The organism is Pseudomonas sp. R28(2017) (genome assembly GCF_002112505.1).
Lineage (GTDB): Bacteria > Pseudomonadota > Gammaproteobacteria > Pseudomonadales > Pseudomonadaceae > Aquipseudomonas.
Genome location: NZ_NEHW01000011.1, coordinates 112,060 through 226,885, shown reverse-complemented (window position 1 = coordinate 226,885; position 114,826 = coordinate 112,060). Strand labels below are relative to the sequence as shown.

At 64.5% G+C, this 114,826-nt stretch carries 93 protein-coding genes and 3 pseudogenes (2 of these 96 running past the window's edge); 48 read left to right on the top strand and 48 right to left on the bottom strand.

The window, feature by feature from the left end:
• From hutH to CAF78_RS20050, 4 genes are all read left to right on the top strand, one after another.
• Positions 1-1,053, top strand: partial view of a histidine ammonia-lyase gene (gene hutH / locus CAF78_RS20065; protein ID WP_085677040.1) — the 3' portion only. 471 nt of this gene lie to the left of the window's left edge; the window shows 1,053 of its 1,524 coding nt (coding positions 472-1,524); its start codon lies beyond the left edge, outside the window; it ends in the stop codon at positions 1,051-1,053.
• A gap of 126 nt (positions 1,054-1,179) precedes the next feature.
• Positions 1,180-2,727 (top strand): AMP-binding protein, encoded by a 1,548-nt coding sequence (locus tag CAF78_RS20060; RefSeq protein ID WP_085677039.1) that lies wholly within the window; start codon positions 1,180-1,182, stop codon positions 2,725-2,727.
• Positions 2,728-2,742: 15 nt separating this feature from the next.
• Positions 2,743-3,906: an acyl-CoA dehydrogenase family protein gene (locus tag CAF78_RS20055; RefSeq protein ID WP_085677038.1), complete on the top strand. Its 1,164-nt coding sequence runs from the start codon at positions 2,743-2,745 to the stop codon at positions 3,904-3,906.
• Positions 3,907-3,969: 63 nt separating this feature from the next.
• Complete coding sequence (locus tag CAF78_RS20050) at positions 3,970-5,280, top strand: MFS transporter (RefSeq protein WP_085677037.1); 1,311 nt, start codon at positions 3,970-3,972, stop codon at positions 5,278-5,280.
• Here CAF78_RS20050 and CAF78_RS20045 read toward each other — a convergent pair.
• Entirely contained in the window at positions 5,265-6,227 is a 963-nt protein-coding gene (locus CAF78_RS20045; RefSeq protein WP_085677036.1) for a LysR family transcriptional regulator, read from the bottom strand. The genes CAF78_RS20050 and CAF78_RS20045 overlap by 16 nt on opposite strands.
• 149 nt (positions 6,228-6,376) lie before the next feature.
• Between CAF78_RS20045 and CAF78_RS20040 the strand changes: the two genes are divergently transcribed.
• Complete coding sequence (locus CAF78_RS20040) at positions 6,377-7,714, top strand: DUF1329 domain-containing protein (RefSeq protein WP_085677035.1); 1,338 nt, start codon at positions 6,377-6,379, stop codon at positions 7,712-7,714.
• A gap of 37 nt (positions 7,715-7,751) precedes the next feature.
• Here the strand turns inward: CAF78_RS20040 and CAF78_RS20035 are convergent, their stop codons facing one another.
• Together CAF78_RS20035 and CAF78_RS20030 are read right to left on the bottom strand one after the other, a co-directional pair.
• A complete protein-coding gene (locus CAF78_RS20035) occupies positions 7,752-9,710 on the bottom strand; it encodes an alkyl/aryl-sulfatase (protein WP_085677034.1) in 1,959 nt (652 codons plus the stop codon).
• Positions 9,711-9,811: 101 nt separating this feature from the next.
• On the bottom strand, positions 9,812-10,711 hold the full coding sequence (locus tag CAF78_RS20030; protein WP_085677033.1) for a LysR family transcriptional regulator: 900 nt from the start codon (positions 10,709-10,711) through the stop codon (positions 9,812-9,814).
• Positions 10,712-10,811: 100 nt separating this feature from the next.
• Here CAF78_RS20030 and CAF78_RS20025 point away from each other — a divergent pair, with 100 nt between their 5' ends.
• From CAF78_RS20025 to CAF78_RS20000, 6 genes are all read left to right on the top strand, one after another.
• Entirely contained in the window at positions 10,812-12,050 is a 1,239-nt protein-coding gene (locus CAF78_RS20025; RefSeq protein ID WP_085677032.1) for a 3-hydroxyacyl-CoA dehydrogenase, read from the top strand.
• Complete coding sequence (locus CAF78_RS20020) at positions 12,047-13,834, top strand: acyl-CoA dehydrogenase C-terminal domain-containing protein (RefSeq protein WP_085677031.1); 1,788 nt, start codon at positions 12,047-12,049, stop codon at positions 13,832-13,834. Before CAF78_RS20025 ends, CAF78_RS20020 begins: the two co-directional genes overlap by 4 nt.
• 43 nt (positions 13,835-13,877) lie before the next feature.
• On the top strand, positions 13,878-15,041 hold the full coding sequence (locus CAF78_RS20015; protein WP_085677068.1) for an iron-containing alcohol dehydrogenase: 1,164 nt from the start codon (positions 13,878-13,880) through the stop codon (positions 15,039-15,041).
• Positions 15,042-15,476 (top strand): thioesterase family protein, encoded by a 435-nt coding sequence (locus CAF78_RS20010; protein ID WP_085677030.1) that lies wholly within the window; start codon positions 15,042-15,044, stop codon positions 15,474-15,476. It abuts the gene before it with no gap.
• Positions 15,477-15,736: 260 nt separating this feature from the next.
• Positions 15,737-17,590 (top strand): DUF1302 domain-containing protein, encoded by a 1,854-nt coding sequence (locus CAF78_RS20005; RefSeq protein ID WP_085677029.1) that lies wholly within the window; start codon positions 15,737-15,739, stop codon positions 17,588-17,590.
• Positions 17,591-17,610: 20 nt separating this feature from the next.
• Positions 17,611-18,927, top strand: a complete 1,317-nt coding sequence (locus tag CAF78_RS20000) for a serine hydrolase (protein WP_085677028.1) — start codon at positions 17,611-17,613, stop codon at positions 18,925-18,927.
• Positions 18,928-18,972: 45 nt separating this feature from the next.
• Here the strand turns inward: CAF78_RS20000 and CAF78_RS19995 are convergent, their stop codons facing one another.
• The gene (locus CAF78_RS19995; protein WP_085677027.1) at positions 18,973-20,049 is read right to left on the bottom strand and encodes an SDR family oxidoreductase; all 1,077 of its coding nucleotides are present in this window, start codon (positions 20,047-20,049) and stop codon (positions 18,973-18,975) included.
• 73 nt (positions 20,050-20,122) lie between these two features.
• On the opposite strand from CAF78_RS19995, the gene CAF78_RS19990 reads away from it, so the two are divergent.
• Complete coding sequence (locus CAF78_RS19990) at positions 20,123-20,494, top strand: MerR family transcriptional regulator (RefSeq protein WP_085677067.1); 372 nt, start codon at positions 20,123-20,125, stop codon at positions 20,492-20,494.
• A gap of 81 nt (positions 20,495-20,575) precedes the next feature.
• Here the strand turns inward: CAF78_RS19990 and CAF78_RS19985 are convergent, their stop codons facing one another.
• From CAF78_RS19985 to CAF78_RS19975, 3 genes are all read right to left on the bottom strand, one after another.
• Complete coding sequence (locus CAF78_RS19985; protein ID WP_085677026.1) at positions 20,576-21,487, bottom strand: MBL fold metallo-hydrolase; 912 nt, start codon at positions 21,485-21,487, stop codon at positions 20,576-20,578.
• A gap of 38 nt (positions 21,488-21,525) precedes the next feature.
• On the bottom strand, positions 21,526-22,728 hold the full coding sequence (locus CAF78_RS19980) for an NAD(P)/FAD-dependent oxidoreductase (protein WP_085677025.1): 1,203 nt from the start codon (positions 22,726-22,728) through the stop codon (positions 21,526-21,528).
• Positions 22,729-22,910: 182 nt separating this feature from the next.
• Complete coding sequence (locus CAF78_RS19975; protein WP_085677024.1) at positions 22,911-23,285, bottom strand: response regulator transcription factor; 375 nt, start codon at positions 23,283-23,285, stop codon at positions 22,911-22,913.
• A 202-nt stretch (positions 23,286-23,487) separates the two neighbouring features.
• Here CAF78_RS19975 and CAF78_RS19970 point away from each other — a divergent pair, with 202 nt between their 5' ends.
• Together CAF78_RS19970 and CAF78_RS19965 are read left to right on the top strand one after the other, a co-directional pair.
• Positions 23,488-24,138 carry a response regulator transcription factor gene (locus CAF78_RS19970; protein ID WP_218189746.1) on the top strand — a complete coding sequence of 217 codons (651 nt, stop codon included), beginning with the start codon at positions 23,488-23,490 and terminating at the stop codon, positions 24,136-24,138.
• Between the two features lie 42 nt (positions 24,139-24,180).
• On the top strand, positions 24,181-29,274 hold the full coding sequence (locus tag CAF78_RS19965; protein WP_085677022.1) for a trifunctional serine/threonine-protein kinase/ATP-binding protein/sensor histidine kinase: 5,094 nt from the start codon (positions 24,181-24,183) through the stop codon (positions 29,272-29,274).
• 25 nt (positions 29,275-29,299) lie between these two features.
• Here CAF78_RS19965 and CAF78_RS19960 read toward each other — a convergent pair whose 3' ends face one another.
• Positions 29,300-30,787, bottom strand: coding sequence for a DUF1254 domain-containing protein (locus CAF78_RS19960; RefSeq protein ID WP_218189745.1), 1,488 nt, complete (start codon positions 30,785-30,787; stop codon positions 29,300-29,302).
• A gap of 42 nt (positions 30,788-30,829) precedes the next feature.
• On the bottom strand, positions 30,830-32,296 hold the full coding sequence (locus tag CAF78_RS19955) for a DUF1254 domain-containing protein (protein ID WP_143515075.1): 1,467 nt from the start codon (positions 32,294-32,296) through the stop codon (positions 30,830-30,832).
• 261 nt (positions 32,297-32,557) lie between these two features.
• Between CAF78_RS19955 and CAF78_RS19950 the strand changes: the two genes are divergently transcribed.
• Positions 32,558-32,989: a multidrug/biocide efflux PACE transporter gene (locus CAF78_RS19950; protein ID WP_085677021.1), complete on the top strand. Its 432-nt coding sequence runs from the start codon at positions 32,558-32,560 to the stop codon at positions 32,987-32,989.
• 4 nt (positions 32,990-32,993) lie between these two features.
• Here CAF78_RS19950 and CAF78_RS19945 read toward each other — a convergent pair whose 3' ends face one another.
• Both CAF78_RS19945 and CAF78_RS19940 read right to left on the bottom strand, forming a co-directional pair.
• On the bottom strand, positions 32,994-33,740 hold the full coding sequence (locus CAF78_RS19945) for a TorF family putative porin (RefSeq protein ID WP_085677020.1): 747 nt from the start codon (positions 33,738-33,740) through the stop codon (positions 32,994-32,996).
• Between the two features lie 93 nt (positions 33,741-33,833).
• Entirely contained in the window at positions 33,834-35,570 is a 1,737-nt protein-coding gene (locus CAF78_RS19940; RefSeq protein WP_085677019.1) for an amidohydrolase, read from the bottom strand.
• 105 nt (positions 35,571-35,675) lie between these two features.
• On the opposite strand from CAF78_RS19940, the gene CAF78_RS19935 reads away from it, so the two are divergent.
• Complete coding sequence (locus tag CAF78_RS19935) at positions 35,676-36,581, top strand: LysR family transcriptional regulator (protein ID WP_085677018.1); 906 nt, start codon at positions 35,676-35,678, stop codon at positions 36,579-36,581.
• A gap of 3 nt (positions 36,582-36,584) precedes the next feature.
• Here CAF78_RS19935 and CAF78_RS19930 read toward each other — a convergent pair whose 3' ends face one another.
• Positions 36,585-37,307 carry a FadR/GntR family transcriptional regulator gene (locus CAF78_RS19930; protein WP_085677017.1) on the bottom strand — a complete coding sequence of 241 codons (723 nt, stop codon included), beginning with the start codon at positions 37,305-37,307 and terminating at the stop codon, positions 36,585-36,587.
• A gap of 132 nt (positions 37,308-37,439) precedes the next feature.
• Positions 37,440-39,173 (bottom strand): IlvD/Edd family dehydratase, encoded by a 1,734-nt coding sequence (locus CAF78_RS19925; RefSeq protein ID WP_085677016.1) that lies wholly within the window; start codon positions 39,171-39,173, stop codon positions 37,440-37,442.
• 184 nt (positions 39,174-39,357) lie between these two features.
• On the opposite strand from CAF78_RS19925, the gene CAF78_RS19920 reads away from it, so the two are divergent.
• The 7 genes from CAF78_RS19920 to CAF78_RS19890 all read left to right on the top strand — a co-directional run bounded on the left by CAF78_RS19920 (position 39,358) and on the right by CAF78_RS19890 (position 54,246).
• On the top strand, positions 39,358-40,680 hold the full coding sequence (locus CAF78_RS19920) for an MFS transporter (protein ID WP_085677015.1): 1,323 nt from the start codon (positions 39,358-39,360) through the stop codon (positions 40,678-40,680).
• Positions 40,671-41,660 (top strand): AraD1 family protein, encoded by a 990-nt coding sequence (araD1, locus tag CAF78_RS19915; RefSeq protein ID WP_085677014.1) that lies wholly within the window; start codon positions 40,671-40,673, stop codon positions 41,658-41,660. Before CAF78_RS19920 ends, araD1 begins: the two co-directional genes overlap by 10 nt.
• 29 nt (positions 41,661-41,689) lie before the next feature.
• Positions 41,690-43,264: an aldehyde dehydrogenase (NADP(+)) gene (locus CAF78_RS19910; RefSeq protein WP_085677013.1), complete on the top strand. Its 1,575-nt coding sequence runs from the start codon at positions 41,690-41,692 to the stop codon at positions 43,262-43,264.
• A gap of 178 nt (positions 43,265-43,442) precedes the next feature.
• The gene (locus CAF78_RS19905) at positions 43,443-44,336 is read left to right on the top strand and encodes a PA4780 family RIO1-like protein kinase (protein WP_085677012.1); all 894 of its coding nucleotides are present in this window, start codon (positions 43,443-43,445) and stop codon (positions 44,334-44,336) included.
• A 323-nt stretch (positions 44,337-44,659) separates the two neighbouring features.
• Positions 44,660-46,801, top strand: a complete 2,142-nt coding sequence (locus tag CAF78_RS19900) for a type I secretion system permease/ATPase (protein WP_085677011.1) — start codon at positions 44,660-44,662, stop codon at positions 46,799-46,801.
• Positions 46,798-48,216: an HlyD family type I secretion periplasmic adaptor subunit gene (locus CAF78_RS19895; protein ID WP_085677010.1), complete on the top strand. Its 1,419-nt coding sequence runs from the start codon at positions 46,798-46,800 to the stop codon at positions 48,214-48,216. Before CAF78_RS19900 ends, CAF78_RS19895 begins: the two co-directional genes overlap by 4 nt.
• Positions 48,217-49,887: 1,671 nt before the next feature.
• Positions 49,888-54,246 carry a S8 family serine peptidase gene (locus tag CAF78_RS19890; RefSeq protein ID WP_371856916.1) on the top strand — a complete coding sequence of 1,453 codons (4,359 nt, stop codon included), beginning with the start codon at positions 49,888-49,890 and terminating at the stop codon, positions 54,244-54,246.
• A 27-nt stretch (positions 54,247-54,273) separates the two neighbouring features.
• On the opposite strand, the gene CAF78_RS19885 is transcribed toward CAF78_RS19890, so the two are convergent.
• Positions 54,274-54,915, bottom strand: coding sequence for a TetR/AcrR family transcriptional regulator (locus tag CAF78_RS19885; RefSeq protein ID WP_085677008.1), 642 nt, complete (start codon positions 54,913-54,915; stop codon positions 54,274-54,276).
• Positions 54,916-55,041: 126 nt separating this feature from the next.
• Here CAF78_RS19885 and CAF78_RS19880 point away from each other — a divergent pair, with 126 nt between their 5' ends.
• The 8 genes from CAF78_RS19880 to proP all read left to right on the top strand — a co-directional run bounded on the left by CAF78_RS19880 (position 55,042) and on the right by proP (position 64,366).
• Complete coding sequence (locus CAF78_RS19880; RefSeq protein ID WP_085677007.1) at positions 55,042-57,078, top strand: NADH:flavin oxidoreductase; 2,037 nt, start codon at positions 55,042-55,044, stop codon at positions 57,076-57,078.
• Between the two features lie 105 nt (positions 57,079-57,183).
• The gene (locus CAF78_RS19875) at positions 57,184-58,476 is read left to right on the top strand and encodes a Xaa-Pro peptidase family protein (RefSeq protein ID WP_085677006.1); all 1,293 of its coding nucleotides are present in this window, start codon (positions 57,184-57,186) and stop codon (positions 58,474-58,476) included.
• A gap of 24 nt (positions 58,477-58,500) precedes the next feature.
• On the top strand, positions 58,501-59,292 hold the full coding sequence (locus CAF78_RS19870) for an amino acid ABC transporter ATP-binding protein (RefSeq protein ID WP_158090048.1): 792 nt from the start codon (positions 58,501-58,503) through the stop codon (positions 59,290-59,292).
• Entirely contained in the window at positions 59,292-59,933 is a 642-nt protein-coding gene (locus CAF78_RS19865) for an amino acid ABC transporter permease (RefSeq protein ID WP_085677004.1), read from the top strand. Before CAF78_RS19870 ends, CAF78_RS19865 begins: the two co-directional genes overlap by 1 nt.
• A complete protein-coding gene (locus CAF78_RS19860; RefSeq protein WP_085677003.1) occupies positions 59,930-60,598 on the top strand; it encodes an amino acid ABC transporter permease in 669 nt (222 codons plus the stop codon). The genes CAF78_RS19865 and CAF78_RS19860 overlap by 4 nt, the downstream gene beginning before the upstream one ends.
• A gap of 36 nt (positions 60,599-60,634) precedes the next feature.
• A complete protein-coding gene (locus CAF78_RS19855) occupies positions 60,635-61,465 on the top strand; it encodes an ABC transporter substrate-binding protein (RefSeq protein ID WP_085677002.1) in 831 nt (276 codons plus the stop codon).
• Between the two features lie 236 nt (positions 61,466-61,701).
• A complete protein-coding gene (hemB, locus tag CAF78_RS19850) occupies positions 61,702-62,676 on the top strand; it encodes a porphobilinogen synthase (RefSeq protein WP_027916845.1) in 975 nt (324 codons plus the stop codon).
• 187 nt (positions 62,677-62,863) lie between these two features.
• Positions 62,864-64,366, top strand: coding sequence for a glycine betaine/L-proline transporter ProP (gene proP / locus CAF78_RS19845; protein ID WP_085677001.1), 1,503 nt, complete (start codon positions 62,864-62,866; stop codon positions 64,364-64,366).
• Positions 64,367-64,369: 3 nt separating this feature from the next.
• Here the strand turns inward: proP and CAF78_RS19840 are convergent.
• The 5 genes and pseudogenes from CAF78_RS19840 to CAF78_RS19820 all read right to left on the bottom strand — a co-directional run bounded on the left by CAF78_RS19840 (position 64,370) and on the right by CAF78_RS19820 (position 69,570).
• Positions 64,370-65,094, bottom strand: a pseudogene (locus CAF78_RS19840) (YoaK family protein).
• 9 nt (positions 65,095-65,103) lie between these two features.
• The gene (locus CAF78_RS19835; RefSeq protein WP_085677000.1) at positions 65,104-65,730 is read right to left on the bottom strand and encodes a riboflavin synthase subunit alpha; all 627 of its coding nucleotides are present in this window, start codon (positions 65,728-65,730) and stop codon (positions 65,104-65,106) included.
• Positions 65,731-65,904: 174 nt separating this feature from the next.
• Positions 65,905-67,971 (bottom strand): maltose alpha-D-glucosyltransferase, encoded by a 2,067-nt coding sequence (gene treS, locus CAF78_RS19830; RefSeq protein WP_085676999.1) that lies wholly within the window; start codon positions 67,969-67,971, stop codon positions 65,905-65,907.
• Positions 67,972-68,141: 170 nt separating this feature from the next.
• Positions 68,142-68,321 (bottom strand): annotated as a pseudogene (locus CAF78_RS19825) (EamA family transporter); the annotation flags it as partial.
• A 331-nt stretch (positions 68,322-68,652) separates the two neighbouring features.
• The gene (locus CAF78_RS19820; RefSeq protein ID WP_085676998.1) at positions 68,653-69,570 is read right to left on the bottom strand and encodes a LysR family transcriptional regulator; all 918 of its coding nucleotides are present in this window, start codon (positions 69,568-69,570) and stop codon (positions 68,653-68,655) included.
• Between the two features lie 116 nt (positions 69,571-69,686).
• Here CAF78_RS19820 and CAF78_RS19815 point away from each other — a divergent pair, with 116 nt between their 5' ends.
• The 3 genes from CAF78_RS19815 (at position 69,687) to CAF78_RS19805 (ending at position 72,382) form a co-directional block, all read left to right on the top strand.
• The gene (locus CAF78_RS19815; RefSeq protein ID WP_085676997.1) at positions 69,687-70,445 is read left to right on the top strand and encodes a 5-oxoprolinase subunit PxpA; all 759 of its coding nucleotides are present in this window, start codon (positions 69,687-69,689) and stop codon (positions 70,443-70,445) included.
• Positions 70,446-70,538: 93 nt separating this feature from the next.
• Positions 70,539-71,414 carry an allophanate hydrolase subunit 1 gene (locus CAF78_RS19810; RefSeq protein WP_085676996.1) on the top strand — a complete coding sequence of 292 codons (876 nt, stop codon included), beginning with the start codon at positions 70,539-70,541 and terminating at the stop codon, positions 71,412-71,414.
• A complete protein-coding gene (locus CAF78_RS19805; RefSeq protein ID WP_085676995.1) occupies positions 71,411-72,382 on the top strand; it encodes a biotin-dependent carboxyltransferase family protein in 972 nt (323 codons plus the stop codon). Before CAF78_RS19810 ends, CAF78_RS19805 begins: the two co-directional genes overlap by 4 nt.
• A 134-nt stretch (positions 72,383-72,516) precedes the next feature.
• Here CAF78_RS19805 and CAF78_RS19800 read toward each other — a convergent pair whose 3' ends face one another.
• The 9 genes from CAF78_RS19800 to CAF78_RS19760 form a co-directional block, all read right to left on the bottom strand.
• Positions 72,517-74,673 carry a TonB-dependent siderophore receptor gene (locus tag CAF78_RS19800; RefSeq protein WP_085676994.1) on the bottom strand — a complete coding sequence of 719 codons (2,157 nt, stop codon included), beginning with the start codon at positions 74,671-74,673 and terminating at the stop codon, positions 72,517-72,519.
• 123 nt (positions 74,674-74,796) lie between these two features.
• Positions 74,797-75,636, bottom strand: a complete 840-nt coding sequence (locus CAF78_RS19795) for a TIGR03915 family putative DNA repair protein (protein WP_085676993.1) — start codon at positions 75,634-75,636, stop codon at positions 74,797-74,799.
• Positions 75,627-76,847, bottom strand: coding sequence for a putative DNA modification/repair radical SAM protein (locus CAF78_RS19790; protein ID WP_085676992.1), 1,221 nt, complete (start codon positions 76,845-76,847; stop codon positions 75,627-75,629). The genes CAF78_RS19795 and CAF78_RS19790 overlap by 10 nt, the downstream gene beginning before the upstream one ends.
• Before the next feature lie 90 nt (positions 76,848-76,937).
• On the bottom strand, positions 76,938-77,900 hold the full coding sequence (locus CAF78_RS19785; RefSeq protein WP_085676991.1) for an SdiA-regulated domain-containing protein: 963 nt from the start codon (positions 77,898-77,900) through the stop codon (positions 76,938-76,940).
• Positions 77,897-79,453: a glycosyltransferase family 39 protein gene (locus CAF78_RS19780; protein ID WP_085676990.1), complete on the bottom strand. Its 1,557-nt coding sequence runs from the start codon at positions 79,451-79,453 to the stop codon at positions 77,897-77,899. The genes CAF78_RS19785 and CAF78_RS19780 overlap by 4 nt, the downstream gene beginning before the upstream one ends.
• A gap of 3 nt (positions 79,454-79,456) precedes the next feature.
• On the bottom strand, positions 79,457-79,729 hold the full coding sequence (locus CAF78_RS19775; RefSeq protein WP_085676989.1) for a lipid-A-disaccharide synthase N-terminal domain-containing protein: 273 nt from the start codon (positions 79,727-79,729) through the stop codon (positions 79,457-79,459).
• Positions 79,726-80,469 (bottom strand): glycosyltransferase family 2 protein, encoded by a 744-nt coding sequence (locus CAF78_RS19770; protein ID WP_085676988.1) that lies wholly within the window; start codon positions 80,467-80,469, stop codon positions 79,726-79,728. The genes CAF78_RS19775 and CAF78_RS19770 overlap by 4 nt, the downstream gene beginning before the upstream one ends.
• Positions 80,470-80,504: 35 nt before the next feature.
• The gene (locus CAF78_RS19765) at positions 80,505-81,479 is read right to left on the bottom strand and encodes an NAD-dependent epimerase (protein WP_085676987.1); all 975 of its coding nucleotides are present in this window, start codon (positions 81,477-81,479) and stop codon (positions 80,505-80,507) included.
• On the bottom strand, positions 81,467-82,804 hold the full coding sequence (locus tag CAF78_RS19760; RefSeq protein WP_085676986.1) for a UDP-glucose/GDP-mannose dehydrogenase family protein: 1,338 nt from the start codon (positions 82,802-82,804) through the stop codon (positions 81,467-81,469). The genes CAF78_RS19765 and CAF78_RS19760 overlap by 13 nt, the downstream gene beginning before the upstream one ends.
• 432 nt (positions 82,805-83,236) lie before the next feature.
• Here CAF78_RS19760 and CAF78_RS19755 point away from each other — a divergent pair, with 432 nt between their 5' ends.
• The gene (locus CAF78_RS19755; RefSeq protein ID WP_085676985.1) at positions 83,237-84,283 is read left to right on the top strand and encodes a class I SAM-dependent methyltransferase; all 1,047 of its coding nucleotides are present in this window, start codon (positions 83,237-83,239) and stop codon (positions 84,281-84,283) included.
• Positions 84,284-84,654: 371 nt separating this feature from the next.
• Here CAF78_RS19755 and CAF78_RS19750 read toward each other — a convergent pair whose 3' ends face one another.
• The 9 genes and pseudogenes from CAF78_RS19750 to CAF78_RS19710 all read right to left on the bottom strand — a co-directional run bounded on the left by CAF78_RS19750 (position 84,655) and on the right by CAF78_RS19710 (position 94,821).
• Positions 84,655-85,899, bottom strand: coding sequence for a saccharopine dehydrogenase family protein (locus CAF78_RS19750; RefSeq protein WP_085676984.1), 1,245 nt, complete (start codon positions 85,897-85,899; stop codon positions 84,655-84,657).
• 33 nt (positions 85,900-85,932) lie between these two features.
• Positions 85,933-87,030, bottom strand: a complete 1,098-nt coding sequence (locus CAF78_RS19745; protein WP_085676983.1) for a carboxynorspermidine decarboxylase — start codon at positions 87,028-87,030, stop codon at positions 85,933-85,935.
• 239 nt (positions 87,031-87,269) lie between these two features.
• Complete coding sequence (locus CAF78_RS19740; protein ID WP_085676982.1) at positions 87,270-88,187, bottom strand: pyridoxal-phosphate dependent enzyme; 918 nt, start codon at positions 88,185-88,187, stop codon at positions 87,270-87,272.
• Positions 88,184-88,861: a transcriptional regulator gene (locus CAF78_RS19735; protein WP_085676981.1), complete on the bottom strand. Its 678-nt coding sequence runs from the start codon at positions 88,859-88,861 to the stop codon at positions 88,184-88,186. Before CAF78_RS19735 ends, CAF78_RS19740 begins: the two co-directional genes overlap by 4 nt.
• A gap of 184 nt (positions 88,862-89,045) precedes the next feature.
• Positions 89,046-90,749 carry an amidase gene (locus tag CAF78_RS19730; protein ID WP_085676980.1) on the bottom strand — a complete coding sequence of 568 codons (1,704 nt, stop codon included), beginning with the start codon at positions 90,747-90,749 and terminating at the stop codon, positions 89,046-89,048.
• A gap of 136 nt (positions 90,750-90,885) precedes the next feature.
• Complete coding sequence (gene yghU / locus CAF78_RS19725) at positions 90,886-91,725, bottom strand: glutathione-dependent disulfide-bond oxidoreductase (RefSeq protein ID WP_085677064.1); 840 nt, start codon at positions 91,723-91,725, stop codon at positions 90,886-90,888.
• Positions 91,726-91,877: 152 nt separating this feature from the next.
• A pseudogene (locus CAF78_RS19720) lies at positions 91,878-92,144 on the bottom strand (NAD(P)/FAD-dependent oxidoreductase); the annotation flags it as partial.
• A gap of 82 nt (positions 92,145-92,226) precedes the next feature.
• Positions 92,227-92,829 carry a helix-turn-helix domain-containing protein gene (locus CAF78_RS19715; RefSeq protein WP_085676978.1) on the bottom strand — a complete coding sequence of 201 codons (603 nt, stop codon included), beginning with the start codon at positions 92,827-92,829 and terminating at the stop codon, positions 92,227-92,229.
• A 39-nt stretch (positions 92,830-92,868) separates the two neighbouring features.
• Positions 92,869-94,821 carry an FAD-dependent oxidoreductase gene (locus CAF78_RS19710; protein WP_085676977.1) on the bottom strand — a complete coding sequence of 651 codons (1,953 nt, stop codon included), beginning with the start codon at positions 94,819-94,821 and terminating at the stop codon, positions 92,869-92,871.
• A gap of 188 nt (positions 94,822-95,009) precedes the next feature.
• Here CAF78_RS19710 and CAF78_RS19705 point away from each other — a divergent pair, with 188 nt between their 5' ends.
• Together CAF78_RS19705 and CAF78_RS19700 are read left to right on the top strand one after the other, a co-directional pair.
• Positions 95,010-96,053, top strand: coding sequence for an ABC transporter substrate-binding protein (locus CAF78_RS19705; protein WP_085676976.1), 1,044 nt, complete (start codon positions 95,010-95,012; stop codon positions 96,051-96,053).
• Between the two features lie 53 nt (positions 96,054-96,106).
• The gene (locus tag CAF78_RS19700) at positions 96,107-96,862 is read left to right on the top strand and encodes a class II aldolase/adducin family protein (protein WP_085676975.1); all 756 of its coding nucleotides are present in this window, start codon (positions 96,107-96,109) and stop codon (positions 96,860-96,862) included.
• 144 nt (positions 96,863-97,006) lie between these two features.
• Here the strand turns inward: CAF78_RS19700 and CAF78_RS19695 are convergent, their stop codons facing one another.
• Positions 97,007-98,404: a cytosine permease gene (locus CAF78_RS19695; protein WP_085676974.1), complete on the bottom strand. Its 1,398-nt coding sequence runs from the start codon at positions 98,402-98,404 to the stop codon at positions 97,007-97,009.
• A 234-nt stretch (positions 98,405-98,638) separates the two neighbouring features.
• Between CAF78_RS19695 and CAF78_RS19690 the strand changes: the two genes are divergently transcribed.
• The 4 genes from CAF78_RS19690 to CAF78_RS19675 all read left to right on the top strand — a co-directional run bounded on the left by CAF78_RS19690 (position 98,639) and on the right by CAF78_RS19675 (position 100,692).
• On the top strand, positions 98,639-99,526 hold the full coding sequence (locus tag CAF78_RS19690) for an EamA family transporter (protein WP_085676973.1): 888 nt from the start codon (positions 98,639-98,641) through the stop codon (positions 99,524-99,526).
• Between the two features lie 58 nt (positions 99,527-99,584).
• Positions 99,585-99,905 (top strand): YbjQ family protein, encoded by a 321-nt coding sequence (locus CAF78_RS19685; protein WP_016394960.1) that lies wholly within the window; start codon positions 99,585-99,587, stop codon positions 99,903-99,905.
• A gap of 136 nt (positions 99,906-100,041) precedes the next feature.
• Positions 100,042-100,230, top strand: coding sequence for a hypothetical protein (locus CAF78_RS19680; protein WP_027916803.1), 189 nt, complete (start codon positions 100,042-100,044; stop codon positions 100,228-100,230).
• Between the two features lie 159 nt (positions 100,231-100,389).
• Entirely contained in the window at positions 100,390-100,692 is a 303-nt protein-coding gene (locus CAF78_RS19675) for a hypothetical protein (RefSeq protein ID WP_085676972.1), read from the top strand.
• Here CAF78_RS19675 and CAF78_RS19670 read toward each other — a convergent pair.
• The 3 genes from CAF78_RS19670 to ampC all read right to left on the bottom strand — a co-directional run bounded on the left by CAF78_RS19670 (position 100,683) and on the right by ampC (position 102,959).
• Positions 100,683-101,105, bottom strand: coding sequence for a group II truncated hemoglobin (locus tag CAF78_RS19670; RefSeq protein WP_085676971.1), 423 nt, complete (start codon positions 101,103-101,105; stop codon positions 100,683-100,685). The genes CAF78_RS19675 and CAF78_RS19670 overlap by 10 nt on opposite strands.
• 89 nt (positions 101,106-101,194) lie before the next feature.
• Entirely contained in the window at positions 101,195-101,527 is a 333-nt protein-coding gene (locus tag CAF78_RS19665; RefSeq protein ID WP_027916800.1) for a hypothetical protein, read from the bottom strand.
• A 295-nt stretch (positions 101,528-101,822) separates the two neighbouring features.
• The gene (ampC, locus tag CAF78_RS19660) at positions 101,823-102,959 is read right to left on the bottom strand and encodes a class C beta-lactamase (RefSeq protein ID WP_085676970.1); all 1,137 of its coding nucleotides are present in this window, start codon (positions 102,957-102,959) and stop codon (positions 101,823-101,825) included.
• A gap of 119 nt (positions 102,960-103,078) precedes the next feature.
• Between ampC and CAF78_RS19655 the strand changes: the two genes are divergently transcribed.
• Positions 103,079-104,071: a bile acid:sodium symporter family protein gene (locus tag CAF78_RS19655; protein ID WP_371856914.1), complete on the top strand. Its 993-nt coding sequence runs from the start codon at positions 103,079-103,081 to the stop codon at positions 104,069-104,071.
• Between the two features lie 123 nt (positions 104,072-104,194).
• Here the strand turns inward: CAF78_RS19655 and CAF78_RS19650 are convergent, their stop codons facing one another.
• Positions 104,195-104,788 (bottom strand): DUF4157 domain-containing protein, encoded by a 594-nt coding sequence (locus CAF78_RS19650; RefSeq protein ID WP_085676968.1) that lies wholly within the window; start codon positions 104,786-104,788, stop codon positions 104,195-104,197.
• Entirely contained in the window at positions 104,775-105,338 is a 564-nt protein-coding gene (locus tag CAF78_RS19645; protein ID WP_085676967.1) for a TetR/AcrR family transcriptional regulator, read from the bottom strand. Before CAF78_RS19645 ends, CAF78_RS19650 begins: the two co-directional genes overlap by 14 nt.
• An 87-nt stretch (positions 105,339-105,425) precedes the next feature.
• On the opposite strand from CAF78_RS19645, the gene CAF78_RS19640 reads away from it, so the two are divergent.
• The gene (locus tag CAF78_RS19640) at positions 105,426-106,157 is read left to right on the top strand and encodes an SDR family oxidoreductase (RefSeq protein WP_085676966.1); all 732 of its coding nucleotides are present in this window, start codon (positions 105,426-105,428) and stop codon (positions 106,155-106,157) included.
• A 26-nt stretch (positions 106,158-106,183) separates the two neighbouring features.
• On the top strand, positions 106,184-106,777 hold the full coding sequence (locus CAF78_RS19635; protein WP_085676965.1) for a 2-hydroxychromene-2-carboxylate isomerase: 594 nt from the start codon (positions 106,184-106,186) through the stop codon (positions 106,775-106,777).
• A 38-nt stretch (positions 106,778-106,815) separates the two neighbouring features.
• On the opposite strand, the gene CAF78_RS19630 is transcribed toward CAF78_RS19635, so the two are convergent.
• From CAF78_RS19630 to CAF78_RS19615, 4 genes are all read right to left on the bottom strand, one after another.
• Positions 106,816-107,361 (bottom strand): cupin domain-containing protein, encoded by a 546-nt coding sequence (locus CAF78_RS19630; RefSeq protein WP_027916793.1) that lies wholly within the window; start codon positions 107,359-107,361, stop codon positions 106,816-106,818.
• Positions 107,362-107,439: 78 nt separating this feature from the next.
• Positions 107,440-108,645 (bottom strand): MFS transporter, encoded by a 1,206-nt coding sequence (locus CAF78_RS19625; RefSeq protein ID WP_085676964.1) that lies wholly within the window; start codon positions 108,643-108,645, stop codon positions 107,440-107,442.
• A gap of 86 nt (positions 108,646-108,731) precedes the next feature.
• On the bottom strand, positions 108,732-109,265 hold the full coding sequence (locus CAF78_RS19620) for a cytochrome b (protein ID WP_085676963.1): 534 nt from the start codon (positions 109,263-109,265) through the stop codon (positions 108,732-108,734).
• Positions 109,262-110,308, bottom strand: a complete 1,047-nt coding sequence (locus tag CAF78_RS19615; protein ID WP_085676962.1) for a catalase family peroxidase — start codon at positions 110,306-110,308, stop codon at positions 109,262-109,264. Before CAF78_RS19615 ends, CAF78_RS19620 begins: the two co-directional genes overlap by 4 nt.
• Positions 110,309-110,438: 130 nt before the next feature.
• Here CAF78_RS19615 and CAF78_RS19610 point away from each other — a divergent pair, with 130 nt between their 5' ends.
• Positions 110,439-110,960 (top strand): sigma-70 family RNA polymerase sigma factor, encoded by a 522-nt coding sequence (locus tag CAF78_RS19610; protein WP_085676961.1) that lies wholly within the window; start codon positions 110,439-110,441, stop codon positions 110,958-110,960.
• A complete protein-coding gene (locus tag CAF78_RS19605; protein ID WP_085676960.1) occupies positions 110,957-111,709 on the top strand; it encodes an anti-sigma factor in 753 nt (250 codons plus the stop codon). The genes CAF78_RS19610 and CAF78_RS19605 overlap by 4 nt, the downstream gene beginning before the upstream one ends.
• A 115-nt stretch (positions 111,710-111,824) precedes the next feature.
• Here CAF78_RS19605 and xthA read toward each other — a convergent pair whose 3' ends face one another.
• Positions 111,825-112,637, bottom strand: coding sequence for an exodeoxyribonuclease III (gene xthA / locus CAF78_RS19600; RefSeq protein WP_085676959.1), 813 nt, complete (start codon positions 112,635-112,637; stop codon positions 111,825-111,827).
• 163 nt (positions 112,638-112,800) lie between these two features.
• Here xthA and CAF78_RS19595 point away from each other — a divergent pair, with 163 nt between their 5' ends.
• On the top strand, positions 112,801-113,451 hold the full coding sequence (locus CAF78_RS19595; protein WP_085676958.1) for an N-acetyltransferase: 651 nt from the start codon (positions 112,801-112,803) through the stop codon (positions 113,449-113,451).
• Positions 113,452-113,504: 53 nt separating this feature from the next.
• Positions 113,505-114,826: the 5' portion of an autotransporter assembly complex family protein gene (locus CAF78_RS19590; RefSeq protein ID WP_085677063.1), read on the top strand. 421 nt of this gene lie beyond the right edge of the window; only the first 1,322 of its 1,743 coding nucleotides appear in the window; the start codon lies at positions 113,505-113,507; the stop codon falls past the right edge of the window.

The following is a 114,826-nucleotide window of genomic DNA, read 5'->3' as shown; positions in this document are numbered from 1 at the left end:
CTGGGCGTCGGCGAGGTCAGCTACCGCGGCCAGATCGTGCCGGCGCAACAGGCCCTGGACGCGGTCGGCCTGGCACCGCTCAGGCTGGGGGCCAAGGATGGCCTGTGCCTGGTCAACGGTACCCCGTGCATGACCGGCCTGAGCTGCCTGGCCCTGGACGACGCCACGCGCTTGAGCCAATGGGCGGACGTCATCGGCGCCATGAGCTTCGAGGCCCTGCGTGGCCAGCTCGATGCCTTCGACCCTGAAATCATCGCGCTGAAGCCACACCCCGGCATGCAGCGTGTGGGCAGCAACTTGCGCCGCCTGCTCGACGGCAGCGAAGTCATTGCCAGCAGCCATGGCATTCGCACCCAGGACGCCTTGAGCATTCGCTCGATCCCGCAGGTTCATGGCGCCGCGCGCGATCAGCTGGCACACGCGGCGCGGCAGATCGAAACCGAACTCAACTCCACCACCGACAACCCGATGTTGCTGGGTACACCCGAGTCCTATCGGGTGGTGTCCCAGGCCAACCCGCACGGCCAGTCCGTGGCCATGGCGGCCGACTTGCTGGCCATTGCAGTGGCCGAGATCGGGGCGATTGCCGAGCGCCGTCTCGATCGCCTGATCAACCCGTTGGTCAGCGGCCTGCCGGCCTTCCTGGTCAGCCAGCCGGGGGTGAACTCGGGCATGATGATCGTCCAGTACGTAGCCGCTTCACTGTGTGCGGAAAACCGCCAGCTGGCACAGCCGGCGGTCATCGACAACTACGTCACCTCCGGCCTGCAGGAGGACCATCTGAGCATGGGCACCAATGCCGGGTTGAAGCTGCACCGTGCGCTGGAGAACTGCACGCAGATCCTCGCCATCGAATACCTGTTGGCGGCCCAGGCCTTCGAGTTCCTCAAGGAGCAGCGCTTTGGCGCAGGTACCCAGGTTGCCTGGCGGTTGTTGCGCGAACGCGTCCCGGCCTATGCCCAGGACCGTTGGCTGGCCCCGGATATCGTCAGCAGTGCATCGATCCTGAAGGATCCGGGCATGCTGGGTGCGGCATTCCCTGGCTTGCTGTGACCGGTGTCTCGGCCGAGCGCCATGCCAGCTAATAACGCTATGGCCGGCATCTGAATCTTGTATTTCATCTGACTGCGCACGGCTGTTTAGCATCGTCGATGTCTTCCTGTCGACGAGAACAACAACGTGAACCTTGGAACGATCATTACCCGCAGTGCCCGCTATTGGCCGGATCACATCGCCGTGGCGGACAGCCGGACACGTATGACCTACGCCCAGCTGGAACGCCGCAGCAACTGCCTGGCCTCAGGGCTGGGTACGTTGGGCGTGGCCGTCGGCGAGCACGTGGCGATCCTTGCCGCCAATCGCGTGGAGCTGGTAGAAGCGGAAGTGGCGCTGTACAAGGCGGCGATGGTCAAGATACCGATCAATGCGCGGCTGTCACTGGATGAAGTGGTGCGGGTGCTGGAAGACTCCTGCAGTGTTGTCGTGATCACCGACGCCAGCTTCGCCCAGGCGCTGGCCACGCGGCGTGCGGAGCTGCCGCTGCTGCGCCAGGTGATCGTGTTGGAGGGCGAGGGCGGTGACCTGGGCTATGCCGCGCTGCTTGAGCGCGGCAGTGAAGCACCGCTGCGCCTGGATCCGGCTGACGACGCGCTGGCTGTGTTGCACTACACCTCCGGCAGTTCCGGCGTGCTCAAGGCTGCCATGCTTTCGTTCGGCAACCGCAAGGCGCTGGTGCGAAAAAGTATCGCCAGCCCCACGCGGCGCTCCGGGCCGGGCGACGTCATGGCCCACGTCGGGCCCATCACCCATGCCAGCGGCATGCAGATCATGCCGTTGCTGGCAGTGGGTGCCTGCAACCTGCTGCTGGACCGTTACGACGATCGCCTGTTGCTCGAGACCATCCAGCGCGAACGGGTGACGCGGCTTTTCCTGGTGCCGGCAATGATCAACCGGCTGGTCAATTACCCTGGCGTCGAGCGCTTCGACCTGTCCAGCCTGAAGCTGGTCATGTATGGCGCCGCACCCATGGCGCCGGCCCTGGTGAAAAAAGCCATCGAACTGTTCGGGCCGATACTCGCGCAAGGATACGGCGCCGGTGAGACGTGCTCGCTGGTGACGGTGCTGACCGAGCAAGATCACCTGGTAGAAGACGGCGACTATCAGCGTCTGGCCTCCTGTGGGCGGTGCTATTTCGAGACGGACCTGCGGGTGGTCAATGAGGCGTTCGAGGATGTGGCGCCCGGCGAGGTCGGCGAGATCGTGGTCAAGGGGCCAGACATCATGCAGGGCTACTGGCGCGCTCCAGAACTCACCGCCGAAGTCATGCGTGACGGCTATTACCTTACCGGAGACCTGGCAACGGTCGATGCGCAGGGTTACGTATTCATCGTCGACCGCAAGAAGGAAATGATCATTTCTGGTGGGTTCAACGTGTACCCCAGCGAGGTGGAGCAGGTGATCTACGGCTTCCCCGAAGTCTTCGAGGTGGCGGTGGTCGGCGTGCCCGATACGCAGTGGGGCGAAGCGGTGCACGCAGTGGTGGTGCTCAAGCCTGGGGCGCAGTTGGAGGCTGGCGAACTGATTGAGCGTTGCGGCCGTGCGCTGGCCGGTTTCAAGAAACCGCGCGGCGTCGACTTTGTCAGCGAGCTGCCGAAAAACCCCAATGGCAAGGTGGTGCGCCGCCTGGTCCGGGACACCTACTGGCAACACAGCGAACGTCGAATCTGACCAGGGAGCATTACCATGTATCAACCAAGTGCAAAGGCTGCGCAGATCATCGAAGCCATCGAAGGCTTCGTCCGCGATCAGGTTCGACCGCTGGAGCAGCAGGCCCAGCTGGACTGGGCTCGCCCGCACCCACAGGCGCTGCTGCGGCAGGTGTGGAAGCGCTCCAGCGAGCAAGGCCTGTACACCGTCATGCTACCTGAAAGCATGGGGGGAGCTGGCCTGAACGTGGCAGACCTGTGTGCGGTGAAGGAGGCCACGGTGCTCACAGGCTCCATGCTCGCGCCGCATGTGCTGGGCGAGCTGTCGGGGCCGCCGCGGGTTGGCCACCTGTTCAAGGTGGCCAACCCGTATCAGGTCGAGACCTTTCTCAAGCCCGTGTGCCATGCCGAAAAAGCCGTGTGCTTTGCCTTGACCGAAGCCGAGGCCGGTTCGGATGCGACCGCCATTCGCACCCAGGCACGCCGCGAGGGTGATCATTTCGTGCTCAGTGGCAGCAAGCGTTACATCTCCGGCGCTACCTACGCGGACCTGGCGGTCCTGCTGGCGGTGACCGGGCCAGGGCAGGGCGCCCAGGGCATTTCCGCATTCTTCGTCGACCTCACGGCCCCAGGTATACGAATCGAGAGCGACTATTCGGTGATGTCCGGTGGCGGTGCACATGGTGACATCGTGCTCGATGAGGTGCGGGTGCCGGCGGCCAACCTGATCGGTGAACAAGGGCAGGGTTTCAAACTGGCCATGGGGCGCATTACCCTCAATCGCCTGCTGCATTGCCCTACGCTGCTGGGCATGGCCGGCCTGGCCCTTGATTTGTCAATCGAGCATGCGCGCAGCCGCAAGCAGTTTGGGCAACCCATCGCCATGTTCCAGGCAGTCAACCACATGATCGCCGACATGGCCACCGAGCTGCACGCTGCGCGCAGCATGGTGTATGCCACGGCGCAGGTGAACGACGCCGGAGGCGATATCCGCACCCAGGCGCCGATGTGCAAGCTGTTCGTCTCCGAGACCGCCTTCCGCATCGCCGACAAAGCGGTGCAGGTGCACGGCGGTGCCGGGTTGCTGCAAGGCCACCCGGTGGAATGGATTTTCCGCGCCACGCGGATGATGCGTATCCTCACCGGCACCAGCGAGATCCAGCGCAACACCATCGCCAAAGGCGTGCTGATGCCTGCCTGACCGTGGGCCGCCGTTGCGGCGGCCTGCTGGCAACACCCCACAACAATAACAAGAGTACTTGCCATGACTGTGGATGTTTCTTTGCCCAACCCCCGGACTGCCTGGCGGGTGGCCGCGCTGCTGGCGCTGCTGATGCTGGTCAACTTTCTCGACAAGGTAGTGATCGGCCTGGTGGCGGTGCCGATGAGCGCCGAGCTGGGGCTGACGGCTACCGAGTTCGGCCTGATCGGCGGCGCACTGCATTGGTTCTTTGCCATCTCGGCCGTGATCGGTGGCTTCATGGCCAACCGGCGCCCCACCCGCACTTTGTTGCTGGGCATGGGCCTGTTCTGGGCACTGATCCAGCTGCCGATGTTGTTTGCCACCTCGCTGTGGGCCATCGTCGCCTGCCGGGTGCTGCTGGGCATTGGTGAGGGGCCGGCATCGCCGGTTGCCACCCATGCGCTGTACAAGTGGTTCCCCAACGACCGGCGCAACCTGCCGGTAGCCCTGCTGCATGCCGGCAGCGCCATGGGGCTGCTGGTGGCCGGGGCGATGATCCCTTGGGTCAGCCTGCATTACGGCTGGCGCACCAATTTCATCATCCTTGCGCTGATCGGCCTGGTCTGGTGCCTGCTGTGGTGGCGGTTGGGCCAGGAGGGCACCCTCGAGCGCCTGCGCGCCAGCCAGCTCAAGGCCGATGAACCGACAATCCCCTATCGCAGGCTGCTGGGTGATCCCAGCGTGCTGGGCAACTATTTGTGCCATTTCGCCGCCAACTGGTCATTGGCCCTGACTCTGACCTGGGTGCCCAGCTACCTGCAGGTGGGGTTGGGCATCGAGCCACTGCAGACCGGGCGCATTTTTGTCATGTTCGTGGTCGTGACCACGCCGCTGAGCCTGCTGCTGGCATGGTTCTCCCAGCGTCTGATGGGTCGTGGCCTGCCTTCGCGGCTCGCACGCGGTGTGTTCGTTTCGGTGTGCCTGATACTGGGCGGGCTGTTGTCGGCGTCGCTGATACTGCCCGGGTTGAGCACCGCCGTAAGGGTCGTTGCGCTGACCTTGAGTGGCGGCCTTGCGTTGGTCATGTATTCGGTCGGCCCGGCGATGCTTGCCGAGTTCACCCCGGCTGCCCAACGTGGGGGCATCCTCGCCATGGGCAATGGCATCGCTTCGCTGGCTGGCTTGGCAGCACCCGTGGTAACCGGTTTACTGGTGCAGGGCGCGGGTGCCGAGCACCCGGCAGGGTACGCCCAAGGGTTCCTGGTATGCGGCGCGGTATTGGTGCTTGCCGGGCTCATCGGCCTGGCCACCTTGAACCCGCAGCGCACCCTGCAGCGTTTGCGCGAGTCGGTTGCAGCTGGCGGTCAGGCGCGCGCTCAGACCGCCAGCTGAACGCCCAGTACCGACTCCAGCGGCTCGGCCTCCTTGCCGATCAATTCTCCCCGCCAGCGGCCGCTGTTGACCAGGTCGATCAGCACGCTGCGCACCAGGTCGCGCAGGCAAGCAGCAGCAAACGACAGGGGTTTGTGCTGGGAGTGCGCCAAGGCGATGGTGCGGTTGATGCGCGGCTCGACGATGCGCCGCGCCGCCGTGGGCTCGATCAGTTCGCTCAGTGGCGGCCAGTTGCTGATGGTCGCTGCCAGGCCTGCGCGCACCAGGCTGGCGATGCCGGGCGCCGATTGTTGTTCGTACGCTGCGCTCAGCGGCACGCCGGCTTCCATGGCGGCTTGCTCGATACGCCGGCGCAAATGCAGCGCCCGGGGCGGTAGCACCAGCCGGGTGGCGGAGGCCTCGGCCAAGGTAATGGTGTCGGGGGCGCCCGGTGCGGATGCGCCCACCCAGTAAAGCGCCTCAGTGAAGATCGGCTCGGCCTCGACATGCTCGAGCTCCTCGGCATTAGGCACGACGCCAAAGTCTACCTTGCCCAGCTCGATGGCCTGGCCGCCTTCGCGGCTGAGGCCGTCCCACACCGTCAGGGATACGCCAGGGAAGCGCTGCTCGGCGCGCCTGACGATCTCCGGCAACAGCAGGTCGGCGGCTGTGGCCGGGATGGAAATGGCCACGTGGCCCTTGGGGTCACCGCGGCTGGACTTGAGCTCATCCTTCACTGAGTCGAGTTTCTGCACCACCTGACGAGCCACCTCATACAACTGGCGCCCGGCATCGGTGAGCGCAATGCCGTCGTGCTGACGGTCGAGCAGCTGCATTTCCAGTTCGCTTTCCAGCAGGCTGATCTGCCTGCTCAGCGCTGGCTGGGCAATGTAGGCGCGGCGCGAAGCCGAGGAGAAGCTGCCGGCTTCGACGATGGCGATCAGGTAACGCAGCTGTTTCAGGGTCATTGGAGCGGTTCCAAAGGTATGCCGAACTGATATGGCACGTATCCGAACACGTTATTTGTGGGGTTCGAAGCGCGGCTCCTAGTATCACCCCGAAAGGGCGGGCCAAGGCAAGCCCGGCCAGGACAGCACAACAACAAGAGGCCAACCCGATGGAACCTGTCGCCCTGCTGCGCAGCATCTTGCTCGTCAACGCCAGCCTGCTGGCCCTGCACCTGGGAGCCACGCCGTTGCTTCCAGACCTGACACCGGTGGGGGCCGAACGCCAGCCCAGCAGCGATGGCCGTATTCCGGCCTGGAGCGGCGGCCTGCAAGCAGGGCAGGTGTCGCTGGCAGTCAATGGCACACCGCTCGATCCGTACGCCGATGAACAGCCGCTGTATGTCATCACGGCGAAAAATTACCCCCAGTACAGGGAGCAGCTTACGGCGGGGCAGGTGGCTTTGCTCCAGCGCTTCCCGCAGACGTTCAGCCTGCCGGTGTACCCATCGCACCGCAGCGTGGCGGTGCCGCCCGAGGTCAGCAGGTGGGCCCGGCGCAATGCTGCGACTGCCCGCCTGGTCAATGACGGCAATGGTGTTCAGGGTTTCACTGGCGTGCTGGCCTTTCCAAGGCCCGAGAATGGCCTGCAGGTGTTGTGGAACCACCTCACTCGGCCACGCAATGGCAGCTACAGCCAGGCCTCGGACAGCATCACCCCGCGTGGCGATGGCCGCTTTGCCTTGATGAGCCTGCAGCAGACGTTTGCCCGCCCTGACGTGCTGCAAGACGGCCAGGCGGGCAATGTGCTGTATTACCTGAGCTACCGCATGACCGCGCCGTCGCGCCTGGCGGGCGACGCCGTGGTGCTGCACGAAACCCTCGATCAGGTGGCGCAGCCGCGCCTGTCGTGGCTGTACAGCAGCAGCCAGCGGCGGGTGCGGCGCGCCCCGGCGTTGGCCTATGACAGCATCACCCCTGGTACAGCCGGCCTGCGCACCGCCGACAGCCGCGACATGTTCAATGGTGCCCCGGACCTGTACCAGTGGACGCTGGTGGGCAAGAAGGCCCTGCACGTGCCTTACAACAGCTACCGTCTGGCGTCGCCCCTGCTCGGTTATGCCGCGTTGATCGGCCCGGGTCACGTCAACCCGCAACCCACGCGCTACGAGCTGCATCGGGTGTGGGAGGTGGTGGGTACGCTCAAGCCTGGGGCCAGGCATCTTTACGCCAGCCGCCGCTATTACCTCGACGAGGACAGCTGGGCCATCGTCGAAGCGGACTTCTTCGATCACCAGGGGAAGTTGTGGCGCACGGCACAGGCCCACAGCTACTACCACGTCACCGGGCAGACGCTGGTGAATGCCATGGAGGCGATCTACGACCTGCGCAGTGGCAGCTATCAGCTCTCGGGCCTGACCAACGAACAGCCAAGGCCGTACACCTTCGGTGTGCGCACCAGCGCTTCCTACTTTTCACCCGGCGCACTGCGCAGCCAGGGGCTGCGCTGATACAACGCGGCTGAGTGTGAGCAGGCAAGGGCCTGGATCAGGGCGTGACGATGTTGAAGCGCCCATCCGCTTCGTCCAGCCCCGCCATGAAGCGCATGAACTTCATGCGCTCGCCAGCGATGTCGATATCGCCCACGGTCGCCTCCTTGAGAAAACCCGTCTGCTTCAGGGCGATTCGGTCCAGGGTGGCCTTGCTCATGTTCACTTCGACATCGGCCTGCCCATGGCGGCTATGGTCGCGGTGGGTGAGCACGCCGTTACGCAGGGTCAGGGCGTAGTCTTCGTTCAGGTCGGTGAAATGCCAGTTGATGGTCAGGTCCTGCTCGGCGGCCTTGGCGGCATCCACGCGTACCCCAAGGTAGTCGAAGAACAGCGTCGGGGTCAGGGCGCGCACCAGGTCATCGGCGCTGCCGCCCTTGCTGGCGGCCGGTGCGACACCGTTGCGCAGCTCCTGTGCGCCGGTCAGGTAGGCGTTGCGCCAGGTGGCGTTCTCGCTCTGGTAGCCCAGTTGCTCCAGGGCGTCAGCCTGCAGCTCGCGCGCCGCGTCGTTGCCGGACTGGGCGAACACCAGGTGCCGAGTGAGCTCGGCAACCCAGCGATAATCGCCGCTGTCATAGGCCTCACGTGCCAGCGTCAGCACTCGCTCGGCACCGCCCAGAGCCTTGACATAATGCGCCCCGGCGTCGCTCGGCGGCAGCGGGTTGAGGGTCGCCGGGTTGCCGTCGTAGAAGCCCATGTAGCGCTGGTAGACCGCCCGCACATTGTGGCTTAACGAGCCATAGTAGTCGCGGCTGTACCACTTGCTGGCCAGCCTGGGCGGCAAAGTGGTCAGTTCGGCCGCAATCTCGGTGGGGCCAAGGCCGCGATTGATCAGGCGCAGCGTCTGGCTGTCGATGAACGCATACATGTCTCGCTGATCGGCCAGGTACTCGCGGATCGCCGCGCCGCCCCAGGTCGGCCAGTGATGCTGGGCGAACACCACCTCGGCCTGCGCGCCATAGCGCAACAGCGACTGGTCCAGGTAGTACGCCCAGACCTTGGCATCGCGCACCTGGGCACCGCGCAGGGTCAGCACGTTGTGCTGCACGTGGGACGCGTTCTCGGCCATGCACAGGGCCTTGAACCCGGGGAACCACAGATTCATCTCGGCGGGCGCTTCGGTGCCAGGGGTGAGCTGGAATTCGATATCGACACCGTCGATGCGCAAGGTCTCGAAGGGCTGTTCGATCAAGCGTGTGGGGGCGATCAGGCTGACCGTGGCATTGGCCGGCACGCCCTTGCCCAGCCCGGCATCCACCTGACCACGCGGACCGCGTGGCAGAGGCGCGCCATACATGTACTGGGCGCGGCGTTTCATTGCCGGCCCGGCCAACACGTTTTCGCTGATGGCATGCTCGAAAAAGCCCTGCGGGGCGATGACCTGTACCTTGCCGGCCTTGACCTCGGCCTCGTCGATCACCCCACGCACGCCACCGAAGTGATCGACGTGCGGGTGGGTATAGATCACCGCGACCACCGGCCGCTGCGGGCGATGGCGAAAGTACATCGCCAATCCGGCCCTGGCGGTTTCCACTGATAGCAGCGGGTCCATCACGATCAGGCCATGCTCGCCTTCGATCAGCGTCATGTTGGCCAGGTCCAGGCCGCGCACCTGGTAGATGCCGTCGGTGACCTTGAACAAGCCAGCCAGGGTATTGAGCTGGGCGATGCGCCACAGGCTCGGGTTGACCGTAGCCGGCGCCTCGCCCTTGAGGAAGGCGTAGCGCTGCAGGTCCCAGACGGTTTTGCCATCGGCATTGACCACGGCTTGGTCGGCGGCTTCCAGCAGACCGTGGCGGGCGTTGTCGAAGTCGCTGCGGTCGGCGAAGGGCAGGCGCTGCAACCATTGCTGATTGCTCTGGCGGGTGAATTCGGTGGCGTCCTTGGCCGGCCCCTCGGCCAGCGCCGCGAAGGGCAGGGCCAGGGCCAGCAGGCAGGGCAGTGATCGTAGGCGCATGGGGGAGTCCTTGTTGTTCTGAGGGCAAACACTCTAAGGACAGAGCTTGCCAGCGAACCAATACCACTCTTGCATGGCTGCCCATGCCGCAGTGCGATGGCTCAGCTGGCGCCAACCTCCATGATGCGTGCCACCAGCCAGGCCAGTGCCGGGTCGTGCTGGCGATGGGCAAGGTACACCAGCTCCAGCTGAAACGGCGCCAGGACGAATGGCAGGTCGAATACCTGCAGTGGCAGCAGCCGGGCGAAATGGCGGGCCAGTGCGGTGGGCAGCACCACGCAGAGGTCGGAGCTCGCCGCCAGGTGCGCTGCCTGCAGGTAATTGGGTGTGGTGTAGGCGATGCGCCGGGCCAGGCCCTGTTCGCCCAGCCATTGATCGACCATGCCACGGGTCTGGCCGCCGTGCACCCACAGGTGGCGCAGGCCGAGGAAACCCTGCAGGTCGAGCGTGCCATCCACCTCGGAGTGGCCTTGGCGCACTGCCACGTGCAGGGTTTCGCTGCGCCAGTGGCGCCGCTCGTAGCGCGCGGGCACCTCATCGAAGCGCCCCAGCACCAGGTCCAGCTCGCCTCGGTCCAGGGCTTCGGCCGGCAGGTTGGGCGCCAGGTGCTGCACGTCCACGCGCAAATGCGGCGCCTGGGTTTGCAAGGTGGCCAGCAACCCAGGCATGCACAGTTGCTCGGCGAAATCGGTGAGGGCGATGCGCAATTGCCGGTGGCTGAGCCGTGGGTCGAAGCTGTCGCCAGCGCCGAGGGTCTGCTCGATCTGTTGCAGCGCCGCGCGGATCGGACCTTCCAGGGCCAAGGCGCGCGGGGTGGGCCGCATGCGCCGGCCCACCCGCACCAACAGGGGGTCACCCAGCAGGTCGCGCAGGCGCGCCAGGGCGTTGCTCACCGTTGGCTGAGTCAGTGCCAGACGCTCGGCGGCACGGGACACGTTCTGTTCGCGCAACAGCATGTCCAGCACGCGCAGCAGGTTGAGATCGAAGTTGGCGATATTCATGCAAAAAATACATGGGATGGAAAATGAGAATTTCAAAAATAGTAGGCGCCTGACTAGGGTGAGGGCAATGCCTTCACATCACCCATCAGGAGCGTCACCCGTGAGTACTCCCTACAACATTCAACAGGCGGCAGTGATCGGCGCTGGCACCATGGGCCGTGGCATTGTCATCAGCCTGGCCCGTGCAGGCCTTTCGGTGCTGTGGCTTGACAGCGACCCTTGCGCCACCGATGCCGGCCTGGCGATGCTGGCGCAGACCTGGGCGCAACAGGTGGCCAAGGGGCGCATCGACCAGGTCACGGCCGACGCCTGCCTGGCGCGGGTGCGCCGGGCGACGGCCTATGCCGACATCGCCGAAGCCGACCTGGTGATTGAAGCGGTGTACGAGAGCCTGACGCTCAAGCAGGACATCTTCCGCACCCTGGACAGCACGCTCAAGGCGCAGGCCATCCTGGCCAGCAACACCTCCGCACTGGACATCGACGCCATCGCCGCCGTGACCCGTCGGCCAGAACAGGTGCTAGGGATGCACTTCTTCAGCCCGGCCCATGTGATGAAGTTGTTGGAGGTGGTGCGCGGTGAGCGTACCTCGCCAGCGGTTATCGAGGCGGCTCAGGCCCTCGGCCAGCGCATGGGCAAGGAAGTGGTGGTGGCCGGCAACTGCCCAGGCTTCATCGGCAACCGCATGCTCGTCACGTATGTGGCTGAGGCGCGCAAGCTGCTGCTCGAAGGCGCCACGCCGCGGCAGGTGGATGAGGTGCTGCAGGCGTTCGGCATGGCCATGGGGCCGTTTCGCATGTATGACGTGATCGGCATCGACCTGGAGTGGCGTGCACGCCAATTGGCCGATAAAGGCACCGAGGCGCCTTTGGTCCAGGTCGACAACGCCCTGTGCGCGCAGGGGCGTTTCGGGCAGAAAAGCGGACAGGGTTATTACCGGTATGCTCCGGGTAGCCGCGAAGCCGAGCACGACCCGCAGGTCGATGCGCTGGTGCTCAAGGTCGCTCGGGGCCTGGGCATGCACCGCCGCGAAATCGACGACGAGGAAATCCTTGAGCGTTGCCTGCTGGCGCTGGTCAATGAAGGTGCGAAGATTCTTGAGGCGTCGGTGGCCAGCTGCAGTGCCGACATCGACCGGGTATACCTGCACGGCTATGGCTTCCCGGCAGCGGTCGGCGGGCCAATGCGCTGGGCTGATCAGCAGGGGTTGAGCCAGCTGCTGGCACGGCTGGAACGGCTGCAGGGCCTGTTCGGTGAACATTGGCGCCCGGCCGGGCTGCTGATGCGCCTGGTGGCGGACGGCAAGCAGCTGGCTGATGTGCGCGAGGGCCGCGCATGAACTACCGAGCCCCCCTGCGTGACATGCATTTCGTTCTGCATGAAGTGTTCGATGTGACCGCTCATTGTGCCCGCTTGGGCATTGAGCTGGACCGCGACACCCTCGATGGCATTCTTGAACAGGGCGCGCGCTTTGCCGCCGAGGTGGTTGCACCGCTAAACCGTCAGGGCGACGAGCAGGGCTGCCGCCTTGAGCAAGGCAAGGTGCGCACTCCCGATGGCTTCCGCCAGGCCTACCAGCAGTATGTGGCTCAGGGCTGGGGCGGCATGACCGGCCCACTGGAACACGATGGCCAGGGCCTGCCACAAATGGTCGCGGCCTGCTTTCACGAAATGCTGATGGGTGCGTCGCTGTCGTTTCGGATCTATTCCGGCCTGACCGAGGGCGCCGTGCTGGCGGTGCACCGCCATGGCAGCGCGGCGCTCAAGCGCGACTACCTGGGCAAGCTGGTCAGCGGCGAATGGGCCGGTACCATGTGCCTGACCGAGCCGCAGGCCGGTACCGACCTTGCGCTGCTGCGCACCCGCGCCGAACCGTATGGCGATGGCAGCTACCGCATCAGCGGCAGCAAGATCTTCATCAGCGGTGGTGACCAGGATCTGACCGACAACATCGTTCATCTGGTGCTGGCGCGCCTGCCGGATGCGCCTGCCGGCGTACGCGGCATCAGCCTGTTCCTGGTACCCAAGTTCGAATGCGCCGATGACGGTGGGGTGGGGGCGCGCAATGCGGTCGAATGTGGCGCGCTCGAGCACAAGATGGGCATCAAGGGGGCGGCGACCTGCGTGATGAACTTCGATGGCGCCCGTGGCTGGCTGGTGGGTGAGGCCAACCAGGGCCTCGCCTGCATGTTCACCATGATGAACGATGCGCGCTTTCAGGTTGGCCTGCAGGGGCTGGGTATCGCCGAGGCGGCCTTCCAGGGCGGCCTGGCCTATGCGCGCGAACGCCTGCAATCGCGCAGCCTGGCCGGGCCGGTGGCGCCTGAGCGCAATGCCGACCCGATCATCTGCCACCCCGATGTGCGGCGCATGTTGCTGACCCAGAAAAGCCTGAGCGAGGGCTGCCGCATGCTGGCGGCCTTTGTTGCCCAGGCGCTGGACCTGGAGCACGGCGCTGCGCAGCCTGAAGAGCAGGTGGCCGCCGGGCGCAGGGCGGCTTTGCTGATCCCCATCGTCAAGTCGTTTCTCACCGAGGTCGGCCAGGAGGCCGCCAGCCTGGGGGTGCAGCTTTACGGCGGGCATGGCTACATCCGCGAGTGGGGCATGGAGCAACTGATGCGTGACAGCCGTATCACCCAGCTGTACGAGGGCACCAACGGCATCCAGGCACTGGACCTGATTCGCCGCAAGCTGCTTGGCGACGGTGGCGAACAGTTGCGCTTGCTGATCGATGAGCTGCTCGATGCGGCACACAACTGCCGCGCCGAGGCGCTGGTGGGGATGGCCCAGGCGGTGACTCAGCGCCTGCAGGAATGGCGAAACCTCAGCGCCGAGGTGCTCGATGCCTGCCGTTGCGACCCGCAGGAGATAGGCGCGGTGTCGGTGGATTTTCTCGCTTACTCGGGTTACGTGCTGCTGGCCGCACTATGGCTGCGGGCGGCCGAAACGGCGAGCGCAGCATTGGCCGCTGGCAGTGAAGACGCTGCCTTCTACCAAGCCAAGTTGCACGCCGCTGCGTTCTACTGGCGGCGGGTTTTGCCGCGTGCAAGTGCCCACTGTGAAGCGCTGCGAGGCGGCGCACAGTGCCTGATGAGCCTTGATGAAGCGCACTTCGCCTTCTGACTCGGCCTGGCTGTTCACCCACAAGAACAAGAGGAACATGAACATGCAGCCTTTCAGTTTTGCCACCACCCCCCATCTGCTCTGCGAACCCGGCGCCGTCGGCCGCCTGGGCCAACTGTGCCAACAACGCGGCGTGCGCCGCGTGCTGATCGTGACCGACCCGGGCATCGTCAACCTGGGCATGCTCGATGACGTGCTGCCAGGCTTTACCCAGGCGCACATGAGCGTGGCGATTTTCAGTGGGGTCAGCGCCGACCCCAGTCACGCCTGTGTGCTCGCGGCGGTCAGCCGGGCGCGCTACATAGGCGCCGAGCTGATCGTCGGCTTTGGTGGTGGCAGCTCGATGGACGTGGCCAAGCTGGTCGCGCTGCTGGCACACCCTGCCTGTGAGCAGACTCTGGAGGCGGTCTACGGCATCGATCAGGCCAGCGGCCAGCGCCTGCCGCTGATCCAGGTGCCGACCACCGCCGGAACCGGCTCGGAGGTCACGCCTGTTGCCGTGATCACCACTGGTGAGGCGGCCAAGATGGCGGTGATCTCGCCGCTGCTGCTGCCCGACCTGGCGCTGCTTGACGCCGAGCGCACGCTGGGTCTGCCGCCGGCCATCACCGCGGCCACCGGTATCGATGCCATGGTCCATGCCATCGAGGCCACCACCAGCCAGTTCAAGCGCAACCCGCTGTCCGGCCTGCTGGCCCGCGAAGCGTTGGCCTTGTTGTCCGGTAACCTCGACCAGGCGGTGCACAACGGTGGCAACTTGGTGGCGCGCCAGGCCATGCTACTGGGCGCCTGCCTGGCCGGGCAGGCATTTGCCAACGCACCGGTGGCGGCGGTGCATGCCCTGGCCTACCCGCTGGGGGCTCGCTACCACGTGCCGCACGGGTTGGCCAACGCCCTGGTGCTGCCCCACGTGATGCGCTTCAACCGGCGCGAGGCATTTGCCGATTATGCGGCGCTGGCGCCGGCCCTGTTGGGCGAACGGCTGATGCCGGGCGACCCCCACCAACTGTGCAGCCAATTCATCGATGAACTGGAGCAGTTGGCGCCACGCTGCGGCCTGCCCAGCCGGTTGCGCGATGTCGGGGTAGCGCGGCATAGCCTGCCGCTGCTGGCCGAAGATGCCCTGCAACAGCAACGGTTGCTGGTCAACAACCCGCGCAAGGTGACCCTCGCCGATGCCCTGGCCCTCTACCAGGCGGCGTTCTGAATGGCCAGGAAGCGCCCGCTGCGCGGCGCCTACCGCCATTTCCAGCCGATCACCACGCGCTGGCACGACAACGACGTGTACGGGCATGTGAACAACGTTGTCTATTACAGTTTTTTCGACAGTGCCGTGAACACCTGGCTGATCGAACAGGCCGGCCTGAATATCCACCACGACCCGGTCGTTGCTTACGTGGCCGGGTCCGCCTGCGACTATTTCGCTGCCATTGCCTTCCCGCAACGCATCGAAGTGGGCATCGCCGTCGAGCGGTTGGGCAACAGCGCCGTACACTACGCCCTGGCCGTGTTCGTCGAGGGCGAGTCTGAAGCCTGCGCGGCCGGCCGTTTCATTCATGTTTTTGTCGACCGCAGCACTCACTGCCCGGTCGCCATTCCCGACGGGCTGCGCAGCGCGTGCGAGCATTTGCTACCGGAGTAATTGCTCCATACAGCTGCGCTATGGGGTGCTGAGCATGTGCGTTGGTGCAGGCATGGGGTCCGTGGCGTTGTTCGAAATGCTTGGAACCGCGATCACTCAGCCATAACGAATCGGCATGGCTTTGATCTGAAGACGCTATTTGTGAGCGCCTTCAAAGCTATCTGATACTCCTCATCACCGACACCGCCGGCCTGGGCGGCCGGCGCGTCCGCGCTGAATCCCATCATTTCCCTCTCTAATAAAACAATAAGAGGTTAAGAGTGAGCGCAACCCTTCTTCTCTGCCGGCGCCGCGCGCCGCTGGCGGCCGCGTGCTGCCTGCTTGCCACCCCGGTTGCGGGCGTACAGTTCGACGTGGGCGAGCTGCAAGGTCGCTTTGACTCGGCTTTGTCATTCGGGACTGCCGTCAGTACCGCCAACCCCGACAAGCAGCAATTGCAGGCGGCGAACGGCAACGACGGGCGGCGCAACTACCGCGCAGGCGATGTGTTTTCGACGATCTTCAGAGGTACCCATGACCTGGAGCTGCGCCGCGACAACGTGGGTGTGTTTTTGCGTGGCACCTACTGGTATGACACCGCGCAGCGCGACCACAGCCAGCGGGCAGTCGACATCGACGATCACAACCGACAGGTGTCGGCGAAAACGGCTGGCGTGGAGCTGCTCGATGCCTTCGCCTATGGCCTCTACGATATCGACGGTGAGCCCGGGTCGCTGCGCGTGGGCAAACAGGTGGTCAATTGGGGGGAAAGCCTGTTCATCCAAGGCGGGCTGAATGTCGTCAACCCGTTCAACCAGGCCGCGCTACGGCGGCCCGGTTCGGAGGTGAAAGACGCCCTGGTGCCAGTCAACCTGGTGTATGTCACGCAGAATCTCAATCAGGCGCTGTCAGTTGACGCTTTCTATCAACTGGATTGGGAACAGACCCGGCTGGACAACTGCGCGACGTTCTTTTCCGGCAACGACTTCATGCCGGAAGGCTGCACAGGCCTGGATGTCGGCGGGCAGATGGTGACCAACCCAGCAGTCTCGCAGGCCTTGGCCGTATTCGATGTGACGCTGACGGAGGAGGGCGTGCGAGTGCCTCGCGGGGGCGACGAAGATGCGCGCAACGGTGGCCAATGGGGATTGTCGCTGCATTGGTACGCTGCGCGGCTGGATACCGAGTTCGGCCTGTTTGCCGCCAACTACCATAGCCGCTCCCCCTACCTGGGCACGGTCAGTAGCCGCTACTACGCCAACAGTGGTTTCGCCAGGGCACTGTGCGGCAATGTCGGCGTGGCGCTGGCCAACTGCAGCGATTTCCTGGCTTCCAGCAACGGGCAGACCCTGGCCGGCGCACTGCGCATGGGCACTTCGCAGTACCGGGCGCAATACCCCGAAGACATCCGCCTGTACGGCATCACCTTCGCCACCACGCTGCGCAACGGTACCGCCGTGCAAGGCGAACTGAGCTACCGGCCGAACATGCCGGTGCAACTCAACGGCAACGACATACTGCAATCGTTGCTCAATGCCCCTGGTCGCAGCCCGCTGAACGCCGACGGCCAGCGCCCTGCGACCGACAACACGCCATACGACGGCTACCGGCGCAAGGAGGTGACCCAGGCCCAGGTGTCGGCCGTGCAAGCGTTTGGCCAGGTCATGGGGGCCAACCAGCTGCTGCTGATGGGCGAGGTGGGGGCGACCTATGTCGGCGGGCTGGAAGGCCGTTTCGGCCCGCGCTATGGCCGCTCCGGTGCTTATGGCAATGGTGAACTGGCCGACAACAGCCTGTGCCTGGCGATCTCGAAAAGCCCGGCTGACTGCAACGATGAAGGCTTCGTCACGCCGTTTTCCTGGGGCTACCGGCTGCGCGCGACCTTGAGCTACCCGACCCTTGTTCCGGGCCTTGATATTCGCCCCAACCTGGCCTGGGCCCATGACGTCAAAGGCTACTCGCCCGCCGATGGCTCAGCCTTCAATGAAGGCTCGCGCTCGATCAGCCTGGGTGTGGACATCAGCCTGGCCAGCCAGTACTGGGCAAGCCTGGCCTATACCGATTACCTCGACGGCGATTACGGCACCCGTGGTGACCGCGATTATGTCGCATTCAGCGTGGGTGCCAATTTCTGATGCAACCAAGGAGCAGGACCATGTCCAAGCGCAACATGCAGCAGCCAACACCCAACCTGCCCGGCATTGCCCTGATGCTGGCCGGTGCGCTGGCCCCGGGGCTGGCAATGGGGTCGCCGTCCGAAGGCGTGATGCAGGGGTTTCCCCCAGCGCCAGAATGGCGTGTCACCCAGGCCAATGCCTTCAAACCACCGTATTTGCGCTGGTCTATGCGCCACGCCCGCGAAGTATCGCCTACCCGTGGCATCGGCCGCGCAGCCACTGCGCTGGTTTTGACCGAAGGCAACCCGGCAGCGCTCGACCCATTGGCCTTCAGTGTCGGTGACCAATCAATGACCTTGGTCGGTTATCTGCAGCAAACCAGCACCGACGGGCTCATCGTGCTGCAGCGGGGCCAGGTGATATACGAGCGTTATCTGGATGGCTTCGAACCCGGCCAGCCGCATATCTGGGCATCGATGACCAAGTCTGTTACCGGCCTGATCGCTGCCCAGCTGATCGCTGAAGGGGCGCTGGACCCGCAGCGCACGCTGGCGCACTACGTGCCGGAACTGCGCGGCACGCCGTTCGGCGAGGCGACTGTGCAGGCCAACCTGGACATGCAAGTGGCAGTGGAGTACCCACCCCGGATGCCGCCGGATCTCGGTCTGTTTGCCGCCACCGGTCTGATACCGCGGGGCGAGGGCATGCCAGGGGATATCTACAGCTTTCTTCGGCAGGTTCAACAGGCGTCGAACCCAGGCGGCAAGGCGCCGTTCTTCTACCAGAATGGCTCGCCGGAAGCACTGGCCTGGGCATTACGGCGTATCACCGGGCTCAATTGGGCCCAGCTGGTCGAGCAGCGGTTGTGGTCACGCTTCGCCGAGAACGATGCGTACGTGCAGGTCGACCCGCTCGGGACCGAGATGGCCAGTGGTGGCATCAGCTGTAACCTGCGCGACACGGCCCGCTTCGCCGAGCTGGTGCGCCGCGAGCTGGCCCGCGATGCCAAGGACGACAGCTTCAACCAGGCGGTGCACCGCACGTTCCTCGCTGCCGACCCTGCCGTGTTTGCTCAAGGCAGCCTCGGCCCCGGCCGCCCTGGTTACGGCTACCGCAATTATTGGTTCCAGAAGAACGATGGTGACGGGTCGGTCGAGGCCAGTGGGCGCTTTGGTCAGAAAATCTATATCAACCCCCGCCGCGAAGTGGTGATCGTGAAGCTGTCAGCCACAGCCGATCAGGCTCGGCGCGCCACGCGTGCCGACGGCGAGGTAAACATCCCTGCGCACGTCGCAGACTCGCCGGCTGCGTTCAGCAGCATGGTGACTGCGGTGTTGGCGGCCCTGCCGGATTGAGGATCATGTCACGCCTGGCAGGGCGCCACGTCGTCGAAGCGTGCTTCAATGATTGCCTTGGTTACGCAAGTGGCCGTTGACGTAGCGCACCGTCATTTCCAACGTCTGCCAAATGTCGGGGTGGCTGAACTGATAGTTGCGTTCCAGCTGCTTGCTCTCGGCCATGTCGAAGCGTTGCGTCTGTATGAAGTCCAGTGACTCGGCGCTGATCGCCAGCCGTGCCGGCAAGCCGGGAATCATCAAAAGCCACCGAAGCACTGCAATCGGCACATGGAGGCGGGGCGCCTTGACCTGTAGCGTTTTCGCCATCTGCTCAAGCATCCCCTGCAAGTTCGGCGTGTCTTCATCAAGCGCGAGGACCTGACGGTTCACCATCGTGGGGTCGAGCGCCACGCAGGTGATCATCGTCACCAGGTAATCGACGCTGACCAATGGCAACCAGTGCCTGGCCGAACCGGGCACGGCCTTGAACCGGCCTTGGGCCAGGTTGCGGATGAGCCCGGCCAGCGGTTGCCCTTGCAGAATGTGCCCGCTCTGGCTGTGCCCACACACCGTGGCAGGGTGAACGATGGTGTAATCCGCACCCACCTCCCGCATGTAGCGGATGACGGCAAAATGAGCCTCGAGCTTGCTGCCTTCATAGCCACCGACACGGCCGTAGACCGTGGGCCAGTGGGTGTTTTCAGGGTGCTCATTATCCACCCCGACGCTGGCCAGGTGGCCCAGGTTCTGCAGCATGAAACCGCCCACCATCAGCAGGCGGATGCGCTGGCTGGCGGCAAGCCTGGCCACGTTCAGCGCCCCTTGTACATTCACTGCGCGGGCGCGCTCCATGGTCAGCCCCCAGGAGAATTGCGCCGCCAGGTGAAAAACCACGGAGGCCGAAGACACGCACTGCTTGCCTGCGTCGCTGAGCCCGAGTCCGTCCCTGCTGATGTCTCCCTCCACGACGTGGACCAAGGCAGGGTCACCGCCTAGCTGGCTCACCTGGTCCCTGAGGCGCCCGATGTTTTCGGGGCTGCGCATCAGCACCCAGGTCTTGTGCCCTGCCGTAGTGAGATGCGCCAACAGATGTTGCCCCACGAATCCACTGCCGCCTGTAACGAAGCATTCCACGCTCATGCCTGATTCCTTGTATGGATGATCGGCGCAGGCTAAGGTGTAGAGCGTGCTCTACAGTCAAGGGGTTTTCAGTGTGAATATCGGAGCGTTGGAGCGCCGTAGTGGCGTCGGCCGCCATGCCCTGCGCTATTACGAACAGCTCGGGCTTATCACCGCCCAGCGCCAGGCGAACAACTACCGCAGCTACAGTGAGCAGACCGTTGCCGACTTGGCGTTCATTCAAAGTGCCCAGGGCGTAGGTTTCTCACTCGCTGAAATCGGCGACATCCTTGCGGCCAGGCGGGGAAATACGATCAATTGCGCGCAAGGCGCAGCCTTGGTCGCCAACAAGATGGCCGAAATCCAGACGAAGATTTCCGCGCTGCAGGCTACCTATGTGTTTCTGGAGGGCGAGCGTGCAAAGCTTGAAGCCAGCGCCATTGCCCTCGGGCTGACGCTTGCCTGACCTCTGGTTGTGGACCGCGCAGAACAGCGTATCTCGTAAAACACGCTGCTGCGCGAGGAAGGTTTGCGAACCACTGACTGCTCAATAATTCCAGAACCCTGCGATCCAGCGGAACCCGTCACCGTCGACCGCTACCCGCCCCACGGAAGGGAATGGCAAGTGTGTCGCAACGAACAACTCGCCACTGGCGGCGGCTTCACGCAACAGCGCTAACCGGACCCGTACTGACTCCTCGGGGTCGTGCTCGAAGCCGTTGTGCCAATCCGGGTGGTCAAAGGCCACCGGGAACAGCGCATCGCCGGCGAAGGTCAGTCGCTGCCCAGCCGAATTGACGTACACCACGCAATGCCCTGGGGTATGGCCGCCGGTAAGGCGTGCGACCACGCCGGGCGCCACTTCATGCTGATGCTCGAAGGTGCGGATCCGGCTGCCGTAGGCTTGCATGAACGCCTTGGCCGTGGAGCGCAGCACGTCGGGCACCGGTTGCGGCATGTCCGTCTGCGAGAAGTCCGGTGCGGCCCAGAAGTCGACCTCGGTGGCGGTGACGTGGATTTTCACGTCTGCGCGCAGGCGCTGTTTCACCTCGTCCACCAGCAGGCCGCCGATGTGGTCCATGTGCAGGTGGGTGATGACGATATCGGTGATCGACTCCAGCGCGATGCCGGCGGCCGCCAGGCGTTTGGGGAACTGCCCGGCCCGCGGGAAGCCGGGGAACTGCCCACCCAGCCCGGCATCCACGAGGATCACCTGCTCGCCACTGCGCACCAGCAAGACGTTCAGTGCCCAGTCGAAGCTATCCGGCCCGAGGAACATGCCCTTGAACCAGGCCGCGCGGGCGGCCGGGTCGGCGTTGGTCGACATGGTTTGAGTGGGCAGTGGCAATACACCGTCACTCACCACCAGCACCTCGATGTCACCGACTTTCACGGCATAGCGCGAGGGCACCAGTTCTTCGCTGTCGCTGGCGACGACGTTGTTCATTGGCATTGTCATGGTCGTTCTCCTGCTCGGATGAAAAGGCTGCGCGGGGCTCAAGCCACCGGAATCGAAGGGTCGGCAGAGGCCAGGGCGGTCGCGCGCTCGGCTGCCGGTGGGTAGATCCACACGGTGTTGATCTGGGTCTTGAGCTCCTTGGCTTCGCCTTTCACCAGCTTCAGCTGGCGGTCCCAGCCTTCGCTGTACACCGCACCCCAGGCGCCCAGGTCCAGGCAGGTCACGTACTTGGGCTGGCGATAAGGGGTCGGTGCCACACCCAGCAGATCGGCGGCGGCGTTGTTGCCCGCGTGGCGGCCGAGGCTGATCGCGTGCTGGCAGGACATCACCGCGAAATTGCCGATATCGTCGGTGGCGGCATAGGCCACGTCGCCAGCGGCAAATACATCCGCCAGGCCGCGGACCTTGAGGTTGCCGTCCACATGCAGGCGGCCCTGGTGGTCACGCGCGCTGGTCAGCTGCTCGGTCAGTGGGCTGGCGCGCATGCCGGCGGTCCAGACCACGGTCTGGCTTTCGATGTGTCGGCCATCGGCCAGCGTCACGCCCTCGGCATCCACCGCCGTCACGGTGGCGCCGACGATCCATTCGATACCCAGTTCGTTCGAGGCTTCGATGATCGAAGGCCGGATACCTTCACCCAGCGCCGCCCCGATGCGTTCGCCACGGTCGATGAGGATCACCCGGATCTTCTCGCCTTCGCCCAGAGCCGCGCGCAGGCGGGCAGGCATCTCGGTAGCGGTTTCGATGCCGGTGAAGCCGCCGCCGGACACCACCACGGTGTTGCGGGCGGCGCTGGCGGGGCGTTTGCCCAGCGCCATCAGGTGTTGCTCCAGGCGCGCAGCCGACTCGATCTGGTCGACGTCGAAGCTGTGCTGGTTCAGGCCTGGCACGGGCGGCCGGGCCAGCTGGCTGCCACTGGCCAGGACCAGCCGGTCGTAGGCCAGCTGCGCTGGCTGGCCCGCTTCGTCGCGGTAGCTGACGCGGCGGGTTTGCTCGTCGATGCTGTCGGCGCTGCCCTTGACGAAGCGCACGTCCACGGCGTCGAACAGCGCCTGGAGCGGGGCGAACATGCTGTGCACGTCGGCTTCATAGAAGCGCGGGCGGATGCGCAGTTCCGCTTGCGGGGCCAGCACGGTGATCTGCACGTCCTCCCGGCCATGCATATCGAGCAGGCGCGCAGCGCTCAGGGCGCTCCACAGTCCGGCGAAACCTGCACCAATTACCACAAGTTGCTGTTTCATGATCGTGCTCCTGGCGTGAACGGGTAGGGGGCTGAACTTCAGCCTTGGCGAGACGCTGTAGGGTCAGTCGTTCGCTGTGGGTTGATGTTAAGCAGGGGCAGGGCCGGGCACACTTCGCCATGGGTGTGCAGCGGGTTACACATGGGGTGTAAAGGGCTATACCAAGGTATCGCGGGGGCTGTTCAGCGGTGCAGGGCAGACTCGATGCAATCCAGCAGCTGCTGGGCTTCGAACGGCTTGGGCAGGCAGCTGACCACGCCGGGCATGCCTGGGGTGATCCGCGCGCGCTGGCCGGGGTGGGCGCTGATGAAGATCACCGGGAGGTCGAAGCCGCGTCGCTGCAGTTGCGTCAGCAGCTCGACGCCACACATGCCGGGCATCTGCATGTCGCAGATCAGGCAGCCGGCCTGGCCGGGGCCATCAGAGGCGAGGAAAGCACTGCCGCTGGCAAACGTGCGGGCACGGTAGCCGGTGGCGCGCAACAGGCCATCCAGTGCATCACGCAGGGATTCGTCGTCGTCCACTACGGCAATCAGTGTGGCGCTGGGCTGCTTCATGCGCGGTCTGCTCCTGGCGGCCTGGGCCGTTGTTCCAAGATACCCCGTCGCGCAAGGGGCAGAAGTATACCTAGGTATAGCCGGGCGATACGTGAGTCTGGCGCTGCCAGTTTCCAGTGGCCAAAGCGGTGGACCTTGCCCAACAATAGGCTAGATTCTTCACCTGCCGACAACACGCGACGTTATGGCTCAAGGAGCGCTAATGGCTGTACAGGGCACGCAGGACTCGAAGGAGCCGGTGGTGTACATCGTCGATGACGACGAGTCCATGCGCCTGGCCCTTGACGGGCTGTTCCGCTCGGTTGGCCTGCAGGTGCAGAGCTTTGCTTCCACCCAGGACTTTCTGGCCTTCCCGCGCAGGGCTGTGCCCGGTTGCCTGGTGCTCGACGTGCGCCTGCGCGGCGAGAGCGGCCTGGCGTTCCAGGCGCAGATGGAGCAGGGCGGGGTGCGCATCCCGGTGGTGTTCATGACCGGGCATGGTGACATCGCCATGTCGGTAAAAGCCATGAAGGCTGGCGCGGTGGACTTTCTGGCCAAACCGTTCCGCGACCAGGACATGCTCGATGCGGTGGCCAGTGCCCTGGCTCGCGACCGCGAGCGCCTGGCAGGCGAACAGGCAAGCCTGGCCTTGCGCCACGCCTTCGCGGCGTTGACGCCCAGGGAGCGCCAGGTGCTGGCCTTTGTGACGGCGGGCCTGATGAACAAGCAGATCGCCGCTGAGCTGGACCTCAGCGAAGTCACCGTGAAAGTGCATCGCGGGCAGATGATGAAGAAACTCGGCGCGCGCTCGGTCGCCGACCTGGTGCGCATGGCCGAGACGCTGGGTGTCGAGCCGTTGCGGCGCACGCGCTGACATCACCCGCATTCCTCCAACTCGAAGATGGGGCCCGGACCCATGCCAGGCAAACAGCAAGTCCTGTGGAACGATGGTGATCGCCTGTTTTGCCGGTTACGGCGCCCGGACGGCACCTGCGTGCTGCTGATGCGGCCCGCCAACGAACAACCCTTGCCCGCCACCGTCGACCGCCTGGCACATGAATATGGCCTGCGCGAGCAGCTTGACCCTGGCTGGGCGCTGCAGCCACAGGCCCTGGAGCGCATCAATGGCAAGCCGCGCCTGGTGCTGGGCGACCCAGGCGGCCAACCGCTGTCGGCTCTGCTGGTGTCGCCGCTGGGCATCCAGGCCTGCCTCGAGCTGGCGATTGAAATCAGCGTTGCCCTGGGCCACCTGCACCTGGCCGGGCTGGTGCACAAGGACCTCAAACCCCACCATATCCTGATCGACTGCGACGACGGCAAGGTCCGCCTGACCGGTTTCGGCCTGGCGTCGCGCTTGCCCCGCGAGCGGCAAGCGCCCGAACCACCAGAGACCATCGCCGGCACCCTGGCGTACATGGCGCCTGAGCAGACAGGGCGGATGAACCGTTCGGTGGATTCACGCAGCGACCTCTACGCGCTCGGCGTGACCCTGTACCAGATGCTCACCGGCTCGCTGCCTTTCAGCGCCGCCGACCCCATGGAGTGGGTGCATTGCCACATCGCGCGCAAGCCGTTGCCGCCCTGCGAGCGTGTCGGCACCGTGCCGCAGCGGCTGTCGCAGCTGGTGATGAAGCTCCTGGCCAAAACCGCCGAAGACCGCTACCAGAGCGCTGCCGGCCTGGAGCATGACCTGCGTCGTTGCCTTGCCGAGTGGTGCCAGGGCCGAAGCATCACGGCGTTCAGCCTGGATGAACACGGCACCCCCGGCCGCCTGTTGATCCCGGAAAAACTCTACGGCCGTGAACGCGAAGTGCAGGTGCTCGAAGAGGCCTTCAACCGCATGGTACGCAGCAGCGTGCCGGAGCTGGTGCTGGTTTGCGGTTATTCGGGTATCGGCAAGTCTTCGGTGGTCAATGAGCTGCACAAGGTGCTGGTGCCGCCGCGAGGCTTGTTCGCCAGTGGCAAATTCGACCAGTACAAGCGCGATATCCCGTACTCCACGCTGGTACAGGCGTTTCAGGGGCTGGTGCGCACGTTGCTTGGCAAAAGCAGCGAAGTGCTGGCCGGTTGGCGCACGGCCTTGCTGGCGGCGTGCGGGCCCAACGCACGGCTGATGACCGACCTGATTCCGGAGCTGCGGCTGATCATTGGCGAGCCTGCACCGGTGCCGGAGCTGGAGCCGCAACAGGCGCAACGGCGGTTTCTGCTGGTATTGCGACGCTTCATCGCGGTGTTCGCCCGCGCCGAGCATCCGCTGGCGCTGTTTCTGGACGACCTGCAGTGGCTCGACGCGGCGACCCTCGACCTGCTCGAAGACCTGCTCACGCACCCGGAGCTGCGCTACTTGATGGTGGTGGGTGCCTACCGCGACAACGAGGTGGACGCCCAGCACCCGTTGACCGCCAGGCTTCAGGCGATTCGCAGGGCAGGCGCCCCGGTGCATGAGGTTCGCCTTGCCCCGCTGGCCCGCCCGCATGTGGAGCAACTGATCGCCGAGTCGCTGCACTGTCCGGCACCCAGTGTGATGGGCCTGGCCCAGCTGGTGCAGGACAAGACCGCCGGCAACCCGTTTTTCGTCATTCAGTTTCTCCAGGCCCTGGCCGAGGAATCGCTGCTGGCCTACGACCACGCGGCCCGGCGCTGGCGGTGGGATGCGCAGCGCATTCATGCCAAGGGCTACACCGACAATGTGGTCGACCTGATGGTCGGCAAACTGGCCCGCCTGCCATTTGCCACCCGACAGGCGCTGCAGCACCTGGCCTGCCTGGGGAACGTGGCGCAGGCGCAGACCCTCGCCCGGGTGCTGAACCTGCCGATGGAGCGTGTGCAGGCGGTGCTGTGGCCGGCAATCCGGCTGGAGCTGGTGGCACTGCAGGACGGCACGTGCGCGTTCGGGCACGACCGCATCCATGAAGCCGCCTATTCGCTGATCGCCGAAGAAGACCGCGCCGCCATGCACCTGCGCATCGGTCGCATGTTGGCCGAACAGGTGTCGGCCCAGCACCGCGAAGAGGCGATTTTCGAGATCGTCGGGCAGCTCAACCGTGGCGCGGCGTTGATCGATGCCCGTGACGAACGCGAGCAATTGGCCGAACTCAACCTGCTGGCCGGGCGCCGGGCCAAGGCCGCGTCGGCCTACGGTTCGGCACTGGCCTACCTGAGCGTGGGCGAGCACTTGCTGCAGGGGCCGTGTGCCGCTCAGCCGCATGCCTTGAGCTTTGCCCTGGCGCTGAACCTGGCGGAATGCGAATTTCTCACCGGCCAGCTCGAGCATGCGGATCAGCGCCTGACCGGGCTGGCGCTGCGCGCCAGAACCACGGCTGAAGGTGTCGCCGTGGCATGCCTGCACATGGACGTGTGCCTGATGCTCGACCGTAGCGACCGCGCGGTGGCGGTTTGCCTCGCCTGGTTGCGCCAGGTGGGCATTCATTGGCTCGCGCAACCGGACGATGACGAAGTACGTGGCGAATATGACCAGATCGCGCTGCGGCTGGGAACGCGCAGCATCGAGCAGTTGATCGACCTGCCGCTGATGGCGGATGCGACCTCCCTGGCCATCCTGGATGTCTTGTGCAAGCTGTTCGCCCCGGCCTTGCAAACCAACGCCAACCTGGCCTGCCTGACCATATGCAAGGCGGTGAGCCTGAGCCTTGAGCATGGCAACTGCGATGCGTCGTGCATGCTCTACGCAAACGTCGGGCGTGTGTCCCGGCGTTATGGCGACTACCAGACCGGTTACCGCTTTGGGCGCCTGGGCTGCGAACTGGTGGAGCGGCGCGGCCTGCAACGCTATGAAGCCAGCACCTTTTTGTGTTTCTCGATGTTCGTGGTGCGCTGGACGCGGCCGGTCAGCGAGTGCCGCGAACTGCTGCGCCGGGCCTTCGTTGCGGCCAACCGGGTCGGTGACCTGCCGTATGCCGCCTACGTAGGCAATGGGCTGATCTCCGATCAGCTGTTCAGCGGCGAACCGCTGGGCAGCATGCAAACGGAGGCGGAGCAGGGCCTGGCCTACGCAGAGAAGGTGCATTTCGGGCTGGTGATCGACTTCATGAACACGCAGTTGGCGCTTATCCGCACGCTGCGCGGGCAAACGCCGATGTTCGGTTGCCTGGACGACGAGCATTTCAGCGAGGTGCGGTTCGAACGGCACCTGGCCGCTGCCCCAGACCTGGCCTTGGCAGCCGGCAAGTACTGGGTGCGCAAGCTGCAGGCCCGCTACCTGGCGGGTGATTACCCAGCGGCGCAGGCCTGCGCGGCGCAGGCCAAGGCGCTGCAATGGGTGATCACCTCGTTTTTCGAAGAGGCGGAGTACCACTTCTTTGCTGCGCTGACACTGGCGGCCGGCCAGGTCGTTGACCAAGCCACGTTGCAGGCGTTGGCCGAGCACCATGACGTGTTGCAGGTCTGGGCCCGGCAATGCGCGGAAACCTTCGCCAGCCGGCAGGTATTGCTGGGGGCAGAGATTGCCCGCCTGCAAGGGCGCCTGATCGACGCCGAGCAGCTCTATGAGCAGGCCATCCGGCTCGCGCGTGACAGCGGCTTCGTGCAAGTGGAGGCGCTGGCCAATGAATTGGCATCGCGCTTCTACGGCAGCCGCGGGCTTGCCCGCATTGCCCGGGTCTACCTTCGCGATGCGCGTTATGGCTACCTGCGCTGGGGCGCCGACGGCAAGGTGCGCCAGCTGGACAGCCGTCACCGTTACCTGCGCAGTGCCGATCCGGAGCTTGGCCCCACGGCTACCATTGCCACCCCGGTCGAGCACCTGGACCTCGCAACGGTGCTCAAGGTGTCTCAAGCCGTGTCGGGCGAAGTCGACCTGCAGAAACTGATCACCCAAGTGCTGCGCACGGCGCTCGAGCAAGCCGGTGCCGAACGTGGCGTGCTGGTTCGCGCTCGAGGGAGCGAGCCGCGCATCGTCGCGCAGGCCAGCGTGGGTGAAGGCGAGGTGAAGCTCTGCAACGAACCTGTGAGCAGCAGGCTGCTGCCTGAATCCGTGCTCTACCAGGTACTGCGCACGGGAGAAAGCCTTTGCCTGGACGATGCCGTCGGGGATGCGGCCTTCATGGCTGACGATTACATCCGCCGGTACACAGCCCGCTCGCTGCTGTGCCTGCCGCTTACCAACCAGGCGCGGCTGATCGGGGCGCTGTATCTGGAGAACAATCTCAGTGCCGGTCTGTTCGATCCTGCGCGTATCGCGGTGCTGCGGCTGGTTGCCTCCCAGGCCGCCATCTCGCTGGAGAACGCCAGGCTGTATCACGAGGTAGCCGAACGGGAAGCCAGAAATCGCCAGGTGCAGGCCGAACTGGCCCATGCCAACCGTGTCGCCACCATGGGCCAGCTGGCCGCTTCGATCGCCCATGAAGTCAACCAGCCGATCGCCGCCACGGTCACCAATGCCAATGCCGCCATCCGCTGGTTGAGCGCGCAGCCACCGGCGCTGGATGAAGTGGGGCTGGGGCTGAGCCGGATCATCAAGGATGCCAACCGCGCGGCGCAGGTGCTCGGCCGTATTCGTGAACTGATCCGCAAAGCCCCGCCGCAGAAGCAGGCGGTGGACGTCAACGCCGTGGTGCTGGAGATGGTCGACTTTACCCGTGGCGAGGCCGCAAGGGGCAGGGCACAGGTGCATACCGCACTCGCCGAGGGCTTACCCCAGGTGCTGGCCGACCGGGTGGAGCTGCAGCAGGTGCTGCTGAATCTGATCCTCAACGCACTGGAAGCCATGTCGGAGGTTGAAGGCGCGCGCACGCTGCAAATCGGCACGGCCGTTGATCAGGACGGTGTGCGGGTGACCGTGGCCGATAGCGGGCCCGGCTTCGTGGCGGAAAACGTCGAGCAGGTGTTCGAGCCTTTCTACACCACCAAGGCGACTGGCCTGGGTATGGGGCTGTCGATCTGCCGCTCGATCATCGACAGCCATGGCGGCCGGTTCTGGGCCAGTGCCAGGCAGAGCCCGGGCGCGGTGCTGCAGTTCACCCTGCCGGCGCATCCCGCGCCGGCAGGGTGACGGCGTATTCGTCACGCAAACGGGGCTACCTGACCTTTACCACATCGTCCGGCTTCCAGGTCTGGTCATAGAAGGCGTCCTCAGTCCCGTACAAACGCAAGGCGACGAGGAAGTTGCGCCCCGGCAGGGTCTGGATGAAGGCGGCGTCCGCCACGTCTGCCGGTTTTTCGGGGCCAAACCAGATTTCCAGCGAGCCGTCCGCCTGCTTGGGAATGTCATAGTAGCCATTGGTGGAGGGCAACAGTTGCTTGGTTTCGGGCATGGTGCCGTCGGTGATGTTGTACGCGGTCACTGCCCAGAACAACGCCGCGGGCGGATTCGGCGGCAGGCGCAGTTTGTAGGTGCTGCCGCCTTCGAGGAACTTGCCGTCCTTGTCGCGCCCGGTAAACGGGTACTTGGAACCGGCGCCTGTGGTGTGCATCACCATGGCCGGCGCCGACGAGTAGGCGAACTGGAAGAAGTTGGCGCGCTGGCTGACGTCCAGGTAACTGTCCTGCATCCAGTCGTTGGTGCCCCCAGCCCAGGTGTTCTCGTACTGGCGGTCCGGGTAATAGAGGTTGCGCTTGTCTTCACGGCCCAGTTGGCGGTTGGCCAGGATCATCTTGGGCGCGGTTTCGACGGCCTTCTTCAGCAGTTCGTCCTGCCTGGCCGTGGGCTTGAACGGTTCGCCCTTGATGATGCCGATCGAGGCCAGCACACCGCGCAATTCGGGGTCGATGGCTTCGACAGGTTCATAGTCGACGAAGGCCTTGAGCTTGGTCCAGTAAGTGTTGTCGACCGGGTACATCATGTTCAGCGCCTTGCCGCTGGCGTCGGGGAACTGCATCGGCTTGACGTCCTTTTCCACCGTGAACAGCGGGTAGACGCGCGTGGTTTCGGCGCTTGCCACCGCTGGTGCCGGGTCAGGCTTGCCGTCGCCTTTGGCCATGACGGTGCGGAAGAACAGAAACACATTGTAGGTGCGCGACTTGACCGCGAAGTAGCCGCCCGGCACGGGCCCATTGTAATCCGGCGGCAGCAGCAGATAGAGCCCGCCGCGTGCGCGGTCGGGGCCGACGGCGCCGACATCGGTCAGCGTGCGCTGGAAGAAGTCGGTGAACATGCCGATGACATTGGCAGGCGCCTTGACCACCAGCGGGCCGGTCTGCTTCAGGTCCAGGTAGCTCATGGAGTAGATCACGTCGGCGTTCGGCGTCGGCACCATGGTCCGGGCATCCATGCGTTGCTTCCAGATGGGCAACACGTTGTAGCCAGCACCGAAGGCTTTCTCCGAACCGTCTTTCATGCCAATGGTGTTGAGTGCCGGCAGCATGGTCATGTAGGCATGGATTGCGCGCTGGTAATACAGCTCGTCACGCAGGCTTTCGGCTTCTTTGGGCTCAAGCCAGTTGCCGTTGTTGATCTGCTGGATCAGCGGCGAGGCCGGTGCCTGATCCTGCGCCTGTGCCATCGGCAGGATGGCCAGCGCAGCCGCCAGGGTGGAGAGGGTGAATACCCGCTGCATGGAACGCATCGAGCAGCCTCCTGAGCAATGGTTGGAATTGCAACGTGACGTTTACTTGATCTTCTTGATCACCGGCGGCTTCCAGCTGGCGTCCAGGATCGGCGCCTTGCCCCAGTAGGCGCGGATATACAGCGAGATGGACTCCTTGGGGGATGGCAGCCAGTTGCTTTCTTTGTCCTTGCCGGGGGATGCCGGGCCGATGTAGAGCGTCAGTGAGCCATCGGCATTGCGCTTGAGGTCTTTGTTTTTGGTACCCAGCGAGTAACGATCGAGCGCATTGGCGCTGAACAGGTGGTGCTGGTTGTACAGCGTCAGCGACCAGAAGCCCTGCACCGGCGGTTCTTCGCCTTTGGCGAAGGTGACCTCGTAGCTGTGCGCGCCATTGAGCTGAGCACCGTTGCCATCGAAGTCGGTGTAGAAGTACTGGGTTTCATTGGGGCGGTTGTCGAACATGTTCGACTTGGCGGTGCCTGCGCGGTTGAAATAGTCCACGCCCCATTGGGCGTTGTTGGTCGAGCGGTTCCAGCCATTGCCCGCTGGGCGTCCGTTGTGCTTCCACTGGAAGAAGGGCGCGATCAGCGCTTTGTCGGCCAACTTGGCTTCCTCGACCAGCAGTTGCTTGATGGCCGGGTCTTTTGCGGCAATGGCCATGAGTTGGCGGAACTGGGCATACAGGGCTTCTTCCCCCGGCATCGGGGCGACGGTGTCGAGCACCTGCGGGAGCTGATCGAAGAATTTTTCCGGAACGACCCACTTGGTTTCGCCCTGGCTGGCGCTGTCTGCATGGGGCACCGGGATGTCGGGGGCTTTCTTCCAGTCGATGGTCTTCATCGTGCCGTCAAAATCCTTGAGCGGGTAGAAGACGATCTGGTTGAGTTGTGGCTGGATGGCTGCGCGGTCGGCATCGGTATCGTCCATGAACACGCGCGGTATGGTGTTGGCCAGCGCCGTGGGGCTGCGGATGACCGCTTCCACGCCGTCGGGCTTTTCGCCTTTCCAGTTCGGGCCCACCAGCAGGTAGAAACCAGGCTTGCTGGCATAGGGCTTGCCCAGTTCACCGAACTGATCGGTACGTTGGTCGTACATGGCGTACACCCAGAAGCGCTCGCCGAAGTCCGGCACCTGGGCGATCACGGGTTCGTCGTCCAGCGAGAAGAAGCCAAGGCCGTACACCACGTCCTGGTTGGGGCAGGTGACAAAGGTTTCGGCAGGGGTGATGTAGTCGTGCAGCATGCCCAGCTGGCCACGCGGCGCCGCCGGCAGGATGCCGCCCAGCAGCCCCGGGTGAGGGGCCTGGGTGATGCGCTCGTAGCGGTTGATCATGTTGACCATCGGCCAGCCCCAGAGGTAGGCCATGCGCGCAATGGTTTTCACATATTCCGGATGCATCAGCGCGTCGTTGCTGGGCAGGGTGAGCTGAGGCGCGCCTGGCTGGGCTTGTTCGGCGGCTTGGGCCAGTGGTGCGCTGAGTGACAAGACCAGGAAGGCTGTGCAAAAGCCCGTTTGTGCTGTTCGCATGTTCGACGTCCTTGCAGATGAGTGAGCAAAGGGGAGCACGTCAGCGAACTACGGTGAACGGCAGGGCGTGGTCCACACTCAGCGTTTCGCTCCCAGGCAGGTTCGAAGTCTAGCCCGGTGACCCTCAAAGGCACTTGGTATGCATATTCATTTCATGCCAACCGTCGGTGATATTGATAAAACCGATAGGTTCTATGTCGCGAGTATCAGTTCCATCAACGAAAATGACAGCCACGACGTAACCACATGATGGAATCTGCTATGAAAAAGGTTTCTCTCACCGAACGCATGGTGCATGCCGTCGGCTATGAACTCTTCGCCGTGCTGCTCTGTGCGCCTTTGCTCTCGTGGATCATGGGCAAGTCACTGGCCACGGCCGGCACCCTGGCGGTGACCCTGTCGGTGATCGCGATGCTCTGGAACATGGTCTACAACGCGCTGGTCGACCGCTTCGTGGCGACCCCGCGCATCCAGTGGAAAGCGCTGGCGCGCTTCGTTCATGGCCTGGGCTTCGAGGCCGGGCTGGTGGTCTGGTGCCTGCCGGTGGCAGCCTGGATGCTGGAGATCTCGCTGCTGCAGGCGTTCATGGTCGAGCTGGGCTTCTTCGTGATCATCCTGCCTTACACCGTGCTGTACAACTGGGCGTTCGACCGGGCCCGGCATTACCTCCTGCAGCGCCGGGCCGTGGCCTGAGGCTTCAGAAATGCTTGCTGACAGCGGCCACCACGGTGGCGCTGCAGACATCGTCGAAGCCGTAGCTGCTGGCGCATTCTGTTTTCGACAGGTTGGTGTCCAGGTAGCTGAGGCGCCAGGTGAGCCCGAAGAAATCACGGCTCAACCTGGCCTCCCATTCACGGTATGAGTCGCGCGACTGGCCGCTTTGCGACCAGTAGCTCGGGTCCTTGAAGTCCACGCGGCCGTAGCGCAGCTCCAGGCCGATTTCCATTGGCAGCACCCTGTGGTAGCCCACCCAGGTGTAGAGGCTGTCTTGATCCTTGCCGTACTGCGTGTTGGCATCGCTGGAATAGTACGCCGCCAGCTTGAAGCCCTGCACATCGAGGATGGCGTAGACCTCGGACAGGTTGTACTGGCTCTCCTTGGGGTAGGTGTACCTGAGGTAGCCGAGGTCCAGGTTGACCTGCTCGGCCATTTGCCAGGCCCAGCCTGCGTAGTAATCGACCTCTTGGCGGGTCTTGCTGGCAAAGCCGAAATCGACGTTCGAGGTCCAGGCACCGAGGTACAGGCCGCTGGCATGGCTGAGCATGACATCGGCCTGCAACGCCGGATCGCCCTGGGTTTGCGAGATGCCGCGGCTGCGGTAGTCACTGGCCGCGGCCAGGTCGATGTCGACCGCGAAGTCATCGTTGATCGGTAGGGCAATGGCGGCGGGGGCGAGCGCGGCGCAGCCGAGTGCGCACACGGCTGCCAGGGTAGCGTGTTTCATGGGTATCCCTATCTTGTGTTGTGGTTGTTGTGGCAGATAGAAAGGGCGGCATGCCCGGGGGCATGCCGTGCAGGTATGAAGCGGCGCAGCGGCTTAGCGGGCGTACACCTGGCGCCCGCCGAAATAGGTGGCCAGCACCTGGGTCTCGCCCAGTTGCTGGTCGCTCACCGCGAGCACGTCACGGTCAAGGATGACGAAGTCGGCCTGCTTGCCCGGGGTCAGCGAGCCGATCTGCTGCTCCAGGCCCAGGGCCTTGGCGGCATTGGCGGTGTAGGCATAGAGCATGGTCTGGCGGTCGAGGCGCTCATCGGCATTGAGCACGCCTTGTTCACCTTTGCGCGTTGCCGCCTGGGCGATGGCCAGCCAGGGGCTGGGTGACGACACCGGCCAGTCACTGGCGCCGGCGAGAGTCGCGCCCTGTTTCTGCAGGGAATGGGCGGGGTACTGGTAACGGAACGCTGTGGCGTCGACGTAGGGCTTGACCATGTCGACGGTGTAGTCGTCGCCGGCGGCCCACAGCAGTTGCATCGAGGCGATCACGTCCAGCGCCTTGAAGCGGGCGAAGTCCTGGGGGTTGACCAGTTGCAGGTGGGTGATCGAGTGGTGGATGCCACTGTTGCCAGCCTTGCGCGCCTGCTCGATGCCGTTGAGTGATTCACGCACCGCGCGGTCGCCGATGGCGTGGATGTGCACCAGCCAGCCACGCTGGTCGGCGGCGCTGACCAGTTCGCCGAAATGCTGCGGGTCGATCAGCAGCTCACCCGGTTTGTGGGTGTTGTGGTACGGCTTGAGCAAGGCGGCCGACTGTGCGGGGTATTCGAGCACGCCGTCGGCGAACACCTTGATGCCCGGCAGGGTCAGGTTCGGCACACCGGCGAACTGCTTGCGCACATTGTCGATGGTCTGCAGGTCGGCAGGAGTGCTTTTCGGGTTGACCACCAGCAGCGCGGCAACATGCGCGTTGAGCCCGCCCTGCTCGGCGAGGGACTTGTAGGCGGGCAGCACGCCCACGGTATGGTCGGTGGGTTTGATGGCGAAGATCGCCTCGCCAGGCATGCTGTTGGCTGCCGGGTCCATCCAGGCGGTGATGCCCAGGCTGTTGTTGTACTGCACGGCAGCCTGGGCCCCCTTGAGCAGGGTGGCGGCATCGGCCTTGGGCAGTACGCTGGCGACCCGGTCCCAGCCGGCGTCGACCAGGAAGCCGCTGGGCTGGCCATCGTCGAAGTGGCCGATGGTGTCTTTTTCCTGTGGGCTCAGGCTGCTCAGCAGTGCCTTGTCGATACCGGCGCGCTTGAGCATGGCCTGGTTGGCCCAGGCGGTGTGGTAGTCCTCGCCGATGAACACGATCGGCGTGCTGGCCCACTCGCCCTGGCTGAAGCGCTCGTTCAGTGCCTTGGCCTGGGCCCAGTAAGTCGAACTGACACCGAGCACTTGCAGCACATCGCCATTGCGGGCGCGCCCATCGTCACGCCAGGCGCGCAGGCGGGCTTCGAAGTCGTCCAGCGGCACGGCCTCGCCGCCCAGGTCGGCGCCACTGAGCTGCAGGCCGCCGAAGATGGCGTGGGAGTGGGTATCGATCAGGCCTGGCATGACCCGTTTGCCTTGCAGGTCGATCACCTGGGTGTGCGCGTCGGCGAGTGCGCGGGCCTGGGCATCGGTGCCCACTGCCACCAGCTTGCCGCCTTCGATGGCGATGGCCTGCACCTGCGGGGTGTTGCGCTCGGCGGTGAAGACCTTGCCGTTGACCAGCACCAGGTCCGCGGCGGCCAGTACCTGCCCGGAGGAAAAAGCCACGGCCAGCGCCAGCAACCCAGGAATGCATCTCGACATGTGTAGCCTCTTGTATTTATTGGTGTAACGCGAGCCTACCCAGCGCGGGCCTGGCATAGAATCGCCAGAACGCTAAAAAGCCTTTTGCCATTCAGGAAAAACCGCATGGACACCTTGGGTGCGATTTCGATGTTCGTCGCCACTGCCGACCACGGCAGTTTCAGCCGCGCGGCCGAGGCGCTGGGCAAGACACCTTCGGCCCTGACCAAGGCGGTCACGCACCTGGAGCGTGAGCTGGGCAGCCAGCTGTTCGAGCGCAGCACCCGGCGCATCGTGCTGACCGAAGCCGGCCGGCTGTACCTGGAAACCGCCCGGCAGGTGTTGAAGAGCCTGCATGACGCCGGTGAAGAGATCAGCCAGCTGCAGGGGTTGTCCGGCACCTTGCGCCTGACCGCGCCGCTGGCGTTCGGCCAGGCGTTTCTGGCCGATGCCTGTGCCGGCTTCATGCGCGAATACCCGCAGATCCAGCTAAGGGTCGAGTTGTCCGACGCCTTTGTCGACCTGATCGAAGCCGGTTACGACCTGGCGCTGCGTGAAGGGCACAGCGACCTGCCGGGCCTGATTGCCCGGGTCATCGGCCACAACCGCATCTTTCTCTGTGCCAGCCCCGACTACCTCGAGCGCAACCCGCTGCCGGTGACGGCGCACAGCATCGGCCAGCACCAGTGGCTCAAGTACATTCACCCGGCGCTGGATGCGAGGTTCTGGTGGCTGCAGTGTGATGGCGTGCGCATGCGCCTGCCGTACCCGCAGAAGGCGCGGCTGGAAAGCGACAACTACGACTTGCTGCTGCGCAATGCGCTGGCGGGGCACGGCATCCTGCACACCCCGGCGTGGAGCGTGCAGCGCTATCTGCAAGAGGGGCGGCTGGTGCGGGTGATGGAGCACTGCGTGATCGAGCCGGATGCCTTCGGTGAAGACATCCTCGCGGTCTACCCCAGCCACCGGCGCGCCAGCGGCAAGGTGCTGGCGTTCATCGACTACCTGCAGGGCTATCTGCAACGCCTGTGAGGTTCAGCCGATCGGGTCCTGGCCGAGCACCTTGCTCAACGCGACCCGGGCATCCTCCAGCTGCACCAGCGACGCATGCCGGGCACCTAGGGCGTCGCCGTTCTGGATGGCGGTGAGGATCGCCTTGTGCCGCGGCAGGGCCAGTTCGTCGAAGTTTGGGCGCTGGTTGGAATAGCGCACCGATTCACGCAGGGCCAGCGAGAGCATGTTGCACAGGTAGGCGAGCAGGTCGTTGTGGGTGGCGTCGGCGATACGCGCGTGGAAGTCCAGGTCCGGTTGCAGGCGCTCTTCATGGGTGCGTGCCGCTTCCATGCGCTGGTAGGCCTCGCTGATCGACGCCACATCGTCCGCGCTGGCGTTGGTCGCAGCCAGTGCGGCGGCGGCGGGCTCGATGACCCAGCGCACGCTGGACAGGGTGTTGAAGAATTCCTGCTGCGGCGTGGCCTGCATCAGCCAGTGCAGCACATCCGGGTCGAGCATGTGCCAGTCGTGGCGCGGGCGTACCAAGGTGCCGACGCGTGGGCGGGCTTCGATCAGGCCCTTGGCGGTGAGGGCGCGCATCGCTTCACGGAACACTGGCCGGCTGATGGCGTAGGCTTCGCAGAGGCTGGCTTCGGCGGGCAGTTTCTGCCCGGGCTGGAGCTGGCCGGATACGATCTGCAGGCCGAGGTCCTGGACCAGGGTGGCGTGCATGCTCTTGCGCGTGGTGGGCTGGCGGTAGTTCATGTGCGGTGCTGGCGGTCCATCGGAGCGGGGTGGGCATCATAGCACCACAAATCGAGCACAGGCCTTGCACTTGTAGGAGCGGACGGTCCGGCGCCCCGGCAAGGCCGCTACAAGTACAAGGCCAGCGCGGGATTAGTGGGAATGCTTGGGCACCGCAGAGCCGCGGCAGCCGACCAGGAAGTCGAAGTCACAGCCTTCGTCGGCCTGCATCACATGGTCGAGGTACAACTTCGCATAGCCGCCGCTGATCAGCTGCTGCGGCGCCTGCAGATCCGCCAGCCGGCCGGCCAGTTCCTGATCGGAAATTTCCAGGTGCAGGTGGCCCTCATGGCAGTCCAGTTCAATCCAGTCGCCTTCACGCACCGCCGCCAATGGCCCGCCTGCCGCCGCTTCCGGCGCCACGTGCAGCACCACTGTGCCATACGCCGTGCCGCTCATGCGCGCATCCGAGATGCGCACCATGTCGGTAACGCCCTGGGCCAGCAGCTTGGCCGGCAGGCCCATGTTGCCGACTTCGGCCATGCCCGGGTAACCCTTCGGTCCGCAGTGCTTCATCACCAGCACCGAGCTGGCGTCGACCTCCAGTTCCGGGTCGTTGATGCGCGCCTTGTAGTCCTCGAAGTTTTCGAACACCACGGCGCGGCCACGGTGGCGCATCAGCGCGGGTGTTGCCGCCGAAGGCTTGAGCACGGCGCCCTTGGGCGCGAGGTTGCCGCGCAGGATACAGATGCCGCCATCGGCCACCAGCGGCTTGTCGATCGGGCGGATGACGTCTTCGTTGTACAGCGGTGCGCCCTGGCAGTTGGCCCACAGGCTCTTGCCGTTCGCGGTCAGCGCGTCGGGGTTGGGCAGCAGGTTGTGCTCGCCGAGGCGGCGGATCACCGCCGGCAGGCCGCCTGCGTAATAGAACTCTTCCATCAGGAAACGCCCCGACGGCTGCAGGTCGACCAGGGTCGGCGTACCGCGGCCGACACGGGTCCAGTCTTCCAGTTGCAGGTCGACGCCGATGCGCCCGGCGATGGCCTTGAGGTGGATCACGGCATTGGTCGAGCCACCGATGGCGGCGTTGACGCGGATGGCATTCTCGAAGGCTTCACGGGTGAGGATCTTCGACAGACGCAGGTCTTCATTGGCCATCTCGACGATGCGCATGCCCGACAGGTGAGCGAGCACGTAGCGGCGCGCGTCCACGGCCGGAATCGCGGCATTGTGCGGCAGCGAAGTGCCCAGGGCTTCGGCCATGCAGGCCATGGTCGAAGCGGTGCCCATGGTGTTGCAGGTACCGGCCGAGCGCGACATGCCGGCCTCGGCCGAGAGGAACTCGTTGAGGTCGATCTGCCCGGCTTTGTAGGCCTCGTGCATTTGCCAGACGATGGTGCCGGCGCCGATGTCGCGGCCCTTGTGCTTGCCGTTGAGCATCGGCCCGCCAGTGACCACGATCGCCGGCACGTCACAGCTGGCGGCCCCCATCAGCAGGGCCGGGGTGGTCTTGTCACAGCCGGTGAGCAGCACCACGGCATCCACCGGGTTGCCGCGGATGGCTTCTTCCACGTCCATGCTCGCCAGGTTGCGGGTGAGCATGGCGGTGGGGCGCAGGTTGGACTCGCCGCTGGAGAACACCGGGAACTCTACCGGGAAGCCGCCGGCCTCCAGCACGCCTTTCTTCACGTGCTCGGCGATCTTGCGAAAGTGCGCGTTGCAGGGGGTGAGCTCGGACCAGGTGTTGCAGATGCCGATGATCGGCTTGCCCTGGAATTCGTGGTCAGGGATGCCCTGGTTCTTCATCCAGCTGCGGTACATGAAGCCGTTCTTGTCGGCTGTGCCGAACCATTGGGCGGAGCGCAGGGGGCGTTTGCTATCAGACATGACGGACACCTTATTAGTATTACTATTTGTCGTTATGTTGCGACTCTATCGCCAAAAATGCTTCATGTGAAGGGTTGTCGTTTTAAATAGTAATACTATATGATCGATTCACCGCGCCGGAGGTCTGCCCACAAAACCCCGGCCATGTGCTGTCCCCATTACAAGAACAATCGGAGACCTCGCCATGATCCAGGAGCAGCGGCTCGTCCGCCTGATCACGCTGAAACTCATCCCCTTTCTGGTCCTGCTATATCTGGTGGCCTACGTCGATCGCTCGGCGGTGGGCTTTGCCAAGCTTCACATGGGTGCCGACATCGGCATTGGCGATGCGGCCTACGGCCTGGGTGCCGGGCTGTTCTTCATCGGTTACTTCCTGTTCGAAGTCCCCAGCAACCTGCTGCTCGACCGCTTCGGCGCCCGTCGCTGGTTCGCCCGCATCCTGGTGACCTGGGGCGCGATCACCATCGGCATGGCATTCGTCACCGGGCCGCACGGCTTCTATGTGATGCGCTTCCTGCTCGGTGCCGCCGAGGCCGGTTTCTTCCCCGGCGTGCTGTACTACATCACCCAGTGGTACCCGGTGCGCCATCGCGGCAAGATCCTCGGCTTCTTCATCCTCTCCCAGCCACTGGCCATGCTGGTCACCGGGCCGCTGTCGGGCGCCTTGCTGGGCCTGGATGGCAACCTTGGCCTGCACGGCTGGCAGTGGCTGTTCATCTGCATCGGCACCCCGGCCGTGCTGCTGGCCTGGCCGACCCTGCGCCTGCTGCCGGACGGCCCGGATAAGGTGGGTTGGCTGGACGATGCCCAGCGCAGCTGGCTCAAGGAACAACTGGCCGATGACCTGCGCGCGTTCGGCCAGACCCGCCACGGCAACCCGCTGCACGCCCTTAAGGATGGCCGGGTGCTGCTGCTGGCGCTGTTCTACCTGCCGGTGACCTTGAGCATCTATGGCCTGGGCCTGTGGCTGCCGACGCTGATTCACCAGTTCGGCGGCAGCGACCTGATGACCGGCTTCGTCTCGGCGGTGCCGTACCTGTTCGGCATCATCGGCCTGCTGATCATTCCGCGCAGCTCAGACCGCCTCAACGACCGCTACGGCCACCTTGGCCTGCTCTATGCCCTGGGCGCCCTGGGCCTGTTTTTCAGCGCCTGGCTGACGGTGCCGGCGATGCAGCTGGCGGCGCTGTGCCTGGTGGCCTTCGCGCTGTTCTCCTGCACGGCGATCTTCTGGACCCTGCCCGGGCGCTTCTTCTCCGGCGCGAGTGCGGCGGCCGGCATTGCCCTGATCAACTCGATCGGCAACCTCGGCGGCTACCTCGGCCCGTTCGGCATCGGCGCGCTCAAGGAGCACACCGGCCAGCTGTCCTCCGGCCTGTACTTCCTGGCCGTGGTCATGGTGTCAGGGCTGGTGCTGACCGGCGTCGTCTACAACCGCCTGGAGCGCCGTCAGCGCCTGGCATCCGTGAACATTGCAACCGACAAGCGAGCACAAGCATGCGACTGATCCAATTCGAAACCGCCGCCGGCCAGCGCCGGGTCGGCGTGGTGGAGGGCGAACGCGCCCTGGAAATCCGTGGCGTCAGCAGCACCCGCGCCCTGGCCCTTCAGGCCATTGCCGCGGGCCGCGACCTGGCCAGCCAGGTGCAGGCCGCGGGCCTGGGCGAGGGCCATGACTACCTGGCGCTATTGGCCGAAGGCCGGGTGCTGCCACCGCTGGACCATGAAGACCCGGCACATTGCCTGGTCACCGGCACCGGCCTGACCCACCTGGGCAGCGCCGCCACCCGCGACAAGATGCACCAGCAGCAGGCTGAGGGTGCCGTCACCGACAGCATGCGCATGTTCCAGTGGGGCCTTGAGGGCGGGCGACCGCCAGCGGGCGAGGAGGGCGCGCAACCGGAGTGGTTCTACAAGGGCGATGGCGCCATCGTCGTGCGCCCCGGGGCCGACCTGCCGCTGCCGGCGTTCGCCGAGGATGCCGGCGAAGAGCCGGAGCTGGTCGGGCTGTATGTGATCGGCGAGTGCGGCACACCGTTCCGCCTGGGGTATGCCCTGGGCAACGAGTTCTCCGACCATGTGATGGAACGGCGCAATTACCTGTACCTGGCGCATTCCAAGCTGCGCGCCTGCAGCTTTGGCCCCGAACTGCGCCTGGGCGCGCTGCCGGCGCACCTGGAAGGCCGCAGCCGCATCCTGCGCGATGGCCAGCAATTGTGGAGCAAGCCGTTCCTGTCAGGTGAACAGAACATGTGTCACAGCTTCGACAACCTCGAGTTCCACCACTTCAAGTACAGCCAGTTCCTGCGCCCGGGCGATGTCCATGTGCATTACTTCGGCACCGCCACGCTGTCGTTCGCCGACGGCATCCAGGCCCGCCCCGGCGACACGTTCGAGGTCAGCCTCGACGCCTTCGGCCAGCCGCTGCGCAATGGCATCGTCGCTGCCGAACAGGCGTTTCGCCCGGGCCGGGTGTGCAGCCTCTGAGCCTTCAACCGTTGTCACAGGAGTCAATCATGTCGGGAAGCAACTTCATCGGTGGCGCCCGCAGCGCCGCCGGCAGCGTGCGCCTGCAGAGCTTCGACGCGCGCAGCGGCGAGGCCTTGCCGGTGGTCTTCAGCCAGGCCACGGCTGACGAGGTGGATGCCGCCGCCCGCGCCGCCGAACAGGCCTTTGCCGGCTACAACGGCCTGGCACCGCAGCGCCGGGCGCAGTTTCTGGAGGCCATTGCCGAGCAGCTGGACGGGCTGGGCCAGGCGTTCATCGATACGGTCTGCCGCGAAACCGCATTGCCCGCCGCGCGCATCCAGGGCGAACGCAGCCGCACCAGCAACCAGTTGCGCCTGTTCGCCCAGGTGCTGCGCCGCGGCGACTACCTGGGGGCGCGCATCGACCGTGCGCAGCCCCAGCGCCAACCGCTGCCGCGTCCGGACTTGCGCCAGTACCGCACCGGTGTCGGCCCGGTGGCGGTGTTCGGCGCCAGCAACTTCCCGTTGGCCTTCTCCACGGCCGGTGGCGATACCGCCGCCGCGCTGGCTGCCGGCTGCCCGGTGGTGGTCAAGGCCCACAGCGGCCACATGGCCACTGCCGAGTGTGTCGGCGAGGCGATTCAGCGCGCCGCCGAGGCCACCGGCATGCCGGCGGGGGTGTTCAACATGATCTACGGCGCCGGCGTGGGCGAAGCGTTGGTCCGCCACCCGGCGATTCAGGCGGTCGGTTTTACCGGCTCGCTCAAAGGTGGCCGCGCCCTGTGCGACCTGGCCGCGGCGCGCCTGCAGCCGATCCCGGTGTTCGCCGAGATGAGCAGCATCAACCCGGTGCTGGTGCTGCCAGCGGCGCTGCAGGCCAGGGGCGAGCAGGTGGCCAGTGAGCTGGCGGCATCGGTGGTGTTGGGGGGCGGGCAGTTCTGTACCAACCCGGGCCTGGTCATCGGTATCGCCGGGCCAGGGTTCTCGGCGTTCGTTAGCGCACTGGCCGCGCGCATGGCAGACCAGCCGGCTCAGACCATGCTCAATGCTGGCACCTTGCGCAGTTATGTCAGCGGTGTGGCGCGCCTGCATCAGCACCCGGGCGTACGCCACCTAGCGGGGGTCGAGCAGTGCGGCGGGCAGGCCAATGCGCAGCTGTTCCAGGCCGATGTCCGCTTGCTGCTGGAGGGGGATGAACTGCTCCAGGAAGAAGTCTTCGGGCCGACCACGGTCGTTGTCGAAGTGGCCGACGAAACTGAGCTGCGCCTTGCGCTGGAGGCCTTGCACGGTCAGCTGACCGCGACGTTGATCGCCGAGCCTGAGGACCTTGAGCAGTTTGCCGCGCTGGTGCCGTTGCTGGAACGCAAGGCCGGCCGGTTGTTGGTCAATGGCTATCCGACCGGGGTCGAGGTGAGTGATGCGATGGTGCATGGCGGGCCCTATCCGGCCACGTCCGATGCGCGGGGGACTTCGGTGGGGACGTTGGCCATTGATCGGTTTCTGCGGCCGGTGTGCTACCAGAACTACCCGGATGCACTGCTGCCGGAGGCGTTGAAGGATGGTAACCCGTTGGGGTTGCTGCGCATGGTGGAGGGTGAGTACAGCCGGGAAGCCTTGAGTTAAGGCTGTTGACCTCTTCGCGGGCAAGCCCGCTCCCACAGGTATATCACTGCGTCGAGGGCAATGATGTACCTGTGGGAGCGGGCTCGCCCGCGAAGAGGCCCATGCAGACAAACGAGCAAGTCGACCCAGCCTGTGAGAGGATGTCCGCCACCCCAGCCAGGACCCCGAACGCAGCCTGATGAAGACACCAAAACGAATCGAACCACTGATCGAAGACGGCCTGGTCGACGAAGTACTGCGGCCATTGATGAGCGGCAAGGAAGCGGCCGTCTACGTGGTGCGCTGCGGTGCCCAGGTACGCTGCGCCAAGGTCTACAAGGAGGCCAACAAGCGCAGCTTCCGCCAGGCCGCCGAGTACCAGGAGGGCCGCAAGGTCCGCAACAGCCGCCAGGCCCGGGCCATGGCCAAGGGCAGCAAGTACGGCCGCAAAGAGGCCGAAGACGCCTGGCAGAACGCCGAAGTGGCGGCGCTGTTCCGCCTGGCCGGTGCCGGCGTGCGGGTGCCCAAGCCGTACGACTTCCAGGACGGCGTGCTGCTGATGGAACTGGTGACCGACGCCGACGGCGATGCCGCACCACGCCTGAACGACGTGCACCTTGAGGCCGAGGAGGCGCGTGAATACCATGCCTTCGTCATCCGCCAGATCGTGCTGATGCTCTGCGCCGGCCTGGTGCATGGCGACCTGTCCGAATTCAACGTGCTGCTCGGCCCCGAGGGCCCGGTGATCATCGACCTGCCCCAGGCGGTGGATGCGGCGGGCAACAACCATGCGTTCAGCATGCTGCAGCGCGACGTGGCGAACATGGCGCACTACTTCGGGCGCTTTGCCCCGGAGCTCAAGGCCACCCGCTACGCCGATGAGATGTGGGCGTTGTACGAAGCCGGTGAGCTGCGCCCGGACAGCCCGCTGAGCGGGCAGTTCGAGGAAGACGATCACGCCGCCGACGTCGCCGGGGTGATGCGCGAGATCGACGCCACCCTGCGCGATGAAGCCCGCCGCCGCGCGGCGCGGGATGAGGCCGAGCATGGGCCGGCCAAGGCTGAAGAGCCGACGCCGCCGTGGATGCAGTAGCGGTCTGACCGCACCTGCTCAGCGCAGCCTGCCTCTTTCTTTAGGGCTCCACCTTTCTTTGGGTAGGGTGGGGTTCTGAAGGAGTTGGCATGTAAATTAAGTAAGCGCCAGTAATATCGGCTTAAAATCAAATGTTCCTGCATATATTCCTACTTTGCAGGTAATAAGTTCCTACGCGTAAATTCGCTCTTCTCGGAATGCTCCTACATTAGTAGGTGCTGTTGGATATATTCCTACAGGATAAGTATGCCCTATGTAGGACTATTACCCTATTGCCAAGCGCTAGTATCTGCCCATGTTCAAGTCGCACATGGGGTGGACAGGTGTCCGATCTATCTGAAGTTGCTGATCACCAGGCGAGTGACAGCGGTCTGGCCTGCCTGGTCATGCTGGCGCGGTATCACGATGTAGCGGTTTCTGCCGAACAACTGAGTCATGAGTTCGCAACCGCTGGCAGGCCATTTTCAATTGCCCAGATACTGCAGGCATTTCAGCGCCTTCGCCTGAAGGCCAAACATCGGCGCACTGACCCGAAGCGTCTGGCGCACATGCCTCTGCCGGCCATTGCTTCGGATAGGCAAGGCGGCTATTTCATCATCGCCCGAGCTGAGGGCGAGCAGGTGCTGGTGCAGGACCCGCGGGTTGGTGCGCCGCAAACCTGGACGCTGGTTGAGCTGGAGCAGCGCTGGGCCGGGGAACTGATTCTGGTTCGCTCGGACGCGCCTTTGCCTCGAGGCCTCGAACGGTTTGACCTGACCTGGTTCATCCCGGCAGTGGTCAAACACAGAAAGTTGCTCGGCGAAGTATTGCTGGTCTCATTCATCATCCAGGTCCTTGCCCTGTTGACGCCGCTGTTTTTCCAGGTGGTGATGGACAAAGTGCTGGTCCACCGGGGCCTGACTACGCTGGATGTGATTGCGCTGGGCCTGTTGACCGTATTGTTGTTTGAAAGTCTGCTTAGTGGTTTGCGTGCCTATGTGTCGGCGCATACCGCTTCGCGCATCGATGTCGAACTCGGTGCCAGGTTGTTTCAGCACTTGATTGAACTTCCGCTCGCGTATTTTCAGGCGCGGCGAGTGGGCGATTCGGTTGCTCGCGTGCGGGAGTTGGAAAACATCCGCAGTTTCCTCACCAGCAACAGCATCACGCTACTGTTGGATGTGTTGTTCGTCGCAGTATTCATCGTGGTCATGTTGCTGTACAGCGGTTGGCTGACGCTATTGGTCATCGCTTCATTGCCGCTCTACTTGCTGGTATCCCTGCTGGTCACCCCCCTGCTGCGTGCCCGGATCGACCAGAGTTTTCAACGTGGCGCGGAAAACCAAGCGTTCCTGGTGGAAGCGGTCAATGGCATCGACACGTTGAAAGCCATGGCTGTAGAGCCGCAAGTCACGCGTAGATGGAACCAGCAGCTGGCGGCCTATGTTGCCGCCAGTTTCAAGACCCAGAACCTCTCCAACATCGCCAATGAAAGCGTTGCCTTCATCGGCAAACTGGTCACGGTCGCCACCTTGTGGCTAGGTGCGCGGCTGGTCATCGAGGGGGAACTGACGGTTGGCGAACTGATCGCCTTCAACATGCTGGCGGGCCGTGTGGCCCAGCCGATCATGCGCTTGGCGCAGTTGTGGACCAGCTTTCAGCAGACCGGTATCTCGATCCAGCGGCTGGGGGACATTCTCAACAACCGTACCGAGGTCAGCCACGGCGCGCAGTTGCCTGTGCTGAAAGGGCGGATCGAGCTCGATCAGGTGTGTTTCCGCTATCGCCCGGGCGGCAACGAGATCCTGCGCGACGTCAGCCTGAAGATCAGCCCTGGTGAGGTGATCGGCATCGTCGGCAAGTCAGGTTCCGGCAAGAGCACCTTGACCCGCTTGATTCAGCGGCTGTACTCGCCGGAGAGAGGGCGGGTGCTGCTCGATGGTGCCGACCTGGCACTTGCCGATGTCACGTCGCTGCGCCGGCAGATCGGCGTGGTGCTGCAAGAGAACATGCTGTTCCGGCGCACCGTGCGCGAAAACATTGCACTGGCCAACCCTGCCGCCGCCCTTGAGGAGGTCATTGCAGCTGCCACGCTGGCAGGCGCACATGAGTTCATCCTGGAGCTGCCTGATGGCTATGAGACGCTGGTGGGCGAGCACGGCGCCAGCCTGTCGGGTGGCCAGCGGCAACGGATCGCGATCGCCCGAGCGTTGATGGGCAACCCGCGCATTCTCATCCTGGATGAAGCTACCAGCGCGCTGGATTACGAGTCCGAACGGATCATCCAGCAGAACATGGCGCGCATCTGCGCCCGGCGTACCGTCATCATCATTGCCCACCGTCTTTCCGCCGTGCGCCATGCCGACCGCATCGTGGTCATGGAGCGTGGGCATATCATCGAGCAGGGCGCTCACGATGAACTGCTGGGCAACCCGCAAGGTGCCTATGCCTACCTGCATCGGTTGCAGCAGGGGGCGGCAGCATGACCACGCCAATGCTCGACCTGTTGGAGCGCTACCGTGAGGCATGGCGCAATGCCTGGAAGCGGCGCCAAGCCATGCAGGGTGCGCCACGGGAACCCGATGAGTTGGCGTTCCTGCCCGCAGCGCTGGCCTTGCAGGAAACCCCGGTGCATCCGCTGCCGCGCCGCCTGCAATGGAGCCTGCTGGCACTCATCGCGCTGGCCTTGCTGTGGGCCTGCGTAGGCGAAATCGATGTAGTCGCCAGTGCCGAGGGCAGAATCGTGCCCAGTGGCAGGAGCAAGCTGATCCAGGCCAGCGAGGTCGCGGTGGTGCAGGCGATTCACGTGGTAGACGGCCAGACCGTTGCCAAAGGCGACCTGCTGATCGAACTCGAAGGGCAGTTGACCGCCGCCGACATCAAGCGCCTGAACAGCGAGCTACTGGCCGCCCGGATCGACCTGGCACGCGCCACTACCTTGCTGGAAGCACTCGATGGCAACACCGTGCCGGCCTCCCTGGCGCCAGGTATTCCCCAGGCCACGGCGCAACAGCAAGCAGCCGCACAGCGCTGGCTGGAAGGGCAGTACCGGGAGCTGCGCACTTCCTTGCAGCAGGCCGATGCCGAGATCGCCCAGCGCGGCGCGGAGATCCGCTCAGCGCAAGCCCGCGCCGACGCGCTGCAGCAATTGCTGGTGATTACCCGCCAGCTCACGGCGGACTACCAGCAGCTATTCAGCGAGTCGGCGGTTGCCAAGCACACCTACCTGGAAAAGGAACAGGCTCGCCTGGAGCAAGAGCGCGAGCTGGCCATCCAACGTTCACGCATCGACGAACTGGGGGCGGCACGCCTGGCGGCCCAGCATCGCCGCGAAGGCGTCATCGCCCAACTGCGCCGGGCCATGCTCGACTTGCATGCCGAGGCCGACCGGCAGATCGCGACCCTGAGCCAGGAACTGTACAAGGCCGAACAACGCCACCGGCTCAGGGCACTGACTTCCCCCGTCGACGGCACGGTGCAGCAGTTGGCCATTCATACCCAGGGCGGCGTCGTGACGCCTGCGCAGACATTGATGGTGATTGTGCCGAGTGATCAGCCGGTTGAAGTGGAAGTGCAGGTCGAGAACAAGGATATCGGCTTTGTTCGAGCGGGGCAGGCGGTGGAAGTGAAAGTGGAGACGTTCACGTTTACCAAGTATGGCGTTGTGCCGGGGATTGTTCAGAGTGTTTCCAATGACGCCGTTGAGGATGAACGGCGGGGGTGGGTTTATAACGCTCGGATTCAGTTGGGGTTAAGTAGTTTGCGGGTGGGTGATAAAGATGTGCCGCTTGCTCCGGGTATGGCGGTGCGTGCAGAGCTGATTATTGATAAGCGTAAGGTGATTAGTTATTTCCTTAGTCCGTTGCAGCGGCACGTTAAGGAAAGCTTGGGGGAAAGGTAGAACATGCTCATGAATACTGTGCTGAATGAGGTGGTTGGTCGCTGGTTGATTGAGCGTTAATCGGATTATGGTTGATGTCTAGGCGGTGGAAGCGATGTGGCGAGATCTCAAGACTTTTTTAGTTCGGTTGTACGTGATTGTTTGGCAGGTGCTAAGGGTTTGTAGTGGATTGATTTTGTTTTCTTGCGCGGTTACAGGGGGTGGGGCATGCCATTCCTCTATAGATCGGAATCATACCGTTCAGGTTCCAGGGCAAGAAATAAATCGTGATGTATCTAATGGGCTGGAGGTGGTTGAGTTCAAGCTGGATGGCTTATGGGGAGGTATGAGGCGGGCGGAGTATGAGGGTTCGATTATGGTGGGGATTTAAATCGATAGCTGATGAGGTTGAGATGAATAGGACATCCAGTGCATGGTGCTTGATCATAGTCTGGAATTTACTTCGGATTATCGTTCTTTGTTTACTCTTGATTTCCCCGGTTGGATTGGGAGGGCTCGCGATCCTGAGTAAATTCTATATGGACTACACGGAAAGCCCTGTTCAGTTGTCGCCAGCAAAAGGCTGCGCGGGAGGCTATAGCTCGGAAGGAGGTATGCCGAAAAGGTAATTTGTCAAGTGTGGTGAGGTATATCTTCGATTTAGTATCTAAATTTTCTTTTTAATAGTGAGGTGTTGCTATGAAATTGTCAATTGAGGATTTGAAGCTCGCAGAAATTGCTTTGGCAGAAGGAGGGCCTTCGGCGATGTATGATTATTTGGCTGGGAAGGGTGATAAATACGCTGTGCTGGCAAATGGTGTTGCTCGAGGTGACTCCATTGCTGGGGTTGTTGCAATTAATTATATGAAGTCTGTCGTCGCAGATACTGGGATTGTAATGGGCGATGAGCAAGTCGATAATGTTCGCGTCAAGATGGCTAATGCCTACATGTCGGCATTGAGGGCTAATCTGGTTGATGGGGTTGTACAAGGGCCATTGCCGCAATCAGAAGTAGCTAGATTTCATGCGGAAGTATTTTCTAGTAGCGGATATCCGGAGTCTTCGTGGACGTTGCAGCCAATCTTTATGAGTATGCCTCAGGACAGCAAAGACATTTATTGGGAGTACGTTTTGTCTGCTGCTGGTGATATTCAGAAAGAATTAGATATGTCATTAAATACTCATATCATGATGGGGCAAGCCTCCGTTATGGGTATTCCAGAGGCGCGGGAAGCTGCGCAAAAGTGGATCAAACACATAGAAGCACCCTCCGGATGGTTCGATGTTGCAGCCACCGGGTTGAAGAATCTGTTCAACTTGATCCCAAGTGTGGAGTTGTTCGCACCAGATGAAGCCAATTTTCCAGCTTCTCCTATTAAGATCGAAATCTCCCCAACCACCGAATCCCGCCGCGACCTGCAAGGCCAGGACGACATCCGCAACGACGTCAGCGCCGGTTACGTCAACCGCCGCCTGACCCACAGCATCGCTTTCACCGACAACACCTTGAACAACACCGACTTCACCTCTGCCCAATTGGGCAGCCTGGCCACGGGCGGCATCCGCCCCGGCGAACTGCAGGTAGACCCCAACGTGCGCCCCAACCAGCACTTGGCGCAGTTCTACCAGGATGGCGCTGACCAGCCCGACTTCAGCTTGCGCAACGCCGCCGTCCTGAACGGCCTGGCCGCCATGACCACGGTCAACACCTTCGTCGACCCGCTGCTGTTCGACCTTAGCGGCCAAGGCGCAGGGCTGACCGGCATCGAGGACGCAGTGCTGTTCGATGTCGACAACAGCGGCCAGCTGCGGCGTACAGGCTGGGCCGACCGGCAGACCGGGATGCTGGTGCACGACGACGGCAGTGGCCAGGTCGTCAGCATCCGCCAGCTGTTCTCTGAATACTTCGGCGGCCAGGCAGGGAGCAACGGCGCACCTGGCCAGGCGCCATTCAAGGATGGCTTCGCCGCGCTGGCCAGCGTCGATGCCAATGCCGATGGCTTGATTACCCCCGAAGATGCGGCATGGGCACAGTTGAAGCTGTGGGTCGATGCCAACCATGATGGCCGAACCGATGCCGGTGAACTCAAGACATTGCCGGAACACGGCATCACGCAGATCGACCTGCGTCAGGTCCAGCCAGTGAACGAGGTGCGTCACGGTAACGAAGTCATCTCCCGCGGCGCTTTCATGGCCAATGGCGTGGAGCGGGAAGTGCTGGCAGTGAAGTACCTCGCCGACACAGTGGCCAATCTTGTGGAGCAGCAAGACGGTGCCACCTTGCTGACCTCCATCAGCGGATCGACCTCGCGCCGTGCCTATATCAGCAACAGCCCGCAAGGCACCGAGCTCGATGCCGCCGTGCTGGGCGTGGATACCGTGCAGGGCGGGGCGGGAGACGATGTGCTCAAGGCCGCCCCGGGCGGTAGCTGGCTGGTTGGCGGCGCCGGTAGCAACACCTATGTGGGCGGCGCCGGTGACGATGTGCTGGTGATCAGCGCCACTGACCAGTTGGCGAACATCCGTGGCAACGGTGGGCGTGACACTGCACTGATCGTCGGCGAGCAGGGTGTCGGCCTGAACATGGCCGAAGCCGGGCTGACCATTGCCCAGGGCGGGCGTGGCAAGGACGTCATCGTCAGTGGCGGGCAGCGCGGTGTTTTCATCAAGGGCGGATCGGGTAACAGCCTGCTGATCGGTGGCGGCGGCAATGATGTGCTGGTCGGGGGCACGGGTCGTAACACCATCATCGGTGGTACCGGCAAGGCAGTGATTTATGCCGGCCCCAATGGCGATCGGATTCAGGCCTCGGCCGCTGGCAGCATCATTCATGCCGGTGGTGGTGCAGACCAGATCATGGGCGGTGCGGCGGATGACGTCATCGAGGCTGGGCGCGGCAATGCCACCATCGACGGCGCAGGCGGCGTCAACCTCGTCACCCTGCATGGCAATCACGATGAGTACCTGATTACCCGCACGGCGACGGGTTATCAGGTAAGCGATCGGCAGGCCGAGCGCGATGGCAGCCTCACCCTGAGCAATGTGCAGAAACTCAGTTTTGCCGATATCGCGTCGGTCGACCTGCAGGGCCCCGGCGCACTGCCGATTGGCGATACGCTTGCCCCCGAACAGATGGCGGCATTCACCACCACGCCAGCTGCACTGGTCATTCCTGCCTCGGTGCTGTTGGCCAATGACCAGCTACTCAATAGTACTGGCCCGCTGCGGATTGCCTCGGTCGGCGACGGCAAGGGCGCGACCGTTCGGCTCAATGAGCAGGGTGATGTCGAGGTCACGCCGTTGCCCGGCCATGACACGGATGTGACTTTCCGCTACGACCTGGCCGATGCTGCCGGCAACCCATCGCTGGGCGTGACAGAGTTCGCCAGCGGCGCATCGGCCCCTTTGCGCGCCACGGTGACCCTGCGTCACGAGCAGTCGCCTGTCGATCCGTTGGCAGCGCGCCAGTGGTACCTCAATGAGATCGACGTTCAGCCGGTCTGGCGTGACTTCTCGGGCAAGGGCGTGAGGATCGGCCAGTTCGAGCCGGGGGGCGAATTTGCCGTTGCGCCGGAGATCTTCGACATCCAGCACCCGGACCTGCAAGCCAACATCGACCCCATCTGGCTGCAGACTCAGCGCAGCAATGGCACACTGCCGGCCCTGGCGTCCAACCATGCGACGCAAGTGGCGGGGGTCATGGTCGGCGCGCGCAATGATCAAGGCGGCATCGGCATCGCCTACGACGCGAAACTCGGTGGGCACTACCTGGCCAACAAAGGCGATGACCTGACCAACCTGGGGCAGATGGTCAATTACGACATCGCCAACCACAGCTGGGGCTTCAGGACCGACTTCGCCATCGGCAACGTGCCCGAGGGCAGGGTCGATACGTCCCTGGCCCTGGCCTTCAGCGCAACGCTGGCGGCCACCAACGGGCGCGGCGGGTTGGGGACCGTCATTGTCACCTCGGGCGGCAACCAGCGCGAACACGGTGGCAGCGCGCAAGGTTCGCTGATCAACAACAGCCGTCACGCCATCGAAGTGGCAGCCATCAATGCCAGGGCAGACCTTTCGGTACTGCAGGTGGCCAGCGCGCCGTTTTCCAACCCCGGTTCAAGCCTGCTGGTGGCGGCACCGGGTAGCCACGTGCTGTCCAGCGGTATCAACCTGGAGGCCGAGCGTGGCGCCAAGGTCGGCAGTGCCTATGGCACGACCCAGGGCACCAGTTTCGCCGCGCCGATCGTCTCAGGTGTGGTGGCGTTGATGCTGCAGGCCAACCCGGCGCTTGGCTACCGGGATGTGCAGCAGATCCTGGCGCTGTCCGCACGCAAGGTCGATGACCCAGCTACCGCTTGGCGCGACAACGCCGGGCTCAACTGGAATGGCGGTGGCATGCGTGCCAGTCACGACTACGGGTTCGGCATGATCGACGCTCGCGCCGCCGTGCGCCTGGCCGAGTCGTGGGCTGGCCAGGCAAGCAAGGCCAACGAGCAGCAGCTGGCGGCCGACAGCGAAGCGCTTGCGCAGGTGATTGCGCCCGGTCAGGTCAGCACATTCGCCTTGAGCATGCCGGCCGGGGTCCTGGTGGAGCATGTCGAAGTCGATGTTCACTCGCAGGTCGGCCGCCTCGGCGATATGACCGTTACGCTGGTGTCTCCCGGTGGAACGCGCAGTGTACTGCTGGACCGCGCCGGCAAGGCGCCGGGCTCGGCGGACGATGACCTGGGCAATCCACGTTCAGGCGAATTCAAGTACGGATTCATGTCGACCCACCATCGCGGTGAGCGCTCCGCAGGCGAATGGCGTCTGGAAGTCAGCAATGCCAGCAACGGGCTGCCGCTGACGCTTGATCGCTGGGCACTACGTGTCGTGGGCAGCCCCAGCAATGGCAACGATGTCTATTACTACACCAATGACTACGCCGATGCCGTGACCCAGAACGCTGCGCGTGCCGTGCTGGACGATGCGGTCAACGGCACCGCAGGCGGGCGCAATACCCTCAATGCCGCTGCGCTCAGCCGCAGTATTTCGGTCGATCTGGTCAGTGGCATCGCCAGCATTGGCGGGACCGCACTCACCATTGCCCCTGGTGCGGTGCACAACCTGATCGGTGGTGACGGTGACGACACGCTCATTGCCGGGGTGGACGGTGCATGGCTCGATGGCGGACGTGGTTACAACCTGCTCAAAGGCGGCAGCGGCACGGATCGCTATGTCATTCACAATCGTGCCTCTGGCCGTGATGAGGTCGAACAGTTCGAGCAGTCCCGAGAAGTCGTCGACCTGATCGGTTTTGGCAGCAAGGCCTTTACCGACTTGCAACTGAGCCAGGAAGGTACTGCTGCCGTGGTCGATCTGGGTAATGGGCAGACGCTGCGCTTCGCCGATCGAGGCGTTGCCGAACTGCAGCCGAGCAACTTCCGCTTCCTGGACACGCTGATTGCTGCGCCGGGCTATTTCGATGGCAGCCCCGAAGGGCAGACGCCAGCACCTGCTGACGGTACCGTACTGCTCAGCGGGGGGGCAGAAGGTGTGTCACTGACATCGGATGTTTCGGGGCAGTTTGTCGCATCGCTGAAAGGCACGATCTATGGCCCGGCAAGTGTTGCTCCCAGTGTCTTCGTGGTGGGCAAGCAAGAGGGTGTGACCGACTACAAGAACACGGTGCGTGGTTTCCGGCACGGTATCGACAAGATCGACCTGAGCCAGACCGGCATCAGCCGCTACGAAGACTTGCAGCTCACCAAGGACGAGCGCTTCGAGTTGAACGGGTTTGCCCAGATACACGGTGTGACGGTGGCGGGGCAGGACAACACGGTGAAACTGCTGTACCTGGATGCACTGGAGCTGGCCCAGGTAACGGTCGAAGACTTCATCTTCGCCCCGCCTGCAGCGGCGGGCTTGCCCGCCATGGCACCCGCAGCGCTGCCCAACCTTGCCAACCTGGTGGATGCCATGGCGGCGTTCGCCCCGGAGCCAGCCAGTAGCAAGCTGCTTGCCGAGGCGCCCACGCAGCGCTGGGAGTCGACCATTGCCGTAGCCGCATGACTTAGCTCGCGTACGACGGTGTTCACTTCACGCGCCGGGCGGCACAAAGTCATTGCGCTGGTAGAAGCGCTCCAGCTCATGTGCCGCCGGTTCCTCGCCGGTAAAGATGCGCAGGTACTCCGGTATGAAGCGCATCCGGTATTCCAGCGGCTCGACGGTCTTCATGCTGATATAGCCGATCTGCGCCAGGTAGATCGACCGGGCGCGGGTGGCGGCGGCGTCTTCGCTGAAGCCGAAGCGGTCGAACATCGCCTTCAGCGCTGCCATGCGCACGTTGTCGGCCTGCTTGATTTCCTCGGCGACTTGCTCCGACTGCAGCGCCCAGCTGCGCATGGCGAATTCGCATTGCGAGTCGAACAGCTCGCTGTTCAGCCAACAGTCGAACACATTGAGGATCGCCTCGGTGATCGATGCCGCGTAGGCCTGGGTATGGCTCACCAGGTTGCGCGTGTTCTTGTTCTTCCACTGCTCGATCAGCGCCGCGAGCAAGGCTTCGCGGTCTTCGAAGTACCAGTAGAAACTGGTGCGGGCGAGGTTGAGCTTCTTGGCCAACGGCAGCACACGCACGGCATCCACCCCCGACTCCTTGAGGGTTTCGAAGGCCGCGTTGAGCCAGCTCTCGATCGAGCCGCGGGTGGCGATTTCCGGATGGTTCGAGGTCATGTTCATAGGCGCATTGTTCCGTATCCATGGGGGCCTGACAAGCTCAATGTACACCACTGTCTAATTTATTGACACCTGTGTACATGGGGGCTAATGTCGATTTTGCCTGATGACCTGAACGCGAGAACGACCATGTCCAATGATCCTTTGCTTCAGCCGTATCAACTCAAGCACCTCACCCTGCGCAACCGCATCATCACCACCTCCCACGAACCCGCCTACCCCGAAGACGGCATGCCCAAGCAGCTGTACCGCGCCTATCATGTCGAGCGCGCCAAGGCCGGCGTGGCCATGACCATGACCGCCGGTTCCGCTGCCATTTCCCGCGACAGCCCGCCGGTGTTCAACAACGTGCTGGCCTACAAGGACGAAGTGGTCGGCTGGATGAAGGACCTCACCGACGAATGCCACGAGCACGGCGCAGCGGTGATGATCCAGCTCACCCACCTGGGCCGCCGCACCCGCTGGGACAAGGGTGACTGGCTGCCGGTAGTGTCGCCGTCGCACAACCAGGAGCCGGCACACCGCGCCTTCCCCAAGCGCCTGGAGATCTGGGACATCGAGCGCATCGTCAAGGATTACGCCGATGCTGCCGAACGCATGCAGGCCGCCGGGCTCGACGGCATCGAACTGCAGGCCTACGGCCACCTGATGGACCAGTTCTGGTCGCCGCTGACCAACGAATTGCAGAACGTCTACGGCGGCTCACTGGAAAACCGCCTGCGCTTTACCTTCGAGGTGCTCACGGCCATCCGCAAGCGGGTCGGCAACCAGTTCATCGTCGGCATCCGCTACACCGGTGACGAGGTGCTGGCCGGGGGCCTGACCAAGGACGAGGGGCTGCAGATTTCGCAGTTGCTGAAGAACAGCGGCATGATCGATTTCCTCAACGTGATCCGCGGCAACATCGCCACCGACGCCGGCCTGACCGACATCATCCCGATCCAGGGCATGCGCAACGCGCCACACCTGGACTTCGCCGGCGAAATCCGCTCGCTGACCGGCTTCCCGACCTTCCATGCGGCGAAGATCCCGGACGTGGCCACCGCCCGCCATGCCATTGCCAGCGGCAAGGTGGACATGGTCGGCATGACCCGTGCGCACATGACCGACCCACACATCGTGCGCAAGATCATCGAAGGCCGCGAAGACGACATCCGCCCCTGCGTCGGTGCCAACTACTGCCTCGACCGCATCTACCACGGCGGCGCCGCCTACTGCATCCACAACGCGGCCACCGGCCGCGAAACCACCATGCCGCACCAGATTCCCAAGGCCGGGCGCAAACGCAAGATCGTCATCGTCGGTGCCGGCCCGGCGGGCCTGGAGGCTGCGCGGGTAGCGGGCGAACGAGGCCATGAGGTGGTGGTGTACGAGGTGGCCGACAAGGCTGGCGGGCAGATCCGCCTGACCGCGCAGTCCGAGCGGCGCAAGGAGATGATCAGCATCATCGACTGGCGTCTGGCCCAGTGTGAGCGCCTCGGTGTGACCTTCCACTACAACGTCTGGGCCGACAGCCAGATCATCCTCGACGAGGCTCCCGACGTGGTCATCGTCGCCACCGGCGGGCTGCCGCACACCGAGGTGCTGGAGCAAGGCAATGACCTGGTGGTGTCGAGCTGGGACATCATTTCTGGCGACGTCAAACCCGGGCGCAACGTGCTGGTGTACGACGATGCCGGCGACCACGCCGCGTTGCAGGCTTCCGAGTTCATCGCCCGGAGTGGTGCGCGCACCGAGATCATGACCCCCGACCGCAGCTTCTCGCCAGAGGTCATGGGCATGAACCTGGTGCCCTACATGCGCGCATTGCAGCCACTGGACACCACCTTCACCGTGACCTGGCGCCTGAAAGCGGTAAGCAGGACCGCCGACGGCCTGCTGGCCACCATCGGCACCGACTACAGCGAGCTGCGCCAGACCCGGCTGGTCGACCAGGTGGTGGTCAACCACGGCACCCGCCCACTGGACGACCTGTATTTCCAGCTGTGCCCGCTGTCGAGCAACGAAGGTGCGGTGGAATACGCGGACCTGATCGCCGGCCGCCCACAGGCCGTGGCCCGCCGCGAAGATGGCCGTTTCCAGCTGTTCCGCATCGGCGATGCGGTGGCCTCGCGCAACACCCATGCCGCCATCTACGACGCCCTGCGCCTGGCCAAGGACCTCTGAACCACGCGCCACCACAACCAATAAGAACAGCAGCACCCGTTTCGCGCTTCCTTGTTACTGCCCTGGCTCCAACAACGACAACGATATCCAGTGGAGAGTGTAACCATGCACATCGGTACCCGACCGAGCACCGCGCCATCCCTGCAGTTTCGTGACGACTTCAGTGTCACCGGCCATGCCCTGGCCCCGGTGGACAGCGAGCTGCTCGCCGCCCAGGCCGCGATCGACCGCAAGGCCCTGCGCCGCTACCGCCTCGAACGGATTCGCCAGCAACTGCGCGCCCATGACTATGGCGGCATCCTGCTCGCCGACCCGATCAACATCCGTTACGCCACCGACACCAACAACCTCGGCCTGTGGGTCATGCATTCGCCCAGCCGCTATGTGTTCGTGCCCACCGAGGGCCCGGTGGTGCTGTTCGAATTCACCAGCAGCCGGCACAACAGCGAGCACGTCGAGACCATCGACGAGATCCGCCCGGCATTGCCTTGGCTGTATTTCCTTGCCGGCCCGCGGGTCGATGAGAAGGCCGCGCTGTGGGCGGCCGAAGTGGCCGAGCTGATGGTCCGCCACAGCGGTGGCAACCGTCGCCTGGCGGTGGACCGCTGCGACCCGTGGGGCGCCGAGAAGCTCAAGGCCAGGGGCATCGAGCTGTTCGATGCGCAGCCATTGATGGAACAGGCCCGGCTGATCAAGTCGGCCGAGGAGGTCGCCAGTCACCGGGTATCGATGGCGGTCTGCGACCTGGCCATCGCCCGCATGCGTGCCAGCTTGCAGCCAGGCATCACCGAGAACCAGTTGTGGAGCATTCTGCATGGCACCAACGTCGCCCAGGGCGGCGAGTGGGCCGAAAGCCGCCTGCTCAGCTCCGGGGCGCGCACCAACCCGTGGTTCCAGGACGCCACCGACAAGGTCATCGAAGCGGGCGAGATGGTCTGCTTCGACACCGACATGGTCGGCCCAGGTGGCTACCTGTCGGACATCTCGCGCAGCTTCGTCTGCCCCGGCAAGCCGGTGACGGCGGCCCAGCGCGAACTGATCGACATCGCCAGCCAGCAGATCAGCCACAACGTCGCGCTGCTGCGCCCGGGCCTGTCGTTCCGCGAATTCGCCGAGCGCTGCTGGCCAGTGCCGGGCAGGTTCGAGCACAACCGCTACATGATGATGCTGCACGGTGTCGGCCTGGTCGACGAATACCCCAGCGTGGCTTACGCCGTGGACTTCGCCGAGTGGGGCTACGACGGCCTGTTCCAGGAAAACATGGTGGTCTCGGTGGAAAGCTACATCGGCGAGCGCGGCGGGCGCGAAGGCGTGAAGCTGGAAGAGCAGGTGCTGATCACCGCCCAGGGCGCGCTCAAGCTGTCGAGCACGCCCCTGGTCGATGACCAGCGGCCTTGAGCGGAGGGCCTGCCCATGAACCCGATGAGCGTTCCCCTGCGCCAGGTGCCACCGGTGCCTGCCGCCAAGCCGGCGTTCCTGCGCCTGGAGTCGATCCACAAGCAGTTCGGCCCCTACGAGGTGCTGCACGACGTCAATTTCGAGATGCACAAGGGCGAGGTGGTGGCCATCATCGGCCCCAGCGGCTCGGGCAAGAGCACCTTGCTGCGCTGCATCAACCAGCTGGAGCCGCCGACCCGCGGGCGCATCCGCCTCGCTGAGCTGGACATCGACGCCGCCACGCCCCTGGCGCGCGCCGACCTGCTGAAGCTGCGTCGGCGCATCGGCATGGTGTTCCAGTCGTTCAACCTGTTCCCGCACATGACCGTGCTGCGCAACGTCAGCCTGGCGCAGATCCGCACCCTCGGGCGCAGCCCGCGTGAAGCCGATGCGCGCTCGCTGCAGTTGCTCGAGCGGGTGGGCCTGGCCGACAAGGCCGGGCATTACCCGGCGCGTTGTTCCGGTGGCCAGCAGCAACGTATAGCCATCGCCCGGGCACTGGCGCTGGAGCCCGAGCTGATGCTGTTCGACGAGCCGACCTCGGCGCTGGACCCGGAGCTGGGCCTGGAGGTGCTGGCGGTGATGAAGGAGCTGGCCGCCGAGGGCATGTCAATGATCGTCGTCACCCACGAGATGCACTTTGCCGAGACGGTCTCCGACCGGGTGGTGGTGATGGCCGACGGGCGCATCCTCGAACAGGGGCCGAGTGCCCGGGTGATGCGCCAGCCACAGCACGAGCGGGTGGTGAAGTTCCTCCAGGCCGTGAGGGACCGCTGATGAACGACATTCTCGCGATGTTGCTCACCGGCGTGCCGTGGACCTTGGGGGTCACCCTGTGTGCGTTCGCCACCGGTGTGGTGCTGGGCTTCCCGCTGTGCGCACTGCGCATGGCCAGGGTGCGCGGGCTGGCGGCGCTGGGTGCGGCCATCGTGCTGACCTTGCGCTCGATCCCGCCGATCGTCTGGCTGTTCTTCATCTTCTTCGGCATTGGCGGGGATTACCTCAGCCTGTCGCCGTTCGTCGCGGCAGTGCTGGGCCTGGGGCTGATTACCGCGGCGCAGATGGCCGAGGTGTATCGCGGCGCTTTCGCGGCAATCCCCGATGGCCAGTACGAAGCGGCCCATGTGCTCAACCTGTCGCCCCCGCAGCGTTTCTTCGATGTGGTGTTGCCGCAACTGACGCGCATTTCCATTCCTACGGCGGCCACCTATGCCATCGGCCTGCTCAAGGACTCGGCGGTGGCGTCGACGCTGGGTGTGGCGGACATCAGTTTCCAGGCGTACCAGGTGTCGCAGCAGACCTTCCAGGGGCTGGGCGTCTACAGCGCTGCCGCGCTGGTGTACCTGGTGCTCAGCGTGCCGGTGGCGTTGGCCTCGCGCTGGGTGTCGGCCAGCCTGCAACGGAGGATCAGCCAATGAACGAGATCCTGAGCCAATGGGCCGAATGGTTCCCGGAGCTGTGGAAGGGCTTCGTGCTGTCGTTGCAGGTGACTGCCATCAGCCTGGTACTCGGCGTGTTCCTCGGCTTGCTGTTGGCCCTGGGTGTCAGCGCCAAGGGCAGGGCAGTGCGTTGCCCGGCGCTGGTGATCGTCGAGCTGGGGCGTGGGGCGCCGGCGTTGATCCTGCTGCAGTACTTCTACTTCGGCCTGCCGTCGGTGAACCTCACCCTGAGTTCGTTCTGGGCGGCCGTGCTGGCGCTGGCCTACTGCACCGCGGCCTACACCAGCGAGATCATCCGCGGCGGCCTGGAGGCGGTCGCCCGTGGCCAGCATGAAGCAGCCGAGGTGATTGGCCTGGACCGGGTCGATGCGCTGCGCTATGTGATCCTGCCCCAGGCCTTGCGGGTGGCGCTGCCATCGTTGCTGGGCTTCTCGATCATGATGTTCCAGGCCTCGTCGCTGTGTTTCACCATCGCCTTGCCGGAAATTGTCAGCCGCGCCTCGGCCATCGGCTCCTCGACCTTCCAGTACATGCCGGTGCTGGTGCTGGCCGGGCTGATGTATGCGGCCGTCTGCGCCCCGGCAAGCCTGGGCGTCGCCGCCCTGGAAAGAAGACTGGCGCCCGGCCAGCACGCAACGCCCTGAACCCTGGCTGCCCTTTACATTGAAAAGGTACACGAGATGAAACCATTCAAGCGCATCACCCGTTGCCTGGCCCTTTGCGTGGCCGTTGCCGGCAGTGCCCAGGCGCTGGCCGAGTGCACGCCCGGCCACAGCTTCTCAACCTTGACCCCCGGTGTGCTGACGGTCGCGGCCTGGGTGTTTCCGCCGTACTCGATCCCCGGGCCCAACCAGGAACTGGGCGGCGTGGACGGTGAGATCATCCGGCAGATCGCCGCCCGCGAATGCCTGACCATCAAGGCCAGCGTGCTCGACCCGGCGGCGGCGATCCAGTCGGTGGTCACCCGCCGTGCCGACGTGGTGATCGGCGACTGGTACCGCACCGTCGAACGCGGCAAGGTGCTGGGCCTGTCGGCACCGCTGTACCTGGATGTGATGGGCATCATTTCGAAGCCGGGCTATGCCACGGTGGGTGAACTGGAAGGCAAGCGGGTCGGCACCGTGCAGGGTTATCTGTGGGTCAATGACCTGAAGAAGGTGCTGGGCGACAACCTGGTGCTGTACCCCAACCCGGTGGCCATGGCCCAGGACCTGGCCTCCGGGCGCATCGAGGCGGGTATCGACAGCCATGCGGTGGCGGTGGCCTCGCAGCAGAAGGGGGCCTATCAAGGGGCGAGCATCAAGGTGTCGGCGCCCGACCCGCGGGTGAAGGCCACAGAGCAACCGGGGCAGACGGCCATTCCCTACATGCTGAGCAATGCCGAACTGGGCAAGGCACTGGATGCCAATATCCAGGCGTTGCATGGCAGTGGCGAGATTGCGCGGATTCTCGAGGCCCATGGGCTGGACCGGCAGGCGGCCGAGGTGGGGGCGCCGCGGCTGGTGGATTGAGTTTCTCCTGTACCGGCCTCTTCGCGGGCAAGTCGGGGCGCCGAACCGCCGCTCCCACAGGTACCCCACAGGGCTTGAGGACTGTGTAACCCCTGTGGGAGCGGGCCGCGAAGAGGCCGGCACAGGCAAAAACCGGCTATTGCCTTTACCGCAAGACATAATCTCGTCATCTGGCCTTTTCACTGGCGCGCGACAGGCATAAGGTATACGCCGTTAAAAAATGCCCTGGAGCTGTCATGTCCAACCGTTTCCCTTCCGTTCGTCCCCGCCGCCTGCGCCAGAACGAATCCCTGCGCACGATCTTCCAGGAAACCGAATTCCGCCTGGAAGACCTGATCCTGCCGATCTTCGTCGAGGAAGGCATCGATGATTTCGTGCCGATCACCAGCATGCCGGGCGTCAACCGCATTCCGGAGAAATTGCTGGCCCAGGAAATCGAGCGCTATGCCCGTGCCGGTATCAAGTCGGTGATGACCTTCGGTGTTTCGCACAACCTGGACGCCACCGGCAGCGACACCTGGAACGAGAACGGACTGGTCGCGCGCATGTCGCGCATCTGCAAGGACACCGTGCCGGAAATGGTGGTGATGTCCGACACCTGCTTCTGCGAATACACCAGCCACGGCCACTGCGGCGTGCTGCACGACCATGGTGTGGACAACGACGCCACCCTGGCCAACCTGGGCAAGCAGGCCGTCATCGCCGCGGCTGCCGGTGCCGACTTCATCGCCCCGTCGGCGGCGATGGACGGCCAGGTGCAGGCCATTCGCAGCGCGCTGGACGGTGCCGGCTTCCACGACACCGCGATCATGGCCTATTCCACCAAGTTCGCCTCGTCGCTGTATGGCCCGTTCCGTGAAGCCGGTGGTACCGCGCTCAAGGGCGACCGCAAGAGCTACCAGATGAACCCGATGAACCGCCGCGAAGCGGTGCGCGAGTCGCTGCTCGACGAGCAGGAAGGGGCTGATGTGCTGATGGTCAAGCCGGCCGGTGCCTACCTCGACGTGATCGCCGACATCCGCGCCGCCTCGCGCCTGCCGCTGGCGGCGTACCAGGTCAGCGGCGAGTACGCGATGATCAAGTTCGGCGGCCTGGCCGGCGCCATCGACGAAGGCCGGGTGGTGCGTGAAAGCATCGGCGCGATCAAGCGTGCCGGTGCCGACCTGATCCTGACCTACTTCGCCATGGACCTGGCCCGCGAAGGGATCTGATCGGCCCGCAGAGACCGCCTCGAGGTCTTTGTTGTCGGGAAGATCGAGCGCCGCGCGGGCGGCGCTCGATTTCACAGGCGCTGCATCTCCCAAGCCATTCACTTACAGAAAAAATCAGTAAGCGCTGAATTATTTAGTGTCCCGTTGTATCTGATCCCTTAGAGCCTTCAGCGACAGGGATACAGGCATGAAATCTCGCAAGAAAAGCGTCCAGCCAATCGGCCTCAAGGACATCACCATCGTCGACGATGCCAAGATGCGCAAGGCGATCACCGCCGCCGCACTGGGCAACGCCATGGAATGGTTCGACTTCGGTGTGTATGGCTTCGTCGCCTTTGCCTTGGGCAAGGTGTTCTTCCCCAATGCCGACCCCAGCGTGCAGATGATCGCCGCGCTGGCCACGTTCTCGGTGCCGTTCCTGATCCGCCCGCTGGGCGGGCTGTTCTTCGGTGCCCTGGGCGACCGCTTCGGGCGGCAGAAGATCCTCGCCGCGACCATCGTGATCATGTCGCTGAGCACCTTTGCCATCGGCCTGATACCGTCCTACGCCTCGATCGGTATCTGGGCGCCGATCCTGCTGTTGCTGGCGAAGATGGCCCAGGGTTTCTCGGTGGGCGGGGAGTACACCGGGGCGTCGATCTTCGTTGCCGAGTACGCCCCGGACCGCAAGCGCGGCTTCCTGGGCAGCTGGCTGGACTTCGGCTCGATTGCCGGCTTCGTGCTGGGGGCGGGGGTGGTGGTGTTGATTTCCACCCTGCTCGGTGAAGAGAAATTCCTGGATTGGGGCTGGCGCCTGCCGTTCTTCCTGGCCTTGCCGCTGGGCATCATCGGCCTCTACCTGCGCCACGCGCTGGAGGAAACCCCGGCGTTCCAGCAGCACGTGGACAAGCTCGAACAGGGCGACCGCGAAGGCCTGGCCTCGGGGCCGAAGGTGTCGTTCAAGGAGGTCGCGACCCAGCACTGGCGCAGCCTGGTGACCTGTATCGGCGTGGTGATCGCCACCAACGTCACCTACTACATGTTGCTCACCTACATGCCCAGCTACCTGTCACACAACCTGCACTACAGCGAAGACCACGGCGTGCTGATCATCATCGCGATCATGGTCGGCATGCTGTTCGTGCAACCGATCATCGGCCTGATGAGCGACAAATACGGCCGGCGCCCGTTCATCGTGGTTGGCAGCGTGGGGCTGTTCGCCCTGGCCATCCCGGCGTTCATGCTGATCAACAGCGGCGCGCTCGGGCTGATCTTCTCTGGCCTGCTGATCATCGCCGTGCTGCTGAACTTCTTCATCGGCGTGATGGCCTCGACCTTGCCGGCGATGTTCCCCACGCACATCCGCTACAGCGCCCTGGCCAGTGCCTTCAACATCTCGGTGCTGATCGCCGGCCTGACCCCGACGCTCGCGGCCTGGCTGGTAGAGAGCAGCGGCAACCTGTACATGCCGGCGTACTACCTGATGGTGATCGCCGTGGTCGGCCTGGTCACCGGCCTGACCATGAAGGAAACCGCCAACAAGCCGCTGCGTGGCGCAGCGCCGGCGGCGTCGGACATCGAAGAAGCGCGCGAACTGCTGCAGGAGCACCACGACAACATCGAGCAGAAGATCGAAGACATCGACGCGCAGATTGCTGAGCTCGAGGCCAAGCGCAAGCTGCTGGTGCAGCAGCACCCGCGCATCGAGTGAGGCTCAGCGCGGCATGTAGCCGCGCTGCCACGAACGTGGGATGAACCGCGACACCAGCGCCAGCAGGCAGGCCAGGGCGCAACTGCCGGCCATCGCCTGCAACCCCAGATGCTGTTGCAGCCAGGCCCCGAGCGCGGCGCCCAGCAGCATGCCGGCCCACGGCACCAGTTGCACCCGCCAGCCGTTGCGCCGCTCACCCGCCAGCCGTTGCGCCGCTCACCCAACAGCCAGCGCCCCAGGCCACGGCCGAAGCGCGACAGGGCGCCGGTGACGTAGGTCAGGCCGATGGGCAGGCCGTTCACCTGTTCCACCACGGCATTGATCATGCCCATGGCCAGGGTGGCGGCCAGCAGCGCCGGGAGCGTGGCGGCGAACGGCCAGCTCGCGGCGCAGGCCAGCAGCCCGGCCACCACCAGCAGCACCGGCCAGGCCCGGCGCTGGAAGCCGCGGGCCAGCAGCACGCCCAGCGCGTTGCCTGCGACGAAGCCCAGCACCGCGCCGCTCAGGCGCAGCACCAGGGCCAGGTCTGCCTGGCTGATGGCCACCGCCAGGCGCGTGGTGTTGCCGCTCATGAACGAGACGAAATCACCCAGCGCCAGCAGGCCGATGGCGTCGGTCATGCCAGCCAGCACCGACAGCCCGGCGACCAGGCCAAGGCCGACGCGGCCCCGCAAAACCTGAAGGCGCAGGCGCCTGGCGGTGCGCGCGGGCAGGGCGTTGGGCAGCATGCGCAGGCTTCAGCGCGGCATTTCGCGGGCGAGCGTACTCTTGATCGTGCGCTCCACCACGTCCACCAGGACCATGGTCTGGTGGTCCACCTCGATGTTCAGCAGCTCGCCGGGCTTGTAGCTGGCGAAGGTGGTCTGGCGCAGGGTTTCCGGGATCAGGTTGATGGTCACCACGTTGTCCTCGACATCGGCGACGGTCAGGCTGCAGCCATTGACGCCGATGAAACCGCGCGGGAACACGTACTTGCCCCATTCAGGTGGCATGCGGAAGGTGATGAAGGCGCCGGTGTCCTGGATCGACAGTTCGACGATCTCGGCAGTGGTGGCGATATGGCCGGCCATCAGGTGGCCGCCGACTTCGGCATTCATCTTCGCCGAGCGCTCGATGTTCACACCCTGGCCCGCCTTGAAGAAACGCAGGTTGGTGCGTTCGAGGGTGGCGGTCATGGCGTCGAACTTCACCTGGGTGCCATGGATTTCGGTGACCGACAGGCAGGTGCCTTCGACACTGACGCTGGCGCCGATCTTCAGTTCGTCGAGCAGTTCGGGGGTGAGGTCGAGGGTGAACTGGTTGTGGCCCGGGTAGGTGGTCACATCAAGCAGAGGGCGGACGGCCTGGACGATGCCGGTGTACATGGAGTTGCTCCTGGGCACAAAGAGGGAAAACATCAGGAAACTATGCCCGTGGAGCATTAATTGCAAGACCGGCCTGTTCGCGGGTAAACCCGCCCCCACAGGTGCAGCGCAGCCTTCAAGGCAGGTGAAAATCCTGTGGGAGCGGGCTTGCCCGCGAATAGGCCCAGATAGGTTTCAGACATGCCCACTGCTGTTGACGATCCTCAGGCACAGTGCTTCATAGGGGTCGAGGTTGACCATCAAGCGTCCATCCTCGGTCAGGTCGCCTTCGACGGTTTCATTGATCATGTCTACCACCGGCCCTGGGGTGAAGCCGGTCAGTTGCAGTTCCTCGGCAATCACCTCCTGGCCGAAGTTCAAGGCACTGATCTGGATGCCTCGCCCGGCCGGCAGCTCATGCACCATCACCAGCAACCCTGGGCTGCTGACGTCGGGCACCAGCACCTGGCGGCTGGTGGCGATGCCATAGGCCTGGCGCACGGCAAGCAGTTTCTTCACCTGGCTGGCGAACGAATCGGGGTTGCCCAGCTGGTGGTCGAGGCTGCCGTACAGTGCACGGGCTCGCGGCATGCCACGCACCGACGCCTCGGCCTGCGGGTCGAGCCCGGCCAGGTCGTAGCCACCCCGATGGATCCAGCGGGTATCACCGTCGACCATGCGCTCGGCCACTGCCTCGGCCGGCAGCGGCAGGGCGCCGACCATGTCCCAGCCGGACAGCGCGACCACGCCAGGTTGCATGGCGTTGTACATCACCAGCAGCAGGTGCACCTTCTGGATCAGCGCGATGTCCGCCGGGCTGAGCTGCTCGATATCGCGAATGCCCAGCGCCGCAGTGATCAGGCTGGCCGTGGTGCAGGCGATGCCGTTGGTGACGAAGCGCAGGTTGTACGGCGCATGCTCACCCGACAGGCGTTCATAGATTTCTTCACGGATGTGCTCGCGGAGGATGCCGCCGGGCAAGGTCTGGCCCTTGTACAGGTACATGTCGTGAGCGTGCAGGGTCCAGAAGTGCACCAGCTCGACGGTCAGTTCGTCGTGGTTCTGCAGGGCGTGGATCAACGATGCCGGGTCGATGCCGAAGGCGTGCATTTCCTTGAGCATCAGGCGCAGGAATTCGGTGTCACCGGTCAGCACGGCATGCTGGCAGGCGGGGCGGGTGATGAAGTCGTAGGACAGGTCGGCACCACCCTTGGACATCTGCGCGATATCGTCGAGGGTCAGGTTCAGTTCCTGGAAGCTGAAGCCGCCGGCCTTGCGGATCATGCCGCCGATCAGCTGGTTGCCGACGATCGACAGCGGGTGGCTCTCGGACCAGGCGCTGCCGCTGGCGCGGGTCTCCACACCGAGAAAGCCGTTGGCATCCAGGCGCAGGCCACGGGCGCCCAGGCAGTCCAGCGCGTGCAGGGCGTCGCCGATGATCATCTGCTGGGCCGCGAAGCTGGGGTCGAGCCAGTTCAGTGACGGCTGGCCTTCCTTGAAGTAGTGCAGGTACACCCAGCGCCGGGTCTTGCCGTCGACCCCGGTGATCGGCGCGGTGGCGCTCCAGTCGGTTTCCTTGACCCCGGGCTCGAAGAAGATCACCCGCTGCAACTGGCCGACGATGTAGTGGCGCAGCTTCAGCTCGTCGCACAGCGCTGGCGCCAGGTTGACCGCATCACGGCCCTCGGGCACGTCGGGCAGCAGCGGCCAGTCTTCCTCGCGGATTTCGACCATGTGGTAGAGCCCGGGGTAGGCGCCGTGGGCCAGCTCGGCCAGGCGGAAGTCGGCGCCCTTGCCGGTGTGCGAGGGGATCAGGTCATCGATGGTCACGGCATTGTGCGCGGCGGCCATGCGGCTCATCTGTACCAGCTCCTGCTCGTTGCCGTAGAGCGGGTCGATGTCGAAGCTGATGCGGTCGAAATTGCCGTCGATGCTGGGGGTGAAGTCACGCCCGCGCACGCCGCCGGATTGCTTGATCGGGCCGGTGTGGATGCCTTGCACGCCGATCTCCGACAGGCGCTTCCACAGCGCTTCGTGGCCCAGGGCCGCCAGCACCGAACAGCCTTCGGGGGCGATGATCGCGTCGGGGTAGACGGTCAGCCACACCGAGGCGATCTCGGTGGCGCGGCGTGGCTGGGCCTCGGCGTAGGGGTTCTGCCACAGGCGGGACTGGCCGGAGTACAGGCGGGCCCGCTCCTGCGAGGCCTTGAGCATCGAACGGTCTTCGAGCCATTTGAGGTATGACGGGTCGGGCTGGGTCATTTCGCGTCCTCTTTGCGTGGCGGCACCGGCCCAAGTTATGACGGCACTGCGGACGGATCGTTCGGCTTGAGAATAGTGCTGGCCTCTTCGCGGGCAAGTCGGGGCGCCGAACCGCCGCGATCACAACGAACTGCGATTGCACCTGGATTACACCGGCAGGCCCTGGTGATTCAGCTGGCTGCGCACTGGCGGGTAGCGTGCCAGCACAGCAGCGAGCCAGCCGTCACCAGCAACGCGCCTTGCCAGAACTGCAGCCCCAGGTGCGCGCCCAGCCAGGCGGCGGCAAAGGCCGACGACAACACGGGCGCCGAGTAGGAAGCAGTTGCCAGCAAGGTCAGGTTGCCGCGCAGATCAGGCCGCTGGCCGTGCTCCACAGCAGGATCGCCGCCAGACCACAGGCGGTGGCGGCAGGGCCGCTGGTGATGCGCATTGCAGGTTCTCGATTGAAACAAGGCCAGCGAGTCTAACACCGAGGGTTTACAGGAGCGGCTGACCTGCTCAATTTCTGAAAGCCGGCACGATCCCCTGTAGGAGCCGCGCTTTCCGGCGATGGGCCGCCAAGCGGCCCCAGAATTTCAAGGTTGTTGCATAAATTGCCGGGTCCGCTTCGCGGCCCATCGCCGGCAAGCGCGGCTCCTACAAGTGCAGCGCATGTCTGGAAACCTGTGGGAGGCTTCAGGCTCAGCGCCGGGCCGAAAGTTGCTGCGGCGCCAGGAAGGCATCGTGGAAGTAGTTGCGCAGCGCCTGCATCGCCGGGCTGAAGGCGCGCTCGCGGTGCCAGGCGAGGCCCACGCTCATCGGCGTTACCGGGTCAGTGATGGTCAGCGTCTCGATGCGCTTGCCTTCCAGCGACCAGGGGCGGTGCACCAGGTCAGAGAGGATCGCCACACCGCTGCCATTGGCGACCATGCTGCGCACCGCTTCCACCGAGCTGGTGCGGACCCGCACATTGGGCTGTTGCCCGACCTGTTGCCAATAGCGCATGGCGCTCTGTTCGGCCTCGTCCACAGTGAGCAGGATGTACGGCTCCAGGGCCACGTCGGCCAGGCTTACCGCCGAGCGTTCGCACAGCGGATGATGGCCGGGCAGCCACAACCGGCGTTCGGAGTTGAACAGGGTTTCCGAGACGATATCCGGGTGGGTGAGGTTGGCGGTGAGCACCACCGCCATGTCGAAACGCCCCTCCAGCAGCCCTTGCTCGATGGCACTGCGTTCCTGCTCATGCACGTCCAGGGTCACGTCCGGGTACCAGTGCTCCAGGCGTTGCAAGTGGTGCGGCAGGAAATAGCCGATCACCGTGTAGCTCGCCGCCAGGCGCAGGAGCCCGCTGGCGCGCCCATCGGGCAGCGGGCTGTTCAGAGCATCATCGACGCTGCGCAGGATCACATAGGCGCGGTTGAGGAAGTGCCGGCCGGCCTCGGTCAGGCTCATGCCCTGGGCCGAGCGCTGGAACAGCAGCACACCTAGCATCGCCTCCAGTTCCTTGATCGCGGTGGTTACCGCCGACTGGGAAATATTGAGGTGGATCGCTGCCTGGGAGATCTGACCGATCTCGGCGGTGGCGACAAAATAGCGAACCTGGCGCAGGGTCAGTGACACGGTTGGCTCCTGGGTATCTGATTTTCAGAAGACACCCTATCTGTTTATAGATCTTCCCAAGGGGGTGAGGAGAATCTAACGTGGCTTGCATGCCGTCACAAGCCAGGAGAACAGCGATGCGGGCAGTGGATTTCAACTCTGACATGGGCGAGGGCTTTGGCCCATGGACCATCGGCGATGGTGTCGACAACGAACTGATGGCCTTCATCAGCTCGGCCAACATCGCCACCGGCTTCCATGCCGGCGACCCCGGTACCATGCGCCGCACCGTCGAGCGGGCAAAGGCACTGGGGGTGGGCGTGGGTGCGCATCCAGGCTTCCGTGACCTGGTTGGCTTCGGCCGTCGGCACATCCATGCCCCGGCCCAGGAACTGGTCGACGACATCCTCTACCAGCTCGGTGCATTGCGCGAGATTGCCCGGGCGCAGGGCGTCAAGCTGCAGCACATCAAGCCGCATGGTGCGCTGTACATGCACCTGGCCCGTGATGAAGAAGCCGCGTGCCTGCTGGTGGAAAACCTGCGGGTGATCGAGCCCGAGCTGTTGCTGTACTGCATGCCCGGTTCGGTGATCTGTCGCATTGCCCAGGACCTCGGCCAGCCGGTGGTGCGCGAGTTCTACGCTGACCGCGAGTACGATTTGAGTGGTTCGATCGTGTTCACCCGCCATGTGCGTGGCTACGAGCCGCAACGGGTCGCTGAGCGGGTGCTGCGGGCCTGCCAGGAAGGCCGGGTGCAAACCGTGGAAGGCCAGGACCTGGCGATCGCGTTCGATTCCATCTGCCTGCACAGTGACACCCCCGGTGCGCTCGACCTGGTCGAAGCCACCCGTGCGGCACTGGACGCTGCCGGCATCGAGGTGCGTGCACCGCGTTGAGTTTCGACGGCTGCTGGCGCAAAGACGCCGCCGCCTGCTGCACACCTTTTGTTTTGCCTGCCTTTCGACAAAGATTCCAATAAAGGAGCAGACATGGCCAGTACCCCTATCCGCTACAGCTTCGGTGCCGACGAGCACCTGTTCGCCGAAGTCAGCGACAGCATGTCGCTGGAGGCCTTCTTCAAGGGCATGGCGGTGACCCGTGCAGTGGAGCGCCTGGCGCTGGAGGGCGTGCTCGACATCTGCCTGGCCAACGCCTCGTTCCAGATCCGTTTCGACCCCGACCGCATCGCCCCCGAGGCACTGCTCGAAGCCGTGCGTGGCGCCGAGGCCGAAGCGGTGGCCGAGCGCTCGCTGAGCACGCGGATCATCGAGATACCGGTGCTGTACAACGACCCCTGGACCCACGAGACGCTCATGCGCTTTCGTGACCGCCATCAAGACCCCGACAGCACCGACCTGGAATACGCGGCACGCATCAACGGCCTGGCCGACGTCGAGGCGTTCATTGCCGCGCACAGTGGCGCGCCGTGGTTCGTGTCGATGGTGGGCTTCGTTGCCGGCTTGCCGTTCATGTTCCAGATGGTCGGGCGCGAGCGCCAGTTGCAGGTGCCCAAGTACCTGCGCCCACGCACTGACACGCCCAAGCTGACCCTCGGCCACGGAGGCTGCTTCGGCTGCATCTATTCGGTACGTGGGGCAGGGGGCTACCAGATGTTCGGCGTGACCCCGGCACCGATCTATGACCCACAGCAGTCGCTGGCCTACCTGAAGGATCACATGGTGTTCTTCCGCCCCGGCGATATCGTGCAGTTCAAGCCCATCGATCGCCAGGCGTATGACCAGGCCGTGGCGGATGTCGAAGATGGTCGCTTCAACCTGCGTATCCGCCCGGTGGAGTTTTCCCTGGATGCATTCCTGGCCGACCCGGTCGGCTACCCCAAATCGCTGCAGGAGGTGCTGGCATGATCAAGGTCATCAAACCCGGATTGGCCACCTCGGTGCAGGACATGGGCCGCGAGGGCTATTACCACCTGGGCATCCCGCCCTCCGGAGCGCTGGATCAGTATGCACTGCAGGCCGCCAACCACCTGGTCGGCAACCCGGCTACGGCGGCGGGCCTGGAGTGCGCGCTGGTGGGGCCGGAGCTGGAATTTCAGCATGACGCACTGGTGGCGGTGTGCGGTGCGCAGATGCCGGTGTTGCTCGACGGCCGCGAGCAGCGCCCGGACACCGCCTTCGCGGTGCGTGCCGGGCAGGTGCTGCGCTTCGGCTTCCCCACCGCGGGCGCGCGGGCATACCTGGCAGTGGCAGGCGGCATCGATGTGCCCGAGGTGCTTGGCAGCCGTTCGACCTACGCGCTGGGGGCGCTGGGTGGCTTTCAGGGGCGCAAGCTGGTGGCCGGTGACCTGTTGCCGGTTGGCGTACCGAGCGGCAAGAGCCGGGCTGGGGCCAGCCTGCCGATGGCGTTGCGCCAGGCGTTGGGGGGCGAAGTGGTGTTGCGGGTGGTACCAGGGCTGTATTTCCACCGCTTGACCGAGGCGGCCGCGAAAAGCTTCTTCACCGATGCCTGGACCGTCGGCTCCGAAGCCGACCGAATCGGCTATCGCTACAAGGGCGGCAGCGCGCTGAGCTTCCAGCCACGCGAGCAACCGTTCGGGGCGGGGTCGGACCCGTCGAACATCGTCGACAGCTGCTACCCGATCGGCTCGATCCAGGTACCGGCTGGGCTGGAGCCGATCATCCTGCACCGGGATGCGGTGTCGGGCGGTGGCTACGCCATGATCGGCACGGTGATCAGTGCGGACCTGGACCTGATCGGGCAGATGCAACCGAATCAGCAGGCCCGGTTCCTGGCGGTGAGCCTTGAGGATGCGCTGGCAGCCCGGCGTTCGTACAAGAAGAAGCTGGGCTGCCTGGCCAGGCTGTTTGGCTGATTGATGCAATAGCCTGTACTGGCCCTTTCGCGGGCAAGCCCGCTCCCACAGAGTCACCACAATGCTTGAGGGCTGCGGAGTACTTGTGGGAGCGGGCTTGCCCGCGAAGAGGGCAGTACAGGCTGGCGCAGTCTTCAGAAACTGTACTTGGCCGTCATCATCAGGTTACGCGGCGCCCCCCAGGTATCGCCGGCGTAGTCCACCGAACTGGCAATGGCCGAGTAGTACTTGCGGTCGAACACGTTGTTGGCATTGAGCTGCAGGTCAAGATGCTGGTTGACGCGGTATCCGGCCATCAGGTCGGTGACCGCATAGGCGCCCTGGACCAGCCGGTACTCGCTGCCGTCGGCCACGGTGAAATCGTTGTAGATGCGGCTCTGCCAGGAAATGTTGCCACCGACGCGCAGCTTCTCCAGCGGGCCCTGGAAGTGGTACACGGTGTTCAGCTTGAACATGTGCTCCGGGGTGTCGGTGTCGAAACGCTGGTTGACCTTGGCGGGGTTGGCGGCGTCCTTGATGGTGTGCGCGCGCGCATAGGTGTAACCACCACCGATCTGCCAGTTGGGCGTCAGCGCGCCTTGCAGTTCCATGTCGATGCCCTGGCTGCGGACCTCGCCCGAAGCTTCGTAGCAGGAGGTCTGCGGGCAGTTCGCGACGAACACCTGGGTGGCACGGTTTTCCTGGTCGATGCGGAACAGCGCGATGCTGGCATTGAGCGCGCCGTCGAAGTATTCGCCCTTGATGCCGACCTCGTAGTTCTTGCCCACGATCGGCTTCACCGGCGTACCGGAAGTGTCCTTGTTGCTTTGCGGAGTGAAGATGTCGCTGTAGCTGACATACACCGAGTGGTGATCGTCGAGGTCGTAGATCAGGCCGGCATACTTGGTGACGTTGCGGGTGACCTTGTAGTCGCCGTCGCCATCACGGTTGTCATAGTCGTACCAGTCCAGGCGCCCGCCGAGGATGAGCTTGAGCGGGTCGGCCAGGTTCAGCCGGGTGGTCAGGTACACGCCATCCTGGGTGGTGACTTCACGCTGGTTGTCGGTGTGTACGAAGTTCGGTTTGCCGCCATTGAGCGGCCAGAACATGTCGTAAGGGCTGTAGTTGCGCGTGTCCATGTCATAGATGCGCTTGCTGGCGCCGACCACCAGCTCGTGGGTGCGCCCGAGCAGCTCGAACGGGCCGCTGACGAAGCCGTCCAGCCCCGTCTGGTTTTCCTGGTGCTTGGACTGGTAGACCGTGCGTTGCAGCGGCGCCTGCAACCCGGCCCAGCGCGATTGGTAGGACCCGGTGAAGGTCGCATCCTGCTGCGCATAGTTGGCGTTGAGCTGCAGCGTCCAGTCATTGGCCAGGCGATGGCGCAATTCGGCGAACACGGTGTTGATCTCCTGGTCCTTGTTCTCCCAGTCGGTGCCCGGGTTGTAGGAGCGCGAGAAGCCCATGTGGTGGCCGTCGAGGGCGGTGGGCATGGCGCCCCAGAAGTAGTTGGTCTTGTCCTTCTGGTGCGAGAAGCCAAGCATCAGGCTGGTGTCATCGGACAGGTCCGCCTCGGTCACCGCATAGAACAGGCCGTGGTCTTCCTCGACATCGTCGATGTAGCTGTTGGCGTCGCGGTAGGACGCCACCACGCGCCCGCGCAGGGTGCCGCTGTCGTTTAGCGGGCTGGAGGCATCGACTTCACCGCGGTAGTCGTCCCAGCTGCCGGCGGCGCCGGTGAGGGTGACCTTCTGCTCGGCCAGCGGGCGCTTGCGTACAAAATTGATGGCTGCCGACGGGTTGCCGGCACCGGTGACCAGGCCGGTGGCGCCGCGCACCACCTCGACCCGGTCGAACATCGCCAGGTTCGGTTGGGCGCCGACCACCCAGCCGGTATAGCCGCTGGGGATGCCGTCGTACATCAGGTTGTCGATGTCGAAACCGCGCGCCGAGTAGCTCTGCCGGCCCGGGCCGTTGGAGTAGTCGAGGAACAGGCCAGGGGTGGCCTTGACCACGTCGTTGACGCTGGTCATGGCCTGGTCGTCCATGCGCTGGCGGGTGATCACGGTCACCGCCTGGGGCGTTTCACGCATGCTCAGCGGCAGCTTGGTGGCGGTGGACATGGAGCCGGTGGTGTAGGAGCCCGAGCCCTCGGTGGTGCTGCCCAGTGCGTCCGAGCTGATCTCGGTGGCACCCAGTTCCAGTGGGGCGGGGGCATCTTCGGCCAGGGCCGGGGTAACGATGGCCATGCAGATGGCCATGGCGAGCAGGTTGCGGGCGGGAAGGGGGCGCGTGTGCGCGAGGGGCGACAACATGACGGAAGGGCTCCTGATGAGTGCTAATGTAATTAAATATGAGAATTATTAGCAATCAGTTTGTCAGGATGTGTCGTGCCTTGGGAAGGTGGTATGCCAAATCCATTACAAAATTTTCACAAATCACCCGGAACGAGTAATCCTCTTGCCACGCTGGCTGGCCACCTCCAGCGCCTGCCCATCGCGCTGCTTGCCCTGCCGCGCCAGGCCTTCCAACTGCGGAATCAGCATGCCTTCCGGCAGGTGCCGCCAGAACCGCCCCGGCATGTGCAGGCGCAGCGCGTCGGGGTTGAGCCGGGCCGGGTTGAAGGTGTGCCGGTAATAGGTGCGCCAAAGTTCGGCACCGGGGTCTTCGGCATTTTGCGCCCATTGCCGCCAATTGTCGGGGCAACGGCGCCGATAATCGAAAGCCTGGCCGTCGAAGCGGATGCCGTCCTGCGGCGTTGCGATCAGCCAGCGCTGGCGCCCGAGGCGGTCGGCGAAGTGCGCACTGGCGCTTTCCAGGATGTCGTGGGCGGGTTCGTGGTAGGCCACCAGGTCCAGCTGCAACTGCTCGGCCAGCGCCTCGGGCAGCGGCACGAAGCGCACGAACGCATGCAGGTGGTGCGCCTCGCGGCTGACCTGCTTGATACGCCGCTGCAACTCGCTGCCCAGGCGATCACCCGCCAGCATGGCCGTGCGGTCGCCGTGGGCCACGCGCCAGAGCACTTCGTACAGCAGGTTCCAGCGTTGTTCGCCGCGGTAGCGTGCGGCGTGCTCCAGTTGCGTCAGCAGCGTGGCGGGCACCTTGGCGCGGAATGGGCCAGGGCCTTCGGGAAGGGGCGTGGGCAGGGCCAGCAGGTCGTGGATCGGGCCTTGCGCCCAGGTCACGTCGGCGGGGTCGATACCGTGGCCGAGCAGGGTGCGGGCCTGGTTGCGCCAGGTGCCGAACTGGTCATCGCAATCGAGCGCAATCACCCCCACAACCCCATCTGCTGCGGCGCCTGAGGTTCGCGCAGGCGCGCCCGGAGCAGGCCGCTGCGCAGTTCGCCATCGGCGGGGCGGTAGTCGCTGGTGACGATGAACGGCCGCGCCTTGTCCAGCACGCAGCGCAGCTGGATCAGGTCGTCATAGCGCACGCGCCGCTCGCGGCGCAGTGCCACCAGCCGTTGCACGCTGCGCAGGCCGATGCCGGGGATACGCGCCAGCAGCGCCGGCTCGGCGCGGTTCACATCCAGCGGGAACACCTCGCGGTTGGCCAGTGCCCAGGCCAGCTTGGGGTCGATGTCCAGTGCCAGGTTGCCGGCCTCGCCAAGCAGCTCACCGGCCTTGTAGCCATAGCCACGCAGCAGGAAGTCGGCCTGGTACAGCCTGTGTTCGCGCAGCAGCGGCGGGGCGGCCAGGGGCACGCTGCCAGGGCTGTCGGGGATCGGGCTGAAGGCCGAGTAGTACACGCGCTTGAGCCCATAACCCTGATACAGCGATTCGGCGTTGCGCAGCAGGGTGCTGTCGTCGGTGGTGTCGGCGCCGACGATCACCTGGGTGCTCTGCCCGGCCGGGGTGAAGCGCGGCGCTTTCGGTTCACCTGCCACGGCCTGCTGGCCCTGGTGGATCACGCCCATGGCCTGGCGAATGGTATGTGCCTGTTTTTCCGGCGCCAGGCGCTTGAGGCTGGCATCGGTGGGCAACTCGATGTTGACGCTGAGGCGGTCGGCCAGGCGCCCGGCTTCTTCGATCAGCAGCGGGTCGGCGTCGGGGATGGTCTTGAGGTGGATGTAGCCACGGAAGTTGTGCTCCTCACGCAGCAGGCGCGCCACGCGGATCAGCTGCTCCATGGTGTAGTCGGCCGAGCGGATGATGCCGGAGCTGAGGAACAGGCCACTGATGCAGTTGCGCCGGTAGAAGTCCAGGGTCAGGCGCACCACTTCCTCGGGGCTGAAGCGGGCCCGCGGCACATTGCTGGAACGGCGGTTGACGCAGTACTGGCAGTCATACAGGCAAAAGTTGGTCAGCAGCACCTTGAGCAGCGACACACAGCGGCCATCGGGGGTGTAGCTGTGGCAGATGCCCATGCCATCGGTCGCCCCCAGGCCATCGCTGCCGCGCGAGCTGCGTTTCGGCGCGCCACTGCTGGCGCATGAGGCATCGTACTTGGCGGCATCGGCGAGAATGCCGAGTTTGGCGATGAGCTGCATGGGGATGTCTCGAAATACTGAATATTCATACAGTATTTCGAGACTTGTGCATTTGCAAGTGCCGGCAGGCGAAAGGCGGGACCCCAGGCGTCAGGGCTTGCTGAAGCGGTAGAACAGGTTCGGCTCGCTGACCACATAGAGGTTGCCGGCACTGTCCATGGTCATGCCTTCGGGCTGCGGGGCGTCATGCTGCAAGCCGCCGAGCCAGGCACGCAACGAACGGAGGCTGACGAAGCGGCCATCGCCATCGAGCTCGGTGATGTTCTTCGACTGGTCGCTGAGCACCAGCAGGTGGCCGGTGCGCGGGTCGTAGTAGCCGTCGGACAGGTCGGTGGCGTACACGCTGCGCTTGACCCAGTCACGGCGGTCGCTGACCGTCAACTGCAGGGGGCCGCCGCTGAGCGCGGTGAGCATGCCGGTGACAGTGAACAGCTGGCGTGGGTCGCGCTCCTTGATGGCGAACAGGCGGTCGTGCTGGCGGTCGTAGGTCACCCCCTCGAAGCCCTTGTTGTGGTGGGTCGGGTTGATGTCGAGGGTGATCCACTGGGCCTCGCTGGCGTGAATCGGCTGCGGGTGGTCAGGCAGGGTGATCACGTCCAGCCGTTGCATCTGCTCGTCGCTGATGGCCAGGCGACCATTGCCCAGGTACGCCAGGCCTTCGGTGTCTTCGAAGTCCACCAGCGGGTAGCGCGCCAGGATGTCGCCGCCCTTGCTCAGCTCCAGCAGCTCCATGGGCACACCATTGGTGATTGCCAGCAGCCGGTCGCGATCGTAGTCATAGGTGATGCCGGACAGGTTGGTCAGGTGGGGCTCCACCACCTTGGCATCGATCGTCAGCTTGAAGGCCGGCAGCCAGATGTTCTGCCCGGGCGCGGTGTCACCGGTCCAGCGGTTGCTCAGGTGTGCGTAGAGCTGCTGCGGCCAGAACGAGCGCGCGGCTTCGATGCCCACCAGGGCCATGGCCAGCAGCACCCCCAATGCGCTGATCTGGCCCCAGCGGTTCAGGCGTCGCCACAGGTGCCGGCGCGGGGCTGGCAGGGTCTGGGTAGTCATTGTGCGAGCCCCTGTGCTGCGGTTTGCAGAGTCCCGGCCGTATTGGCCCAGGCGAAGTGGTAGACCTGCGCCGGTACCGCCGGCTGGCATTGGCCGTTGTCGGCATCGGCGCCGACCACATACCACTCGGCGCGCGAGGTATCGCCCAGCCGGTGAGCCTTGTCGGCGTTGAAGCAACGGCCCAGTTCCGTTGCCGGAATCAGGGCGAAGGCCGTAGGGTTTTGGCGTAGCCAGTACACCGCTGTTTCAGGCTTGGACTGGTTGGCGAAACCGAAATGGACGATGGGTTGACGGGCAAACAGCCAGTGCCCTTCGCGCCAGTTGACCAGTACCAGCTCGGCGCCACCGGTGGCGCGTGCCGCTTCGCTCATCAAGGTTTCGTGCGGGTTGCGGCCTTCCTTCAGGGGCTCGACGAAACCGCGTGCGAACCACAGGCAGAACCAGGCCAGGGCAATGGCGGTGAACGCCTTGCGCCGGCCGGGGCGGCGCTGCAACCAGCGCTTGAGCAGCCAAGGCACCAGCGGCGCGATGGCCAGCACCAGCCCAGGCAGGGCCGGGAAGATGTAGAGCTTGCGCTTGCCGCTGCTGAGGCTGAAGAACAGCAGCACCAGGGCGACCCAGCCGAGCAGCAGCAGGAAGCGCCCATCACGTTTTTGCAGTTGCCGGCGCCAGGCCGGGACCAGCCACGGCAAGGCCAGGATCAGTGGCAGCCAGTACTGCGGGATGACCTTGACGAAGAAGTACCAGAAGGGCTCGCGATGGTCCCAGGCATTGGCATAACGGTTGGCGGTCTGGCGCAGGAGAATCTCTTTGAGGTAGGCCAGTTCCGCCGCACCACCGCCGTGGGCGATCGACAGCAGCAGTGGCAGCAGCCACACCGCGCAGCCTGCCAGCAGCCAGACCAGGCCCAGGCTCCAGCGCCCACCCTGGCCCGGGTAGGCCACCACCCCGCGCCAGCCTTTGCGCACGGCCCAGGCATAGGGCAGCAGCATCAACGCCGGGACAAAGCCCACGCCCTTGCTAATGATGCCCAGGCCCATGGCCGCGCAGGCCAGGTAGAACCAGCCCCACGCCGGCCCCAGCAGCAGATGGCGGACCATGCCGTAGAGGCCCAGCGCCACCCACAGGCACAGGAAGCTGTCGATCTGCCCGGTCCGCAGGATGCTGTAGCTCTGGTAGGTTGCCAGGAACAGCAGCGCGGCAATCACGCCGACGCGCCGGGTCCACAGGCGCCGGCCCAGGTCATGCAGCACCAGGGTGATGGTCGCCGCGGACATCAGCCCCGGCAGGTACAGGGCGATCTTCGGCGAACCGGTCAGGTAGCTGAACAGGGCCACGGTCCACATGAACAACGGTGGCTTGTCGCCGTAGATTTCCGCCGCGCGGTGGGGGATGAACCAGTTGCCGCTCTGGAGCATTTCCAGGGCCACGCCGAGGAAGCGTTCCTCGTCGACGTTCATCGGCTGGCGCCAGCCGATACCGGCACCGACCAGCAGCACGGCGAGTACAACCAGGGCCAGGCGTTCGGCCCCGAGCGTCTTGAACCTAGGCAAGGGCTATTCCTTCTGCTCTTTGTTTCGGGCAATCAATTGCAGGTTGCGCAGGTAGACCACCAGGCCGAACGACTGGCCGATGATGAACACCGGGTCTTCGCGGTAGATGGCGTAGATCAGCAACAGGGCGCTGCCGAGCATGCTCAGGTACCAGAAGCCCACCGGGATCACGCTGCGCCGCTTGAATTCGCTGTACAGCCACTGCAGGACGAAGCGGCCGGTGAACACGACCTGACCGGCGAAGCCGACGATCAGCCAGAGGGTTTCGCGGGTCATCCTTCGAGCTCCTGTGGTTGGGTGTCCAGGCGCGTGCGGCGGATCAGCCACCAGACCCCGACCAGGTCGAGGATGCCGACCAGGGCGCGGTCCAGGTTGCCGTACTTGGACACCCCGGCATGGCGCGGGCGATGGTTCACCGGGTGCACCAGCATGCGGCCTTTGTGGCGCAGGATCAGCGCCGGGATGAAACGGTGCATGTGGTCGAAATAGGGCAGGCGCAGGAAGGCGTCGCGGTCGATCAGCTTCAGGCCGCAGCCGGTGTCTGGCGTGGCGTCCTTGAGCAGGCGGCTGCGCAGGCCGTTGGCAAAGCGCGAGGCCCAGCGCTTGCTGGCGGTATCGCGGCGGTTGACGCGGTGCCCGGCCACCAGCTTGATGCCGCCACCGAGGTCCTCGTTGCCACGCACCAGGGCGAGCATGCCGGGGATGTCGGCCGGGTCGTTCTGCCCGTCGCCGTCGAGGGTGGCCAGCCAGCGGCCGCGGGCAGCCTGGGCGGCGTGCCAAATGGAGGTGCTCTGGCCCAGCGAGCGGTCGTGGCGCAGGATGCGCAACTGGGTGAAGCCTTGCTGCTTGAGCTGGCGCAGCCTGTTGAGCGTCTGGTCCGTGCTGCCGTCGTCGACCACCAGCACTTCATAGTGTTCAGCGGCCAGTGCCGTGCGGATTTCCGCCAGCAATGCCGGCAGGTTGTCGACCTCATTCTTGGCGGGGATCAGTACCGAGAGGTCAAGGGGTTCAGTCATTGAGGCTACCTGTGTTCTTGTAATGATTGCGGGGTTCAAACCCGGTAGAAGTCCCGGTACCAGCCAACGAAAGCGGCGACGCCGTGCTCCAGCGGAGTGCTCGGCGAAAAGTCGATCCAGCGCGTCAGTGAGTCCACGTCGGCCCAGGTTTCCAGCACGTCACCCGCCTGCAAGGGCAGGTATTCGCGCCGGGCCTTGATGCCCAGCGCGTTCTCCAGGCACTCGACGAATGCCAGCAGGCGCACCGGCTGGCCGCGGCCGATGTTGAACAGCTGGCAGGGCGGCTGCCCGGCAGCCGGCCGTGGCGGCTTGTGGCGCAGGCGTACGATGCTTTCGACGATGTCGTCGATGTAGGTGAAGTCGCGCGCCATCTGGCCGTGGTTGTAGATCTCGATCGGCTGGCCGTCGAGCATCGCCCGGGTGAACTTGAACAGCGCCATGTCGGGGCGGCCCCACGGGCCATAGACGGTGAAGAAGCGCAGGCCGGTGATCGGCAGCTGGTACAGGTGCGCGTAGCTGTGCGCCATCAGCTCGTTGGCGCGCTTACTCGCGGCATACAGCGAAATCGGCTGCTCGACCGGGTCCTCGATGCTGAACGGCTGCTTGGTGTTGGCGCCGTACACCGAACTGCTGGAGGCATAGATCAGGTGTCGCGGTGGGTGCTGGCGGCAGGCTTCGAGCAGGTTGAGAAAGCCGGTCAGGTTGGACTGCCCATAGACCGCCGGGTTGTCCAGCGAGTAGCGCACGCCGGCCTGCGCCGCGAGGTGGATCACTTCGCTGAACGCCTGGCCGGCAAACAATTGCTGCATGTCGGCGGCGTTGGCGATGTCGACCGTCTGGAAGCGGAAGTTGGGGTAGGCGAGCAACTGTTGCAGGCGCGCCAGTTTGAGCTCGACGCTGTAGTAGGCGTTGAGGTTGTCGATGCCCACCACATCGATGCCCGCTTCGCACAGGCGGCGGGCCAGGTGGAAACCGATGAATCCGGCCGCGCCGGTGATCAGTACGGGCATGGTTGATTCACCTGGCCACGGCCGATGGCGTAATACGTGAGGCCGGCGGCGGCCATGTGCTCGGGCTCGAACAGGTTGCGGCCGTCGAACACCACGCGATCAGCCAGTTGCTGCGGGACCTTGTCCAGGTTCAGCACCCGGTAGTCCTGCCACTCGGTGACGATCACCAGGGCGTCGGCGCCTTCCAGCGCATCGTCCTTGCAGGGCACCAGTGTCAGGTCGGGGCGCTTGCCGTAGTGACGCTGAATTTCCTCCATGGCTTGCGGGTCGTGGGCCTGCACGCTGGCGCCGGCGGCCCACAGCGCTTCGAGCAGGACCAGGCTGGAGGCCTCGCGGATATCGTCGGTGTTGGGTTTGAACGACAGCCCCCACAAGGCGAAGACCTTGCCGTGCAGGCCGCCTGGGTAGTGGCGCTGGATCTTGCTGAACAGCCGGCATTTCTGCCGCTGGTTGACCGCCTCCACCGCGCCCAGCAGCAGTGGATCGAAGCCTTCGGCCTCGGCGGTCTTTCGCAGCGCCTGCAGGTCCTTGGGGAAGCACGAGCCGCCGAAGCCGCAGCCGGGGTAGATGAAGTCGTAGCCGATGCGCGGGTCCGAGCCGATGCCGCGGCGGACCATTTCGATGTCGGCGCCCAGGTGCTCGGCCAGGTTGGCGATTTCGTTGATGAAGGAAATCTTGGTCGCCAGCATGCAGTTGGCGGCGTATTTGGTCAGCTCGGCGCTGCGCGCGTCCATGACCATGAGCTTCTCGCGGTTGCGGCTGAACGGCTGGTACAGCTCGCGCAGCAGTTCGACCTCGGCCGGTGCAGCGCCGCCGATGATGATGCGGTCAGGGCGCATGCAGTCATCCACTGCCGAACCTTCCTTGAGGAATTCGGGGTTGCTGATGACCTGGTAGCGCTCGGCGTCGGCCACGGACTGGCCGATGCGCGCCTTGATGCGGTCTACCGTGCCGACGGGCGAGGTGGATTTGTTGACGATGACCTTGGGACCATCGGCATGTTCGAGGATGCTGTCGACCACGCTGAACACAAAGCGCATGTCGGCGCTGCCATCGGCCTGCGGCGGGGTGCCGACGGCGATGAACTGCAACCTGGCGTACTGCGCCGCTTCGGCGGCATCAGTGGTGAAACGCAGGCGGCCGCAGGCCAGGCTCTTCTCCAGCAGCGGCGCAAGGCCGGGTTCGAAGATCGGGCAATGCCCCGCGCTGAGCGCCGCCACCCGCTCGGCATTGATATCCATGCATAACACCGAGTGCCCCACCTGGGCCAGGCAGACTGCCTGGGTAAGGCCGACATAGCCGGTACCGAAAACCGTAACCTTCATTCAAAGCTCCATGGTGTGAACCTGTACGGGCAGTACCCCCTGCTCGCGCAGGTATCTGGGATTTGGCCGCAGAGATCCTTGGCGAGAAAGCTGAAAAAAAATGTCACATTTTTGTTTAAATTTTGTTACTTGAACCCGCTTGTGAAGACCTCGTGTTAGTGCACACGTTTGCGTTGCAAATGAAAGGCGAACGCATCTTCTCGGCGCACTAAAGAGTGACTGCCGCGGGCCTGGAAGTTGCGGGGAATTACAAGTATTACAAGCGAAAGAAACATGGCCTGATTGCGTGCGTCGGGTAGTTTGGGCGTGCCCGTGAATAACGCTGAAGAGCTAGACTGTTAACGGATATACATCCATTCATTCCACTGACCACCGCACCCTCGAACCGGACTTCTTCGTCGACGGTGGCCTTCTTGCAGAGGAGGGCAGGTCATGGACGAGGCAAGGCTTCACGAATTCATGGGCAAGCTGGTCGGTGACATGGGGGCTGCGGCGACCTTGGCCAATGTCATCCTGGGTGATGAGCTTGGGCTGTACCGGGCCATGGCGGACAGCCAGCCGACCACGCCTGAGGCATTGGCGGCAAAAACCGGCTGCCATGCGCGTCTGGTGCGCGAGTGGCTCAACGCCCAGGCGGCCTCCGGCTACATGGTGCACGACAAGGGCACCTTCGTTCTGCCCGAGGAGCAGGCCATGGCCCTGGCGCTGGAAGACTCGCCGGCGTACATGGCCGGTGGCGCAGCGGTGATCGCGGCACTGTTCCATGACAAGGACAAGCTGGTGGCGGCCATGCGCGGCGATGGCGGGCTGGCCTGGGGTGACCACCATCCGTGCATGTTCAGTGGCACCGAGCGGTTCTTCCGGCCGGGTTACCGGACCTTTCTGGTCGCGGACTGGCTACCGGCGCTCGAAGGCGTGGTGGCCAAGCTGCAGGCCGGGGCCAAAGTGGCCGACGTCGGTTGCGGCCATGGCGCCTCGACCCTGGTCCTGGCACAGGCGTTTCCGGCGTCTACCTTCACAGGCTACGACTATCACGCACCGTCCATCGCCACGGCCAGCGAGCGTGCGCGCGAGGCCGGGCTGGCGGGGCGGGTGAGCTTCCAGCAGGCGTCGGCCAAGGACTACCCGGGGCATGACCATGACCTGGTGTGCTTCTTCGATTGCTTGCATGACATGGGCGACCCCGTGGGCGCGGCGAAGCATGCCTACCGGGCGTTGAAGGCGGACGGCACAGTGATGCTGGTGGAGCCTTATGCCGAGGATTCGCTGGAGGGCAACCTGACGCCGGTCGGGCGCTTGTTCTATGCGGCGTCGACGTTCATCTGCACGCCTAACTCGTTGTCCCAGGAAGTGGGGCTGGGGTTGGGCGCCCAGGCCGGGGAGGCGCGCTTGCGGGCGGTGTTCGAGGAGGCAGGGTTCACACAGTTCCGGCGGGCGACGCAGACGCCGTTCAACCTGATCCTGGAGGCCAGGAAGTAGGGTGTATTTCTGTACTGGCCTCTTCGCGGGCAAGTCGGGGCGCCGAACCGCCGCTTCCACAGGTACTGCACAGATCTCGAAAGCTGTGATGCTCCTGTGGGAGATCACCCAGCCCTTTGGGCTGCGCTGTCGCGCAGAGAACAAAGCCTCAGCAAGCGCCGCTTTACCCTGTGGGAGCGGGCGTGCCCGCGAAGCATGCGACGCGGTGCATGGCACCGGCTTCGCCGGTGTTCGCGGGCACGCCCGCTCCCACAAGATCTTCGCTAAATCAAAGAGTTATGTGTTGTTCTATGAGAGCGGGCTTGCCCGCGAAGAGGCCGGGCCTGTAAATGCAGAAGGGGCGCCATGTTGGCGCCCCTTCTGGTTACTGCTTAGGCTTCAGCGTCCCAGGGACGATCGCCATTTTCATCTTTGACGCGGGTCGGCAGGCCCATCACGTCCAGCGCCTTGAGGAACGGCTCGGCTGGCAGTTCCTCGACGTTGACCATGCGCTTGGCATCCCATTCGCCACGGGCAACCAGCAGGGCTGCGGCCACCGGTGGTACACCGGCGGTGTAGGAAATGCCCTGGCTGTCGGTCTCGGCGTAGGCTTCTTCGTGGTCGGCCACGTTGTAGATGAACACTTCACGCGGCTGGCCGTTCTTGGTGCCCTTGACCAGGTCACCGATGCAGGTCTTGCCGGTGTAGCCGGGGGCCAGCGAAGCCGGGTCAGGCAGCACGGCCTTGACCACTTTCAGCGGTACCACTTCCAGGCCTTCGGCGGTTTTCACCGGTTGCTCGGAGAGCAGGCCGAGGTTCTTCAGCACGGTGAACACATTGATGTAGTGTTCGCCGAAGCTCATCCAGAAGCGCACGTTAGGCACATTGAGGTTCTTCGAAATCGAATGAACTTCGTCGTGGCCGGTCAGGTACAGGTTTTGCGAGCCGACCACCGGCAGGTCGTCGGTGCGCTTGACTTCGAACATGGTGTTGCTGGTCCACTGGCTGTTCTGCCAGCTCCATACTTGCCCGGTGAATTCACGGAAGTTGATTTCCGGGTCGAAGTTGGTCGCGAAGTACTTGCCGTGCGAACCGGCATTGACGTCGAGAATGTCGATCGAATCAATGCTGTCGAAGTATTGCTGCTGCGCAAGTTTTGCGTAGCTGTTCACCACACCCGGGTCGAAACCGACGCCGAGAATGGCGGTAATGTTCTTTTGTTGGCACTCTTCGAGGTGTTTCCACTCGTAGTTGCCGTACCACGGCGGGGTCTCGCAGATCTTGCCCGGCTCTTCGTGGATGGCGGTGTCCAGGTAGGCGACACCGGTATCGATGCAGGCACGCAGCACCGACATGTTGAGGAAGGCGGAACCGACGTTGATCACGATCTGCGATTCGGTCTCGCGGATCAGTGCCTTGGTCGCCTCGACATCGAGGGCATTGAGCGAGAAGGCCTGGATGTCGGCGGGTACCTTGAGGCTACCCTTGGCCTTGACGCTGTCGATGATGGCCTGGCATTTGGAGATGTTCCGTGACGCGATAGCGATACGACCCAGTTCGTCGTTATGCTGCGCGCACTTGTGGGCCACCACCTTGGCGACACCTCCTGCACCAATGATAAGAACGTTCTTCTTCAATTTACCTGTTGCTCCTTACTTGGAAAGCCGGTCTTACGACAGGCTGGAAACGTAGTCTTCGAAACCGAAATCACGGACCACCTCGACGCTGCCGTCGAGCTGCTTGACCACGATCGACGGCATCTTCAGACCGTTGAACCAGTTTTTCTTGACCATGGTGTAGCCGGCCGTGTCGATGAACGACAGGCGGTCGCCGATGGCCAGCGGGCGGTCGAATTGGTATTCGCCGAAGATGTCACCCGCCAGGCACGACTTGCCGCAGACCATGTAGGTGTGCTCGCCGTCGTTGGGCGCCATCTTGGCGTTGAGGCGGTAGATCAGCAGGTCGAGCAGGTGCGCTTCGATCGAGCTGTCGACCACGGCCAGGTGCTTGCCGTTGTACAGGGTGTCGAGCACGGTCACTTCCAGCGAGGCGCTGTTGGTGATGGCGGCTTCGCCTGGCTCCAGGTAGACCTGCACGCCGTACTTTTCCGAGAAGGCTTTCAGGCGCGCGCAGAAGGCGTCCAGCGCATAGCCTTCGCCGGTGAAGTGGATACCGCCGCCGAGGCTGACCCACTCGACCTTGTGCAGCAGGTGGCCGAAGCGCTCTTCGATGTGCGACAGCATCTTGTCGAACAGGCCGAAGTCACCGTTCTCGCAGTTGTTGTGGAACATGAAGCCGGAGATCTGTTCGATCACCTGTTCGATCTTGGCCGGGTCCCATTCGCCGAGGCGGCTGAACGGGCGGGCCGGGTCGGCCAGCAGGTAGTCGGAGCTGCTGACCTGCGGGTTGACGCGCAGGCCGCGGACCTTGCCTTCGGACTGTTCGGCGAAGCGCTGCAGCTGGCCGATCGAGTTGAAGATGATCTTGTCGCAGTTCTCGAGCATTTCCTCGATCTCGTCATCGGCCCAGGCCACGCTGTAGGCGTGGGTCTCGCCAGCGAACTTCTGGCGGCCGAGCTTGAGCTCGAACAGCGAGGACGAGGTGGTGCCGTCCATGTACTGCTGCATCAGGTCGAACACAGACCAGGTGGCGAAGCACTTGAGGGCGAGCAGTGCCTTGGCACCGGAGTTTTCGCGCACGTAGGCGATCTTCTCCATGTTGCTCAGCAGCTTGGTTTTGTCGATGAGGTAGTACGGCGTCTTGATCATTTAAAGGCCCCCGGCCAGGCCGGCCAAAAAAAAGACCCGCATTGTGCCTTCACTTGCCGCAGATCGAAAGGGCGGATGGTGTATTTCGTCTGCGCGGCGGTGGTTGCAGGTGAATTGTTTCGGCAGTGGTGGGTGCAGTAGTACAGGGGGAAATGAACATCCTGATGACAGCGATGTTCATTTCCCTGTTCTGGCCTCTTCGCGCCGAACCGCCGCGAAGGGGTCGGAGCAGGCAGCAATCAATTGACCTGCTTCAGCCAGGCCTGAATCTGCTCCAGCGTGGCAGTAGCCCCCCCACAGACCACCACCAGTACGTTCTGGTAACTGGCCAGGGCATCCGCTTGATAAGCCAGCGCCAACGCCGCTCCGCACGCCGGCTCCACCAGCACCCGATGGTCCAGCAGAAACCGCTCGCAGGCCTCCAGCGCCGCCCGGTCACTGACCAGGTGGCTCTGCACAGGATGCTGCCGGGTACAGGACAGCGCTTGTTCGGCCACGCGCTTGGCGCCCAGCGAGCTGGCCACCGAAGCGATGCGTTCGAGTTCCACCGTATGCCCGGCCTGCATGGCCGCATGCAGTGAGGCGGCGCCTGTGGTCTCCACAGCCAGCACCGGCACGTCACCCCAGCCATTGCGCTGCAGTCCTTCGACCACACCACTGAGCAAACCACCGCCGCCCACCGACAACACCACGGCATCCGGCTTGATCCCGGCTGCCGCGACTTCATCGACCAGGCTGGCATGCCCGGTCCACAGCAATGGGTCGTCGAACGGGTGGATGAAGGCATCGCCTTCGCCGACCAGGGTCTGCGCCAGTTCGTTGGCCTCCTGCCAGGAACTGCCATGCACCACCACCTTGGCCTGTTCCAGGCACAGCAGCTCTTTGGCCCGCTCGGTAGTGGTCTCGGGCACCACCACGGTCACTGCTACCCCGAGCTTGCGCCCGGCATACGCCACGGCCAGCCCGGCATTGCCGCCCGAGGACGAGACGAAATGGCGCGCGCCGCGGGCGTGGTGGACTTCGCAGGCATGGCCGACACCGCGCAGCTTGAAAGAACCGCAGGGCTGCAAGGCGTCGAGCTTGAGCCACACGGCAGCGCCGGCGGCCATCGACAGCGGGCGGGACTCGATCAGGGGGGTGTGAATGTGCAGGGTCATTGGCTCGCTCCGCGCAGTTGCTCAAGGTAGTTGTAAATGGTGTAACGGGTCACGCCAAGGGCAGCAGCGGCTTTTTCCACGCCGCCCTTGACGATGAACAGCCCACGTTCCTGCATCACCCGCACGGCCTCGACCTTGGCCTGTTTGTTCATTCGCCCTTGGCCACTGCGCTGCAGCGCGCCTTCGATGATCTCGCCCATCAGCAGCGCCATGTCGGCGGGCTCGCTGCCAGGCGCCTCGGCCGGCGTAGCGCCAAGTGGCTGCAGCTGGCGAAGAAAATCCATGGCGGCGTCCAGGCCGCTGATGTCGGTATTGACGCACAGGCTGGCGAACGGGTGGCCGCTGCTGTCGCGGAAGATCGCCGTGGCGCTGCGCAAGCTACGGCCCTTGAGGGTGGTGGGGTAGTCGGGCACTACCACGGGGTCGGCGCCTTGCTGATCGGCACTGGCCTGCAGCAGGGCCTTGAAACCTTGGTCCTGCTCTGGGGCGGCGAGGATCGGGCTGCCGACTGCACGGCCTGAGAGGTGGCCATTGACGATCGCCACCACGGAGTGTTCCGGATGGTCGAGATCGTGCAGGAGGATTTCCATGTTGCGCGCGGCAACGCTGCCCAAGGCCTGGATGGCGGCCTTGAGGACGGTGAGGGTGAGCTGGCGTTCTTCGGAAGGGGACATCGCATACCCGCAAAAATCAACTTTGGGTGTAATTTTACACATTAAGTTGAATTTTGCGATTCGCTTTTGCAGGCCCATTCGCGGGCAAGCCCGCTCCCACAGGTACTGCACAGGCCTCGGCACTGCGCAAACCCTGTGGGAGCGGGCTTGCCCGCGAATGGGCCGCAAAGCGGCCCTGCTGGTATCAGCCCAAGGCTGGGGTGCGCGGCGGAATCATCCGGCGCGAGCCGGTGGCCTCGAAGGCCGCGCCGAAGCTCAGCAGCGCATTGTCGCTGTACGCCTTGCCGGCAAAGGTCAGCCCCACTGGCATGCCGATATCGGCCATCACGCCCATCGGCACGGTCACGGTCGGCACGCCCAGGTGACGGATGGCCAGGTTACCGTTGGCCACCCAGATGCCGTTGCTCCAGGCGATGTCCGCCGATGCCGGGTTGACGTCGGCATCGGCCGGGCCGACGTCGGCCACGGTCGGGAACAGCACGGCGTCCAGGCCTTGCGCGTCCATCCAGTCTTCGAGGTCCATCTTGCGGGTCTTTTCCAGCCCGCGCAGGCCGTCGGGCAGGGTCTCGATCTGGTCCCAGGTCTTCAGGCCGCGCTTGGCCATGTTGACGTATTCATCCATGCCGGCGGCCAGGTCGTCCTCACGGTTGGGCAGGGTGCCCGGGTCGTGCGGGAAGATCTGCGGGCCGTCGACGTCGGCCAGGCGGTTGAGTTTCGGGTCATCGTTGGCACGCAGGAAGTCGTCGAAGCCCCAGCCCGACAGCTCCCACAGTTCGTCATGCAGGAATTCCTTGCTGACGATGCCGCGGTTGTAAACCGTTGGCGCGCCCGGGCGGTCGCCTTCGCAGTTGGACACCAGCGGGAAGTCGACTTCCAGCACTTCGGCGCCAGCTGCTTCCAGGGCCTGACGGGCCTGCTGCCACAGGGCGATGACGCTGTCGCGGGTATTGATGCGCTGGCCGGTCGGGCCGCCGATGCCAGGCTTCTCGGCGGTGCCGGCGGCTTCGTCCTTGTTGATGTACATGCGCGGTACGCCAAAACGCTTGCCCTTGAGCGCGCCGGCGTCGACGGCCAGGTCAAGGTAGGACGCCGGGCGCACCGAGGAGGCGGCCGGGATCGGTACCCAAGGCTGCAGGCGCCACAGGTCGCCGCGCTTGTCGGCATCGTCGGCAACCACCACGTCGAGGATTTCCAGCAGGTCGGCCATGGTCCGGGCGTATGGCACCACCACGTCCATGGTCGGGGTCAGCGGCCAGTTGCCGCGTACCGAGATCACGCCACGCGACGGGGTGTAGGCGCACAGGCCATTGTTCGAAGCCGGGCCGCGGCCGCTCGACCAGGTTTCCTCGGCCAGGCCGAAGGCGCTGAAGCTGGCCGCAGTGGCGGTGCCGGCGCCATTCGACGAGCCGGAGGCGAACGGGGCGGTCAGGTACTTGGCGTTGTACGGGCTTTCGGCGCGGCCGTAGACGCCACGCTGCATGCCGCCATTGGCCATCGGTGGCATGTTGGTCTTGCCCAGGCACACGGCACCGGCGGCGCGCAGGCGCTCGATGGTGAAGGCGTCGCGCTGGGCGACCAGGTCCTTGAACGCCGGGCTGCCGGACGCGGCCGTCAGGCCCTTGACCAGGTAGCTGTCCTTGGCGGTGTAGGGGATGCCATCCAGCGGGCTCAGGGGCTGGCCCTTGGCGCGGCGGGCGTCGGAGGCCTCGGCTTCCTTGAGCGCCTCAGGGTTGCGCACGACCACGGCGTTCAGCGCGGTGGCGGTGTCGGCGCCGTCGTAGGCGTCGATGCGTGCCAGGTAGGCCTTGACCAGCTCGACCGCCGTCGTGCGGCCGGTTTCGAGCGCGTCGCGCAGCTCGGCAATGGAAACCTCGGTTACCTCGATCATGCTTTCACCAAAATTTGTGCAGGTTGGGGCTAGTGCGAGGAGTGTACAAGAAGGGATCGGGGGAGGGAGGTTTGCGCCGCAGAAATGGTTTTTTGCAACGGGGCATTGTCGGGGCCGCGCAGCGGCCCCGTTGCCCTCAGTCCAGGTCGGCCGCCGAATGCCGCTCGGGCACCTGGCTGGCCTCGTCGCCCCAGGTGCGGTTGACCCGGGTGCCGCGCTGTACGGCCGGGCGTTGGGCGATCTCCTCGGCCCAGCGCTGCACGTGCGGGTATTCATCCACTGCCAGGAACTCGGCCGCACCATACAGGTTGCCGCGCACCAGTTGGCCGTACCATGGCCACACGGCGATGTCGGCGATGCTGTATTCGTCGCCGCCAAGGTAGCGGCTGACCGCCAGGCGGCGTTCCAGCACGTCGAGTTGGCGCTTGGCTTCCATGGTGAAGCGGTTGATGGCGTATTCGAATTTTTCTGGCGCATACACGTAGAAGTGGCCGAAACCGCCGCCCAGGTAGGGCGCTGAACCCATCTGCCAGAACAGCCAGTTCAGGCTTTCGGTGCGTGCGGCCGGGGTCTTGGGCAGCAAGGCGCCGAACTTTTCCGCCAGGTGCAGCAGGATCGAGCCGGATTCGAACACCCGCACCGGTGGCTCGACGCTGCGGTCGAGCAGGGCGGGGATCTTCGAGTTGGGGTTGACCTCGACGAAGCCGCTGGAGAACTGGTCGCCGTCCCCGATGCGGATCAGCCAGGCGTCGTACTCGGCGCCGCGGTGGCCCAGGGCGAGCAGTTCTTCAAGAAGGATGGTGACCTTGACGCCGTTGGGCGTGGCCAGGGAGTACAGCTGCAGCGGGTGCTTGCCGACCGGCAGTTCCTTGTCATGGGTCGGCCCGGCAATCGGCCGGTTGATGCTGGCGAACTGGCCGCCGGACGCGGCATCGTTGCGCCAGACCTTGGGCGGGACATACGGGGGCTTGCTCATGCACAGGTTCTCCTTGAAAAACGCGAAAGCGACCACGTCAATGACGTTGACCTGCATCTATGCCACGGGTTCGGAGAAAAGCGCAAATGCATCGGGCGCGGGCGTCAGCTGCATGCCGGGCTGGTTGCGTTTGCGTGGCAGGGCCACAGTTGTGCCGCGATCAGCCGATCATAGGGCAGGCTGCAGCGGGTGCCGGACGGGGTGCGGTAGTGGACGCGCCGGCTGGCGGTGTCGACATGCGAGGTCGTGCCGCGTACCAGGCACAGGTTGCTGCCGGTGAACGGCTGTTGCAGTTCGGTCTGGGGTGCCAGCAAGGTGACCTGGGCGTCCCGCTGGCCCTGCAGGTTCAGTTGGCGGATGGCGCTCAGGGCGCTCCATGGGCCGGCGATGCCGGTGCCAATGATCAGGATATTGTTCATCGTTGTGCTCCTGGAAAGTCCGAAAGACACAGTAGACCGTAATTGCAGTCAACGATGTTACGGGGCCAGCAGGCAGTTCTTTTCAAAATGTTGGCGGGGTGATCACCCAGATCACCACGGCGTCCACTTCGCCAGGGTTGCCATAGCGGTGCGGCTCCTGGCTGGAGAAGCTGAAGCTGTCGCCTTCGCCCAGCAGGAAGTGGCGCTCACCCACCCACACCTCGAAGCTGCCCGACAGCACATAACCCGCTTCGTCACCCTCATGGCTGTAGCTCTGCTGGCTGTAGGTGCCCGGCGGAAAGCGCGAGTGCAGCATCTCCAGTTGACGGTTGGGTTGCGGGGTGAGCAGCTGGTCGACGATGCCATCCTCGTAATGCACGCTAAGCCGGCTGTTGCGCCGCACCACGTAACCCTGGTCTTCGGGGGCGGTGGTGGCTTCGCTGGCGAAGAACCACTGGATGGTCACGCCGAGGCTGCGGGCGATGTTGAACAGCGCCGGGATCGACGGGTATGACAGGTTGCGCTCCAGCTGGCTGATGTAGCCGGCGGTCAGCTCGCTGTGTGCCGCCAGCTCCGCCAGGGTCATGCCGCGGCGCTTGCGCAGGCCGCGAATGCGGCCGCCGAGGAACTGCGGCGCGGCGCCGCCATCTTCGGCGGCGGGCGGAATCTGGGGCTGTTGGCTCATGCGCTTCGGTCCATCGGGAAAGCCGCAGTATTGACTGGCTCAGAGCGCCCAGGCAACTGTCAGGCCATCGTGGATGGCCTCTTCGACCGTGCGTGGTGCCAGGCAGTCGCCGATGCGCCGTACCTCCACCAGGCCGGCCAGTTCCGCTGCCAGGGTGTCTTGCGGTTGATGGCCAAGGCACAGCACCAGGCTGTCGATGCCTTCGAAGATCATCGGCTCACCGCTGGCAGTGTGCTGCAGGTACACGGTGTTGTCGTCGCTGCCGTACAGGCGGGCATAGGGCGTGATCGGGATGCCCAGGCGGTGCAGCTCACCGGCCAGCTGGTCGCGCACGTACAGCGGCAGGCTTTCGCCGCAATGAGTGCCGTTCACGGCCAGCTGCACCTGGTGGCCATCGCGAACCAGGCGCTCGGCGATGCCGGGGCCGATCCAGTCGCTGCGCCAGTCGATCACCAGTACCGAACGGCCCAGGCTGACCTCGTTGCGCAGCACCTGCCAGGCATCCACGACCTGCAACTCGCCGCTGCGCTCGAACGTTGGCCAATATGGCGTGGCGCCAGTGGCGGCAATCACCAGGTCGGGGCGTTCGCGCTCGACCAGTGCGCGGTCTACCCGCGTATTACGTACTACGCGTACGCCTGCCAGTTCCATCTCCCGCTGCAGATTGGTGCTGGCACCGCCGAATTCGCTGCGCCGGGGCAGCAGCTGGGCGAGCTGTATCTGGCCGCCGAGTTGTGTACTGGCTTCGTACAGTGTGACGTCATGCCCACGGGCCGCGGCAACGGCTGCGGCCTTCATGCCGGCCGGGCCGCCACCGGCCACCAGGATGCGCTTGCGCACGGTCACCGGAACCGGGGTTTCGTACTGCAGTTCGCGGCCGGTTTCCGGGTGCTGGATGCAGGAGATCGGCAGCCCCCGGTGGAAGTGGCCGATGCAGGCCTGGTTGCAGGCAATGCAGGCGCGCACGTCTTCGACCTGGCCGCGCTCGGTCTTGGCCGGCATCTGCGGGTCGCAGATCAGTGCGCGGGTCATGCCACACACGTCGGCCTGGCCACGCGCTAGGATCAGTTCGGCTTCCTGCGGCTGGTTGATGCGCCCGGTGACGAACAGCGGGATGTGCAGGTGCTGCTTGAAGGTGCCGGCCTCGCGCGCCAGGTAGGCCGGGGCGATGGCCATGGGCGGCACGATATGCACGGCGCCACCCAGCGACGCCGAGGTGCCGGCGACGATGTGCAGGTAATCGACCTGATCCTGCAGGGCCTGGGCGGCGGCGAGCGATTCGTCTTCGCTCAGGCCCTCGCTGTCGCGCTCGTCGGCGCTGATGCGCAGGCCGACGATGAACTGCTCGTCGGTGGCCGCCCTGACTGCGGCCAGCACTTCGCGCAGAAAGCGCAGGCGCTGTTCCAGCTCGCCGTTGTAGCCGTCGTTGCGCTGGTTGACCCGCGGGTTGAGGAACTGCGCCGGCAGGTAGCCATGGCTGGCCACCACCTCGACACCGTCCAGGCCGGCCTGGTGCAGGCGCCGGGCAGCGCTGGCATAGCCCTGGACGATCTCGTCGATCATCGCCTGGTCCAGCGCGCGCGGCATCACCCGGAAGCGCTCGTTGGGCACCGACGAGGCCGAGTAGGCCACCGCCAGCAGGCCGTCCGCCGATTCCATGATCTCCCGCCCCGGGTGAAACAGCTGCGACAGCACCACGGTGCCATGGGCGTGGCAGGCCTCGGCCAGGCGCCGGTAGCCGTCGATGCAGGCGTCGTCGGTGGCCATCAGCACGTGCGAGGTGTAGCGGGCACTGTCATGCACCCCGGCCACCTGCAGCACGATCAGGCCGACACCGCCGGCGGCGCGGGCGCGCTGGTAGGCGATGAGCTTGTCGTTGACCAGGTTGTCGGTGGGCAGGCAGGTGTCGTGGCCGGTCGACATGATGCGGTTCTTCAGGCGTTTGCCGCGGATCTGCAGGGGTTCGAACAGGTGGGCGAAGGCGGTCGTCATGCGGGCGGCTCCGGTGCGGTGTTGTTCTTGTTTTTCTCATGAAAGTGTAGCGGCAGTAAAAAATCAACTTGTTTTTTAACTGGTGCCCGACTAGCTTTTTCCCAGCCACGGCCGTGGCGCGTGACCTCACTACAACAAGAAACGGGCCTTCCAGCTGATGCTGGACGGCACCGACAGGAGGCAACTCGATGCAGGCATTTCCTCGCAGTACCGGCCTTTGCGCAGCGCTCTTGGCCTGGGGCCTGGGCAGTGCGCAAGCGGCGCCGCAGATGGTCGTGGTCGGCTATGGCGGCGCTGGTCAGAAAGCCCAGGACGTGGCGATCTTCCAGCCTTTCAGCGCCCAGGACGGCAGCCAGTTGATCCAGAGCGAATACAACGGCGAGATGGCGCGCATCCAGGTGATGGCCGATACCGGCAATGTCGACTGGGACGTGGTGCAGATCGAGGGGCCGGACCTGATGCGCGGCTGCGACGAGGGCATCTACGAGCACCTCGACTGGCAGCGCCTGGGGCGTGCCGCCGAACTGATCCCCGCAGCCGCCCAGGATTGCGGTTCGGCGGCGCTGGTGTGGAGCGTGGCGATTGCCTACGACCGCGACAAGCTGGCCCAGGCGCCGACCTCGTGGGCCGATTTCTGGAACGTGCAGAAGTACCCGGGCAAGCGCGGCCTGCGCAAGCGCGCGGTGTACAACCTGGAGTTCGCCTTGCTGGCGGACGGGGTCAAGGTCGAGGACGTATACAAGGTCCTGTCGACCCCCGCTGGTGTCGAGCGTGCCTTTGCCAAGCTCACTGAGCTCAAACCGTATATCCAGTGGTGGGATGCCGGCGCGCAGCCGGCGCAATGGCTGACGGCGGGTGATGTGGTGATGACCTCGACCTACAGTGGCCGCATCGCCGTGGCCGCGCAGCAGGGCAGCCCGCTGGCGGTGGTCTGGCCGGGTAGCCTGTATGGCATGGACTACTGGGCGATCATCAAGGGCTCGAAGCATGTCGACCAGGCCAAGCGGCTGATCAGCTATGCCAACCAGCCGGACACCCAGGTGCGTTACGTCGAGCAGATCCCCTATGGGCCGACCAATACCCAGGCGGCGGCCAGGCTCGACCCGTCGCTGGCCAGCTGGGTGCCGACCTCGCCGCAGAACCTGCAGGGCGCCTTGGCAATGAATGTAGAGTTCTGGGTCGACCATGGCGAAGTGCTGGAACAGCGCTTCAATGCCTGGGCAACCAAATGATGTAGTTTATCGGGGCTGCCTGGCAGCCCCAATTTCCAACAGGAAGAACAACAATGACCGCCACGGAACAGACCCTGCGCCAGCAACTGGCCGCCTGCTACCGCCTGATTGCCCATTTCCGCATGTCGGACCTGATCTTTACCCACATCTCGCTGCGCCTGCCGGGCCCCGAGCACCATTTTCTGATCAACCCCTACGGCCTGCTGTTCGATGAAATCACCGCCTCGAGCCTGGTCAAGATCGACCTGCAGGGCCGGCCGGTGGAGCCCACCGAATACCCGGTCAACCCGGCCGGGTTCGTCATCCACAGCGCCATCCATGCCGCTCGCGAAGATGCCCAGTGCGTGCTGCATACCCACACCCGCGCCGGTTGCGCGGTGGCGGCGCTGGAGTGCGGGTTGCTGCCGGTCAACCAGATGTCGATGGAGTTCCATGGCAAGGTCGCCTACCACGATTATGAAGGCATCGCCCTCGACCTCGACGAGCAGCAGCGGCTGGTGGCGGACCTGGGCGACAAGCCGGTGATGATCCTGCGCAACCACGGCCTGCTGACCACCGGGCGCTCGGTGGCCGAGGCATTCTTGCGCATGTATTACCTGGAGAAGGCCTGCGACATTCAATTGGCAGCGCAGAGTGCCGGGCAGCTGGTGCTGCCGTCGGAAGCGGTGTGCGCGCATACCGAGCGGCAATTCAATGAGCCGATGCGGGGCCTGAAGCAGGGGGAACTGAATGACCCGGATGCACTGCAGCTGGCCTGGGGGGCCTTGCTGCGGATGCTGGAGCGGATTGCACCCGATTATCGCGACTGACTGACCGGTCCTATCGCAAATAAATCCGGCTCAGCCGGCCGGCAACCTGGTTGCGATGTATTGCGTTATCTGCAGGCAAAAAAAGACCTGTGGGAAGGGAGCAGTCCCTGGCCGCAGGTCTTTTTGAGTCAGGGGGGCATGTGATCAGCGCGCCTCCGGCACGATCATGCTGGCCGGTGCCTCGGCGGCACGCCGGCGCGCCACGCAGTAGTACAGCACGCTCGGCACCACCAGGCCGATCAGCCACGACACGTCCACACCACCCAGGTGCGCGACCATGGGGCCGGTGTACAGCTTGGTGTCGATGAACGGCATCTGCACCAGCACGCCCAGGGTGTAGACGCTGATGCCAGGCCAGTTCCAGCGGCCATAGCGGCCCTCCGGGTCGGCCAGGGCGGGGATGTCGTAGCGCTCTTTGGTGATGAAGTAGTAATCGACCAGGTTGACCGCGCTCCAGGGCACGAAGAAGGTCAGCAGGAACAGGATGAACGACTTGAACGCACTGAGGAACGAGTGCTGGCCGAGCAGGGCCACCAGGGTGGCGGCGCCAACGATGGCCAGCACGAACACAAGGCGTTGCACGCGGCTGATCGCCAGGTGGCCACGGAAGCCGCTGATGATGGTGGCGATGCACATGAAGCTGCCATAGGAGTTCAGCGTCGAGATGGTCACCTTGCCGAAGGCGATACTGAAGTACAGCAGCGCAGCGGTGGTGCCGGCACCGCCGAGGCCGACGATGTAGGCCACTTCATGCCCGCTGAACTGCCCGCCGGCGATTGCTGCGGCAAACACGCCGAGGATCATCGATGCCTGTGCGCCGATGACCGAGCCAAGGCCAGCGGCGAGGAAAGTCTTCACCGGCGAAGTGCTGCTCGGCAAGTAGCGCGAGTAGTCCGCCACGTAGGGGCCGAAGGCGATCTGCCAGGAGGCCGCCAGCGACACCGCGAGCAGGAAGGTGGCCCAACTGAAGTGGCGGTTTTCCAGCAATTGGCCGATGTCGGCGAGCATCAGGATGCGGCTGAACAGGTAGACGAAAGCGATGATGCCCAACACGCTGGCGACCCGGCCAATCCAGTGGATCACCCGGTAGCCGGCGAGGGTCGCGAGCACGATCACCGAGGCGAAGATAAGGATGCCGGTGCTGTCGCTGACGCTCAGCAACTGACCGATGGCTTGCCCGGACAACACCGTGCCGGTGGCGGTGAAGCCCATGTACATCAGGCACACCAGCACCATCGGGATGGCCGCGCCATACACGCCGAACTGCACGCGGCTGGAGATCATCTGCGGCAGGCCCAGGCGCGGGCCCTGGGCCGCATGCAGGGCCATCACCGCGCCGCCGATCAACTGGCCAAGCAACAGGCCGATCAGCGACCAGAACACGTCACCGCCGAGCACCACGGCCAGGGCGCCGGTGACGATGGCGGTAATCTGCAGGTTGGCGCCGAGCCAGAGGGTGAACTGGCTGTACAGCCGGCCATGGCGCTCGGCTTCGGGAATGTAGTCGATAGAGCGCCGTTCGAGCACGGATTTGCGAGACATTGAGGGCTCCACTTCATTGTTTTTGTGTCAGGGAGGAGGGCCATCGCTGCGCATGGCGCGGACGGCTTTTGCCTGATATCAGCATGTCTATACAAGTAAGGTCAAGTGAAGTTTGCGCAGCATAACAGCCAATCTGTAGTGCAAGGGTTGGCCACAACTGTGCTGGTCCCTGGCCGGAAAATGGCCTTATGCTGTTACGAAATATGTCTAGAACGCCTGAAGAAGGAAGCTGCAATGCCGCTCAAGGACCTGCTGATCGCCCTGGTGGTGATTGTCGCCTGGGGAGTCAATTTCGTGGTCATCAAGGTCGGCCTCGATGGCTTGCCGCCGATGCTGCTGGGCGCATTGCGCTTTCTGCTGGTGGCGTTTCCGGCCGTGCTCCTGGTCAGGCGACCGAAGCTGCCGTGGCGCTGGCTGATCGCCTACGGTGCGACCATCTCCCTGGGCCAGTTCGCCTTCCTCTTTCAGGCCATGTACAGCGGCATGCCACCGGGCCTGGCATCGCTGGTCTTGCAATCGCAAGCGTTCTTCACCCTTGGCTTTGCCGCGCTGTTCCTGGGTGAACGGCTGCGCCTGGCCAGTGTGCTGGGGTTGCTGGTGGCTGCCAGCGGCCTGGCGCTGATCGGCAGTGAAGACAGCGGCCATGTGCCGCTGGTGGCGCTGCTGCTGACCTTGTGTGGCGGGGCGATGTGGGGCATGGGCAACATCATTACCCGCCGCTTTGGCTCGGTGGACCTGGTGGCGCTGGTGATATGGGGCGGGTTGATTCCGCCGCTGCCGTTCCTGGCCTTGTCGTGGTGGCTGGAAGGGCCGGAGCGGATCGGCCACTCGCTGGCCAACATTGGTTGGAGTTCGGTGCTGGCACTGGCTTACCTGGCATTCGTTGCCACCATGCTCGGCTACAGCTTGTGGAGCAAACTGCTGTCGCGCCACCCGGCGGGCAAGGTGGCGCCGTTTTCGTTGCTGGTGCCGGTGATCGGCCTGAGTTCGTCGGCATGGTTGCTGGGTGAGCGGCTTACAGCAGTGCAGGGCTGGGGTGCATTGCTGGTGATGCTCGGCTTGCTGGTCAACGTGTTCGGGCCGAAGCTGGGGCAGCGGCTGCGTGCGGTCAGCGCGCAGTAGCGGAAGCGGCCGGCGCTTTTGGTAGACTTGGCCTTTTTGCAAGGCCAAGGAGCTCAACATGATCATCACCACCACCAGCCAGCTCGAAGGCCGCCCGATCGCCGAGTACCTTGGCGTGGTCAGCTCCGAATCGGTGCAGGGCATCAACTTCGTGCGCGATTTCTTCGCACGTTTTCGTGACTTCTTCGGTGGCCGTTCGCAAACGCTGGAAAGCGCCCTGCGCGAGGCCCGCGAGCAGGCCACCGAGGAACTCAAGGCGCGGGCACGGCAGTTGCAGGCTGATGCAGTGGTAGGCGTGGACTTCGAAATCAGCATGCCGTCGGTGCAAGGTGGCATGGTCGTGGTGTTCGCCACCGGCACTGCCGTGCGGCTGAAGTAGCCAAATGCCACTGGTCGGGTCTGTCGGGTTTGTCCGGGCAGTCCGCTTGTGACCGGCTAGTCTCACAGGCACAGGTCGCGTTTTTCAGGTCAGCCCATTGCTGGCCGACGCGGTCGCCACTGAATGGAGACAGGGCATGAGCGAGTCCTTTTTCGAAGACACGAACGATGCATTCCCGATCAACAGCCAGGTGCGTTGCGGTCAGGCGGCGTTCCGCCTGGGCTTTGCCCACATGACCCTGGATGAATCGGAAGACCTCAAGCCTGCACACCTGCAGCGCAGCAAGAAGGGCCGCTTCACGCCACGGGTGCCCGCCAGGAAGTAAGCCTCGAAAAAGTGAACCTGCTCACACAACCCCGCCCAACGGCGGGGTTTTTGTTGGTATTGCTTGATCCTGCTCATGGTAACCGTGGGTTGCCCTCGCGGCGGCAGCGCAGTTGTGGTCTTCTGGCGGCGCATCCAGGAAAGAGAGGATTGATTTTTCATGCGAGTCAGGGACGAGACCTATTGGCAGTGGGCCGACGCACAGTTGCACAGCCGCTGCCACGACGAAGTACTCAGCGACGGCACTTCGCTGGACATCCAGGTGCGCCTGTCGCGGCTCGGCGCCACGCAGCTGTTCCTCGGGCTCTACGGCCAGGACGGCAGGGCACTGCTGGAGGAGTACTACCCGGCGCGGCCCGGCGAAACCATGACCCGCGCGCTGGTGTGGGGTGTGGACCGGGCTCGGGCGCTGGCCACCGGTGCGCTGCCGTTGCCCGTGTTGCAGCGGCGCCTTCAGGCCTGAGGGTGGCGGGCGCCGGCGGCCTGGACGATGCGCTGGGCTGGCACCGCAAGCTGGCGCAGCAGGTAGTCGGCGAACGCCGGCTCCCAGGGCTGCAAGGCAATTGCGTCACGCATGCATGTCAGCCAGATCGCTGCGTGTTGCGCGTCGATCGGCCATTGCGCATGGAATGACGGAATACCGATCGAGCCATAGCGCTCGGCGTACAGCCGTGGCCCGCCCAGCCAACCACTGAGAAAGCACGCCAGCTTGTCGCGCGAGCCGGCGAGGTCGGCCGGGTGCATCTGCCGCACCGGGGCGGCTGCCGAGTCCTGATCCATCAGCCGATAGAAGTCGTCGACCAGCCGGCGCAGGCCGTCGATGCCGCCGACGGCCTGGTACGAAGCATCGCCAGTGCCATATGCAGGGGTAGTCATAAGGGGCTCCACAATCACGGGCCGGCATTCTAACAGGCATGAAAAAGCCCGGCCTATGCAGGCCGGGCTCCGTAAGTGGCGGCGAACCCTCAGTTCAGCGGTTCGATCACCTTGACTGCCTGCCGCTCACGGGCGGCGGGCCATTCTTGTTGCAGGGTCTGCAGCACGCGGCCGACGAACTCGGTGTCGGCGGCGGCCTTCTTACCGACGTAGCCCTGGCCACGGCGGTAGACCTTGAAGCGGGCGCGCATGCTGGGCAGGTGCGCTTCGAATTCATCTTCGACCGTGTTCGGCGGCAGGCGGTCGATGCGCACCTCGCCGGTCTGGCTGACCCACAGCAGGTGGTCGTCGAGGCTGTCCTTGCGTACCGCAAACAGCTGGGCCAATTGGTCGATAGTCGGATTGTTGTTCAAGTTCATCATAAAGCCCCCATCACCTATTTGTTGTTGATTGTCACAGTTGGCGCCACAGGTTGTAGCGCACTACCAAGGCTGCTACAGCAGCATCGCAACAGGGGCTTTCTCACGCTGCCTTTTGGACAGATTCCCTCTCCACGGACGGCCTGCGTTACCGCGCAAGCCGTCTGGAACACCCTTGCCACCGCTCCCGATCAGGGAGACGGCTTCATCATGCACAAGGCAGATGAAGGGCGTCAATGGTTTTGTAGTGAATATTTTTATGCACTACATTTTGTCTTACAATCCAGTCGGCGGTGACTCAGTGGTCGAGGTTGGAGAGGATCTGGAACGCCGCGCGCACACGGGCTTCGTTGGGGTAATTGCGGTTGGCAAGCAGGACGATGGCCTTGCCTTCGGACGGGATGAACGCGGCGTAGACGCCGAAACCGTTGGTGGATCCGGTCTTGTTGTACCAGGCTGCGGGCAGGGCCGGGAGCGCTGGGTTCAGGCGTTGGGTGGCCTGGGGCTCACGAATCAGCCGCGAGCTGTTGCCGTCGACCAGCGTGTCCAGCGCGACCGGGTACGGGTAGCGTTCCCAGCCCAGGCCCTGGGTCATGGCGCCCACCTTGAAGTAGCCGGCCTGGGTGATTTCGGTGGCCTTGCGCAGTGCCGGCGGCAGTTCGGCAGGCTGCATGTGCAGACGTACGTAGCGCAGCAGGTCGCTGGCGCTGGTCTTGATGCCGTAGGCTTCGTCGGCATAGGGGCCGGGGCTGACGCGTACCGGGCGGTTTTGCGCGTCATAGCCTTGGGCATACAGGCCCTGCGCGCTCTGCGGTACCTGCAGGTACGTGTGTCGCAAGCCCATCTGCGGCAGCAGGTGTTGGGTCATGACCTCGGCGAAGGGGCGTTGTTGCGCACGCGCCGCGAGGTCGCCGAACAGGCCCAGGCTCGGGTTGGAATAGCAGCGCTGGGTGCCGTGCTCGGTGCGCGGCTGCCAGTTACGGAAGAACGCCAGGGCCTGCTCTGGGGTCTGCACCTCATCGGGGAACTGCAACGGCAGGCAATCGGCGCTGTAGGCACCGAATTCCAGCACGCTGTCATCGCCCAGCGGCGCGCCGGCCAGTGCAGGCTGGTAGCGCCGAGCAGGGGCCTCGAGGTCCAGTTTGCCTTCGGCACTGGCCAGGGCGGCGAGGGTGGCGGTGTAGGTCTTGCTCAGCGAGCCGATCTCGAACAGGGTATCGGCGCTGACCGCCTTGCCATCGGCCTTGCTGGCCACGCCATAGCTGAAGTAATGCGCCTGGCCGTTGGCATAGACCGCCACGGCCATGCCGGCGATGTCCTGCGCTTTCATCAGGGGCCGGATGACTTCGTCCACCCGGCCTTGCAAAGGCTCGGCAGCGTGCGCCGAGGCGAAGCCGAACAGGATGAACAGTGGAGCAAGACGTACGAGCGGCATGCAAAGGTCCTTTTCGTGGATGTGTCCGTTGAGCGACACCGATGGGGGTTCCGGCGTTAGCAGGAAAAAACCCGAGACCTTATCGTCTGGCCCTGCACAACGACAAGATGGAAACTGTTATGAAGTATTTGCGCATGTTGTTCGACAACTTCACCCTGTGCCTGCTCGGGGTGGTGCTGATCGCTACCGTGCTGCCGTGCTCGGGCGACGGCGCGGTGTATTTCGGCTGGCTGACCAACCTGGCGATCGGCCTGCTGTTCTTCCTGCACGGTGCCAAGCTGTCGCGCGAGGCCATCATTGCCGGTGCTGGCCATTGGCGCCTGCATCTGTTGGTGTTCTCCTGCACCTTCGTGATGTTCCCGTTGCTGGGCCTGGCGTTCAAGCCACTGTTCGTGCCGCTGGTGGGCAACGAACTGTACCTCGGCGTGCTGTACCTGTGCGCGCTGCCCGCTACCGTGCAGTCGGCCATCGCCTTCACCTCGCTGGCCCGCGGCAATGTGCCGGCTGCCATCTGCAGCGCAGCGGCTTCCAGCCTGATCGGTATCTTCCTCACGCCGCTGCTGGTGATGATGCTGCTCGGCGCCAGTGGCGATACCGGTTCGGGGCTGGACGCCGTGTTGAAGATCACGCTGCAGTTGTTGGTGCCGTTCGTGGCCGGGCAGATCGCGCGGCGCTGGATCGGTGCCTGGGTCAAGAAAAATGCCCGCTGGCTCAAGGTCGTCGACCAGGGTTCGATCCTGCTGGTGGTCTACACCGCGTTCAGCGAGGCCGTGGTCACCGGCCTGTGGCACACCGTGTCGCCGCAGCACCTGGCCGGGCTGTTCGCCGTCTGCGGCATCCTGCTGGCGGTGGTGCTGTTCGGTACACGTCTGCTGGGCAAGGTGCTTGGCTTCAGCCTGGAAGACCGCATCACCATCCTGTTCGCCGGCTCCAAGAAGAGCCTGGCCACCGGGGTGCCGATGGCCCAGGTGCTGTTCGTCGGTAGCGGCATCGGGGCGATGATTCTGCCGCTGATGCTGTTCCACCAGATCCAGTTGATGGTGTGTGCGGTGCTGGCGCAGCGCTACGCCAGCCGCGAGCAGGTGGGTGAGGGCGCTACCGCTTCGTCCTGATGCACTCATGTTGCCTGTTGCGGCCTTTTCGCGGGCACGCCCGCTCCCACAGGATGTGCACCCGTCTTGAGAGCGGTGCGGTACTTGTGGGAGCGGGCGAGCCCGCGAAGAGGCCGGAACAAGTTATCTTGCTTGCCCGGAACTGCGCTCGCGCAATGCCTTCCCCACCTCGGCCTCGATCTTGTAGGCCGGCCCCTCCAGCTCTTCGTAGTTGCGCGTATAGCGCCTGGCAAACTCATTCACCCCAAGCTGCTGATACTGCTGCACATGCTTGAGCTCATGGGCCCACAACGCGACGTTGTCCTCGGCATCACTGGCATGGCGAAAGATGATGGTGTCGATCAGCGTCACTGCGTTCACGTCCGGGTTCTGCAGCATGGCGTTGGCCGCCGTGACCTGCTGCTCGTCACCGACCCGGTAGCGCGCGGCATCGAGCACGGCAAAGTCATACCAAGGTTCCAGTTGCGCGCGAATGTGCAACGGGATCGGTTGGCTGCCGCTGGCAGTGGCCTCGTCGCGCGCCTGTTGCAAGGCAAACGCCAGGCTGCCCGACGCCACGGTCTCGACATCCTTGAGCACTTGCCCGGCCTGGCCGGGGTCGATCGGCGCGCAGAAACAGCCCATCAGGCACACTTGATACTGCCCAGGCGGGCAGGCCTGTTCGGCCAGGGCAGGGGCTGCCAGCAGCAGCCCCAACAGCAGGTTAATCCGCTTCATTCAGTGCCCTGTCGACAAAGCCCTTGCTGGCATCGAGCAACTGCTGTTGCACCGCTTCACTGGCGAGCATGCGCCCGACCACCAGTGCGCCGACGCACTGGCTGATCAGCACCCAGGCCAGCGCCGGGTCTTCCAGGGTTTCGCTCCACGCCGCGTGCAAGCCTACCAGCCAGTGCTCGGCCTCTTCGCGCACGGGCTGTTCGGCGCGGGCGATTTCCACGCCCAGCGGCGGTAGCGGGCAGCCGCCCTCGGCATTGTGCAGGTGGGCCAGGCTCAGGTACTGCTGCAGGCAGCGGCCCAGGCGTTCGCGGCTGGCACCCTGGTTGGCCAGGCGGGCCAGCGGGCTGTTGCACAGTTCCTGACGGACCACTTCGGTGAACAGGTCGTCCTTGGACGGGAAATGGTTGTAGAAGGCGCCGCCGGTCAGGCCGATGGCTTTCATCAGCCCGGCCACGCCGGTACTGGCGAAACCGCCGCGCTTGGCCAGCGCGCCGCTGCTGGCCAGCAGCCTGTCGCGGGTCTGTTGCTTGTGTTCGGTGGAGTAGCGCATGCACGACCTCTTCGCGCTGCTTGACGATGGGGGCGATCATAACATAGCGTTCGTTTACTAAACGATCATTCACCAATGGAGGCAGGCATGGCAGAACAACAAAAGGTGGTGCTGGTGATCGGGGCCGGGGACGCCACCGGCGGCGCGATCGCCAAGCGCTTCGCCCGTGAGGGCTATGTCGCTTGTGTCACCCGGCGCCAGGCAGAAAAGCTGCAGCCGCTGATCGATGAGATCCGCACTGCAGGGGGCCAGGCCCATGGTTTCGGCTCGGATGCACGCAAGGAGGAAGAGGTTGCCGAACTGGTAGAAACCATCGAGCGTGACATCGGCCCGATCGAGGCCTACGTCTTCAACATCGGCGCCAATGTGCCTTGCAGCATTCTTGAGGAGACGCCGCGCAAATACTTCAAGATCTGGGAAATGGCCTGTTTCGCCGGCTTCCTCACGGCCCAGGCCGTTGCGCGGCGCATGGTCACCCGTGAACGTGGCACCCTGCTGTTCACCGGCGCCACCGCGGGCACCCGCGGCGCTGCCGGTTTCGCCGCGTTCGCCGGCGCCAAGCACGGGTTGCGCGCCTTGGCCCAGAGCATGGCGCGGGAGCTGGGGCCACGGAACATCCATGTTGCCCATGTGGTGGTGGATGGTGCCATCGACACTGCGTTCATCCGCGACAGTTTCCCTGAGCGCTACGCGCTGAAGGATCAGGACGGCATTCTCGACCCGGCGCACATCGCCGACAGCTACTGGTTCCTGCACGCCCAGCCCCGCGATGCCTGGACCTTCGAACTGGACCTGCGCCCGTGGATGGAGCGCTGGTAAGCCTGACTGACCAAGGAGTGTGACGCATGAGCAAGACCGTGGAGTTCTACTTCGACCTGGGCAGCCCAGCCAGTTACCTGGCCTGGACCCAGCTGCCGGCCCTCTGTGCCCGGCATGGCGCAACCCTGGTGTACCGGCCAATGCTGCTTGGCGGCGTGTTCCAGGCCACCGGCAACGCTTCGCCGGCGATGATCCCTGCCAAGGGCCGCTACATGTTCACCGACCTGGGCCGTTATGCCCGTCGCTATGGCGTGCCCTTCGGGATGCCGGCGGGGTTTCCGGTGAATACGCTGACGCTGATGCGCGGCGCGATCGGCACGCAGTTGCGTTCACCTGCGCAGTTCGAAGCATTGGTGGCGGTACTGTTCAGGGGGATGTGGGAACAACAGCGCAACCTGAGTGAGGCTGCGACGCTGGACGCAACCCTGAGCCAGGCGGGTTTCGACCCTGCGGCGTTTCAGGCCCTGGCGGTGGATGGCGAGGTCAAGGCCGAACTCAAGCGCGTGACTGAAGAGGCCGTGGCGCGGGGGGTGTTTGGTGCGCCGACCTGCTTTGTCGGCGGGGAGATGTTCTTCGGCCAGGATCGCCTGGATTTCGTCGAACAAGCGCTGAGCCGTTGAGGTGGGATGGCCTCGCCCTTGGCGAGGCCAAACCTGGCTCAGAAATTCGCCGGGGTGTTGGCGCTGATGATTTCCGCCTCGTCCTGGCCAATGTTCTTGAAGCTGTGCGGCAGGGTGGTGGGGATGTAGTAGCCATCGCCCGAGTTGAGGATACTCACCTGGCCATCGACCCACAGCTCCACGGTGCCGCGGGTGACCAGGCCGCATTCTTCGCCTTCGGCATGCACGATCGGCTCACCGGAATCGGCACCCGGGGCGTAAAGCTCGCGCAGCATGCGCATCTGCCGGGCCTCGACGCTGGCACCGACCAGCAGCATGCGCAGGCCATTACGGCCCAGGTCCGGCTGCTCGCTGGCACGGAACACGAAGCGCTCTTCACGCACCGGCTCGTCGAAGCTGAAGAACTCGGCCAGGGTCATGGGGATCCCTTCGAGGAGTTTTTTCAGGGAGCTGACCGAAGGGCTGACACGGTTCTGTTCGATCTGCGAGATCGTCGAGTTGGTCAACCCGCTGCGGCGGGCCAGTTCCCGTTGGGAGAGGTTGTTGCGTTCACGCACCAGTTTGAGTCGCGTCCCCGTGTCCATAGCCGCCTTGTAATCAGAGGTGTTTAAAATAATTAGCGACGCATTAAAACACACTCTGCACGCTTGCGCGCTGTGCTTTCAGACGCGTTGGTCCCGCGGCAGCGGCCACAGCCCGACCAGCAGTAACAGCAGTGCCACTGCCAGGAACGGCAGGCGTGGATCGATGGCATAGACCAGCGTCCCGGCCAGCGGGCCGATCACCGCGCCCATGCCCTGGGCTGCGCCAATGGAGCCAGCGGTGGCGCCTTGTTCCGAGGCCTGCATGGCATTGGCCGCCAGCGCGGAAAACGCCGGGAACACAAAGCCCATGCCGGCTGCGGCGACAAAGTAGCAACTCCACAGCCATGGCGCCGTGGTGGCCAGCGCGCCACAGGCGAAGCCCAGCGCCGACACGCTGGCGCCTACCCGGATCATCTTCAAGGGCGGCCACTCCAGCTGGCGCAGCAGTACCTGCGACAGGATCAACGCGACCCCGACGGTGGTCAGGGCGATGCCGGCCGCCTGTGCGGCATCGGTCGGCGCCAGCTGCAGGCGGTCGAGGGCGAAGAAACCGACGACGATCTGCGACACGGTGACACTGAGCATGGCGCTGAACGCCACCAGCAGCGGCCGGCGCAGCCGCGGGTCGTTGAGCCTGACAGGGCTCGGCGCCTGGTTGTGTGAGAGGGGCTTGGGTTTGAGCTTGAACAGCAGCACCAGGAAGGCGCTGGCCGGCAGCAGCGACATGACGTGAAACGGCAGGCTCAGGCTGTGCCGTGCCAGTACGGCCGCCAGCGCCGGCCCTACCACCAGGCCGACGGCATTCGCCGCGCCCAGCGAAGCCATGGCCCGCGCCCGGCGCTGCGGTTCGACATGGTCAGCGATCAGCGCGTTGCAGCCCACCGGGATGGCGGCGTAGAAGGCACCGATGCAGCCACGTGCCAGCATCAGGCCGACGAACGCCAGGCCCGCCCCCGGCAACCAGCGCAGCGCGCCTTCGACGAACAGGCACAGCAGCCAGTAGGCCAGGGTGAAGCCGGCGCTGCCCAGCAGCAGGATACGACGACGCCCCAGGCGGTCGGACAGCCGCCCCCACGGACGCGCCAGCAGCACCCAGACCACGCCGGCCACGGTCACCGCCGCGCCGGCCTGCCAGGTGGCCATGCCCAGCAGGCGCGAGATCGGCCCGATCAGTGCGACGAAGGCCATCATCGACATGGTGCAGGCCATGTTGGCCAGCAATAGCGGGCGAATGTCCAGGGTGTTGGCAGGGGTAAGCAGGGCAGGGTCCTTTGCAACGTTCATCGGGCAGTCCAGGGCAGGTCGACAATGAAGCTGTCGAGCTTAATGAGAATGATTGTTGTTTGTCGAGCTGCCCGGGCATCAGCCTGTCATTCGCTGCGCCGCACCGGGCCAGGCCACATGCTACGCAACACGCCGTCCCGGCGCACCAACGCATGCATCAGCGCAGCCCCCAGATGCACCAGCACCGTGGCGAACAGCAGGTAGCCGGCCCAGCCATGGGCCTGGCGCAGCACGGCATACAGCTGCAGGTCATGCGGGACGATCGCCGGCAGCTGCAGGGGGCGTGGATAGCCGCCCGCCGACAGCATCGCCCAGCCCAGCAGCGGCATGGCCAGCATCAGGCCGTAGAGCAGCAGGTGCGAGGCGCCTGCGGCGAAGCGCTGCAACGCGGGCAGGTCGGCGGGCAGCGGCGGGTGCGGCAAGGCCAGGCGCAGGCCTATGCGCACGATCACCAGCACCAGCAATGCCAGGCCCGTGGCCTTGTGCAGTTCGACCAGCAGCGGATGGCGCGGTGAAAGGTCGCCGACCATGCTCACGCCGATGAACAGCATGCTGATGATCAGGATTGCCATCAGCCAGTGAACCAGGCGTGCCAAGGGGTGAAAGACTTCGGGTTTCATCGCTGTGCTCCTGCGCCGAGGGACTCGCGGCTGCGGCGGTTGAAGGATTCCGAGTAGGCGGCCGAACGGGCGGCGAGGATCGGGTCGCCCGAGGCTTCTATGCCGCTGGGCAGAATCAAGGGATCGAAGTTCAGGTCACGGCAGGCGCCTTGCTCGGGGGCGTCGACGTGCTCGACCACCAGGGTGCCGGCATCGACGCTGCGCCGCTCGGCCGGCCATGGCCGGGCCGGGTCGTCCACCGCATCGCCCTGGTCGGCCAGTACCAGGCGCAGGGTCCAGCGCAGCGGCCCTTGGGCCAGACGCTGTTGCAGGTCGTGCTGGAGGAACTGCTTGTCGTCGACCTGGCCGGGCAGGGCGGTGAATGGCGTCTGCGGCTCGAGCTGCCAGCGCACCGGGTGCGCCGTGCCGCTGGCATCGATCAGGCGGAAGGCGTTGATGCTGTGGTACTGGGTGCTGGCGAAGCTGTCGCTGGGCTTGTAGCCCGCTGCCCACTGGCGAAACGCCGCGCTTTCCGGGTGGGCGGCGAAGAATGCCTGCAGCTTTGCCGGGTCCGGTTTGCCGGTGGCCGGGTCTGGCGCGCCTGCCAGCACCTGATCGTAGAAGCCCTGCGGGTTGCTGACCGCCAGCACGGGCGGGTTGTTCATGCCAGTGCGCCAGACCTGGCCGTCATCGGTGCTCAGCTGGATCGCCAGGCTGCGCACCGGTACGCCGGTGTCCGGGGCGAATGGGTTGGCACCGCCGATGGCGAAGCGGCCGATCACCGGCACCTGCGCCTGGCTGAAGGCCCGCGCAGTCGACAAATTAGCGGCCAGGCCGCTGGGCTGGAAGTAGCCGCTGACGCACAGGCCCTTGGCGTGGTTCTTGCGGTAGCCTGGATGGTGGCCGGCCTGGGCTTCGAAGGTGTCGATGATGCGTTGCGGGGTCAGTTGCGGCCCGCCGATCCAGCCGGCCGCATAGGCGAAACCGGCGCCCAGCGCCAGCATCACGGCGCCTATGCCGGCCAGGCGCAGCGCCTTGGCGGGGCCTTGCAAGGGTGAGTTCATGGTCGTCATCCGGTTCAGTGAAGGTGCCGGTACGACGGGGCAGGGAAAAACTTATTCCATCGATGGGAATAGATTTTCTTGCCAGGCGTCTGCCCCATACACTGACAACCCCAGCGCCCGGTACCTGACCATGCACGATCTGGACGAACAGCAGTGGCGCGAGTTGCTGCAGCGCCTGCGCCGCTTTGCCCTGTGGCTGACCCGCGAGCCCGGCAGCGCCGATGACCTGGTCCAGGCCACGGTCGAGCGCGCCTTGAGCCGCCGTGGCCAGCAACGCCAAGCCGAGGCCTTGCGCGCCTGGCTGTTCACCATTCTCTACCGACTGTTTCTCGACGGTAAGCGCCGCGAGCGCTTGCATGCGCGCTGGCTGTCGTGGTTCGGCCGCGGTGCAATGGCAGATGAGGCGGTGGGTGACAATACCGAGGACATCGTCCTGGCCCAGGCCGACTTGCAGGCCTTCGCCCAGCTGTCGACCGAGCAGCGGGCCTTGTTGCTGCTGGTCAGCATCGAGGGGCTCAGTTACAAGGAAGCGGCAGCGGCCCTGGAGATTCCTATCGGCACGGTGATGTCGCGCCTGTCGCGTGCCCGTGCTGCCTTGCGTGAACTGACCGAAGGCAACCCCCAGCCGCCGGCCTTGCGGAGACTCAAATGACACGCCTGATTCCTGGTGAAGACGAACTGCACGCTTTTGTCGACGACCGCCTTGAGCCGGCGCGGCGTGCCGAGGTACAGGCCTGGCTGGCGGCCAATCCACAGCAGGCGGCGCGGGTCGAGGCCTGGCGCAATGACGCCAGGCGCCTGCGCGCGGCGCTGGCCGGCGTTGGTGAGCAGCCCGGTGTAGCGACGCTTGACCTGCGCCAGGTACAGCAGCGGGTGCGTCAGCGCCGGCAGCGGCGCCTGGCTTCGGCTGCGGTGTTGCTGCTGGCGCTGGGTGTCGGCGGGCTGGGGGGCTGGCAGGCACGGCAGGTGACCTTGGCCAGCCATGAGCTGCCGATGGCTGATGCGGTGCAGGCCCATCGGTTGTTCGCCAGCAGCGAAGCGCTGGATATCCAGGCCAGTGACCCGGCGCAGCTGCGCGATTGGCTGGGCCGGCATTTCAACCGCGTGGGGCCGTTGCCGGATCTGGCGGGGTATGGTTTTCAGCCGGTCGGGGCGCGCTTGCTCAGCAATGAGCAGGGACCGGCGGCGTTGTTGGTGTTCCAGGACCGCAACGGCCAGCGCATCAGCCTGTTCCTGCGCTCGCCGGGTGACCGCTATGAGCGCATGCCGCAGGGGCAGCGGGTCGATGGGCAGTTGGAGGCGCGCTACTGGTCGCATGGGGCGTACAACTTTGCCCTGGTCAGTGCGGCGGACGATGGGCGCGGGGCGGGGGTTGGGGAGGCATTGCGGCTGGGGCTTTAATGGGGATCGTGTGTGCATCTTCGCGGGCAAGCCCGCTCCCACAGGTATTTCACTTTTCTCAGGGACAGTGAAATACCTGTGGGAGCGGGCTTGCCCGCGAAAGCGTCGGAACAGGTCAGCTCAGTTCGAGCCAGATCGGCGCATGGTCCGAAGGTTTCTCCATCCCGCGCAGCTCATAGTCCACACCGGCCGCCTTGATCCGCGGCACCAGGGCCTGGGAGGCCATGATCAGGTCGATGCGCAGCCCGCGCTTGGGTTCGTCCTCGAAGCCACGGCTGCGGTAGTCGAACCAGCTGAAGCGGTCGGCCACCTCCGGGTGCAGGTGCCGGAAACTGTCCACCAGGCCCCAGCCCTTGAGGCGTTCCATCCACTCGCGCTCTTCCGGCAGGAAGCTGCACTTGCCGGTTTTCAGCCAGCGCTTGGCGTTGTCCGGCCCGATGCCGATGTCGCAGTCCTGGGGCGAGATGTTCATGTCGCCCATCACCAGTACCGGCTGGTCGTTCTTGAACTGTTCTTCGAGCAGCGCCTGCAGGTCGCTGTAGAAGCGCTGCTTGGCCGGGAACTTGGTGGGGTGGTCGCGGCTTTCGCCTTGCGGGAAGTAGCCGTTCATGACCGTGATCGGATTGCCGTCGGCATCGGCGAAGGTGCCCCAGATGAAGCGGCGCTGGGCATCCTCTTCATCCGTGGCAAACCCTTTGAACAGGCTCAACGGCGCCTGGCGCGAGAGCAGCGCAACCCCGTAATGGCCCTTCTGGCCATGGTAATGCACGTGGTAGCCCAGCGCCTGGACATCGGCCAAGGGGAACTGATCGTCGCTGACCTTGGTTTCCTGCAGGCCGATCACGTCCGGCTGGTGCTTTTCGATCAGCGCCGCCAGCTGGTGCGGGCGGGCCCGCAGGCCGTTGATGTTGAAACAGACGATCTTCATGGAAAGACAATCCTGGTAAAAGGCCGGATGCTAGCCGACATCGGCGTTCATCACCAGCATGGCAGCCTCGTTCAGGCACTGCTAACGTGCTGGTGGAGGTGAACGATGCGCAGTGGAGCACCTCCAAGGCACTGACATGCCCTTTCCAGGAGGACTACCCGCGATGCCCGAAGCCACTGCCGCCCAGGCGCGTATCTGCACCCTCGATGACGGTTACAGCCGTGAGGCACGTTCGCTGTTGTACAACGCCTACCGCAACGAGCCGACCTTCGCCTATATCTTCGAAGCCCAGCGCCCGGGCTACGAGCGCCGGCTGCGGGTGATGGTGCGCGAGTGGGTGCGTCAGCACTTCTATCTGCAGTTGCCGGCCATTGGCCTGTTGCTCGATGACCGCCTGATCGCCCTGGCCCTGATCGTGCCGCCGCAACGCCGCTTGGGTGTGGCCGACAGCTGGGCCTGGCGTTTGCGCATGCTGCTGGGCACCGGCCAGCGCTGCACCCGGCGTTACATGGATTACCAGGCGGCGCTGGCCAGCTGCCTGCCGACCGGGCAGGTGCACATGCTGCCGCTGCTGGGTGTGCATCCGCAGTTTCGTGGCTACCACTACGGCGAACAATTGTTACAAGCTGTTCATGACTGGTGCGCGGAAGACCCCAATACCCAGGGCGTGGTGCTGGACTCTGGCAACGAGCATTACCTGGCCTTTTATGCACGCCAGGGCTACGAAGAGATTGGTGAAGTGGCGGTAGGGCCAATCCGGGAGAGGGTGTTTTTTCATCCCAATCCCGTGTCATCCATGCCATCAATTGCCTGAAGAGGGCCGCCAGGCGCCTCCCTTGAGCGCCTGGCTCTGGTAGCATGCGCCGCATGACGTATTCAGGAAGACTAACCTGGGGCCTGGTTTTCTGGGCCGCCAGTTTCGCAGCATGGGGCCAGAGCGAGTTGCTGGTGAAGGTAAAACCAGCCAACAAGGCGCTCAAGGCCAATGTCGAAGGCTATATCGGTACCTTGGGAGACCGCGATGAAGAAGCGCTGCTGCGTTTCAGTCGCGGGGCCCAGGAGCAGGCGCGCAAGGCCGCGCAGGCACTTGGCTACTATCAGGCGCAGATCGACACCGAGGTCAAGCCGCCTGCCAAGGCCGACCAGCATCCACAACTGATCATCAAGATCGACCCCGGCGAGCCGGTGCGCCTGCGCAATGTGACGGTGCGCATCGAGGGGCCGGCCAGCGAGATGAAAGCCTTTCGCGTGCCTGACAGCAGGGCCCTGCGTGCCGGCGAACAGCTCAACCACGGCCTGTACGAAGACGCCAAGCGGCTGATCCAGAACCAGGCCTCGCGCTATGGCTTCTTCAGTGGCCACTTCACGCGCCAGCGCCTGGCGGTCGACCCGCAGGCAGGCGTGGCGGATATCGAGCTGGTTTACCAGAGCGGTCCGCGCTATCGCCTCGGGGCGGTGAAATTCAGCGGTGACACGCCGCTGGACGAAGACCTGCTGCAACGCATGGTCTCGTTCAAGCCCGGCACGCCTTACGATTCCGAACTGATCGCCGGGCTCAACAACGACCTGCAATCGAGTGGCTATTTCGAAGGGGTGCGGGTCGATGCCGCGCCCACTGCTGCAGTTGGCGAAAACATCCCGGTGGATGTCCAGCTCGACACCCGCAAGCCACGCACCATGGGCCTGGGCCTGGGCTTTTCGACCGACGTCGGCCCGCGTGGCAAGGCCAACTGGACGCGGCACTGGGTCAACCCGCAAGGCCACAGCTATGGCTGGGAAACCGAACTGTCGGCACCGCGGCAAAACGTCGGTTTGTGGTACGACGTACCCCTTGATCCCCCGTTGACCGACAAGCTGCGCTTCGCCGGCGGCTACCAGAACGAGGAAATCGCCGGCACCGACACCCTCAGCAAGCTGCTGACGGTCGGCCCGGAGTGGCACAGCAAGCTGCCCAGCGGCTGGCAGCGGGTGATCTCGCTCAAGTACCAGCGCGAAGAGTATCGCCTGGGCGATGATTCGGGGCTGAGCAAGTTGCTGATGCCAGGCGTGAGTTTTTCCTACCTGCGCAGCGACAACCGCATCGACCCGCACAACGGCTACCGCTTGCAGTTCGACACCCAGGTGGCCAAGGAAGGGCTGATGTCCGATACCAACCTGTTGCATGGCAATGTCCTGCTCAAGGGCCTGAC

Bases quoted from the DNA above. Each gene is read 5' to 3' on its own strand.
- CAF78_RS20055 (WP_085677038.1), top strand. From the start codon at position 2,743: ATGTATCAACCAAGTGCAAAGGCTGCGCAGATCATCGAAGCCATCGAA.
- CAF78_RS20050 (WP_085677037.1), top strand. From the start codon at position 3,970: ATGACTGTGGATGTTTCTTTGCCCAACCCCCGGACTGCCTGGCGGGTG.
- CAF78_RS20045 (WP_085677036.1), bottom strand. From the start codon at position 6,227: ATGACCCTGAAACAGCTGCGTTACCTGATCGCCATCGTCGAAGCCGGC.
- CAF78_RS20040 (WP_085677035.1), top strand. From the start codon at position 6,377: ATGGAACCTGTCGCCCTGCTGCGCAGCATCTTGCTCGTCAACGCCAGC.
- CAF78_RS20035 (WP_085677034.1), bottom strand. From the start codon at position 9,710: ATGCGCCTACGATCACTGCCCTGCCTGCTGGCCCTGGCCCTGCCCTTC.
- CAF78_RS20030 (WP_085677033.1), bottom strand. From the start codon at position 10,711: ATGAATATCGCCAACTTCGATCTCAACCTGCTGCGCGTGCTGGACATG.
- CAF78_RS20020 (WP_085677031.1), top strand. From the start codon at position 12,047: ATGAACTACCGAGCCCCCCTGCGTGACATGCATTTCGTTCTGCATGAA.
- CAF78_RS20015 (WP_085677068.1), top strand. From the start codon at position 13,878: ATGCAGCCTTTCAGTTTTGCCACCACCCCCCATCTGCTCTGCGAACCC.
- CAF78_RS20010 (WP_085677030.1), top strand. From the start codon at position 15,042: ATGGCCAGGAAGCGCCCGCTGCGCGGCGCCTACCGCCATTTCCAGCCG.
- CAF78_RS20000 (WP_085677028.1), top strand. From the start codon at position 17,611: ATGTCCAAGCGCAACATGCAGCAGCCAACACCCAACCTGCCCGGCATT.
- CAF78_RS19995 (WP_085677027.1), bottom strand. From the start codon at position 20,049: ATGAGCGTGGAATGCTTCGTTACAGGCGGCAGTGGATTCGTGGGGCAA.
- CAF78_RS19985 (WP_085677026.1), bottom strand. From the start codon at position 21,487: ATGACAATGCCAATGAACAACGTCGTCGCCAGCGACAGCGAAGAACTG.
- CAF78_RS19980 (WP_085677025.1), bottom strand. From the start codon at position 22,728: ATGAAACAGCAACTTGTGGTAATTGGTGCAGGTTTCGCCGGACTGTGG.
- CAF78_RS19975 (WP_085677024.1), bottom strand. From the start codon at position 23,285: ATGAAGCAGCCCAGCGCCACACTGATTGCCGTAGTGGACGACGACGAA.
- CAF78_RS19970 (WP_218189746.1), top strand. From the start codon at position 23,488: ATGGCTGTACAGGGCACGCAGGACTCGAAGGAGCCGGTGGTGTACATC.
- CAF78_RS19965 (WP_085677022.1), top strand. From the start codon at position 24,181: ATGCCAGGCAAACAGCAAGTCCTGTGGAACGATGGTGATCGCCTGTTT.
- CAF78_RS19960 (WP_218189745.1), bottom strand. From the start codon at position 30,787: ATGCGTTCCATGCAGCGGGTATTCACCCTCTCCACCCTGGCGGCTGCG.
- CAF78_RS19955 (WP_143515075.1), bottom strand. From the start codon at position 32,296: ATGCGAACAGCACAAACGGGCTTTTGCACAGCCTTCCTGGTCTTGTCA.
- CAF78_RS19950 (WP_085677021.1), top strand. From the start codon at position 32,558: ATGAAAAAGGTTTCTCTCACCGAACGCATGGTGCATGCCGTCGGCTAT.
- CAF78_RS19945 (WP_085677020.1), bottom strand. From the start codon at position 33,740: ATGAAACACGCTACCCTGGCAGCCGTGTGCGCACTCGGCTGCGCCGCG.
- CAF78_RS19940 (WP_085677019.1), bottom strand. From the start codon at position 35,570: ATGTCGAGATGCATTCCTGGGTTGCTGGCGCTGGCCGTGGCTTTTTCC.
- CAF78_RS19935 (WP_085677018.1), top strand. From the start codon at position 35,676: ATGGACACCTTGGGTGCGATTTCGATGTTCGTCGCCACTGCCGACCAC.
- CAF78_RS19930 (WP_085677017.1), bottom strand. From the start codon at position 37,307: ATGAACTACCGCCAGCCCACCACGCGCAAGAGCATGCACGCCACCCTG.
- CAF78_RS19925 (WP_085677016.1), bottom strand. From the start codon at position 39,173: ATGTCTGATAGCAAACGCCCCCTGCGCTCCGCCCAATGGTTCGGCACA.
- CAF78_RS19920 (WP_085677015.1), top strand. From the start codon at position 39,358: ATGATCCAGGAGCAGCGGCTCGTCCGCCTGATCACGCTGAAACTCATC.
- araD1 (WP_085677014.1), top strand. From the start codon at position 40,671: ATGCGACTGATCCAATTCGAAACCGCCGCCGGCCAGCGCCGGGTCGGC.
- CAF78_RS19910 (WP_085677013.1), top strand. From the start codon at position 41,690: ATGTCGGGAAGCAACTTCATCGGTGGCGCCCGCAGCGCCGCCGGCAGC.
- CAF78_RS19905 (WP_085677012.1), top strand. From the start codon at position 43,443: ATGAAGACACCAAAACGAATCGAACCACTGATCGAAGACGGCCTGGTC.
- CAF78_RS19895 (WP_085677010.1), top strand. From the start codon at position 46,798: ATGACCACGCCAATGCTCGACCTGTTGGAGCGCTACCGTGAGGCATGG.
- CAF78_RS19890 (WP_371856916.1), top strand. From the start codon at position 49,888: ATGACCACGGTCAACACCTTCGTCGACCCGCTGCTGTTCGACCTTAGC.
- CAF78_RS19885 (WP_085677008.1), bottom strand. From the start codon at position 54,915: ATGAACATGACCTCGAACCATCCGGAAATCGCCACCCGCGGCTCGATC.
- CAF78_RS19880 (WP_085677007.1), top strand. From the start codon at position 55,042: ATGTCCAATGATCCTTTGCTTCAGCCGTATCAACTCAAGCACCTCACC.
- CAF78_RS19875 (WP_085677006.1), top strand. From the start codon at position 57,184: ATGCACATCGGTACCCGACCGAGCACCGCGCCATCCCTGCAGTTTCGT.
- CAF78_RS19870 (WP_158090048.1), top strand. From the start codon at position 58,501: ATGAGCGTTCCCCTGCGCCAGGTGCCACCGGTGCCTGCCGCCAAGCCG.
- CAF78_RS19865 (WP_085677004.1), top strand. From the start codon at position 59,292: ATGAACGACATTCTCGCGATGTTGCTCACCGGCGTGCCGTGGACCTTG.
- CAF78_RS19860 (WP_085677003.1), top strand. From the start codon at position 59,930: ATGAACGAGATCCTGAGCCAATGGGCCGAATGGTTCCCGGAGCTGTGG.
- CAF78_RS19855 (WP_085677002.1), top strand. From the start codon at position 60,635: ATGAAACCATTCAAGCGCATCACCCGTTGCCTGGCCCTTTGCGTGGCC.
- hemB (WP_027916845.1), top strand. From the start codon at position 61,702: ATGTCCAACCGTTTCCCTTCCGTTCGTCCCCGCCGCCTGCGCCAGAAC.
- proP (WP_085677001.1), top strand. From the start codon at position 62,864: ATGAAATCTCGCAAGAAAAGCGTCCAGCCAATCGGCCTCAAGGACATC.
- CAF78_RS19835 (WP_085677000.1), bottom strand. From the start codon at position 65,730: ATGTACACCGGCATCGTCCAGGCCGTCCGCCCTCTGCTTGATGTGACC.
- treS (WP_085676999.1), bottom strand. From the start codon at position 67,971: ATGACCCAGCCCGACCCGTCATACCTCAAATGGCTCGAAGACCGTTCG.
- CAF78_RS19815 (WP_085676997.1), top strand. From the start codon at position 69,687: ATGCGGGCAGTGGATTTCAACTCTGACATGGGCGAGGGCTTTGGCCCA.
- CAF78_RS19810 (WP_085676996.1), top strand. From the start codon at position 70,539: ATGGCCAGTACCCCTATCCGCTACAGCTTCGGTGCCGACGAGCACCTG.
- CAF78_RS19805 (WP_085676995.1), top strand. From the start codon at position 71,411: ATGATCAAGGTCATCAAACCCGGATTGGCCACCTCGGTGCAGGACATG.
- CAF78_RS19800 (WP_085676994.1), bottom strand. From the start codon at position 74,673: ATGTTGTCGCCCCTCGCGCACACGCGCCCCCTTCCCGCCCGCAACCTG.
- CAF78_RS19790 (WP_085676992.1), bottom strand. From the start codon at position 76,847: ATGCAGCTCATCGCCAAACTCGGCATTCTCGCCGATGCCGCCAAGTAC.
- CAF78_RS19785 (WP_085676991.1), bottom strand. From the start codon at position 77,900: ATGACTACCCAGACCCTGCCAGCCCCGCGCCGGCACCTGTGGCGACGC.
- CAF78_RS19775 (WP_085676989.1), bottom strand. From the start codon at position 79,729: ATGACCCGCGAAACCCTCTGGCTGATCGTCGGCTTCGCCGGTCAGGTC.
- CAF78_RS19770 (WP_085676988.1), bottom strand. From the start codon at position 80,469: ATGACTGAACCCCTTGACCTCTCGGTACTGATCCCCGCCAAGAATGAG.
- CAF78_RS19765 (WP_085676987.1), bottom strand. From the start codon at position 81,479: ATGCCCGTACTGATCACCGGCGCGGCCGGATTCATCGGTTTCCACCTG.
- CAF78_RS19760 (WP_085676986.1), bottom strand. From the start codon at position 82,804: ATGAAGGTTACGGTTTTCGGTACCGGCTATGTCGGCCTTACCCAGGCA.
- CAF78_RS19755 (WP_085676985.1), top strand. From the start codon at position 83,237: ATGGACGAGGCAAGGCTTCACGAATTCATGGGCAAGCTGGTCGGTGAC.
- CAF78_RS19745 (WP_085676983.1), bottom strand. From the start codon at position 87,030: ATGATCAAGACGCCGTACTACCTCATCGACAAAACCAAGCTGCTGAGC.
- CAF78_RS19740 (WP_085676982.1), bottom strand. From the start codon at position 88,187: ATGACCCTGCACATTCACACCCCCCTGATCGAGTCCCGCCCGCTGTCG.
- CAF78_RS19735 (WP_085676981.1), bottom strand. From the start codon at position 88,861: ATGTCCCCTTCCGAAGAACGCCAGCTCACCCTCACCGTCCTCAAGGCC.
- CAF78_RS19730 (WP_085676980.1), bottom strand. From the start codon at position 90,749: ATGATCGAGGTAACCGAGGTTTCCATTGCCGAGCTGCGCGACGCGCTC.
- yghU (WP_085677064.1), bottom strand. From the start codon at position 91,725: ATGAGCAAGCCCCCGTATGTCCCGCCCAAGGTCTGGCGCAACGATGCC.
- CAF78_RS19715 (WP_085676978.1), bottom strand. From the start codon at position 92,829: ATGAGCCAACAGCCCCAGATTCCGCCCGCCGCCGAAGATGGCGGCGCC.
- CAF78_RS19710 (WP_085676977.1), bottom strand. From the start codon at position 94,821: ATGACGACCGCCTTCGCCCACCTGTTCGAACCCCTGCAGATCCGCGGC.
- CAF78_RS19705 (WP_085676976.1), top strand. From the start codon at position 95,010: ATGCAGGCATTTCCTCGCAGTACCGGCCTTTGCGCAGCGCTCTTGGCC.
- CAF78_RS19700 (WP_085676975.1), top strand. From the start codon at position 96,107: ATGACCGCCACGGAACAGACCCTGCGCCAGCAACTGGCCGCCTGCTAC.
- CAF78_RS19695 (WP_085676974.1), bottom strand. From the start codon at position 98,404: ATGTCTCGCAAATCCGTGCTCGAACGGCGCTCTATCGACTACATTCCC.
- CAF78_RS19690 (WP_085676973.1), top strand. From the start codon at position 98,639: ATGCCGCTCAAGGACCTGCTGATCGCCCTGGTGGTGATTGTCGCCTGG.
- CAF78_RS19685 (WP_016394960.1), top strand. From the start codon at position 99,585: ATGATCATCACCACCACCAGCCAGCTCGAAGGCCGCCCGATCGCCGAG.
- CAF78_RS19680 (WP_027916803.1), top strand. From the start codon at position 100,042: ATGAGCGAGTCCTTTTTCGAAGACACGAACGATGCATTCCCGATCAAC.
- CAF78_RS19675 (WP_085676972.1), top strand. From the start codon at position 100,390: ATGCGAGTCAGGGACGAGACCTATTGGCAGTGGGCCGACGCACAGTTG.
- CAF78_RS19670 (WP_085676971.1), bottom strand. From the start codon at position 101,105: ATGACTACCCCTGCATATGGCACTGGCGATGCTTCGTACCAGGCCGTC.
- CAF78_RS19665 (WP_027916800.1), bottom strand. From the start codon at position 101,527: ATGATGAACTTGAACAACAATCCGACTATCGACCAATTGGCCCAGCTG.
- ampC (WP_085676970.1), bottom strand. From the start codon at position 102,959: ATGCCGCTCGTACGTCTTGCTCCACTGTTCATCCTGTTCGGCTTCGCC.
- CAF78_RS19655 (WP_371856914.1), top strand. From the start codon at position 103,079: ATGAAGTATTTGCGCATGTTGTTCGACAACTTCACCCTGTGCCTGCTC.
- CAF78_RS19650 (WP_085676968.1), bottom strand. From the start codon at position 104,788: ATGAAGCGGATTAACCTGCTGTTGGGGCTGCTGCTGGCAGCCCCTGCC.
- CAF78_RS19645 (WP_085676967.1), bottom strand. From the start codon at position 105,338: ATGCGCTACTCCACCGAACACAAGCAACAGACCCGCGACAGGCTGCTG.
- CAF78_RS19640 (WP_085676966.1), top strand. From the start codon at position 105,426: ATGGCAGAACAACAAAAGGTGGTGCTGGTGATCGGGGCCGGGGACGCC.
- CAF78_RS19635 (WP_085676965.1), top strand. From the start codon at position 106,184: ATGAGCAAGACCGTGGAGTTCTACTTCGACCTGGGCAGCCCAGCCAGT.
- CAF78_RS19630 (WP_027916793.1), bottom strand. From the start codon at position 107,361: ATGGACACGGGGACGCGACTCAAACTGGTGCGTGAACGCAACAACCTC.
- CAF78_RS19625 (WP_085676964.1), bottom strand. From the start codon at position 108,645: ATGAACGTTGCAAAGGACCCTGCCCTGCTTACCCCTGCCAACACCCTG.
- CAF78_RS19620 (WP_085676963.1), bottom strand. From the start codon at position 109,265: ATGAAACCCGAAGTCTTTCACCCCTTGGCACGCCTGGTTCACTGGCTG.
- CAF78_RS19615 (WP_085676962.1), bottom strand. From the start codon at position 110,308: ATGAACTCACCCTTGCAAGGCCCCGCCAAGGCGCTGCGCCTGGCCGGC.
- CAF78_RS19610 (WP_085676961.1), top strand. From the start codon at position 110,439: ATGCACGATCTGGACGAACAGCAGTGGCGCGAGTTGCTGCAGCGCCTG.
- CAF78_RS19605 (WP_085676960.1), top strand. From the start codon at position 110,957: ATGACACGCCTGATTCCTGGTGAAGACGAACTGCACGCTTTTGTCGAC.
- xthA (WP_085676959.1), bottom strand. From the start codon at position 112,637: ATGAAGATCGTCTGTTTCAACATCAACGGCCTGCGGGCCCGCCCGCAC.
- CAF78_RS19595 (WP_085676958.1), top strand. From the start codon at position 112,801: ATGCCCGAAGCCACTGCCGCCCAGGCGCGTATCTGCACCCTCGATGAC.